This window comes from Microbispora rosea, from assembly GCF_900156315.1.
Lineage (GTDB): Bacteria > Actinomycetota > Actinomycetes > Streptosporangiales > Streptosporangiaceae > Microbispora > Microbispora rosea.
The window spans coordinates 1-110,220 of record NZ_FTNI01000019.1 but is presented as its reverse complement, the minus strand read 5'-3'; the positions used below and the strand labels follow the sequence as shown (position 1 = coordinate 110,220).

118 protein-coding genes, 2 tRNA genes and 1 pseudogene (1 of these 121 only partly in view) are annotated in these 110,220 nt (G+C 69.6%); 42 read left to right on the top strand and 79 right to left on the bottom strand.

Going from position 1 to position 110,220, the window contains the following annotated elements; all coding sequences use genetic code 11:
- Window positions 1-542 carry the 3' portion of a DUF1707 SHOCT-like domain-containing protein gene (locus tag BXA11_RS25185; protein ID WP_076438544.1) on the top strand. Its footprint begins 91 nt before the window's first position, so the window shows 542 of its 633 coding nt (coding positions 92-633); its start codon lies off the left edge, out of view; its stop codon occupies window positions 540-542.
- Window positions 543-603: 61 nt separating this feature from the next.
- Here BXA11_RS25185 and BXA11_RS25180 read toward each other — a convergent pair whose 3' ends face one another.
- The 3 genes from BXA11_RS25180 to BXA11_RS25165 form a co-directional block, all read right to left on the bottom strand.
- On the bottom strand, window positions 604-1,140 hold the full coding sequence (locus tag BXA11_RS25180) for a GNAT family N-acetyltransferase (protein ID WP_076438433.1): 537 nt from the start codon (window positions 1,138-1,140) through the stop codon (window positions 604-606).
- Window positions 1,141-1,155: 15 nt separating this feature from the next.
- Window positions 1,156-2,403 (bottom strand): arsenite methyltransferase, encoded by a 1,248-nt coding sequence (arsM, locus tag BXA11_RS41535; protein ID WP_083744566.1) that lies wholly within the window; start codon window positions 2,401-2,403, stop codon window positions 1,156-1,158.
- Between the two features lie 107 nt (window positions 2,404-2,510).
- Entirely contained in the window at window positions 2,511-2,900 is a 390-nt protein-coding gene (locus BXA11_RS25165; RefSeq protein ID WP_076438431.1) for an ArsR/SmtB family transcription factor, read from the bottom strand.
- A gap of 119 nt (window positions 2,901-3,019) precedes the next feature.
- Between BXA11_RS25165 and BXA11_RS25160 the strand changes: the two genes are divergently transcribed.
- On the top strand, window positions 3,020-3,475 hold the full coding sequence (locus BXA11_RS25160) for an ArsI/CadI family heavy metal resistance metalloenzyme (protein ID WP_076438428.1): 456 nt from the start codon (window positions 3,020-3,022) through the stop codon (window positions 3,473-3,475).
- 126 nt (window positions 3,476-3,601) lie between these two features.
- Here BXA11_RS25160 and BXA11_RS25155 read toward each other — a convergent pair whose 3' ends face one another.
- Both BXA11_RS25155 and BXA11_RS25150 read right to left on the bottom strand, forming a co-directional pair.
- A complete protein-coding gene (locus tag BXA11_RS25155; RefSeq protein ID WP_159454839.1) occupies window positions 3,602-4,267 on the bottom strand; it encodes a DsbA family protein in 666 nt (221 codons plus the stop codon).
- Between the two features lie 156 nt (window positions 4,268-4,423).
- Entirely contained in the window at window positions 4,424-4,963 is a 540-nt protein-coding gene (locus tag BXA11_RS25150; RefSeq protein ID WP_076438422.1) for a GNAT family N-acetyltransferase, read from the bottom strand.
- Between the two features lie 280 nt (window positions 4,964-5,243).
- On the opposite strand from BXA11_RS25150, the gene BXA11_RS25145 reads away from it, so the two are divergent.
- Window positions 5,244-5,426, top strand: coding sequence for a hypothetical protein (locus tag BXA11_RS25145; protein WP_239105160.1), 183 nt, complete (start codon window positions 5,244-5,246; stop codon window positions 5,424-5,426).
- Window positions 5,427-5,712: 286 nt separating this feature from the next.
- On the opposite strand, the gene BXA11_RS25140 is transcribed toward BXA11_RS25145, so the two are convergent.
- The 3 genes from BXA11_RS25140 to cysS form a co-directional block, all read right to left on the bottom strand.
- Window positions 5,713-5,788 (bottom strand) — tRNA-Thr (locus tag BXA11_RS25140).
- Window positions 5,789-5,838: 50 nt separating this feature from the next.
- Complete coding sequence (rlmB, locus tag BXA11_RS25135) at window positions 5,839-6,798, bottom strand: 23S rRNA (guanosine(2251)-2'-O)-methyltransferase RlmB (RefSeq protein WP_030510360.1); 960 nt, start codon at window positions 6,796-6,798, stop codon at window positions 5,839-5,841.
- Window positions 6,799-6,820: 22 nt separating this feature from the next.
- A complete protein-coding gene (gene cysS, locus BXA11_RS25130) occupies window positions 6,821-8,215 on the bottom strand; it encodes a cysteine--tRNA ligase (RefSeq protein ID WP_076438420.1) in 1,395 nt (464 codons plus the stop codon).
- Window positions 8,216-8,690: 475 nt separating this feature from the next.
- On the opposite strand from cysS, the gene BXA11_RS25125 reads away from it, so the two are divergent.
- On the top strand, window positions 8,691-10,205 hold the full coding sequence (locus BXA11_RS25125; RefSeq protein ID WP_083744564.1) for a DUF2637 domain-containing protein: 1,515 nt from the start codon (window positions 8,691-8,693) through the stop codon (window positions 10,203-10,205).
- Between the two features lie 295 nt (window positions 10,206-10,500).
- Here BXA11_RS25125 and BXA11_RS25115 read toward each other — a convergent pair whose 3' ends face one another.
- The 3 genes from BXA11_RS25115 to BXA11_RS25105 all read right to left on the bottom strand — a co-directional run bounded on the left by BXA11_RS25115 (window position 10,501) and on the right by BXA11_RS25105 (window position 11,919).
- Window positions 10,501-10,770 (bottom strand): GlsB/YeaQ/YmgE family stress response membrane protein, encoded by a 270-nt coding sequence (locus tag BXA11_RS25115; RefSeq protein ID WP_076438414.1) that lies wholly within the window; start codon window positions 10,768-10,770, stop codon window positions 10,501-10,503.
- A 190-nt stretch (window positions 10,771-10,960) separates the two neighbouring features.
- Window positions 10,961-11,419, bottom strand: a complete 459-nt coding sequence (gene ispF, locus BXA11_RS25110) for a 2-C-methyl-D-erythritol 2,4-cyclodiphosphate synthase (protein WP_076438412.1) — start codon at window positions 11,417-11,419, stop codon at window positions 10,961-10,963.
- Between the two features lie 17 nt (window positions 11,420-11,436).
- Window positions 11,437-11,919, bottom strand: a complete 483-nt coding sequence (locus BXA11_RS25105; protein WP_030510364.1) for a CarD family transcriptional regulator — start codon at window positions 11,917-11,919, stop codon at window positions 11,437-11,439.
- 257 nt (window positions 11,920-12,176) lie between these two features.
- Between BXA11_RS25105 and BXA11_RS25100 the strand changes: the two genes are divergently transcribed.
- Window positions 12,177-12,845, top strand: coding sequence for a copper chaperone PCu(A)C domain-containing protein (locus BXA11_RS25100; RefSeq protein ID WP_076438409.1), 669 nt, complete (start codon window positions 12,177-12,179; stop codon window positions 12,843-12,845).
- 93 nt (window positions 12,846-12,938) lie between these two features.
- On the opposite strand, the gene BXA11_RS25095 is transcribed toward BXA11_RS25100, so the two are convergent.
- Window positions 12,939-13,628, bottom strand: coding sequence for a response regulator transcription factor (locus BXA11_RS25095; RefSeq protein ID WP_030510366.1), 690 nt, complete (start codon window positions 13,626-13,628; stop codon window positions 12,939-12,941).
- The gene (locus tag BXA11_RS25090) at window positions 13,625-14,815 is read right to left on the bottom strand and encodes a sensor histidine kinase (RefSeq protein WP_083744563.1); all 1,191 of its coding nucleotides are present in this window, start codon (window positions 14,813-14,815) and stop codon (window positions 13,625-13,627) included. The genes BXA11_RS25095 and BXA11_RS25090 overlap by 4 nt, the downstream gene beginning before the upstream one ends.
- A 104-nt stretch (window positions 14,816-14,919) precedes the next feature.
- Here BXA11_RS25090 and phoU point away from each other — a divergent pair, with 104 nt between their 5' ends.
- Both phoU and BXA11_RS25080 read left to right on the top strand, forming a co-directional pair.
- Window positions 14,920-15,579 (top strand): phosphate signaling complex protein PhoU, encoded by a 660-nt coding sequence (gene phoU / locus BXA11_RS25085; RefSeq protein WP_030510368.1) that lies wholly within the window; start codon window positions 14,920-14,922, stop codon window positions 15,577-15,579.
- Window positions 15,580-15,696: 117 nt separating this feature from the next.
- Window positions 15,697-17,142, top strand: coding sequence for a hypothetical protein (locus tag BXA11_RS25080; protein ID WP_143734505.1), 1,446 nt, complete (start codon window positions 15,697-15,699; stop codon window positions 17,140-17,142).
- A gap of 53 nt (window positions 17,143-17,195) precedes the next feature.
- On the opposite strand, the gene BXA11_RS25075 is transcribed toward BXA11_RS25080, so the two are convergent.
- From BXA11_RS25075 to mshA, 3 genes are read right to left on the bottom strand one after another with little or no spacing between them, the layout of a single operon-like run.
- Window positions 17,196-17,939, bottom strand: a complete 744-nt coding sequence (locus BXA11_RS25075; RefSeq protein ID WP_076438405.1) for a phosphoglyceromutase — start codon at window positions 17,937-17,939, stop codon at window positions 17,196-17,198.
- A 39-nt stretch (window positions 17,940-17,978) separates the two neighbouring features.
- A complete protein-coding gene (locus BXA11_RS25070; protein WP_030510371.1) occupies window positions 17,979-18,464 on the bottom strand; it encodes a type III secretion system chaperone family protein in 486 nt (161 codons plus the stop codon).
- Between the two features lie 10 nt (window positions 18,465-18,474).
- Window positions 18,475-19,758 carry a D-inositol-3-phosphate glycosyltransferase gene (gene mshA / locus BXA11_RS25065; RefSeq protein WP_030510372.1) on the bottom strand — a complete coding sequence of 428 codons (1,284 nt, stop codon included), beginning with the start codon at window positions 19,756-19,758 and terminating at the stop codon, window positions 18,475-18,477.
- 181 nt (window positions 19,759-19,939) lie between these two features.
- Between mshA and BXA11_RS25060 the strand changes: the two genes are divergently transcribed.
- The 3 genes from BXA11_RS25060 to BXA11_RS25050 are packed head-to-tail and all read left to right on the top strand — an operon-like array spanning window position 19,940 to window position 22,052.
- On the top strand, window positions 19,940-20,689 hold the full coding sequence (locus tag BXA11_RS25060; protein WP_204053893.1) for an SDR family NAD(P)-dependent oxidoreductase: 750 nt from the start codon (window positions 19,940-19,942) through the stop codon (window positions 20,687-20,689).
- Entirely contained in the window at window positions 20,686-21,495 is an 810-nt protein-coding gene (locus BXA11_RS25055) for a class I SAM-dependent methyltransferase (RefSeq protein ID WP_076438402.1), read from the top strand. Before BXA11_RS25060 ends, BXA11_RS25055 begins: the two co-directional genes overlap by 4 nt.
- Before the next feature lie 29 nt (window positions 21,496-21,524).
- The gene (locus tag BXA11_RS25050) at window positions 21,525-22,052 is read left to right on the top strand and encodes a GNAT family N-acetyltransferase (RefSeq protein WP_030510375.1); all 528 of its coding nucleotides are present in this window, start codon (window positions 21,525-21,527) and stop codon (window positions 22,050-22,052) included.
- A 17-nt stretch (window positions 22,053-22,069) separates the two neighbouring features.
- Here the strand turns inward: BXA11_RS25050 and BXA11_RS25045 are convergent, their stop codons facing one another.
- Complete coding sequence (locus BXA11_RS25045) at window positions 22,070-22,588, bottom strand: O-acetyl-ADP-ribose deacetylase (protein ID WP_030510376.1); 519 nt, start codon at window positions 22,586-22,588, stop codon at window positions 22,070-22,072.
- 51 nt (window positions 22,589-22,639) lie between these two features.
- Between BXA11_RS25045 and BXA11_RS44830 the strand changes: the two genes are divergently transcribed.
- From BXA11_RS44830 to BXA11_RS25020, 5 genes are all read left to right on the top strand, one after another.
- Complete coding sequence (locus tag BXA11_RS44830) at window positions 22,640-22,996, top strand: BlaI/MecI/CopY family transcriptional regulator (RefSeq protein WP_076438399.1); 357 nt, start codon at window positions 22,640-22,642, stop codon at window positions 22,994-22,996.
- Window positions 22,993-23,907: a M56 family metallopeptidase gene (locus tag BXA11_RS25035; protein WP_030510378.1), complete on the top strand. Its 915-nt coding sequence runs from the start codon at window positions 22,993-22,995 to the stop codon at window positions 23,905-23,907. The genes BXA11_RS44830 and BXA11_RS25035 overlap by 4 nt, the downstream gene beginning before the upstream one ends.
- A 68-nt stretch (window positions 23,908-23,975) precedes the next feature.
- Window positions 23,976-24,410, top strand: coding sequence for a helix-turn-helix domain-containing protein (locus tag BXA11_RS25030; RefSeq protein ID WP_076438396.1), 435 nt, complete (start codon window positions 23,976-23,978; stop codon window positions 24,408-24,410).
- Window positions 24,411-24,413: 3 nt separating this feature from the next.
- Window positions 24,414-24,773 carry a hypothetical protein gene (locus BXA11_RS25025; RefSeq protein ID WP_076438393.1) on the top strand — a complete coding sequence of 120 codons (360 nt, stop codon included), beginning with the start codon at window positions 24,414-24,416 and terminating at the stop codon, window positions 24,771-24,773.
- 163 nt (window positions 24,774-24,936) lie between these two features.
- Window positions 24,937-25,275, top strand: coding sequence for a DUF2516 family protein (locus BXA11_RS25020; RefSeq protein WP_030510381.1), 339 nt, complete (start codon window positions 24,937-24,939; stop codon window positions 25,273-25,275).
- Window positions 25,276-25,297: 22 nt separating this feature from the next.
- Here the strand turns inward: BXA11_RS25020 and BXA11_RS25015 are convergent, their stop codons facing one another.
- Together BXA11_RS25015 and BXA11_RS25010 are read right to left on the bottom strand one after the other, a co-directional pair.
- On the bottom strand, window positions 25,298-26,269 hold the full coding sequence (locus BXA11_RS25015; RefSeq protein ID WP_143734504.1) for a magnesium transporter CorA family protein: 972 nt from the start codon (window positions 26,267-26,269) through the stop codon (window positions 25,298-25,300).
- 67 nt (window positions 26,270-26,336) lie between these two features.
- Complete coding sequence (locus BXA11_RS25010) at window positions 26,337-26,753, bottom strand: VOC family protein (protein WP_076438391.1); 417 nt, start codon at window positions 26,751-26,753, stop codon at window positions 26,337-26,339.
- A 112-nt stretch (window positions 26,754-26,865) separates the two neighbouring features.
- On the opposite strand from BXA11_RS25010, the gene BXA11_RS25005 reads away from it, so the two are divergent.
- Window positions 26,866-28,470, top strand: coding sequence for a DUF2207 domain-containing protein (locus tag BXA11_RS25005; RefSeq protein WP_030510384.1), 1,605 nt, complete (start codon window positions 26,866-26,868; stop codon window positions 28,468-28,470).
- A gap of 20 nt (window positions 28,471-28,490) precedes the next feature.
- Here the strand turns inward: BXA11_RS25005 and BXA11_RS25000 are convergent, their stop codons facing one another.
- Window positions 28,491-29,093, bottom strand: coding sequence for a CGNR zinc finger domain-containing protein (locus BXA11_RS25000; RefSeq protein ID WP_076438388.1), 603 nt, complete (start codon window positions 29,091-29,093; stop codon window positions 28,491-28,493).
- A gap of 127 nt (window positions 29,094-29,220) precedes the next feature.
- On the opposite strand from BXA11_RS25000, the gene BXA11_RS24995 reads away from it, so the two are divergent.
- A complete protein-coding gene (locus tag BXA11_RS24995) occupies window positions 29,221-30,060 on the top strand; it encodes an alpha/beta fold hydrolase (RefSeq protein WP_239105161.1) in 840 nt (279 codons plus the stop codon).
- An 11-nt stretch (window positions 30,061-30,071) separates the two neighbouring features.
- Here BXA11_RS24995 and BXA11_RS24990 read toward each other — a convergent pair whose 3' ends face one another.
- On the bottom strand, window positions 30,072-31,013 hold the full coding sequence (locus BXA11_RS24990) for an asparaginase (protein WP_076438386.1): 942 nt from the start codon (window positions 31,011-31,013) through the stop codon (window positions 30,072-30,074).
- A 45-nt stretch (window positions 31,014-31,058) separates the two neighbouring features.
- Between BXA11_RS24990 and dtd the strand changes: the two genes are divergently transcribed.
- Window positions 31,059-31,484: a D-aminoacyl-tRNA deacylase gene (gene dtd / locus BXA11_RS24985; protein WP_076438384.1), complete on the top strand. Its 426-nt coding sequence runs from the start codon at window positions 31,059-31,061 to the stop codon at window positions 31,482-31,484.
- A 28-nt stretch (window positions 31,485-31,512) separates the two neighbouring features.
- Window positions 31,513-32,031, top strand: coding sequence for a VanZ family protein (locus BXA11_RS24980; RefSeq protein WP_076438382.1), 519 nt, complete (start codon window positions 31,513-31,515; stop codon window positions 32,029-32,031).
- Window positions 32,032-32,035: 4 nt separating this feature from the next.
- Here the strand turns inward: BXA11_RS24980 and ygfZ are convergent, their stop codons facing one another.
- The 9 genes from ygfZ to BXA11_RS24935 all read right to left on the bottom strand — a co-directional run bounded on the left by ygfZ (window position 32,036) and on the right by BXA11_RS24935 (window position 40,422).
- Entirely contained in the window at window positions 32,036-33,103 is a 1,068-nt protein-coding gene (ygfZ, locus tag BXA11_RS24975) for a CAF17-like 4Fe-4S cluster assembly/insertion protein YgfZ (RefSeq protein ID WP_076438380.1), read from the bottom strand.
- Window positions 33,104-33,168: 65 nt separating this feature from the next.
- A complete protein-coding gene (locus tag BXA11_RS24970; protein ID WP_204053888.1) occupies window positions 33,169-34,752 on the bottom strand; it encodes a fused response regulator/phosphatase in 1,584 nt (527 codons plus the stop codon).
- Window positions 34,736-36,442 (bottom strand): ATP-binding response regulator, encoded by a 1,707-nt coding sequence (locus BXA11_RS24965; protein ID WP_076438375.1) that lies wholly within the window; start codon window positions 36,440-36,442, stop codon window positions 34,736-34,738. The genes BXA11_RS24970 and BXA11_RS24965 overlap by 17 nt, the downstream gene beginning before the upstream one ends.
- Complete coding sequence (locus tag BXA11_RS24960) at window positions 36,439-37,434, bottom strand: ATP-binding protein (RefSeq protein ID WP_076438372.1); 996 nt, start codon at window positions 37,432-37,434, stop codon at window positions 36,439-36,441. Before BXA11_RS24960 ends, BXA11_RS24965 begins: the two co-directional genes overlap by 4 nt.
- Window positions 37,435-37,441: 7 nt before the next feature.
- The gene (locus BXA11_RS24955; protein WP_030510394.1) at window positions 37,442-37,843 is read right to left on the bottom strand and encodes an anti-sigma regulatory factor; all 402 of its coding nucleotides are present in this window, start codon (window positions 37,841-37,843) and stop codon (window positions 37,442-37,444) included.
- Window positions 37,840-38,205, bottom strand: a complete 366-nt coding sequence (locus tag BXA11_RS24950) for an STAS domain-containing protein (protein WP_030510395.1) — start codon at window positions 38,203-38,205, stop codon at window positions 37,840-37,842. Before BXA11_RS24950 ends, BXA11_RS24955 begins: the two co-directional genes overlap by 4 nt.
- Window positions 38,205-39,041, bottom strand: a complete 837-nt coding sequence (locus BXA11_RS24945; protein ID WP_051762194.1) for an STAS domain-containing protein — start codon at window positions 39,039-39,041, stop codon at window positions 38,205-38,207. Before BXA11_RS24945 ends, BXA11_RS24950 begins: the two co-directional genes overlap by 1 nt.
- A gap of 84 nt (window positions 39,042-39,125) precedes the next feature.
- On the bottom strand, window positions 39,126-39,539 hold the full coding sequence (locus BXA11_RS24940; protein WP_076438370.1) for a Fur family transcriptional regulator: 414 nt from the start codon (window positions 39,537-39,539) through the stop codon (window positions 39,126-39,128).
- Between the two features lie 385 nt (window positions 39,540-39,924).
- Complete coding sequence (locus tag BXA11_RS24935; protein WP_030510398.1) at window positions 39,925-40,422, bottom strand: heme-binding beta-barrel domain-containing protein; 498 nt, start codon at window positions 40,420-40,422, stop codon at window positions 39,925-39,927.
- A gap of 118 nt (window positions 40,423-40,540) precedes the next feature.
- On the opposite strand from BXA11_RS24935, the gene BXA11_RS24930 reads away from it, so the two are divergent.
- Window positions 40,541-40,903 (top strand): DsrE family protein, encoded by a 363-nt coding sequence (locus tag BXA11_RS24930; RefSeq protein ID WP_076438367.1) that lies wholly within the window; start codon window positions 40,541-40,543, stop codon window positions 40,901-40,903.
- Window positions 40,904-40,924: 21 nt separating this feature from the next.
- Here BXA11_RS24930 and BXA11_RS24925 read toward each other — a convergent pair whose 3' ends face one another.
- From BXA11_RS24925 to BXA11_RS24905, 5 genes are all read right to left on the bottom strand, one after another.
- Window positions 40,925-41,632, bottom strand: coding sequence for a type 1 glutamine amidotransferase (locus tag BXA11_RS24925; protein WP_030510400.1), 708 nt, complete (start codon window positions 41,630-41,632; stop codon window positions 40,925-40,927).
- Window positions 41,622-42,896, bottom strand: coding sequence for a MurT ligase domain-containing protein (locus BXA11_RS24920; RefSeq protein WP_030510401.1), 1,275 nt, complete (start codon window positions 42,894-42,896; stop codon window positions 41,622-41,624). The genes BXA11_RS24925 and BXA11_RS24920 overlap by 11 nt, the downstream gene beginning before the upstream one ends.
- Window positions 42,897-42,989: 93 nt before the next feature.
- Entirely contained in the window at window positions 42,990-43,544 is a 555-nt protein-coding gene (locus tag BXA11_RS24915; protein WP_076438364.1) for a DinB family protein, read from the bottom strand.
- A gap of 33 nt (window positions 43,545-43,577) precedes the next feature.
- Window positions 43,578-46,667, bottom strand: coding sequence for an ATP-binding protein (locus BXA11_RS24910; RefSeq protein ID WP_076438362.1), 3,090 nt, complete (start codon window positions 46,665-46,667; stop codon window positions 43,578-43,580).
- Window positions 46,668-46,793: 126 nt separating this feature from the next.
- On the bottom strand, window positions 46,794-48,728 hold the full coding sequence (locus BXA11_RS24905; protein ID WP_076438359.1) for a hypothetical protein: 1,935 nt from the start codon (window positions 48,726-48,728) through the stop codon (window positions 46,794-46,796).
- 145 nt (window positions 48,729-48,873) lie between these two features.
- On the opposite strand from BXA11_RS24905, the gene BXA11_RS24900 reads away from it, so the two are divergent.
- From BXA11_RS24900 to BXA11_RS24890, 3 genes are read left to right on the top strand one after another with little or no spacing between them, the layout of a single operon-like run.
- Entirely contained in the window at window positions 48,874-49,530 is a 657-nt protein-coding gene (locus tag BXA11_RS24900) for a hypothetical protein (RefSeq protein ID WP_076438357.1), read from the top strand.
- Window positions 49,530-50,207, top strand: a complete 678-nt coding sequence (locus tag BXA11_RS24895) for a DUF4352 domain-containing protein (protein ID WP_076438355.1) — start codon at window positions 49,530-49,532, stop codon at window positions 50,205-50,207. Before BXA11_RS24900 ends, BXA11_RS24895 begins: the two co-directional genes overlap by 1 nt.
- The gene (locus BXA11_RS24890; protein WP_076438352.1) at window positions 50,204-51,118 is read left to right on the top strand and encodes a hypothetical protein; all 915 of its coding nucleotides are present in this window, start codon (window positions 50,204-50,206) and stop codon (window positions 51,116-51,118) included. The genes BXA11_RS24895 and BXA11_RS24890 overlap by 4 nt, the downstream gene beginning before the upstream one ends.
- On the opposite strand, the gene BXA11_RS24885 is transcribed toward BXA11_RS24890, so the two are convergent.
- The 11 genes from BXA11_RS24885 to BXA11_RS24835 form a co-directional block, all read right to left on the bottom strand.
- Window positions 51,072-52,373 (bottom strand): hypothetical protein, encoded by a 1,302-nt coding sequence (locus BXA11_RS24885; protein ID WP_143734503.1) that lies wholly within the window; start codon window positions 52,371-52,373, stop codon window positions 51,072-51,074. The two genes, BXA11_RS24890 and BXA11_RS24885, sit on opposite strands and share 47 nt — an antisense overlap.
- 30 nt (window positions 52,374-52,403) lie before the next feature.
- Window positions 52,404-52,838, bottom strand: coding sequence for a type II toxin-antitoxin system VapC family toxin (locus BXA11_RS24880; protein WP_076438347.1), 435 nt, complete (start codon window positions 52,836-52,838; stop codon window positions 52,404-52,406).
- The gene (locus tag BXA11_RS24875; protein WP_030510410.1) at window positions 52,828-53,055 is read right to left on the bottom strand and encodes an AbrB/MazE/SpoVT family DNA-binding domain-containing protein; all 228 of its coding nucleotides are present in this window, start codon (window positions 53,053-53,055) and stop codon (window positions 52,828-52,830) included. Before BXA11_RS24875 ends, BXA11_RS24880 begins: the two co-directional genes overlap by 11 nt.
- A 113-nt stretch (window positions 53,056-53,168) precedes the next feature.
- Window positions 53,169-53,468: a DUF1416 domain-containing protein gene (locus BXA11_RS24870; RefSeq protein ID WP_030510411.1), complete on the bottom strand. Its 300-nt coding sequence runs from the start codon at window positions 53,466-53,468 to the stop codon at window positions 53,169-53,171.
- The gene (locus tag BXA11_RS24865) at window positions 53,468-54,307 is read right to left on the bottom strand and encodes a sulfurtransferase (protein WP_076438343.1); all 840 of its coding nucleotides are present in this window, start codon (window positions 54,305-54,307) and stop codon (window positions 53,468-53,470) included. The genes BXA11_RS24870 and BXA11_RS24865 overlap by 1 nt, the downstream gene beginning before the upstream one ends.
- Window positions 54,304-54,714, bottom strand: a complete 411-nt coding sequence (locus BXA11_RS24860; RefSeq protein WP_076438341.1) for a DUF4395 domain-containing protein — start codon at window positions 54,712-54,714, stop codon at window positions 54,304-54,306. Before BXA11_RS24860 ends, BXA11_RS24865 begins: the two co-directional genes overlap by 4 nt.
- A 173-nt stretch (window positions 54,715-54,887) precedes the next feature.
- Complete coding sequence (locus BXA11_RS24855; RefSeq protein WP_231514065.1) at window positions 54,888-55,253, bottom strand: TlpA family protein disulfide reductase; 366 nt, start codon at window positions 55,251-55,253, stop codon at window positions 54,888-54,890.
- 138 nt (window positions 55,254-55,391) lie between these two features.
- The gene (locus BXA11_RS24850) at window positions 55,392-56,339 is read right to left on the bottom strand and encodes an anti-sigma factor family protein (RefSeq protein WP_076438339.1); all 948 of its coding nucleotides are present in this window, start codon (window positions 56,337-56,339) and stop codon (window positions 55,392-55,394) included.
- Window positions 56,336-56,848 (bottom strand): sigma-70 family RNA polymerase sigma factor, encoded by a 513-nt coding sequence (locus tag BXA11_RS24845; RefSeq protein WP_030510416.1) that lies wholly within the window; start codon window positions 56,846-56,848, stop codon window positions 56,336-56,338. Before BXA11_RS24845 ends, BXA11_RS24850 begins: the two co-directional genes overlap by 4 nt.
- A gap of 61 nt (window positions 56,849-56,909) precedes the next feature.
- Window positions 56,910-57,590: an LmeA family phospholipid-binding protein gene (locus BXA11_RS24840; RefSeq protein WP_030510417.1), complete on the bottom strand. Its 681-nt coding sequence runs from the start codon at window positions 57,588-57,590 to the stop codon at window positions 56,910-56,912.
- 40 nt (window positions 57,591-57,630) lie between these two features.
- Window positions 57,631-57,879, bottom strand: a complete 249-nt coding sequence (locus BXA11_RS24835) for a MoaD/ThiS family protein (RefSeq protein ID WP_030510418.1) — start codon at window positions 57,877-57,879, stop codon at window positions 57,631-57,633.
- A gap of 247 nt (window positions 57,880-58,126) precedes the next feature.
- On the opposite strand from BXA11_RS24835, the gene BXA11_RS24830 reads away from it, so the two are divergent.
- Window positions 58,127-58,834, top strand: coding sequence for a winged helix-turn-helix transcriptional regulator (locus BXA11_RS24830; protein WP_030510419.1), 708 nt, complete (start codon window positions 58,127-58,129; stop codon window positions 58,832-58,834).
- A gap of 54 nt (window positions 58,835-58,888) precedes the next feature.
- On the opposite strand, the gene BXA11_RS24825 is transcribed toward BXA11_RS24830, so the two are convergent.
- Entirely contained in the window at window positions 58,889-60,682 is a 1,794-nt protein-coding gene (locus BXA11_RS24825) for a bifunctional metallophosphatase/5'-nucleotidase (RefSeq protein WP_076438336.1), read from the bottom strand.
- Between the two features lie 130 nt (window positions 60,683-60,812).
- Between BXA11_RS24825 and mshD the strand changes: the two genes are divergently transcribed.
- Window positions 60,813-61,703: a mycothiol synthase gene (mshD, locus tag BXA11_RS24820; protein WP_076438333.1), complete on the top strand. Its 891-nt coding sequence runs from the start codon at window positions 60,813-60,815 to the stop codon at window positions 61,701-61,703.
- Window positions 61,704-61,758: 55 nt separating this feature from the next.
- Here the strand turns inward: mshD and BXA11_RS24815 are convergent, their stop codons facing one another.
- The 3 genes from BXA11_RS24815 to dcd all read right to left on the bottom strand — a co-directional run bounded on the left by BXA11_RS24815 (window position 61,759) and on the right by dcd (window position 64,107).
- Entirely contained in the window at window positions 61,759-62,757 is a 999-nt protein-coding gene (locus BXA11_RS24815) for an inorganic phosphate transporter (protein ID WP_030510422.1), read from the bottom strand.
- Window positions 62,758-63,375, bottom strand: coding sequence for a DUF47 domain-containing protein (locus BXA11_RS24810; RefSeq protein WP_030510423.1), 618 nt, complete (start codon window positions 63,373-63,375; stop codon window positions 62,758-62,760).
- A gap of 156 nt (window positions 63,376-63,531) precedes the next feature.
- Window positions 63,532-64,107: a dCTP deaminase gene (dcd, locus tag BXA11_RS24805; protein WP_030510424.1), complete on the bottom strand. Its 576-nt coding sequence runs from the start codon at window positions 64,105-64,107 to the stop codon at window positions 63,532-63,534.
- Between the two features lie 118 nt (window positions 64,108-64,225).
- On the opposite strand from dcd, the gene BXA11_RS24800 reads away from it, so the two are divergent.
- Window positions 64,226-64,299, top strand: a tRNA-Gly gene (locus BXA11_RS24800).
- Window positions 64,300-64,378: 79 nt separating this feature from the next.
- Here the strand turns inward: BXA11_RS24800 and BXA11_RS44825 are convergent.
- From BXA11_RS44825 to BXA11_RS42385, 3 genes are all read right to left on the bottom strand, one after another.
- Window positions 64,379-64,585: a transposase gene (locus tag BXA11_RS44825; RefSeq protein WP_076438331.1), complete on the bottom strand. Its 207-nt coding sequence runs from the start codon at window positions 64,583-64,585 to the stop codon at window positions 64,379-64,381.
- The gene (locus BXA11_RS24790; RefSeq protein WP_204053889.1) at window positions 64,586-65,206 is read right to left on the bottom strand and encodes a shikimate kinase; all 621 of its coding nucleotides are present in this window, start codon (window positions 65,204-65,206) and stop codon (window positions 64,586-64,588) included.
- Window positions 65,207-65,469: 263 nt separating this feature from the next.
- Entirely contained in the window at window positions 65,470-65,865 is a 396-nt protein-coding gene (locus BXA11_RS42385; protein WP_143734502.1) for a hypothetical protein, read from the bottom strand.
- Window positions 65,866-66,186: 321 nt separating this feature from the next.
- Between BXA11_RS42385 and BXA11_RS24785 the strand changes: the two genes are divergently transcribed.
- Complete coding sequence (locus tag BXA11_RS24785; RefSeq protein ID WP_143734501.1) at window positions 66,187-66,435, top strand: hypothetical protein; 249 nt, start codon at window positions 66,187-66,189, stop codon at window positions 66,433-66,435.
- A 47-nt stretch (window positions 66,436-66,482) separates the two neighbouring features.
- On the opposite strand, the gene BXA11_RS24780 is transcribed toward BXA11_RS24785, so the two are convergent.
- The 5 genes from BXA11_RS24780 to BXA11_RS24770 all read right to left on the bottom strand — a co-directional run bounded on the left by BXA11_RS24780 (window position 66,483) and on the right by BXA11_RS24770 (window position 68,509).
- Window positions 66,483-66,764 (bottom strand): hypothetical protein, encoded by a 282-nt coding sequence (locus tag BXA11_RS24780; RefSeq protein ID WP_076438323.1) that lies wholly within the window; start codon window positions 66,762-66,764, stop codon window positions 66,483-66,485.
- An 87-nt stretch (window positions 66,765-66,851) separates the two neighbouring features.
- Window positions 66,852-67,007 carry a hypothetical protein gene (locus tag BXA11_RS43295; protein WP_159454838.1) on the bottom strand — a complete coding sequence of 52 codons (156 nt, stop codon included), beginning with the start codon at window positions 67,005-67,007 and terminating at the stop codon, window positions 66,852-66,854.
- 109 nt (window positions 67,008-67,116) lie between these two features.
- Window positions 67,117-67,542 carry a type II toxin-antitoxin system VapC family toxin gene (locus BXA11_RS24775; RefSeq protein WP_076438320.1) on the bottom strand — a complete coding sequence of 142 codons (426 nt, stop codon included), beginning with the start codon at window positions 67,540-67,542 and terminating at the stop codon, window positions 67,117-67,119.
- Window positions 67,539-67,784: a hypothetical protein gene (locus tag BXA11_RS42380; RefSeq protein WP_143734500.1), complete on the bottom strand. Its 246-nt coding sequence runs from the start codon at window positions 67,782-67,784 to the stop codon at window positions 67,539-67,541. Before BXA11_RS42380 ends, BXA11_RS24775 begins: the two co-directional genes overlap by 4 nt.
- 314 nt (window positions 67,785-68,098) lie before the next feature.
- On the bottom strand, window positions 68,099-68,509 hold the full coding sequence (locus BXA11_RS24770; RefSeq protein ID WP_076438317.1) for a tyrosine-type recombinase/integrase: 411 nt from the start codon (window positions 68,507-68,509) through the stop codon (window positions 68,099-68,101).
- Between the two features lie 680 nt (window positions 68,510-69,189).
- Between BXA11_RS24770 and BXA11_RS24765 the strand changes: the two genes are divergently transcribed.
- The 4 genes from BXA11_RS24765 (at window position 69,190) to BXA11_RS24750 (ending at window position 72,501) form a co-directional block, all read left to right on the top strand.
- Window positions 69,190-69,792 carry a Rossmann-fold NAD(P)-binding domain-containing protein gene (locus tag BXA11_RS24765; protein WP_076438315.1) on the top strand — a complete coding sequence of 201 codons (603 nt, stop codon included), beginning with the start codon at window positions 69,190-69,192 and terminating at the stop codon, window positions 69,790-69,792.
- Window positions 69,750-71,348, top strand: coding sequence for a carboxylesterase/lipase family protein (locus BXA11_RS24760; RefSeq protein WP_143734498.1), 1,599 nt, complete (start codon window positions 69,750-69,752; stop codon window positions 71,346-71,348). Before BXA11_RS24765 ends, BXA11_RS24760 begins: the two co-directional genes overlap by 43 nt.
- A gap of 21 nt (window positions 71,349-71,369) precedes the next feature.
- A complete protein-coding gene (locus BXA11_RS24755) occupies window positions 71,370-71,948 on the top strand; it encodes a hypothetical protein (protein ID WP_239105162.1) in 579 nt (192 codons plus the stop codon).
- Between the two features lie 136 nt (window positions 71,949-72,084).
- A complete protein-coding gene (locus BXA11_RS24750; protein ID WP_083744558.1) occupies window positions 72,085-72,501 on the top strand; it encodes a S66 peptidase family protein in 417 nt (138 codons plus the stop codon).
- 498 nt (window positions 72,502-72,999) lie between these two features.
- Here the strand turns inward: BXA11_RS24750 and BXA11_RS24745 are convergent, their stop codons facing one another.
- Complete coding sequence (locus tag BXA11_RS24745; RefSeq protein ID WP_076438310.1) at window positions 73,000-73,710, bottom strand: SDR family oxidoreductase; 711 nt, start codon at window positions 73,708-73,710, stop codon at window positions 73,000-73,002.
- Window positions 73,711-73,768: 58 nt separating this feature from the next.
- Here BXA11_RS24745 and BXA11_RS24740 point away from each other — a divergent pair, with 58 nt between their 5' ends.
- Window positions 73,769-74,131 carry a MerR family transcriptional regulator gene (locus BXA11_RS24740; protein WP_030510430.1) on the top strand — a complete coding sequence of 121 codons (363 nt, stop codon included), beginning with the start codon at window positions 73,769-73,771 and terminating at the stop codon, window positions 74,129-74,131.
- Window positions 74,132-75,020: 889 nt separating this feature from the next.
- On the opposite strand, the gene BXA11_RS24735 is transcribed toward BXA11_RS24740, so the two are convergent.
- From BXA11_RS24735 to BXA11_RS24725, 3 genes are all read right to left on the bottom strand, one after another.
- Window positions 75,021-75,611 (bottom strand): DUF6461 domain-containing protein, encoded by a 591-nt coding sequence (locus BXA11_RS24735; protein ID WP_076438307.1) that lies wholly within the window; start codon window positions 75,609-75,611, stop codon window positions 75,021-75,023.
- Between the two features lie 306 nt (window positions 75,612-75,917).
- Window positions 75,918-76,409: a hypothetical protein gene (locus BXA11_RS24730; RefSeq protein ID WP_076438533.1), complete on the bottom strand. Its 492-nt coding sequence runs from the start codon at window positions 76,407-76,409 to the stop codon at window positions 75,918-75,920.
- 191 nt (window positions 76,410-76,600) lie between these two features.
- Window positions 76,601-77,059, bottom strand: a complete 459-nt coding sequence (locus tag BXA11_RS24725) for a MarR family winged helix-turn-helix transcriptional regulator (protein ID WP_076438304.1) — start codon at window positions 77,057-77,059, stop codon at window positions 76,601-76,603.
- A gap of 63 nt (window positions 77,060-77,122) precedes the next feature.
- Between BXA11_RS24725 and BXA11_RS24720 the strand changes: the two genes are divergently transcribed.
- Window positions 77,123-77,491, top strand: coding sequence for a VOC family protein (locus BXA11_RS24720; protein ID WP_030510433.1), 369 nt, complete (start codon window positions 77,123-77,125; stop codon window positions 77,489-77,491).
- A 104-nt stretch (window positions 77,492-77,595) separates the two neighbouring features.
- Window positions 77,596-77,844, top strand: a pseudogene (locus BXA11_RS24715) (ISL3 family transposase); the annotation flags it as partial.
- Window positions 77,845-77,908: 64 nt separating this feature from the next.
- Here the strand turns inward: BXA11_RS24715 and BXA11_RS24710 are convergent.
- On the bottom strand, window positions 77,909-78,697 hold the full coding sequence (locus BXA11_RS24710) for a hypothetical protein (RefSeq protein ID WP_143734497.1): 789 nt from the start codon (window positions 78,695-78,697) through the stop codon (window positions 77,909-77,911).
- 329 nt (window positions 78,698-79,026) lie between these two features.
- On the opposite strand from BXA11_RS24710, the gene BXA11_RS24700 reads away from it, so the two are divergent.
- Window positions 79,027-79,677 (top strand): HAD family hydrolase, encoded by a 651-nt coding sequence (locus BXA11_RS24700; protein WP_076438297.1) that lies wholly within the window; start codon window positions 79,027-79,029, stop codon window positions 79,675-79,677.
- Between the two features lie 217 nt (window positions 79,678-79,894).
- Here the strand turns inward: BXA11_RS24700 and BXA11_RS24695 are convergent, their stop codons facing one another.
- Both BXA11_RS24695 and BXA11_RS24690 read right to left on the bottom strand, forming a co-directional pair.
- On the bottom strand, window positions 79,895-80,515 hold the full coding sequence (locus BXA11_RS24695; RefSeq protein ID WP_143734496.1) for an SMI1/KNR4 family protein: 621 nt from the start codon (window positions 80,513-80,515) through the stop codon (window positions 79,895-79,897).
- Window positions 80,516-80,860: 345 nt separating this feature from the next.
- Window positions 80,861-81,484 carry a DinB family protein gene (locus BXA11_RS24690; RefSeq protein ID WP_239105163.1) on the bottom strand — a complete coding sequence of 208 codons (624 nt, stop codon included), beginning with the start codon at window positions 81,482-81,484 and terminating at the stop codon, window positions 80,861-80,863.
- 256 nt (window positions 81,485-81,740) lie between these two features.
- Here BXA11_RS24690 and BXA11_RS24685 point away from each other — a divergent pair, with 256 nt between their 5' ends.
- Window positions 81,741-82,493 (top strand): MBL fold metallo-hydrolase, encoded by a 753-nt coding sequence (locus tag BXA11_RS24685; RefSeq protein WP_076438290.1) that lies wholly within the window; start codon window positions 81,741-81,743, stop codon window positions 82,491-82,493.
- Between the two features lie 99 nt (window positions 82,494-82,592).
- On the opposite strand, the gene BXA11_RS24680 is transcribed toward BXA11_RS24685, so the two are convergent.
- A complete protein-coding gene (locus BXA11_RS24680; RefSeq protein ID WP_030510445.1) occupies window positions 82,593-82,973 on the bottom strand; it encodes a YccF domain-containing protein in 381 nt (126 codons plus the stop codon).
- 125 nt (window positions 82,974-83,098) lie between these two features.
- Between BXA11_RS24680 and BXA11_RS24675 the strand changes: the two genes are divergently transcribed.
- The gene (locus BXA11_RS24675; protein ID WP_076438287.1) at window positions 83,099-83,926 is read left to right on the top strand and encodes a class I SAM-dependent methyltransferase; all 828 of its coding nucleotides are present in this window, start codon (window positions 83,099-83,101) and stop codon (window positions 83,924-83,926) included.
- Between the two features lie 4 nt (window positions 83,927-83,930).
- Here the strand turns inward: BXA11_RS24675 and BXA11_RS24670 are convergent, their stop codons facing one another.
- The 7 genes from BXA11_RS24670 to BXA11_RS24640 all read right to left on the bottom strand — a co-directional run bounded on the left by BXA11_RS24670 (window position 83,931) and on the right by BXA11_RS24640 (window position 95,186).
- Window positions 83,931-85,658 carry an IlvD/Edd family dehydratase gene (locus BXA11_RS24670; protein WP_076438531.1) on the bottom strand — a complete coding sequence of 576 codons (1,728 nt, stop codon included), beginning with the start codon at window positions 85,656-85,658 and terminating at the stop codon, window positions 83,931-83,933.
- A gap of 50 nt (window positions 85,659-85,708) precedes the next feature.
- Entirely contained in the window at window positions 85,709-86,584 is an 876-nt protein-coding gene (locus BXA11_RS24665; RefSeq protein WP_030510448.1) for a carbohydrate ABC transporter permease, read from the bottom strand.
- Window positions 86,584-87,525: a carbohydrate ABC transporter permease gene (locus BXA11_RS24660; RefSeq protein WP_036408069.1), complete on the bottom strand. Its 942-nt coding sequence runs from the start codon at window positions 87,523-87,525 to the stop codon at window positions 86,584-86,586. The genes BXA11_RS24665 and BXA11_RS24660 overlap by 1 nt, the downstream gene beginning before the upstream one ends.
- Window positions 87,526-87,604: 79 nt before the next feature.
- Window positions 87,605-89,005, bottom strand: a complete 1,401-nt coding sequence (locus BXA11_RS24655; protein ID WP_030510450.1) for an extracellular solute-binding protein — start codon at window positions 89,003-89,005, stop codon at window positions 87,605-87,607.
- Window positions 89,006-89,201: 196 nt separating this feature from the next.
- On the bottom strand, window positions 89,202-91,409 hold the full coding sequence (locus BXA11_RS24650; protein WP_076438285.1) for an alpha/beta hydrolase: 2,208 nt from the start codon (window positions 91,407-91,409) through the stop codon (window positions 89,202-89,204).
- A gap of 201 nt (window positions 91,410-91,610) precedes the next feature.
- Window positions 91,611-92,606, bottom strand: a complete 996-nt coding sequence (locus tag BXA11_RS24645; RefSeq protein ID WP_269321812.1) for a LacI family DNA-binding transcriptional regulator — start codon at window positions 92,604-92,606, stop codon at window positions 91,611-91,613.
- A gap of 216 nt (window positions 92,607-92,822) precedes the next feature.
- A complete protein-coding gene (locus BXA11_RS24640; RefSeq protein ID WP_076438529.1) occupies window positions 92,823-95,186 on the bottom strand; it encodes a glycoside hydrolase family 3 N-terminal domain-containing protein in 2,364 nt (787 codons plus the stop codon).
- A gap of 231 nt (window positions 95,187-95,417) precedes the next feature.
- On the opposite strand from BXA11_RS24640, the gene BXA11_RS24635 reads away from it, so the two are divergent.
- The gene (locus tag BXA11_RS24635; protein WP_083744573.1) at window positions 95,418-96,206 is read left to right on the top strand and encodes a fumarylacetoacetate hydrolase family protein; all 789 of its coding nucleotides are present in this window, start codon (window positions 95,418-95,420) and stop codon (window positions 96,204-96,206) included.
- Window positions 96,207-96,215: 9 nt separating this feature from the next.
- On the top strand, window positions 96,216-99,326 hold the full coding sequence (locus BXA11_RS24630; RefSeq protein WP_076438280.1) for an ATP-binding protein: 3,111 nt from the start codon (window positions 96,216-96,218) through the stop codon (window positions 99,324-99,326).
- A gap of 19 nt (window positions 99,327-99,345) precedes the next feature.
- On the opposite strand, the gene BXA11_RS24625 is transcribed toward BXA11_RS24630, so the two are convergent.
- Both BXA11_RS24625 and BXA11_RS24620 read right to left on the bottom strand, forming a co-directional pair.
- On the bottom strand, window positions 99,346-100,206 hold the full coding sequence (locus tag BXA11_RS24625) for an ABC transporter permease (protein ID WP_076438278.1): 861 nt from the start codon (window positions 100,204-100,206) through the stop codon (window positions 99,346-99,348).
- Window positions 100,203-101,174, bottom strand: a complete 972-nt coding sequence (locus BXA11_RS24620; RefSeq protein WP_076438276.1) for an ATP-binding cassette domain-containing protein — start codon at window positions 101,172-101,174, stop codon at window positions 100,203-100,205. Before BXA11_RS24620 ends, BXA11_RS24625 begins: the two co-directional genes overlap by 4 nt.
- A gap of 225 nt (window positions 101,175-101,399) precedes the next feature.
- On the opposite strand from BXA11_RS24620, the gene rph reads away from it, so the two are divergent.
- A complete protein-coding gene (gene rph / locus BXA11_RS24615) occupies window positions 101,400-103,949 on the top strand; it encodes a rifamycin-inactivating phosphotransferase (protein WP_244303592.1) in 2,550 nt (849 codons plus the stop codon).
- 20 nt (window positions 103,950-103,969) lie between these two features.
- Here rph and BXA11_RS24610 read toward each other — a convergent pair whose 3' ends face one another.
- The 3 genes from BXA11_RS24610 to BXA11_RS24600 all read right to left on the bottom strand — a co-directional run bounded on the left by BXA11_RS24610 (window position 103,970) and on the right by BXA11_RS24600 (window position 106,524).
- Window positions 103,970-104,788, bottom strand: a complete 819-nt coding sequence (locus tag BXA11_RS24610; protein WP_076438272.1) for an SDR family oxidoreductase — start codon at window positions 104,786-104,788, stop codon at window positions 103,970-103,972.
- An 11-nt stretch (window positions 104,789-104,799) separates the two neighbouring features.
- Window positions 104,800-106,053 (bottom strand): MFS transporter, encoded by a 1,254-nt coding sequence (locus BXA11_RS24605; RefSeq protein WP_083744557.1) that lies wholly within the window; start codon window positions 106,051-106,053, stop codon window positions 104,800-104,802.
- A 66-nt stretch (window positions 106,054-106,119) separates the two neighbouring features.
- A complete protein-coding gene (locus BXA11_RS24600) occupies window positions 106,120-106,524 on the bottom strand; it encodes an SRPBCC family protein (protein WP_076438527.1) in 405 nt (134 codons plus the stop codon).
- A 65-nt stretch (window positions 106,525-106,589) separates the two neighbouring features.
- On the opposite strand from BXA11_RS24600, the gene BXA11_RS24595 reads away from it, so the two are divergent.
- Together BXA11_RS24595 and BXA11_RS24590 are read left to right on the top strand one after the other, a co-directional pair.
- Entirely contained in the window at window positions 106,590-107,441 is an 852-nt protein-coding gene (locus BXA11_RS24595) for a helix-turn-helix transcriptional regulator (RefSeq protein WP_076438267.1), read from the top strand.
- A 120-nt stretch (window positions 107,442-107,561) separates the two neighbouring features.
- Window positions 107,562-108,596, top strand: a complete 1,035-nt coding sequence (locus tag BXA11_RS24590; protein ID WP_030510465.1) for a LacI family DNA-binding transcriptional regulator — start codon at window positions 107,562-107,564, stop codon at window positions 108,594-108,596.
- Window positions 108,597-108,609: 13 nt separating this feature from the next.
- Here BXA11_RS24590 and BXA11_RS24585 read toward each other — a convergent pair whose 3' ends face one another.
- Window positions 108,610-110,049: a glycoside hydrolase family 10 protein gene (locus BXA11_RS24585; protein ID WP_083744556.1), complete on the bottom strand. Its 1,440-nt coding sequence runs from the start codon at window positions 110,047-110,049 to the stop codon at window positions 108,610-108,612.
- Between the last annotated feature and the right edge of the window lie 171 nt (window positions 110,050-110,220).

Genomic DNA, 110,220 nt, shown 5'->3' with positions numbered 1-110,220 from the left:
AGGCCCTGAGCACGGGTCAGCTGAGCCACGAGGAGTACTCCGAGCGGCTGGACAGCCTCTACCAGGCCAAGACCGTGGGAGAGCTCGAGGTCCTCACCCACGACCTCCAGGTCGAGCAGCACCGTCCGGCCGTGAGCCCGGCGTCCCATGCGGCGGGCGCGAGCGCAATTTCGTACGCGCCGAGCGAGAGCACCGAGCCCGACAACGTCGTCGCCATCTTCGGCGGCGCCGAGCGCAAGGGCCGCTGGCGGGTACGGCGGCAGACGAAGGCGCTGGCCGTCTTCGGCGGCATAAAGTTCGACCTGAGCGAAGCCGTCTTCGAGGCGAAAGAGGTCGAGATCACCGTCAACGCCATCTTCGGCGGGGCCGAGATCATCCTGCCGGAGGGGGTCGAGGTGCGCTGCCAGGGCGTCGGCGTCTTCGGCGGCTACGACGTGCACAACAGCCCGGACACCGATCCGTCGGCGCCGGTGATCGTGATCAAGGGAATGGCCCTGTTCGGCGGAGTGAGCGGCAGGTTCCGTCACCGCCGCGACCGCTGACCCCGGAGGCCGGTCGCTCTCCTGCGGCCCGGCCCGCGCGGCGACGCCGGTCTGGTCGCCGTCATCTGCGTGGCCCGGTCCTCCACTCGGTGGCGAGGATGCCGTACACGTCGGAGTCCCGCCAGCCGTCGCGCAGCTTCATCGTGTGGCGGAGGCGGCCCTCATGCGTCATCCCGAGTTTGCTCAGGACAGCCGCGGAGGCGGTGTTCCGGGGGTCGCAGGTGGCGTAGACGCGGTGTATCCCGTGTTGCCGGAAGCCGATGTGCAGCAGTTGCCGGCCGATGGCGGTGCCCAGGCCGTGACCCCAGAGACGGGGATGGGTGACGTACCGGATCTCGCCCTGAGCGTGGGTGCGGCTGCGGATGTGGAACTCGCCCATTCCCACGACCTCGTCGTTCAGAAGAGCCGCATAGGCGAAGCGTGTTTGCGGGTCCTCATGCCATGCGGCCGCGGCTTCTTCCACGAAGGCGCGGGTCTGCGCGAGAGAGTTGGGTCCCCACGCCTGATACCGGCACACCTCGGGGAGACCGGCCCAGGAATGGACGGCCGCGACGTCGGTCGGCGCGAGCTGCCGGAGCCGGGGTTCGAAACGAGTCATGAGCGCGATCGGCGGTCACAGGCCTGCGACGGCGCTGCGGCGTTCGATGAAGACGACGTCGCGCCAGCGGCCGTGGTGGCGGCCGATGCGGTGGCGGGTGCCGACGACGCGGAAGCCGGCCTTCTCGTGCAGGCGCAGGCTGGCGGTGTTCTCGGGGAAGATGCCCGACTGGATCGTCCAGATGCCCTCGGTCTCGGTGGACTGGATGAGCGCGTTCAGAAGCGCCAGCCCGATCCCGCGGCCGGCGTGGCCGTGATGGACATACACGGAGTGCTCGACCACTCCGGCGTAGACGCAGCGGGAGGAGACGGCGCTGACCGCGATCCAGCCGACGACCTGCCCGGCGGCGGTGTCGACGGCGACGTGCCGGTGGAGCGGCAGCTTCGCGGCGTCGAACGCCTGCCAGTCCGGCGCCGTGGTCTCGAAGCTGGCGTTCCCACCATCGAGACCGGCCTGGTAGATCGCGAGGACCTGCGCCGCGTCGCTCTCCCGCATGGGACGGATGGTGACGCCTGACGGCGCTGCGGCCGTGGACGCCCGGACGATCGCCGAGTGGAGCCCTCCGGTCGCGGAATGGGTGCGCGTGATCGTGTACGCGGTGAATCCGGCCTCCGCGAGCAGGGCGCGGTATTCGGCTTCGGTGAGGGTGCCGGCGGTGCAGCCGACGAGGCGTTCGGCCTCGGCGCGCTCGGTGGACTGGAGCCCGTCGTCGGCGATCACGTCGGAGACGCCGAGCCTGCCGCCGGGCTTGAGGACGCGGAAGGCTTCGGCGAGCACACGAGGCTTGTCGGCGGACAGGTTGATGACGCAGTTGGAGATGACGACGTCCACGCCGGCATCGGGGAGCGGGATGTCTTCGATGTGGCCGTGCAGGAACTCGACGTTGGTCGCTCCGGCCTCGACGGCATTGGCCCTGGCCAGTTCGATCATCTCGGGGGTGGCGTCCAGGCCGTACACCTTGCCGGTCGGGCCGACCCTGCGTGCCGAGAGCAGGACGTCGATGCCGCCGCCCGATCCCAGGTCGAGAACGGTTTCGCCGGGCTGGAGGTCGGCGACGGCGACCGGGTTGCCGCAGCCGAGGCTGGCGCGGAGAGCTCCGTCGGGCAGGCCGGTGGTGTCGTCGTAGCCGGCCGCGCCGAAGCATCCGCCGGTGAGCTCCTGCGACCCGCAGTCGATCACCTGCTTGCCTGCCTGCGCGGCTCTGGCCAGTTCGCCGTAGCGGGTGACGACACCCGCTCTGACTGCTTCCACGTTCTCGGACATGAGCTACTCCACTCAGCAGGGCGGCGAGTCGGGAACGAGCGGCATGTGACGACGTCGGCGCGGCAGGGAAGAACTCGACGCGAAAACCCGCCGTCCGACGCCCGTGGTCAGGCCGTACCGGCGAGGGCGGGCGATGCCGGGCCGATCAGGGCCGACATGCGCGCCAGGACGGCGGGCTCTATCCAGTAGTACACCCAGGTGCCCCGGCGCTCGGAGTCGATCAGCCCGGCCTGCTTGAGCACCTTGAGGTGGTGGCTGATCGTGGGCGGGGTCAGGTCGAAGGCCGCCGTCAGGTCGCACACGCAGGTCTCGCCGTCCTCATGGCAGGCGATCAGCGACAGCAGGCGCAGCCGTACGGGGTCGGCGATCGCCTTGAACAGCGGGGCCAGCTCGACGGCCTCGCTCTCCGACAACGGCTCGCACGCCAGCGGCGCGCAGCAGGCCGCCCCAGGTGTGTCCATGCGCGCGTCGATGATCGGCAGCTCTTGCTTCGACATTCCTCTAATTTGACACAGATCTAGGCGAGGGCACAAACTCCGGGTATCCGTTGATTAGAAGCTCATCGAAGCAGGCAGGCGGCTTCGGCCCGCCGCTTCGCGGTTAAGGGAGGACAGCCATGTCCCGCGTCCAACTCGCTCTGCGCGTCGCCGACCTCGAAGGCTCGATCGCGTTCTACTCCACGCTGTTCGGTGTCGAGCCCGCCAAGCGGCGCCCCGGCTACGCCAACTTCGCCATCGCCGAGCCCCCGCTCAAGCTCGTCCTGCTGGAGGGCGAGGCGGGTGAGCCGACGCGGATGGACCACCTCGGCGTCGAGGTCGAGGACAGCGCCCAGGTCACGGCCGCGACCGAACGCCTGAAGGAGGCCGGCCTCGCGACCTTCGAGGAGAACGACACCACCTGCTGCTACGCGCTGCAGGACAAGGTGTGGGTCCACGGTCCCGGCAACGAGCCCTGGGAGGTGTACGTGGTCAAGGCCGACGCCGACACCCTCACCAAGCAGGCCGACCCCGTCTGCTGCACCACGGACGACGCCGAAAAGGAGACGGCGAACGCGGACAAGTCCTGCTGCTAGCCACTACGGACGACGCCCGGCAGCCACCGGCAGGGTGATCGCCGGGCGTCGCCGCAGGACCACGGCCCCCCGCCACCTGCTTCTCGGCCTCGCCGAGTGAGGCCGGCGCCGCGGCTCGGCCCCGCGTCATCCCTGTCCCGTATCACGCCAGCTTGTCGTCCAATCGAGGTCCTGGCCCTGATATCGGATCGTGGGGGTGCCTTCCACTCCTCGGCTGAGGGCCAAGTCGGTGACGGCGTCGGCCCGCTCCGCGGTTTCTGGAGATTCGAGACACGCGGTGAACTCCCCGGCCGGAATGCCCACCTTCCCTGCGAGCTGTACGAGCTGCTCGTTGGGGAACCCGCCCTTCTGGAACTCGTCCGGCTGATGGGCGTACAGCTCGTCGTGATATCTCAGCCACGTGCTCGGATCCCGAACGCAAAGCGAGGCGATAAGAGCCCGTCGCGAGTTCTCCCGAGTGATCGGCTTGTCGTCCTGGAAGATGGTCATCGGGTGGATCATGATGGCTATCGCCCCTTTGACGACCATTTCTCGCACGAGCGCGTTGTTGTCGCCCTGCTCGAACTCCAGGCACACCGGACACTGGTAGTCCTCGTAGATCTCCAGCGTGGGACCTGCCACGTCGACCTGAGCTATGCGGACGGTGCCATCCTGCTCCAGCGTGACCAAGTCGCCGAGGACGACCGCAGGCACGCCGGCAGGTGGAGCCGCAGCGGGTTTTTCAGGCGTGCCGCACCCCGCCACTATCACCACACACGTAAACGCGACCGATAACCTCAGAAGCCGCTTCAAGCGCGGAGCCATATATACCTTCAAGATCTCTACGAGTGCCGAAGCGGCAACTTTAGTGATCTATGTGCATATGTCTCTACCGGTTTGCGAGAGGCCACCGCGACGACCTCAACCGCACGTCTCGCCAGGAGTGGATCGCGGCCCGCGCTCACGCTTCTACCTCGGTTCGAGTGCGCGCGTCATCCAGATCGTGTTGCCGCGTTCCGCGTCCTCGGTGATGCGGTCGCTCCGGTGGAAACCGAGTTTTTCGAGGACGCGGAATGAGGGGGCGTTCCACTCCCGCACGGTCGCCCAGAGCCGTCGCCGTCCCGTTCGCGCCGCGGCTTCGACGACCGCACGGGCGGCTTCTGTCGCGTAGCCACGGCCGTGAGCCCGCCGTGCCAGCTCGTACGCGATCTCAGGTTCGTCGAAAGATCCCCGGCCGACGGTCAATCCGCAGTACCCGATGAACTCACCGGTGTCTCGCAGCTCGATCGGCAGCAACCCGAGCCCTCGGTCCGCCATCAGCGGATTGTCGCGGAGCCAGCCGCGCATCTCCTCGACCGTCGGGCGCCCCTCGGCGTCGATCCGCCGTACCGCTCGTGGATCCCGTTCGAGCCACAACCCGCGGTACTCCTCGGCATCCGACGGCAGCCACCGTCGCAACCGCAGCCGCTCGGTCACCAGCTCCGCCGGCAGAGCCTCATAGGTCCCCATCCGACCAACCTAACCCGGCGCATCCAGCCATCTCATGTCCTCCCGTTTCATCGGCCGGCCGCCCTCCGGGGTGAATGACGCCGTTACGGAGATCCCCCAGGGAAACTTTCAGCCCTTGTCTGCTATAGCCGCAGGTCACTTCGCGAGAGAACGGCGACGGGCAACGCGACCTGTACCGATATCGCGCGCACTGCGATGATCCGCAGTGGGAAGTTCGGCACGACATCCACTACGAGGAGAGTAAGTGCGGAAAATCAGAGCTTTAGCCGTCGTCGGCGCCTTGCTCAGTGGGCTGGCGGTCACGGCGACCGCCGTCCCCGCGCACGCCGATACGCTTCGTAACGTCTACTACTCCTCGTCGGACTGCTATCGGTACGGGGACTACGGCGTCCAGAACCACATGTGGACCTGGTATCACTGTGATTACCAATACAACTTCTGGTTCCTGTACAGCGTGCCGTAAATACCCCACGGCCGCGACCGGATCCAACCGGCGCGGGTCCACTGGTCGCCGGGCGGAAAGGATTCCATCCGGCGACCAGTTCGTTTACGTGATGCTCGTCAAACGGTGACCCGGTCGCCGCTGGTGCACCGACTGGCGCACCGAAGCTGACAGCGTGCTCTTCGCCGGCCTTCTGCCACCCACCGAGTTCGAAGGAGCGCCGGTAGCGACGGAGGACGGCGCCGTACGGCACTGCTGTACGGACGCCGAGAGGCCCCTTCCCGATCATGGGAAGGGGCCTCTGCGCTGGAGCCGCCTTGGGGAATCGAACCCCAGACCTTCTGTTTACAAGACAGATGCTCTGCCGATTGAGCTAAGGCGGCCTGCTACCAGACGAGTTTAGTGGGCCCGAGGCCGTACCGTCACGGTGAAATCACCGGCGACGGTGTTGGGCGACCGCGTAGAGGGCGATCCCGGCGGCCACACCGGCGTTCAGCGACTCGGCGGCGGCGTTCATGGGGATACGGGCGATCTGGTCGCACGCCTCCCTGACCAAGCGGGACAGGCCCTTGCCCTCAGAACCGACGACCACGACAAGCGGTTCGCTCGCGAGCTCGACGTCGGCGATGTCCACCGTGGCGGTGCCGTCGAGACCGACCACGAACAGGCCCTCCTCCCGGTACGCCTGGAGCGTCTGCGTGAGGTTCGACGCGCGGGCGACGGGGAGGGTCGCGAGGGTTCCGGCCGAGGTCTTCCAGGCGCCGGCGGTGACGCCCGCCGAACGGCGGGACGGGATGAGCAGCCCGTGCGCGCCGAAGGCGGTCGCCGAACGCGCGATGGCGCCGAGGTTGCGCGGGTCGGTCACGCCGTCCAGGGCGACGATCAACGGCACCTCGGCGGCGTCCCTGGCCCGCTCCACGAGCTGCTCGGGATGCGCGTAGTCGTACGGCGGGACCTGCAGGCCGATGCCCTGGTGGACGGTGCTCTCGGTCAGCCGGTCGAGCTTGTCCCTGCTGACCTCCAGCAGCGCGATGCCACGGTCGGCCGCGAGCTTGATGGCCTCCCGGACGCGGTCGTCGTTGTCGATCCGCTGTGCCACGTACAGCGCGTTGGCGGGCACGTGGGCACGCAGCGCCTCGACCACGGGGTTGCGGCCGCCGATGACCTCGGGGGCGTCCTCCCGGCGCGTACGGCTCGGCGCACGCGACGACGAGCCCCCGCCGCCCCGGCCCTCGCGCTCGATCCGCTCGGCGCGGGCCTTGTCCTTGTACCAGTGCCGCATGTGCGCGGGCGGCGTCGCCCCCTTGCCCTCAAGGGAGCGCCTCACCTTGCCGCCCGTGCCCTTGGTCGGCCCCTGCTTCTTCGACGGCTTCCCTGAAGCCCTTCCCGCCATGGTGTCTAGCGTAGGGCCACGCCTACTGTGCCAGCTCCCATCGCGGGCCCTGCGGGGTGTCCTCCACCACGATCCCGGCCGCCGCGAGCTGGTCGCGGATCGCGTCGGCCGCCGCGTAGTCCTTGCGGGCTCGTGCGGCCTGCCGCTGCTCCAGCGCCACGGCCACCAGCGCGTCGACGACATCCCGGAGTCCCGAGTCGCCGGTCGTACGCCACTGCTCCGACCTGGGGTCGAGGCCGAGCACGTCGAGCATGTTCTGCGTCTCGGCGAGCAGCCGGGCGACCTGCTCCTTGTTGCCCTGGGCCAGCGCGACGTTGCCCTCGCGGACGACCTCGTGGACCACGGCGAGCGCCTGTGAGACGTTCAGGTCGTCGTCCATGGCGTCCACGAAGGCCTGGGGCAGCGGCGCGGCGGCGTCCACGTCGTGGATCACCTCGGCCGCCCGCGTGACGAACCCCTCGATACGGCGGTAGCCGGCCGCCGCCTCCTGGAGCGCCTCGTCGGAGTAGTCGATCGCCGAGCGGTAGTGCGCCGCGACCAGGTAGTAGCGGAGCTCGACCGCGCGCACCTTGCGGAGCATGTCGGGGATCAGCAGCGAGTTGCCGAGCGACTTGCTCATCTTCTCGCCGCCGAGCTTGAGCATGCCGTTGTGCAGCCAGTAGCGCGCGAAACCGTCGCCCGCCGCCTGCGACTGGGCGATCTCGTTCTCGTGGTGCGGGAAGATCAGGTCGACGCCGCCGCCGTGGATGTCGAAGGTGCCGCCGAGATACTTGGTCGCCATGGCCGAGCACTCCAGGTGCCAGCCGGGACGGCCCTTGCCCCACGGCGTCGGCCACGTGGGCTCACCGGGCTTGGCGCCCTTCCACAGCGCGAAGTCGCGCGGGTCGCGCTTCAGCGAGTCGGTGTCGGTGTCGTCGGCCGCCCGAAGGTTCTCCAGCTTCTGGTTGGAGAGCTTGCCGTATCGGTCGGCGTAGGACACCACGTCGAAGTAGACGTCGCCGCCCGACGCGTACGCGTGCCCCTTGTCGATCAGCCGCCGCATCAGCTCGATCATCTCGGGCACATGGCCCATGGCCCGGGGCTCGACGGTGGGCGGCAGGCAGCCGAGGTGGTCGTACGCCCAGGTGAAGGCGCGCTGGTTGCGCTCGGAGACGACGAACCAGGGCACGCCTTCCCCGGCGGACACCCTGATGATCTTGTCGTCGAGATCCGTGACGTTGCGGCAGAAGGTCACGTCATAGCCCTGCCGCAGGAGCCACCGGCGGAGAACGTCGAAGTTCACTCCGGACCTGATGTGCCCGATGTGCGGCGGAGCCTGAACGGTCGCACCACACAGATACATCGAGACCCGGCCGGGCTCGACCGGTACGAATTCACGGACCGTACGCGTGCTGGTGTCGTAGAGGTGCAGGCTCACGAAGGCAAGGCTAACGCCTGACAGCGCAGCACAGGGCTAGTTGGGCGTCCGTGAACGGCTTAGTGTGGCCGATCATGGAAACTTCCGACACATAAGTCCCGATATAACCCGAGATAAAACCCGTAACGATCCGTACGGCAGTCCGCATCACGCATGCCCGCCTCTCCGAGGGCCCGGCCGGACACGCAGCGTCGCCGGACCGCCTCCGACGATCGAAGGAACACGCCGCGACCGCCGGCGGAGTCCCCGCCTTGAGCGCCGCATCGCTCTCGCAGCCCACGCCCGCATGCTCGCCCGCTCCAGCCACGCGGCCGGACGCCCGACCGGAACCCATCCGACCGGAACACACCCGACCGGAACACACCGGGCCGGGATCGCGCCGGAGGTTCCCGGCGCAGTCGCCGGTTCCGACACGAAACAGGTGATCACGCGAGTGCGATCGATCGTCACTCCGATTCTGTAGGCTCGAAACGCCATGGACGTGACTCCCCCCGGCGCGGCAGGCACGGCCTCCCGCCCGTCCCAAAACACCCCCTCCGGAATCCCGTTGGTGCTGCGCCGCCTGGCCATCGGCCTCGCGGGCGCCGCCCTCGCGGTGCTCGCGGGGATCGCCTGCGCGCTGTCCTTCGACGACCTGCGGGCTCTGGCCGTCTCCGGGCGCGCCGAGCCGCGGCTCGCCTACCTGTATCCCGCCGCGTTCGACGTTCTGCTGGTCGTCGCCCTGGTCAGCGTGCCGTTGCTGCGGAAGGCGCGCTTCCTGGTCCGCCTGCAGGCGGGCTTCGTCCTGCTCGTGCTCCTGGCGTCGGCCGCCGCCGCGAACGCCGCGACCGCCGTCGGCGTCTCCTTCGACCCCGACGCCTCCGCTCTCGTCGTCGCCCTGTCGCCCTGGGTGCTGCTCGCCGTCGGGCTGTGGCTGCTGCTGCTCCTGCTGAAGCATGTGCGCACCAATCGGGCCGACCTGGACGACGACCCCGACGACGACTCCGATGTCGACCTGGTGCCCTTCGACAGCGCGCGCGAGCCCCGGGCCGCCGTCCCCGCCCCCTATCCGGTGGCCGCGCAGGAGCGTCCCGCGCCCGCGCACACCGTCACCGAGGAGCACGGCGCGCCACCCCTGCAGCCGGTTCCCGAGGCCGTGGCGCCCCCCGGCTACGTCCCTCCGCTCCCGGTCAGCCCGGTCTCCGAGACCGTCGCGCCGCCCGAGTACGCCCCGCCGCTGCCCGTCACCCCTCCGCAGGCCGAGAACGAGGCCGGGCCACGCGTCGTCACCCCCGACACCGACGAGGACGGCGTACGACTGCCGTCCGAGGCGATCGCGGAGGCCGTCCCCGAACCCACGCCGGAAACCGAAGCCGTATCCGAGACGGGTCCGGACCAGGCGCAGGATGAGCCCGAGGTCCTGCCGGTCGCGCCTCCGACCGCGGCGCCCCGCACCCCGCCCGTCACGGAACGGGCCGAGCCGGCCGCCGCCGAGCCGGTCGTCGCAGAACCGGTCGCAGAACCGGTGGTGACGGAGCCTGTCGCCGAGACGGCCGCCGAGTCCGCTCCGGAGACACCCGCAGCTCCCGCCGAAACGGGCGGACGCCCGGCGCAGCCCCGCCGCAACCGTCCCGTGCGCTGGGGCGACCTCGTACGGCCGCACACCGGTGACGTCCTCGTGCACCCCCGCCCCAAACAGGACGAGCCCGCCGACGCCGAGCCGGAGCGGCCCGAAGACGAGGCGGGAATCGACACCCAGCCGCTCCGCCAGATCAGGGACGTGCCGGATCCCGCCCACGCATCGGACTGCGCCGACCCCGGCGAGCAGGACGGCGTGCGGGGGCCGTACGCCGCGGAAGGCGGCCGTCAGGGCGCGCCGGAGCCCGGGGGCGCCGAGCAGGACACCACGCAGGACGCTGAAGTGGACGCCGAGGAGGCAACCGGGCAGGGAACTGTCCCGATGGCGCCTCCATCCGGCCGGATGCGCAGCACGCCCCGCCCGCCCGCCTGACAGTGCCCGGACTGACAGTGCCCGGCCTGACAGTGCCCGGCCTGACAGTGCCCGGCCTGACAGTGCCCGGCCTGACAATGGCCCGCTTGACGCCTGCCCGCTTCACAGCGCCTGCCTCACGCTGTCCACACGCACCCCGCGGCCGTTGCGCGACTTGTACACATCGTTCGCCGACCATGAGCGGCCGGCGACTCGACGCACTCGGCAGTAGAACGCGCAGGCCCGCCCGGCTGGGGAGCCGGACGGGCCTGCGCGCTATGGGGTGAGGGCGGGGGCCGCCCCACCGAACGAGGGCTTACACCCGCGACCCTCGCTTGAGGCCGGCGACGATGCCCACACCGACGACGGCCAGTACGACCTGCATGACCAGTTCGATCCAGTCGATGCCATCCGTCGTGGCCACGCCCATGACCTGGGCGATCGCGGTCCCGATGAGCGCCGCCACGATGCCGACGACGATCGTCAGGATCCAGCCGATCGGCTGGCGGCCCGGCAGGAACAGCCGGCCCAGAGCGCCGATGACCGCACCGATGACGATGGCGCCGAGAATGGACTCGATTGTCATATCGACCTCCCGATGAGGGTGACCCTTTCATCCTCGGACTGTGGAGTACCCCATGAGACGGGAATATGCGCGCCATGAAAGAAAAAAGGGGCGGCGACTCGATTCCGCGCCTGGTTCGAGCCGCCGCCCACGCGTTAGTGAGACGCTCCGGGTCTCGTTGAGGTTGGCATGGCCGTTTGGAACGGACCATTCATGCCGGGAGGATCAACGCGGTCGCAATGGCCGCCACGCCCTCGCCGCGGCCGGTGAGCCCGAGGCCGTCGGTCGTGGTCGCGCTGACGCTCACCGGCGCCCCTGCGGCGGCCCCGAGGGCCTTCTCCGCCTCCGCGCGTCGAGGTGCGACCTTCGGGCGGTTTCCAATGACCTGAACGGCCAGGTTGCCGATCTCGAATCCTGCCGCCCGCACCTGGCGGGCCGCCTCCTCCAGGAGGATCACGCCCGCGGCACCCGCCCAGCGGGGATCGGATGTGCCGAACAGCGCGCCCACGTCTCCGAGCCCGGCCGCCGACAGCAGCGCGTCACAGCAGGCGTGCGCGGCGGCGTCTCCGTCGGAGTGACCGGCCAGCCCGGTCTCCCCCGGCCAGAACAGACCGGCGAGGTGAAGCTCCCTACCAGATGCGAAAGGGTGGACGTCGACTCCGACGCCCACCCTTGGCGATGTGATGTTCAGGAGTTCAGCACCTCGTCGAGCAGGGCCTCCGCCTTGTCCTCGTTGGTCTTCTCGGCCAGCGCGAGCTCGCTGACGAGGATCTGGCGCGCCTTGGCGAGCATGCGCTTCTCACCGGCGGACAGGCCGCGCTCCTTGTCGCGCCGCCACAGGTCGCGCACCACCTCGGCCACCTTGTTGACGTCCCCCGACGCCAGCTTCTCAAGGTTGGCCTTGTAGCGGCGGGACCAGTTGGTGGGCTCCTCCGTGTGCGGCATGCGCAGCACGTCGAACACCCGCTCGAGTCCCTCTTGGCCGACGACGTCGCGCACACCGACGAGCTCGGCATTTTCCGCTGGTACCTGTACGGTCAGGTCGCCCTTGTCGACCTTCAGCACCAGGTAGGTCTTTTCCTCACCCTTGATGGTTCGGGTCGTGATGGCCTCGATCCGAGCAGCCCCATGGTGGGGGTAGACGACAGTGTCGCCGACCTGGAAAGTCATGTGACGAGTACCCCTTCCGCTGTACTCCAGGGTACCACGCGGTTACCGCCTCCCGGAACAGTGAAAGGAACATAACTGCAGGTCAAAGCCTCGTTTTGGGGCTTGACAAGCCATCCACTCTGTGAATCGGCATACAGGACATACCGGATGACCTGCAGTGCTGCGGCCCGTGGACCGGGAGCCGACGCCGGACCGGTGACCGGCGCGGATAAGGTGATTGCTGCCCATACACGTGCGTACCAAGGAGACCTCGAACCGTGACCAGCAGCAGCCGTCGCAGGGCGATCGCCATTGCCGCGCTCCTCGCCGCCGCCATCCCTGCACTGGCCGCGTGTGGCGCCGGTTTCGACGCCAACACCAACGCGCCGTACGCGCCGAACGAGGCGGGTGTCCTCACCAACGGCGACGGCGCCGGCAAGGCATACGGCAAGAACGGCGTCATGATCCCGCAGGCGTTCATCCTCGGGCCGGACTCCGGCCAGCAGCTCGCCGCCGGCGGGTCGGCGTCGCTCTACCTGACTCTCCTGAACAGCACGGGGACCGCCGACCAGCTCACCAGCATCGTCCCCGAGGAGCAGAAGGCCACCTCGGTCAGCGTGCAGAGCCCCATCGACCTCCAGCCGGGCACCCTCGCCAAGACCCCCGGGGTCACGGTCGAGGGCCTGAAGACGCCGCTGCGCGGCGGCGAGAGCATCAAGCTCACGCTCCAGTTCAAGAACGCCGGCGACGTCGCGCTCACCGTGCCGGTCATCGCGCGCAGCCGCGAGTTCGCGACGCTGCCGCCCGCGCCGACCGCCACGCCGACGGCCTCGTCGCTCCCCACCGGGAGCCCGGCGCCGACCGACACCGCCGCCTCGGACACCGCCGCCACCTCGGAGACCACGGGGGCCGCTCCCTCCGAGACGCCCGCCGCGAACGCCGGCTGACGGCCGCGTAGACGCGCAGGAGCCCCTGTCCGGCCGGACAGGGGCTCCTTTCACGTCAGGGGGGCCGCGCGAGCCGCACGAGCCCGTACGGACTCACTCGTCGGCGGGGTCGAACTTGTAGCCGAGGCCGCGCACGGTGAGGATGCAGCGGGGGTTGGACGGATCGGCCTCGACCTTGGCCCGCAGCCGCTTCACGTGCACGTCGAGGGTCTTGGTGTCGCCCACGTAGTCGGCGCCCCAGACCCGGTCGATGAGCTGGCCGCGGGTGAGCACCCGCCCGGCGTTGCGCAGCAGCACCTCCAGCAGTTCGAACTCCTTCAGCGGGAGCTGCACCTGCTGGCCGCGCACGGCCACGATGTGCCGGTCGACGTCCATGCGGACCGGTCCCCCGGCCAGGACGGCCGACTCCACCTCCTCGACGTCGCCCTGCCTGCGCAGCACCGCGCGGATGCGCGCCACCAGCTCACGGGACGAGAACGGCTTGGTCACGTAGTCGTCGGCGCCCAGTTCGAGGCCGACGACCTTGTCGATCTCGCTGTCCTTGGCGGTCAGCATGATCACCGGCACCTTCGACCGCTGCCTGAGCGAGCGGCACACCTCGGTTCCGGGCAGGCCCGGGAGCATGAGGTCGAGCAGGACGAGGTCGGCGCCGTTGCGGTCGAACGCGTCCAGCGCGTCGGGGCCGGTGGCCGCCACCGCGACCTCGTACCCCTCTTTCCTCAGCATGTACGACAAGGCGTCCGAGAACGACTCCTCGTCCTCGACGACGAGTACCCGAGTCACTGAGCGGCCTCCTGGGGAATGGTCATGCTTGGTACGGGGACCGCCTGACCGCCGAACGCGGGAAGGCGAAGAGTGAAGGTCGAACCGGAGCCCTCTTTGCTCCACACCGCGACCTCGCCGCCGTGGGCGACGGCCACGTGTTTGACGATCGCGAGACCGAGCCCGGTGCCGCCGGTGGCCCGGGACCTGGCCGCGTCGACGCGGAAGAACCGCTCGAAGATGCGCTCCTGCGCGTTCTCCGGGATGCCGATGCCCTGGTCGCTCACGCTCAGCTCGACGGCGTTTCCCGCCGGCCTGGCGCTGATCACGACGCGGGTGTGCTCGGGGCTGTAGGCGACGGCGTTGTCGATGAGGTTGCGCAGCGCGGTGACGAGAAGCTCCTCGTCGCCCCAGACCTTCAGGCCCTCGGTGCCGCCCGCGACGAGCGCGATGTCCTTGGCCGAGGCCTTCGTGTTGCACCTGTCGATGGCCTCGTGCACGGTCTCGTCCACGGGCACCTGGTCGGGCGCCGGGATGGGCTCGCCGCCCTGGATCCGCGACAGCGTGATCAGGTCCTGCACCAGGTAGGTCAGGCGGGCGGCCTCGTGCTGCATCCGGCCGGCGAACCGCCTCACGGCCTCGGGATCGTCGGCCGCGTCCTCGACGGTCTCGGCGAGCAGGCTCAGCGCGCCGACCGGCGTCTTGAGCTCGTGGCTGACGTTCGCGACGAAGTCCCTGCGCACCGCCTCGACCCGCTGCCGCTCGGTCTGGTCCTCGGCGAGCACCAGCACCTGCCCGTGGGAGCCGAGGGGAGCGACCCGCACCGCGAACGACGTGGACTCCTGCCCGAACTTGCGGCCTGCCGTCTCTATCTCGCTCTCGCGGATCTCGCCGTCCCTGCGGACCTTCCTGGCCAGCACCAGCAGCTCGGCGGCCATGAGCGACTCCCCGCGTACGAGGCCGAAGGCGCGGGCGGCCGAACTGGCGCGCAGCACCCGGTCCTCGCGATCGAGGACGACCGCCGAGGAGGGCAGCACGGCGAGCACCGACGCCACCCCTGGAGGCAGTCCGTCGTCTTCTGGTTCCGGCGTGCGGGGCTTGTCCGTCTGCCGTCGGATCGCGAGCATGACGAAGGAGCCGAGGACGAATCCGCCCAACGCCGCCATGCTCGCCAGCAACTCGTTCACATTCAGCAGCCTAGGCGGCATTTCCGGTTCTTCCACCTACCTCACCTGGGACGACGGCCCTGTTTCCGGAAAAGTTCATCCGGCGGTCGAAATTCGTTCATCGACGCGCGCGTAGCGTGGCGGCCATGCGCGACGCCTATCACGAAGAGCTTGCGGCCCTGACCGACCGCCTGGTGGAGATGACCCGCCTGGTGCGGTCGGCCATGTCGAGGGGTACGACCGCCCTGCTCGACGCCGACCTGCAGCTGGCGGAGAGCGTCATCTCCCAGGACAACGAGGTCGACCGGCTGCATCAGGAGCTCGAAGCCTCGATCTTCGAGCTGATGGCCACGCAGCAGCCGGTGGCGGTCGACCTGCGTACCGTCATCACCGCCCTGCGGATGGCGGCCGACCTCGAACGCATGGGCGACCTGGCCGAGCACATCGCCAAGCTCGCCCGGATGCGTCACCCCGAGTCCGCCATCCCGGCCGAGCTGCGTGACACGTTCGTCGAGATGGGCGCCATCGCCGAGAACCTGATCACCAAGGCGGGCAGCTGCATCGCCTCCCGCGACATCGAGCTCGCCAAGGAGCTGGAGGAGGACGACGACGCGATGGACCGCCGTCACCGCCGCCTGTTCCGCGTCCTGCTCTCCAAGGACTGGGAGCACGGCATCGAGGCCGCCATCGACATCACGCTGGCCGGCCGCTACTACGAGCGGTACGCCGACCACGCCGTACGCGTCGCCCGCGACGTCGTGTACCTCGTCACGGGTACGCGCGACGCGGACGCCCTCGCCGGCTGACGCGGCGGCGTACGGGGGCGCGAAAGCCCCGGTCCTCGGGGGGCCGGGGCTTTCGCGTGCCCTCGAATCGCCGGACTGTGGGTCGTTTGTCGCACGTGCCGAATAGCCTTCGCTCTCGTGCCGAGACGATCATGGGTGCACGGCGCCTCCAAAATCTGGGCGGCGGCGACGCTGACCGCGGTCGCTCCTTCCCTCTTCTTCTGGGTCATATGGACCCTGACCGGCGACTACGGCAGCCGGAGCTACCTGTCGATGTCCTCGGGCTCCTGCCTCGGGTGGGACATCTACGATCAGGTCTCCCCCTGGGCCTATCCCGTCAAGGCCTTTCCCCTCTTCTCGTACGACGGTGCACCGCTGGTCGTCCTGGGCTTCGCGGGCTGGTGTCTGAGCGTGCGGAGCGGGCGGACCGGACTGGGCCGGAGCATCGGCCGTTGCGTGGCCGTCGTCCTGCTCGTCCTCGACCTCCCCGACTTCCTGCTCCCCACGCTGGACGCGGCGCTCGGCCCCGCGTGCACGCAGATCTGGGGGCCGCCCGAGCTGTTGTCCCAGCAGTTCGCGTGGAGGCTCTACGACTGCGTTCCGCCGATCCTCGTCCTGTTCGCCGTACGCGCTCCCCGGCGCGCGTACACACGGCGCGGCCCGGTCGTCCGCACGGCGGCGGGCGTCCTGGCGGTGACCGCGGTCGTCCTCCTCCCCGCGGCGTCGGCCCCGCCCGGCAAAGTGAGCACCGAACGGGAACTCGACTGTGCCGGATTCGGCGACGGCACGGTCAAGGGGCTGAGCGAGACGGATAAGCGCTTCCTATGCGCGGTCCGCGGCTACGACCGCCCGTACGACTCCGGCGTGGAGGGGTGGGACGAGGTCTCCGACCAGGACGTCGTGGCCCAGGGGCACCAGCTGTGCGCGCTGGCGACGCGACACGGAGGCGACACCGGCGCGCGGGCCGTTCAAGAGGCGCCGCAGGCGTCCCTGGCGGGTGCGCTCGCGGACCTGTGCCCGGCCGTGGCCCGCGCGCGGCAGTCGGAGGAGGATCGGTGGCAGGCGGAGTCGGACGCGTACGTCGCACGGGAGGAGCGGGCCTGCGCGGCGCATCCCCGGCACCGGCCGAAGATCAGGCCCGTACGGCAGCGCCGGGCCACCTTGTGGACCGAGTTCTGGACCATCGAAGGGTGGGAGGACGGCTACGAGGGCAATCCCCCTGACTTGGTGAAGGACCTGGTGGGAAGCGGCCGGGGCGCGCTGGCGATCTGGGCCGCCGACGAGGCCGGTTCCGCCTGCGTGACCGTCGAGTCCTACACCCGGCGTCCGCCGCTGGAGGTCAGAGGCTGGGACGAGGTGGTCGAGGTCGGCTACGAGAGCCCGACCGGGTCCCTGCAACTGGGCGGCGGCGAAGGGCCGACGCTGAAAGGGCTCACCGTACGCGGCCCGGGCTCGTACCGCGTGCGAGTGCACCTGCGTGGCCGCAAGCTCGTCTACCAGGTGGCCTATCCCCCGGACGGCGCCGTCGAACTCCTGGTCCAGGTGTTCCCCGGCACGGCGAGGAGGCCGGTCGCCTACAAGTGACCGAAGGCCGCGCCCCCACAGCGGGACGCGGCCTTCGTGACAGACGTGAGAGGTTACTTCTTGCCCTGGTTGGCGACGGCCTCGATGGCGGCCTTGGCGGCCTCAGGGTCGAGGTACTCGCCCTTGCCGACCGGACGGAAGTCGGCGTCCAGCTCGTAGCGCAGCGGGATGCCGGTGGGGATGTTCAGGCCCGCGATGTCGGCGTCGCTGATGCCCTCCAGGTGCTTGACCAGCGCGCGCAGGGAGTTGCCGTGCGCCACCACCAGCACGTCGCGACCGGCCGCGAGGTCCGGCACGATGTCGTCGTACCAGTACGGCAGCATGCGCCCCACGACGTCCTTGAGGCACTCGGTGCGCGGCACCAGCTCCGAGGGCAGCAGGGAGTAGCGGCCGTCGCCGAGCTGGGAGTGCTCGTCGTCGTCGGCGATCGGCGGCGGCGGCACGTCATAGGACCGGCGCCACAGCATGAACTGCTCGTCGCCGAACTCCGCGCGGGTCTGGGCCTTGTCCTTGCCCTGGAGCGCGCCGTAGTGGCGCTCGTTCAGCCGCCAGGAGCGCTTGACCGGGAGCCACAGCAGGTCGGCCGCCTCAAGCGCGATGTTGGCGGTCCTGATGGCCCGGGTGAGCACCGAGGTGTGCACCACGTCGGGCCGGATGCCGGCCTCCAGGAGCAGCTGACCGCCGCGCCGCGCCTCCTCCTCGCCGGTCGGCGAGAGTGTGACGTCCACCCAGCCGGTGAACAGGCCTTTGACATTCCATTCGCTCTCGCCGTGCCGCAGCAGCACCAAAGTCGCCATGCGGCCAATCCTATCGGCGTGCGGCAGACGTCCCGTTGGTCAGGACTCGACCACCCGCGCGAAGGCCCGGAGGTTGGCCAGCGACTCGCCGCGCTTGACCCGCCACTCCCACTCGCGCCTGATGGACGTCGCGAAGCCCAGCTCGAGCGCGCGGTCGAACGACTCGTCCGAGTAGGTGAGGACGCAGCCGAGCACCCGGTCGATCTCCTCCTCGGTCACCGCGTCCAGCGGCAGCCGGCCGACCAGGTGCACGTCGCCGGTGTCGTCGACGGCGAAGTGGACGCCGTACATCGAGCCGTTCTTGTGGAGCAGCCAGCGGTAGAACTCGGCGTGGTTCTCGTCGGGCTGCCGGCAGAAGAACGCCTCGATGTTGAGCGCCTGGTCGCCGACGACGAGCCAGGTCAACGTGGCGAGCTTGTGCTGGCCGGGCAGTTTGACCAGGAACGCGCCCGGCTTCGGCCGCTCGTAGGACAGCTCGGCGGACTCCAGCGCCGACGCGATGACGGCTTCCAGATCCGGTCTCATACGCCCCAGCCTACGAGTTGACCGCGACGGGGGTCCGGTGGAGTTGGGCCATGGCGCCGGCGTAGACGTCGGCCAGCCGGGCGGCCGTCGCCGACCAGCCGAAGCCCGTGGCGTGCTGCACGGCGTTGGCGGCCAGCTCGGCGAGCCGGTCCGGACGCCGGGCCAGCGCGGCGAGCTCGCGCGCCCAGTCGTGCGGGTCGTGTCCCGTCACCAGCACGCCGGACACGCCGTCCTTGACGGCCGTGCGCAGGCCGCCGACCGCCGCCGCGACGACCGGCGTGCCGCACGCCTGCGACTCCAGTGCGACCAGGCCGAACGACTCGTTGTACGAGGGCACCACGGTCACGTCGGCGGCCCGATACCAGTCCGCCAGCTCCGGCTGCGGGGCGGGCGGTGCGAGCCGTACGACGTCGGTGATGCCCAGCTCGGCCGCGAGGTCGCTGAGCAGGGAGGGGTGGGCGAGACCGTTGCCGCTGGGCCCGCCCACGCACGCCACCACGAGCCGCGACCGCAGCGAGGGGTCCTCCACGAGCATCCGGGCGGCGGCCCTGAGCAGCACGTCGGGAGCCTTGAGCGGCTGGATGCGGCCCACGAACAGCAGCACGTGGGCGTCCTGCGGCAGGCCGAGGCGGCGGCGCGCCGCGCCCTTGGACGCGGGCTGGAAGACGGCGAGGTTCACACCCGGGTTGACGACCGCCACCCGTTCGCGCGGCGCACCGTACAGGCTGATCAGCTCCTCGGCCTCCGCGGCGGTGTTGGCGATCAGGCGGTCGGCGACCTCCACGACCTGCTCCTCGCCGAGCACGCGCATCGCCGGCTCGGGCTTGTCGCCCTCGGCGAGCAGGAGGTTCTTCACCTTGGCCATCGTGTGCATGGTGTGCACGAGCGGCACGCCCCAGCGCTCCTTGGCCAGCCAGCCCACCTGGCCCGACAGCCAGTAGTGCGAGTGGATCACGTCGTAGCGGCCGGGGTCGTACATCGCCTCGGTGCGCAGCACGCCGGACAGGAAGCCGCACAGCTGCCCGGGCAGATCGGCGCGGTCGAGCTCCTCGTACGGCCCCGCGGTGACGTGGCGCACGAGCACGCCCGGGGTCAGCTCGGCGACCGGCGGCAGATCACGGGCCGTGCGGCGAGTGAAGATCTCCACCTCGATGCCCAGGGCCGCGAGCCGCTTGGCGACCTCGAGGATGTAGACGTTCATGCCGCCCGCGTCCCCCGTGCCCGGCTGGTCCAGCGGGGACGTGTGCACGCTGATGGTCGCGACGCGGTTGACCCGACGCCGTAACACCGACACCCGAACCACCTCCGAGAGCGTTATAACCACCAAAATCATCACCGGATTCCCCGACAACGGTGAGCATCGGGTGTCCTGAGAGGATGTCGCCTGCCGAACGAGGCGATGGGGAAGGACGATGGCGGTGACGATGACCAATCCCGCGACCAATCCCGCGGCGAGCGATCCTGCGACCGAGACCGTGATGAAGACCGCGGTGGTGACCGGCGCGAGCAGCGGCATCGGCGAGGCGACGGCCCGCCGGCTCGCCGCGGAGGGATACCGGGTCGTGGCGGCGGCGCGGCGGCGGGACCGGCTCGACAAGCTGGCGGCCGACGTGCCCGGCGTGCGCCCGGTGACGCTGGACGTGACCGACCAGGCGTCGGTGGACGCGCTGGCCGCCTCACTGGACCGCTGCGACGTCCTCGTGAACAACGCGGGCGGCGCGTTCGGGCTCGAAGCGGTGGCCGGGGGCCGGGTGGACGACTGGCAGCGGATGTACGACGTCAACGTCCTCGGGTCCCTGCGCATGACCAGGGCCCTGCTGCCGAAGCTCATCGCGTCGGGGGACGGCGTGCTGGTGATGCTCACCTCGACGGCCGGGCTGGTGTCGTACGAGGGGGGCGGCGGCTACTGCGCCGCCAAGCACGCGCAGACCTCGATGACCGAGACCCTCCGCCTGGAGTTGTGCGGCGACCCGGTGCGGGTCGTCGAGATCGCGCCGGGCATGGTGATGACCGAGGAGTTCGCGCTGACCCGCTTCCGCGGCGACGCCGAGCGGGCCGCCAAGGTCTACGAGGGCGTCCCCGACCCGCTGAGCGCGGACGACGTCGCCGACGTGATCGCCTTCGCCGTGACCCGCCCGTCGCACGTGAACATCGACAGGCTGGTCGTCCGGCCCCGCGCGCAGGCCGCCCAGCACAAGGTGCACCGGGTCACAGCGGGGACATGAGACCGGTCCGGCCCGTCGGGACGGTCACGCGGGGCACCACCGGGCACAACCGCCTGCGCCGCTGCGACCGCTGGATCGCCGCCGTGTACGGCCCGCTGCTGCGCTCGGCCCGGGCGGGGGCGGCGCCGCTGGTCGTGGACCTCGGCTACGGCGCGTCCCACACCACGACGACGGAGCTGTTCACCCGGCTGCGCCGGGTCTGCCCCACGGTCGAGGTGGTGGGAGTGGAGATCTCCCCCGAGCGGGTCGCGGCGGCCAAGCCGTACGAGCGGGAGGGGCTGACGTTCGTCAGGGGCGGCTTCGAGCTGCCGGTCCCCCGCCCGCCGATGATCGTGCGCGCCTTCAACGTGCTGCGGCAGTACGGCGAGGCCGAGGCGTGGGAGCACTGGCACCGGCTGCGGGCCGGCCTGCACCCCTCGGGCGTGCTCGTGGAGGGCACCTGCTCGGAGATCGGCCATCGGGCGACCTGGGTGGCGCTCGGCGCGGACGGGCCGCGCACGCTCACCCTCGCCGCCCGGTTCACCGGCTTCGAGCGCCCCTCCGACCTGGCAGAACGGCTGCCCAAGACGCTGATCCACCGCAATGTGCCCGGCGAACGGATCCACGCGTTCCTGGCGGACTGGGACCGCGCCTGGGCGGCCTGCGCCTCCTTCGGCGCGTACGGCACGCGGCAGCGCTGGATCAAGGCGGCCGAGCTGCTGTCGCGGGACTGGCCGGTGGAGGCGACCCCGCCGACGGGCGGTCCGGGCCGCTGGCGGCTCGGCGAACTGACCCTGCCCTGGAGCAGCGTCTCCCCCCGCGGTTGACGGACGGGGCGGTTGATAACGTCCGGCCCATGCGTTTCGTCCTCGACCCGGAGATGACCCCCGAGCTCTTCGAGGAGCTCCTGAGCTGCTGGGCGGAGGTCACCAACGCGGGCGGCGCGGTGGGCTTCGTGCCTCCCGTGACGCCGGACGACGTCAGGCCGACGGCGGACAAGGCGTTCGCCCGCACGCGCGCCGCCGCCGGGCCGGGGGCCCCGGACAGCCTCCTCGTCGGGTACGGCGACGACGGCGCCCCGGGCGCGTGGCTCATCCTGGGCGACAACGGCTCGGGCCTGCGGGCGCACTGGCGGTGGCTGCTGCGCGTCATGGTCCACCCCAAGCACCAGGGCAAGGGCTATGGCAGGGCGCTGCTGCTCGCCGCCGACGACGCCGCCAGGTCGCTCGGCCTGGAGGCGCTGCAGCTGACCTGCCGCGGCGGCACCGGGGTGGACCGCTTCTACGCGAGCGTGGGCTACCGGGAGGTCGGCCGGGTGCCTCGCTCGATCCGGGTGGCCCCCGGCGACGACCGCGACGAAATCTACATGCTCAAGTGGCTCTGAAAATTTTGGCCCAATGCTTATCCGATGTCCCGTAGGGCCGAATCGAACACCGCATAGGCTGCGGTGTTGAACAGCACGAAGCGCACCTCTTCCACCACGGCCGGGGCGGCCCGCCGTACCGCGGTGATCGCGATGCGGGCGGCGTCTTCGACCGGCCACCGGTAGATCCCCGTGGAGATCGCGGGGAACGCCACCGTGCCGACGCCCAGCGCGTCGGCGACGACGAGCGACTCCCGATAGCAGGAGGCGAGCAGATGGGATCGGTCCTCGCTCCGCGAGTACACGGGGCCGACCGTGTGGATCACCCATCGCGCGGGCAGGCGCCCGGCGGTGGTCGCGACCGCCTGCCCGGTCGGCAGCCCCCTTCCGTACCGGGAGGCGCGCAGCGCCCGGCACTCCTCGAGGATCTCGGGGCCACCGCGCCGATGGATGGCTCCGTCCACCCCTCCGCCGCCCATGAGCGACGAGTTGGCCGCGTTGACGATCGCGTCCACTCGCTGCTCGGTGATGTCGCCTTCGACCAGAACGATTTTCATGCCACCCACCTCTCTACAGGACGTAGTACTACCCCAGGTAGGCTGAAAGACGTGAAGGGACTGGGAGAGCTCGAACGCAGCATCATGGACATCCTCTGGGCGGAGAACACTCCGCTCACCGCCCGCGAGGTGGGACGCCTCATCGAGGATCGCGACCTCGCGCCGACGACCGTGATGACCGTGCTCGACCGGCTGGCCCGCAAGGGCTTCCTCACCCGGACCCGCGACGGCCGCGCCTGGCGCTACCAGCCCGCCGCGAGCCGTGACGCGTACGTCGCCGAGCTGATGCTCGAGGCCCTGGACATGACCGGCGACCGCGACGCGGCGCTGACCCGCTTCGCCCGCGCCGTCTCCGGCTCGGAGGCCGAGATCCTGCTGAAAGCCCTCACGGAGCTGGAGGAAGAGTGATCGCGGCGGCGGTCTTAGCGGCGCTCGCGATGATCTGCGCCGTGGCCGCGTGGCGGCTGACGTTCGCGCGCTGGACCTGGCGTGCCCCGCGCACGGCGATCCTGCTGTGGCAGTCGCTCGGGCTGACCTGGGGGCTCGCCTCAATCGGCGCCCTGCTCGCCTTCGCGCTCGACCCCTACCGCAAGGGCGTCGTGCACGGGCTCGCGGAGTTCCTGCTGAGCGTGGAGTTCGGTGCGCGCCAGCCGTACGACTACCTGCGGCTGGCCGCGCTGATCGCCGGTCTGTCGCTGCTCGCGGTGCTGGTGGCGCTGCCCCTCGCGGCCGGAGCGCAGACGCTGCGTGCCCGCCGCCGGCACCGGCTCCTGCTCGCGCTGGTCGCCAGGGACGAGCCGGCCGTGCCCGGCGTGCGAGTGGTCGACTTCCCGGGGGCGGCCGCCTACTGCCTGCCGGGGCTCAAGTCGCAGGTCGTCATCAGCGACGGAACGCTGCACCTGCTGTCGTCCGCGGAACTGGAGGCCGTGCTCGCGCACGAGGCCGCCCATGTGCGCGAGCGCCACGACCTGGTGCTGCTGCCGTTCGCCGCGCTGCGCCGCGCGCTGCCGTGGTCGAAGCTGGTCCGCGACGCGCAGGCGTCGGTGGAGCTGCTGGTCGAGATGGCCGCCGACGACCGCGCCCGGCAGCGGTGCTGCCCGCGCAGGCTGGCCACCGCCCTGCTGCGCTTCGGCACCTCGGCGGCGCTGCCCACGCCGCAGGGCGCGCTCGGCGTGTCCGCGCCGTCCAGCGTGATGGCCCGGGTCGACCGGCTCGTACGGCCCGAGGTCACGCTTCCGGCCGCCCACCGTTTCCTGATCCTGGCCGGATCGGTGGTGCTCGCCATCAGCGCCCCGCTGCTTTGGCTGCTTCCTGGTTGAGCCTTGGGTGCTAGCTGGAATTACTCACCGCGTTTGCAATTGCAAGCAGCGCGAGGCAGACTGGGGGCATGGAACTGCCCAAGGTCGCCTCGCTCGGTGAGTACATCCGCCAGCAGCGGCAGCAGGCGAAGATCTCGCTTCGTCAGCTCGCCGCGCAGGCCGGGGTGTCCAACCCTTACCTGAGCCAGGTTGAACGGGGCCTGCGCAAGCCGAGCGCGGAGATCCTGAACCAGATCGCGAAGGGTCTGCACATCTCCGCCCAGGCGCTCTACGTCCAGGCCGGTCTCATCGAGGACCGCGAGCCGCACAGCGACGTGCTGGCCGCGATCCGGGCCGACGTCACACTCAGCGGGCGGCAACGCCAGGTGCTGATCGACATCTACGAGTCGTTCCGTAAGGAGAACCGGGCCGACACCGCCCAGCCGCCGCAATCGGCTGAGCATCTCGGGGACGACCCGGTTCTCCCACGCAACGGCGTTACACCGGATTCGAGGGAAGGATAACCGATGACCATCACGACCCAGGCCAAGAAGATCACGGAGTCCAAGCCGTTCTACGCGCTCACCGGCGCCGGCGACATCGCCGTGGAGAAGGCCCGCGCCTACGCCTCCACCATGCAGGGCAAGGCGGAGACCGTCGCGCGCGAGCTGCCGGAGAAGGCGAAGGGCTACGCCGACGCCGCCGCCTCCCGGTTCAACCGGCTCTACGACGACCTGGCCAGCCGTGGCCGCAAGGTCGTCAGCCGGGTGAGCGGCGAGGCCGCGCTGGAGCTGACCGAGGTCTCGGAGACCGCCGAGCCGGCGATCGCCGCCGAGACCACCTCCAAGCGGACCGGTCGCGCCCGCTCCACCGCGGCCCGCGGCTGATCCGCGGCACACGCGAACGACAGGCGGCGGCCCGCCTTCCCTCCGGGGGAGGCGGGCCGCCGCCGTCTCGCTCCCCTGGGAACCGGCCCTTCGCGCCCGCGCCACCTGTCGGCGCCGCCCACTAGTCTGGGGGCGTCAGTGACTGTGACCGTGTGGGAGAGCCATGTTCGGGCTGTACGGCATCCTCGACATCATCTTCTGGCTGCTTTCCGTCGCGGCCTTCGTGTTGTCCGGCTGGGCGCTGGTGCACGCCCTGCGGATCCCCGCAAGCGCCTTCCCCGCGGCCGGCAAGCAGACCAAGCCGCTCTGGCTGATCATCCTCGGCCTCGCGACGCTGTTCACCTTCGCCGCCGCGATCAACTACCTGGGCATGGGCATGGGGCTGCCCAACATCTTCACGATCGCCGCCGTCATCGCGGCGGGCATCTACCTCGCCGACGTGAAGCCCGCGGTCAACGGCTACCGGGGCGGCGGCAACCAGGGGCCGTACGGGCCGTGGTGACAGGCCGGCCCGGGCGCCCGGGTCAGAGCCAGTCGCGGGCCCGGAACACCCGGTAGAGCGCCGCCGAGGCGACGACGATCAGCACGGTGGACGCCCAGAAGCCCAGCGCGTGCCCGAAGCCGGGAAACGGGATGTTCTGGCCGTAGAAGCCGGTGATCAGCGTGGGCACCGCGATGATCGCGGCCCAGCTCGTCACCCGCTTCATGATGAGGTTCATCCGGTTGCTCTGCATGGTCAGGTGCGTCTCACGGATGTTGCTGACCAGGTCGCGCAGCGACTCCGTCCACTCCGTGGCCCGCAGCACCTGGTCGTACACGTCCTGGAAGTACGGCGTCATCTCGCCGTCGCCATTCAGGCCGTTGCGGCGCAGGAGCGTGTTCACGGCCTCCCGCATGGGCATCACGATCCGGCGCAGCGTGACCAGGCCCTTGCGCAACTCGAACGTGCGCCGCTGGTCCTCGGGGCCGACCGGCCGGTCGCCGAACACCGTCCCCTCCAGGTCCTCGACCTGCTCGTCCATCGCCTCGACGGTCTCGAAGTGGCTGTCCACCACGTAGTCGAGCAGGCCGTGCAGCAGGAACGCGACGCCGTGCCGGGCCAGGGACGCCCCCTCGTCCCAGCGCCGGACCACCTCTTCGATGGAGAAGTCGTCCGACTGGCGCACGGTGACCAGCGCGTTCTTCGTGATGAAGGCGGTGGCTGGGGCGATGCGCACCTGGCCGGACTCGCCGTCGAAGGCCGCCGCGTAGACGCTCAGGAACATGTGGCTGTCGTAGACGTCGAGCTTGGGCCGCTGCCGGTGCTGCAGCGCGTCCTCCACCGCCAGGGCGTGCAGCCCCAGCTCCTCGCTGATGGCGTGGAGGTCCTCCTCGGTGGGGGCGCACATGTCGAACCACACCACGGCCGACGGGTCCTTGACCTTCTCGGAGACGTCGGCGACCGGAAAGCCCTCGGCCTCCAGGGTCCCGTTCCGATACAGCCGGGTGTGTCCCATGGACGGTTACCCTACCGATCCGGCGCCCCCGGGAAGAGGGGCGCCGGATCCCGGCGGCGCAGCCGCGTCAGCCCTTGCCGAGCTGCTGGAAGCGGACCATGTTGCCGGCCGGGTCGCGGAAGGCGCAGTCGCGGACGCCGTACGGCTGGTCGATCGGCTCCTGCAGGACGTCGGCGCCGGACTCGCGGATCTTCTCGAAGGTCGCGTCGCAGTCGGGGGTGGCGAAGACGACGGCGCGCAGCCTGCCCTTCGCGAGCAGGTCGCTCAGCGCCGCCTGGTCCTCCGGGGAGGCGGTCGGGTCGGCGTTGACCGTCTCGAGGACGATGTTGACGTCCGGCTGGGACGGCGGGCCCATGGTCAGCCAGCGGGCGCCCGCGTATCCGACGTCGTTGCGGAGCTCGAGGCCGAGCACGTCCCGGTAGAAGGCGAGCGCGGCGTCGCCGTCGTCGATCGTGATGTAGCAGTAGTGAAGGGTGAGTTCCATGCCTATGACGCTACGGCCGGGGGTGGTCCCCGGGCTTCTCGATTCCTGACCGGTCCGGCCGGCTCGCATTCGATCCTCAGTTGGAGCACCGGGACCGGTAGGGTTGCGGCTCATGGTGGATCTCGCGCGCCGGCTCGGACTGGCGGCACTGCTCGCCGTCCTCGCCGCCTCCCCCGCGCACGCCGTCACCGCGGCTTCGGCGCCTCCGGCGAAGGACGAGGTGACGATGGAGCTCCGCGAGAACGGCGTGCTCCATGTGAAGGAGACGGTCACCCCCGCCGGCGGGACGGTGCGGCGCACGCCGCTCACCCGGACCCGCTTCGACGACGGCCACGACCGCGTCTACCGCATCTCCAACGTCAAGGGCGGCTCGTACGACGGGCAGACCCTGACGTTCAAGGGCACGGTGGAGTATGACGTGACCGGCGCCGTGACGCCCACGGCCTCGGGCGAGGAGCTGCGATGGTTCGCGGTGTCCGGTCCCGTGCAGGACGCGGTCGTCACCGTGACCGGCCCGGGCCGGGTGCAGAACCTGTCCTGCTTCGCCGGCGAGCTGAGCGCGGCCATCGCCTGCACCAGCGCCTCGGTCGAGGAGACCGGCACCACCTCCACCTTCGAGCAGCAGGGTCTCGGAGAAGGGCAGACGCTCACGGTCGTCGTCGGCTACCCGAAGGGCGCCACGGGGGCCCGGCCGATCCTGGAGCGCAGGTTCGAGCTGTCCACCGCGTTCACGCTGAACGCGGTGACCGGCGGCTCGCTGGCCGCGCTGCTGGTGCTGCTGCTGGGCGGCGTGGGGCTGCTGTACTGGACGCGGGGCCGCGACGCCCGCGTGGTCGGCAGCGAGTCCGGCCCGGTCAGCGGCCACCGCGACGGGCGCTTCAGCCCGCCCGACGACGTGCGCCCCGGGCAGATCGGCACGCTGTTCGACGAACAGGCCGACGTGGTCGACGTGACCGCGACCATCGTGGACCTCGCCGTGCGCAACTTCCTGCGCATCGACGAGCAGACACGCCAGACCTACGACACCCCCGACTGGTGCCTGGTCAAGCTGCCCGGCGCCCCGCTCGGCCAGCTGCTGCCGTACGAGCGGGCCCTCTACGACGCGATCTTCGACGGCCGTGACAGGGTGCTGCTGTCGGAGCTGCACGGGTCGTTCGCCGCCCGCCTTACCACGGTGCGCGACGCGCTGTATCAGGACGTCGTGGCGCAGGGCTGGTTCGCCCGGCGGCCCGACTCCACCCGGTCGCGCTGGACGACCCTCGGCCTGGCCGTGGTCGCGCTCGGGGTGATCGCCACCGTCGTGCTCGCCTGGCTCACGACGTACGGCCTGCTGGGACTCGCCCTGATCATCGCCGGAGCCGCTCTGGCCTTCGGCGCCCAGTACATGCCGGCCAAGACGGCCAGGGGCGCCGCGGCCCTGGCGCACACGCTCGGGTTCCGGGAGTACCTGACCGGGGCGAGCATCGACGACGTCCCCGCCGGCCAGCGCGTGGAGCTCTTCTCCCGCTACCTGCCCTATGCGGTGATCTTCGACAGCGTGGACCGGTGGGCGCGGGTGGTCAGCGCGTTCAACGGCAACGGGCGGCAGACCGACCACCTGTACTGGTATCAGGGCCCGGCCGAGTGGGACCTGTCCAGGTTCGCCGACTCGATGCGGACGTTCGTCATGACCACCTCCGGGGCGATCTCGACCTCGCGCCAGTTCCGCTCGCTGTAACCCTCTCTCAGCCGGAGCCGTCAGCCGGAGCCGGCGGCGCGGTGACGCCGGTAGTGCCGGGCGACCCGGGCCCGGTTGCCGCACCGCGCCGCCGAACACCAGCGCCGGCGCGGATGGGCGGGCAGGAACAGCATCGCGCAGTCGTCGGCCGCGCACTTCCGCACGGTCGTGACGGCCGGGTCGGTCAGCAACTCGGCGACCGCCTCGGCGAGCACGGCCGCCAGCCGGGCGCCCGGCGAGCCCTCCCTGCGCGGCGCGGCCGTCACGGCCACGCCGTCCCAGACCAGCTCGCGGACGGCGGGCGCCGCACGCTGCGCCCTGTTGAGGCCGCGCAGCGCGTCCTCCGGCGGCCGCAGGCCCCGTCTCGCCTGGTCGATCGCGGCCGCCGCGTGCGCACGCACCTCGTGCACCGCGCTCACCGCCGCGGCGAGGTCGTCGCCGGGCAACCGCGCCTGCCCGCCCTCCGGCAGCACGCCGCCGAGCCGGTCGGCCTGCAGGCCCAGCCAGGCGCGCAGCCCGTCGACGGTGGCGATCAGGTCGACCGGGCCGTCCGGCGTGCGCGGCCGGGTGTTGACCAGGTCGAGGGCGAGCGGCTCCCCGGTGAGGGGGACCAGATCACTCATGCGGCTAATGCTAACCCAGGCGATTGACACATTAGATGGGCGATGGCTAGAACTAATGCATCATTGTCGCGAGGAGGCATTAGCATGACGCTGCTCACGGTTCCGCGCACGCTCCACCGGCACGTCGATGTCGGGGATCGTGCGGGTCTTCTACCGCGAGTCGGTGCCGGACGAGGGCGGCGACGACGCCCCCGTGATGCTGCTGCTGCACGGATTCCCGTCCGCGTCACACCAGTTCCGCCGGCTCATCGACGTGCTCGGGTCCCGCTATCGGCTGATCGCGCCCGACTACCCCGGTTTCGGGCACACTGAGGCGCCCGCGGGCTTCACCTACAGCTTCGACGCCCTCGCCGGCGTGATGGAGGGCTTCGCCGAACGGCTCGGGCTGACCCGGTTCGTCATGTACGTCTTCGACTTCGGCGCTCCGGTGGGATTCCGGCTGGCGACCCGGCACCCCGAGTGGATCGCCGGTCTCGTCGTGCAGAACGGCAACGCGTACGAGGAGGGCCTGTCGGACGGCGCCCGGGCCTTCATCGCGCTGCGCCCCGACGTCGAGGGCGACGAGGACAGGGTGCGGGCGCTGCTGACGCTGGAGATGACCCGCGGCCAGTACGAGGGCGGCACGACCGACCCACGGCTGGTGGCCCCGGACGGCTGGACCCTCGACCAGCACTTCCTCGACCTGCCGGGGCGCAAGGAGGCCCAGGTGGCACTGGCCTTCGACTACCACACCAACGTGGCGCGCTACCCGCTGTGGCAGGCCTGGCTCCGCGAGCACCGGCCGCCGGCGCTGATCACGTGGGGTCGCGACGACATGTTCTTCCCCGAGCCCGGAGCCCGCGCCTACCTGCGCGACCTGCCCGACGCCGAGCTGCACGTCATCGACACCGGTCACTTCGCGCTGGAGGACCGGCTCCCCGAGATCGCCCCCCTGGTCGCGGCGTTCCTCGACCGCGTGTGGAGGTGACCCGCGACCGATCAGGCGGGACGGACGCGGACCTCGCCGACCGGAACCCCGCCGCCGAACAGCGGGGCGGTGGCCAGCCCGGCCAGCTCGGGAGCGTCGATCCCGGCGGCGCGCAGCGCGGCGACGGTGACCGGCACGCGGGCCCGGCCGCCGCCGTCCACGATCTTCACGGCCCCGGCCCGGCCTTCGGCGTCCGCGAAGGCGTCGAACGCCTCCGCGCCCGACTTCACCAGCAGCCCGGGAACGGCCCTCATCAGCAGGTTCTCGGCCCGGGTCGTGCCGCTCGTCCACTCGGGGTGCGTGCGCATGGCGTCGGCGACGCGCCGCTCCGGCGTGCCGGCCGGGGCGAGCGTGAGGGTGCGGAAGGCGCGCGCCACCCCCGCCATCGAGACGAAGAACAGCGGCGCGCCGCAGCCGTCCACACCGGTCGCCGCGACCCGCTCGCCGGTGAGCTCCTCCACCGTGGCGCGGATGGCCCGCTGCAGCGGGTGGCCGGGATGGCGGTAGTCGTCGACCGGCCAGCCGTTGACCACGCAGGTGGTGAGCATCGCCGCGTGCTTGCCCGAGCAGTTCATCAGGATCCGGCGGGCGTCGCCGTGCTCCCGCAGGACCTGGCGGCGCGCCTCCTCGTCGAGGGGCAGGTCCTCCGGGCACCGCAGGAAGGTCTCGTCCAGCCCCGCGCCCGCGAGGATCTTCCGTACGCCGTCGATGTGGAAGGGCTCGCCGCTGTGGCTCGCGGCGGCGAGCGCGAGCAGTTCGTCCTCCAGCGGCAGGCCCGCCCGCACCATCGCGAGCGCCTGCAGGGGCTTCACGGCCGAACGCGGCGACGCCAGGCTGGAGGTGTCCCCGCACACCAGGACCGGTGCGCCGTCCGCCCCGATCACGTGCACGCGTGCGCGATGCACCGACTCGACGAACCCCGACCGGACGACCTCGACGACCATTTCCGACATAGCGGGCAGTCTATGGAGCCCCCGGACGTGGCAGAATTCGGGGCCATGCGTGCGGTCGTACAGCGGGTCAGCTCCGCGTCCGTTGTGGTGGATGGTCAGATCGTCGGCGCCGTCGACGAGCCCGGTCTGCTCGTGCTCGTGGGCGTCACCCACACCGACGGGCGCGCCGAGGCGGCCAGGCTCGCCGCCAAGCTGTGGGGACTGCGCATCCTGCAGGGCGAGAAGTCGTGCTCCGACATCGGCGCGCCGCTGCTGGTGATCAGCCAGTTCACGCTGTACGGCGACGCGCGCAGGGGCCGCAGGCCCACCTGGCAGGCCGCCGCGCCCGGCCCGGTGGCCGAGCCCCTCGTGGACGCCGTGGTGGCCGAGCTCCGGACGCTCGGCGCACGGGTCGAGACGGGCGTCTTCGGCGCCGACATGAAGGTCACCCTCACCAACGACGGCCCGATCACCCTCGTCCTGGACGTCTGACCGCACGTACGCCTGGCATCATGATCGGATGCGGGAGGCGTGGGACACGTGGGGACACGTCGTCGTCGCGACCGTCTGCGCCGTTCCGGTGGCCGCCCTCGCCATCCTGCTCCTCTCCCGCCGCCGCGCCCGCCGAGGGCGTCCCGCTCCCCTCCGCGCGTCCGTCGCGGACGTCGTCATGGTGGCCGGGACCGCGCCCTGGATCTGGATGATCCTCACCCCGGGCACGGAGGAGGGCGTGCACGTCGTCCCCCTGGTGGACCTGGCCGGGCAGATCGCGCGCTTGTCACCGGGGGCGGCGGTCGTGCAGATCGGCGGCAACCTCCTGGTCTTCGCCGCGCTCGGCGCGATGCTCCCGGTCCGCTCCGCGCGCTTCGCCTCGCTCGCTGCGGTGGCCGCCGTCGCGGCCACCGCGTCGCTCGGCGTCGAAGTCCTCCAATACGGCCTGCGGCTCGGGCGGGTGAGCTCCGTGGACGACGTGATCCTCAACGCGGCGGGCGCCGTGCTCGCCGCGCTCTGCACCCGGCGGTGGTGGGCCCGCCGTTAGGGAGCTATCGGATGCGCCGGCGGAGGGCGGGGTCGATCTTCACATTCCGCCCGGCGTCCGGCGGCACCACGACCTCCTGGCTCGCGGCGACGCCGCCGGCCAGCAGGTCGATGTCCACCGGCACCGTGCGCTTCACGACCGCGAGGGCGATCGGGCCCAGCTCGTAGTGGCGAGCCGACGACCCCACGAAGCCGATCTGGCCCGGCTCGGCGGAGCCCTCGACGGCGGCCTCCGGCTCGGCCTCCACCGGCGTGCCGACGCCGAGGGTCACCGGGGCGCCGTGCGGAGGCAGCTCGTCCACGCTGCCGTCCAGATGCAGGAAGACCAGGCGGCGGGGCGGGTGGCCGAGGTTGTGGACCCGGGCGACCGTCTCCTGTCCCCGATAGCAGCCCTTGCTCAGATGGACGGCCGCCTCGATCCACCCGACCTCGTGGGGGATCGTCTTGTGGTCGGTCTCGAACCCGAGCCGGGGCACGTACGCGGCGATGCGCAGCGCCTCGTAGGCCCACAGACCGGCGGGCCGCAGGTCCAGCTCGTCCGGGAGGCCGCCCAGCCGCTCGCGCGGCACGAGCACGTCGCCGCCCATCGCGACGGCGCCCTCCACCGTCACGCCGGTCGCAGCGGGGCTCCCGTCCGGCGCGGGCGGGGCGAGCGAGACCACCGCGTAGCCCGACGTGACGTCGGCGACCTCGACCCGCAGCATGAACCGCATCTTCTCCAGGAAGGCGACCAGCTCGGCCGAGGTGCCGGGTTCCACGTGGGCCCACACGGCCTCGCCGTCGTCCACGAGCGTGAGGTGGTGCTCCACGCGGCCCTGCGGGTCGAGCAGCAGCGTCTGGGTGGGCGTTCCCGGCTGGAGCGTGTCGAGCTTCTGGGAGCTGAGGTCGTTGAGCCAGCTCAGCCGGTCGGGCCCGGTGATCCGCACGACCTCGCGGTTGCTCCGGTCGACCAGCGCACGCCCGCCGGCCAGCGCGCGCTGCTCGGCGTAGGGGTCGCCGTAGTGGGCCGCGACCGTCTCGTCCGGCGCCTGCGCGGCCACCGCACCGGTTGTGTCAAGCAAAGGGCTCCGCATGCGTCCAAGGCTATTCGGTCCCCGGCCGCCGTCGTGGCGGCGGCCGGCTCGCCTGTGGACGACCGTCAGAACGGCACCCGCCGGACGGCGACCAGCGCCACGTCGTCCTCACGGGCGCCGAAGGTGGCGATCAGCCGGTCGCAGAAGTCCTCCAGGTCGTCGCCCACGTCCTCGGCCTGCTGGCGGGCGATCTCCAGACTCTCGTCGAGCAGTTTGTCGCGGTCCTCGATCAACCCGTCGGTGAACAGCAGAATGGTGGCGTCCTCGGGCAGCCGCACCCGGTCCACCCGATAGCGCTCGTGGGCCACGCCGAGCAGCAGGTTGCCGAACCGGTGATAGGCAGCCCCCTTGCCGGCCAGCAGCGGCGGGATGTGCCCGGCGTTGACGATCTCGCTCTCCCCCGTCGCGGGATCGATCAGCATCAGGCAGACGGTCGCCGTCATGCCGGGGTGGTAGCGCCGCAGGACGGCGTTGAGCAGGCTCATCGACCCGGCGGGATCGACGTCGTCGATCACCGACGCCCGCAGCGCGTTGCGCAGCTCCGCCATCACGGTGGCGGCGTGCAGCGAGTGGCCCTGCACGTCGCCGAGCGCGACCAGGACCCGATCGCCGAGAGGCAGGACCTCGTAGAAGTCGCCGCCCACCTCCACGTTGTCCACCGCCGGCTGGTAGCGCACGCTGATCCGCAGGCCGGGGATCCGGGGGATCTCGGCGGGCAGCAGGCTGCGCTGCAACGTGAGCGAGATCATGTGCTCCTCCGCGTAGGCGCGGGCCGCGTCGACCGCCAGCGCCAGCGCCTGGCCGAGCTGCCGCAGCAGGCTCAGCTCCTCGCCGTCGAGCGGCGAGCCCGTCTCCACCCCGAGGAACACCGGCGACCGGCCCGTCTTCGTACGGCACAGCACGCCCGCCACGCGCGCGACGATGTCGCTGTCGGGGACGACGCGGGCCCAGGTCGCGCTGTCGATCTCGAACGTCTGCACGCCGGGGGACTCCCCGATGGAGATCGCGCTCAGCCGCTCCAAAGTGTCGGGATGGACCAGCCGCGCCGCGGCGCGCTCCCCCTGCCGGGCGGAGAACCTGCGCACTCGTCCGTCCGCGGGGATCGCCAGAACCCGCGAGTAGCGCTCCAGCAAACGGGAGCAGCCCTCGGCCGCCACCGACAGGAGCCGTTCGAAGTCCTCCGCCTGGTTCATCTCCAGCGTGATCTCGGCCAGCTCGCTCAGCCTGGCCGCCATCCGCTCGGCACGCTGCCGCGCCCGGTAGTAGCGCAGGGTCGCCCGCACGGTCGCGGCGAACTCGTCGGGCTGGATCGGCTCCGAGAGGTACGCGTCGGCTCCGCGTTCCAGCCCCTCGGCGCGGTCGGCCGGGGTGATGGCGTTTCCGGACACCTGGATCACCGGGATCGAGGCGGTCTCCGGATCCGCCTTGATCTTCTCGCACACCTCGATGCCGTCCACGTCGGGCATCCGTACGTCGAGGATGACGAGGTCGGGCTTGAGCGTGCGGACGACGGCCAGCGCCTCCTCGCCGCCGCCGGCCTCGACGACCCGGTGCCCGCCGCGGCGCAGCCAGCTCGCCAGGATGTAGCGCTTGGTGGGGATGTCGTCGACGACCAGCACCGTCGCCGGGGTGTCAGTCATGGGTCCCATGCCCGTCCCCCTCCGCGTTCCCGGCCTTGTCGCGTACGGCCTCCCGGATCGCCTCCAGCAGCTGGTCCCTGCGCAGCCCGTGCTTCGACAGCACCGGGTGCGACGGTCCCGGCTGCTCGGACACCACCGATACGACGACCGCGGGGATGCCGCACAGCGCGTCGTCCTCGGCCATCCTGTGCAGCAGCGCCGTGCCGTCGAGGCGCGGCATGAGCAGGTCGATCAGGACCACCTCCGGGGGCCGTTCACGCATCAGGTCAAGGGCCTCGACGCCGTCGGCCGCCTCGTCCACCCCGGCGGCGAACCCGAAGAGCATCCGCCGGGCCACCGCGCGGAAGCCCGCGTCGTCGTCGGCCACGAGCACCCGGCCCACCTCCGGGCCGGCCATCCGGTGCGGCACCCGCAGCGTGGCCGTGGTGCCCTCGCCCGGCCTGCTCGCCAGTTCCAGCGTGCCGCCGAGCGCCTCCGCCAGCCTCCGCGCGTACGGCAGGCCGAGGCCGGTGCCCTTGGCCTTGAGCTGCAGCGCCCCGGGCACCTGGAAGAACTCCTCGAAGACGCGCTCCAGGTGTTCGGGGGGAATGCCGACCCCGGTGTCGGTGACGGTGAAGACGACCTCCGCCATCGCGGAGTCCACGACGGCCGCCAGCCGCACCTCCCCGGACTCGGTGAACTTCAGCGCGTTCGACAGCAGGTTGCGCAGGATGGTGGTCAGCATCGCCTCGTCGACGAGCATCTCGCCGATCTCGTCCGACACGTCGACCGACAGCGTGACCCCGTCGGCCCGCCCGGTGGGCTGAAGGGTCATGTGCAACTCCTCGGCCAGGGCGACCACGTCCACCATCGACGGATGGGGGTCCAGCCGCCCGGACTCGGCCTTGGCCAGGTCGAGCAGCTCGCCCACCAGCGTCAGCAGGGTCTCGGCGGAGGCGCCGATGAGCGTGATCTGGTGCTCCTGCTCCTCGCTGAGCGGCTCCGCGCCCGCGCCGAGCAGCAGCCGGACCAGCCCGATGATCGAGGTCAGCGGCAGCCGCAGCTCGTGGCTCACGCTGGCCCAGAACCGCTGCCTGGCCTCGGCCGCCTGCCGGAGCTGGGACGACTTCTCGTCCAGCTCGGCGTAGAGCGCCACGACGCCGCGGTTGGTCTCCTCAAGCTCGGTCGACAGCTGGTTGTAGAGCGCCAGGACGCCCTGGTTGGTCTCGGCCAGCTCCGCGTTGAGCCGGAGCACCTCCTCCAGGGTGCCGGCCAGCTCCCTGTTCTGCTCACGCAGCACGTCCAGGGCCACCGTGGGAGGCGCGCGACGGGCCAGCTCCTCGCGGATGCCGTCGAGCGACCCGTGGCTGCGGTGCTCGGGCACCCGCTTCACCAGCGTGACGCGTCCGTCCTCGGCCGACAGCGCGATCTCGTCGACCATGCGCCCGGCCAGCTTCACGCCCTCACTCTGCCGCACGTCGGCGCCGCCGGGATAGTCCACGGTGATGACCAGCCGGTCCTCACGCAGGTCGAAGACGACGACGCTCCCGGCGCCCAGCGCGAGCGCCTCACGGCCGATCTCGCTGAGCGCCGTCGCCACCCGGATCTGATCCTGGGATTCCAGCCCGACGAGTTCGGCGATCCGGCGGCCCAGTTGCCGTACGGCGAAGACGTCCTGATCCCTGTGGATCTCCGCGCGGGTGAGCACCTCGCCCGTCACCGCCCCTGTTTGACGGTGACGACGCAGGCGTCGTCCCTGCGGCTGCCCGCGTCGCGCAGCAGGGTCGCGCCCACCACGGCCGGGGAATGGGCGAACAGCCCGGGGAAAGAGGCGGGGTCCCAGCGGTCGGTGAGACCGTCGGAGTGGAGCACCACCGTGGCGTGCGGCGGCAGCGCGTATTCGTACTGCCGGGGACGCCTGCCCTTGTGCCCGGCGATGCCGGGCAGCGAGATCATCCCCTGACGGCCCTCGGCGTGGGCGATCCAGCCCGAGATGTTGCCCAGTCCGGCGAACATGACGCTCTCACGACCGACCCGCACCACCGCGACCGCCCCGCCCCGGGTGTGGCCCAGCCCCCGGTGCAGGCGTTCGAGGGCGGCGACCGGAAGGGCGTGCGGGTCCTCCATGAAGATCCGTACGGCCTCGCGGGAGGCGTGCGCGGCGAGGCCGCCGTGGCCGAGCCCGTCGCAGACCAGCACGCTGATCGCGTCGCCATCGTCGGCGAAGGCGAAGGCGTCGCCGCACACGCTCTCCTCGCCGATGGGGCGGCGCAGCCCGCTCACCCGCAGCGGCGGGTCGGGCAGCCCGTCCGGGGTGAAGTGCAGGACCAGCACCGTGCCCCTGCCGGGCACCGAGTAGACGTCCCAGCCGGTGGCCATGCGGGCGATCGCGCCGAGGCCGATGCCGAGAGTGCCCGAGGTGGAGTAGCCGTCCCGCAGGGCGCGGCCGAGGTCGGCGATTCCGGGGCCCTTGTCGACGGCCACGAGTTCGACCGCGCCCGGCCGCTCCAGGTGGGGGCGTACGAGCACGACCCCGTCCACCGCGTGCTTGACCAGGTTCGAGACCGCCTCGGTCACCGCCACCGCGACCTGACCGGTGTGGTTCTGGTCGAACCCGGAGGCCGTGGCCAGCGCGACCGCCGTCCTGCGCACCCCGCCGATCACACTCGGGTCGGCGGTGGACACCCAGACGTCCTCGTACCGGTGGGTCATCGCCGTGTCACCGGGCCCACTTGGTCACCGTCACGCGGGTGCCCTCGCCGGGAGCGGAGACGAGGTCGAACTCGTCCACGAGCCGCCGCGAGCCGCTCAGCCCGAGTCCCAGCCCCCCGGCGGTGCTCCAGCCCTCGGTCAGCGCCTGCTCGATGTCCGGGATGCCCGGCCCCTCGTCGGTGAAGACGAGCCGCAGGCCCGGCCGCCGCCCGCCCTCCAGCACCTCGATCAGCACCCGGCCTCCGCCTGCGTGCACGAGGGCGTTCCTGGCCAGTTCACTGGCTGCGGTCACGATCTTCGTCTGGTCGACCAGGGAGAGCCCTATCTCCGCCGCGAGGCTTCTGGTCTGCTGGCGCACGACGACGACGTCACCGTTGGTGGCGATGGGCAGCTCCCGGGGCGCGCTCACCCCGCGGCGCCCCTGACGTGCTCCAGCATCGCGACGCCCTTCTCCAGGTTGAGAGCCGTGCGAACGCCCCCGAGCGACAGGCCCAGCTCGACCAGGGTGATCGCCACCGCGGGACGCATGCCGACCACGACGGTCTCCGCGTCGAGCATGCGGGTGATCGCGGCGATCGTGGAGAACATGCGGCCGATGAACGAGTCGACGATCTCGACGGCCGTGATGTCGATGATGACGCCGCGCGCGCCCGAGGAGACCACCATGTCTGCCAGGTCCTCCTGCAGGGCCAGCACGCTCTGGTCGTCCAGGTCGATCTGGATCGAGACGATCAGGATGTCGCCGAGCTTGAGAATCGGCACACGTTCCATCAGGCGCGCTCCGCCCTGACCGCGATCCGCGTCTTCGCCGCGCCCGCGATCTCCACGCCGCTCCGCCTCAGCGCGTACGACAGCGCGTCGGCCAGCGAGGCCTTGGTGACGATGTCGCCGAATTCGATGCCCAGCGTGACGATCGTGTGCGCGATCTGCGGGCGAATGCCGGAGATCACGCATTCCGCGCCCATCAGACGGGCGGCGACGACGGTCTTGAGCAGGTGCTGGGCGACCTGCGTGTCGACGGCCGGCACGCCGGTGATGTCGATGACGGCGTGCTCCGAGCCCGTGTCGACCAGGGTCTGGAGCAGCTTCTCCATGACGACCTGGGTGCGGGCCGAGTCGAGCGTGCCGACGAGCGGCACGGCGACGATGCCCTCCCACAGCTTGACCACGGGGGTCGACAGCTCCAGCAGCTGCTCCGTCTGGTCGAGAATGATCTTCTCTCGGGCGGCGCTGTAGGTCTCGAAGGTGAACAGGCCCAGGTCGTCGACGAGCCGGGAGAACCACACGAACCCGCGTAGCGCCTCCGGGCCGCCGTCCGCCTCGGCCACCTCGTACAACGCCTCTTTGAGCGAGAAGACGAGCCGCGCGGTGTCGGAGGGCGTGTGCCCCTGCCGGGCCCGGGCGCGGGAGAGCTCGGCGAGTAGCCCTCGTACGTCGGCGAAGTCTCCGTCCTCGCTGCCGAGAGCGGTACGCAACGCCTGATAAAGGTCCCGTAGTTCGTCGGGAGACGCTCCGGACACCTGAGTCCACCGCTGGAGCAACCGCTCCTCGCTGGACAGAAAGAGATCAACTATGCGCCGCCTGGCGGCCTCCGCGGGAACGGTCACCTTCATCTCCTGACGGTCGGCGTAATGCGCCACTCGTCACGCTACCGGCACCCGGGCATAGCCCCCAAAACGGACCACAATAAGTCAAAGGCGGCATTTACGGCAAGCCCCGAAAACTGTGAGATGGCGGACGTCGGTCGCGAAGCCCAGTTCGTCGTCGAGGGCCGAGACGAGGCCGTCCACCATCGCGGGGGCCACCTCGGTGACCTCGCCGCAACCCCGGCAGACGAGGTGGACGTGGTCGGCCTCCGAGGCGAGGTGATAGGTGGGAGCACCGTGGCCGAGATGGGTGTGGGTGACCAGCCCGAGCTCCTCCAGGAGCTCCAGGGTCCGGTAGACGGTCGAGATGTTGACGCCCCTGGCCGTCTGCTGCACCCGGCAGCAGATGTCCTCGGGGGTGGCGTGTCCCAGCTCGGTGACCGCCTCCAGCACGAGCTGCCGCTGGGGGGTGATCCGGTAGCCGCGGGCCCGCAGCTCCTCGTGCCAAGTCTCGGCCATGCCCAGAGTGTAAGTCGTGCCCCGCCCGGGGGGAGTCCTCCCGGCTGCCGCGGGAAGGGCGCGGACTTCATCGCATTAATCGTTTGCCCCCGCGCGGGGCCCTCGCATAGCGTGAAGGCACGCAGAAGGGAGGTGGTCCAGACAATGGTTGATCATTCTTGGGCTAGCGAGGTGGCTGTCCGCTAGGACTCGTCCATCTGGACCTTCCGTCTGGATGTCGGACGACATCCTGGCGAATCCTCGACAGACACCGGAACCCCGGGCAGCCGGCGGCCGCGGACGACTTCCGTCCCGGCCATGGTCCAGCCGGCCCGCCTCGTTATGAGGCGGAGCGCGCCCGGGGTTCTTTCTTTCTCCGCTCGGATATTCGCCGGCGTTTTGTTCGTCAGTTCTGTTCGCCGGAGTCGCCGACCCGCTTGAGCTCCGCCGAGGCGTGCGACTGCAGCGGGTGCCCCATCGCCGCCATGTCGTAGGCGTACATGAGGTTGCCGTTGACCAGGCCGTAGAGCCGGTGGCCCGCGTTGTACTCCTTGGCCGTCGTGGTCCGCGCGACCACGTCCGTGTGCAGCTCGATCTTGTGGAAGACGACCTCCCCCACGTAGATCTCCACAATGCCGGTCGGATGCGCGAGGCACACCTCGATCTGGCGCTCGGGCTGCATCCGCCAGAACCCCGTCTCGGTGGACAGAGGCCGGACCTTGCTGCCCTCGGCGTCGAGCAGCCACGTGCGGCTCTCGTAGGTCAGGAACGGTTTCCCGTTGTGCCCGAAGACGATCTCCTGGCCGAAGTTGGCGCTCTCCATGGTGGGATAGCCGATCACCCCGGCCCCCTCCCAGCGGCCCAGGAGGAAGGCGATCGGCTCGAGGTCGGGATGTACGTCCATGGAGACGAGCTTAGAGGCGCGCGAGTGGGCCCTCGCACCATGCGCGGCATGCCCCGATTGCCCAACTTGTACGGTATGCGGCGGCACGGCGGCGACCCCGGCGGACTAGGCTCGCAGCATGGCACGATCACTGGTGATCAAGGTGACGGCGGGGGCGGACGCCCCGGAGCGCTGCAACCAGGCGTTCACGGTCGCGGCGGCCGCGCTGGCGAGCGGCGTCCCGGTCTCGCTGTGGCTGACCGGCGAGTCCTCGTGGTTCGCGCTGCCGGGCCGGGCCAAGGAGTTCACCCTGGCCGAGGCCGCCCCGCTGGAAGACCTGCTCGACGCCGTGCTCGCCGCGGGCCGGGTCACGCTGTGCACCCAGTGCGCCGCCCGCAGGGGCATCACCGTGGACGACGTGATCGACGGTGTGCGCATCGCCGGGGCCTCCACGTTCGTCGAGGAGGCCCTGGGCGAGGGCGTGCAGGCGCTGATCTACTGACCGGCCCGGATGCGCCGGGGGTCAGCTCGGCAGCACCGCGCGCAGGCGTTCGTCGCGCAGCGCCTGATACCAGCTGTCCTCGATCGGCGGCAGCGGTCCGGTCACCCAGCTCAGCAGCAGGTCGGCCAGCGCGGGGTTGCGGGCGAGCGCCGGCCCGTGCAGGTAGGTGCCGATGACACGGCCCGCGTAGCAGCCCTCCGTGCCGTCGCCGTTGCCGATGCCGGTGAGGGTCCGCGACAGCGGGCGCACGCCGGGGCCGAGCCTGGTCACGCCCATGTGGTTCTCGAAGCCCGTCAGCGTGGGCAGGCCCAGCGCGGGGTCCACCTCGGCGGCCAGCTCGCCGACGGCGCGCCGCTCGCCCCGTCCCGAGCTGATGTCCAGCAGGCCGATGCCGGGCACCGGCTGCCCTTCCTCGCCGCCGAACACCGTGCCCATGATCTGATAGCCGGCGCAGACCGCCAGGAGGGCGGCGCCGCGCTGGATCGCGGCGTGCAGGCCGCCGTCCCGGCGCAGCCGCTCGGCCCCGAGGATCTGCGGCCGGTCCTCGCCGCCGCCGATCAGGTAGATGTCGCCCTGCTGCGGCACGGGGTCGGACGACCGTACGTGGACGGTCCTGGTCTGGATGCCCCGGGCCCTGGCCCGCTGCTCCAGCACCAGGACGTTGCCCTGGTCCCCGTACGTGCTGAGAAGGTCGGGATAGATCCAGACGATGGACAATTCAGACTGCACGGCCGAACTCCGCTCGGATCTGCTGGAACGCGGTGTAGTTGGCGATCACGTCGATCTTGCCGGGCGCGAGAAGGCCCACCGCCTGCTCGAACGAGTCGCAGAGCTGGAAGGGGACCCCGGCCACGGCCAGCCGCAGCGCGAGGTCGAGGCGGCGCTCGCCGGTGACGAGGACGGGCCTGCCGCGCAGGATGCGGTAGTCGACGTCCCACAGCCAGGAGGTGTCGCGGCCGTCGGGCCCCTGCGCGTTGACCGACAGGATGATCGGCAGCGCCGGGTCGGCGACGTCGAACGCCTCCAGCCAGCCGGCCGGGTTCTTCGCCAGCAGCAGCCGCAGCGACCGGCCGTCCCGCTCCACGGTCGTGTAGCGCCCGGCGACGGAGGTGACCATCCGCAGCCTGGGCAGCGCCCTGGCCGGATCGAGGCCGAGGGTCTCGGCGACCGCCAGCGCCACGGCGGCGTTGGCCCGGTTGGCCTGGCCGGGAAGCTGGATGTCCAGGCGCCAGTGCTGCCCCCGGGGATCGGTCACGTACTCCCCGTCGAGCACCCAGCTCGGCTCGGGCCGGCGGAAGGTGCACTCACGGCACGCCCAGTTGGTGTCGGCCATCTGTGCCGCGGTGAGGCCCTGACCGCCGTTGCCGAAGCCGGAGCGGTCGAGCGGGCCGCCGCACTCGGGGCAGCACCAGGAGTCCTCGCGCCAGCGCTGCCCGGCCGCCACCCACGTGACCCGGGCGGCGGTGGACGCGCCCCAGGTGACCAGCGGGTCGTCGCAGTTGGCGATCACGTGCACGGGTCTGCCGGCCAGGGCGCGGCGCCACTTCTGGGCGAGCAGCCAGATCTCGGCCGCCCGGTCCATCTGGTCGCGGCTCAGGTTCATGAGGCAGACGAGGCCGGCGTTGGTGGTGTCGAGGACCTCGGGGAGATACTTCTCGTCGACCTCCAGCACGCCGTACGGCGCGTCCTTGTTGGAGGCGAGCGCCGACACGTGCCCGGCGGGCATGTTGGCGCCGAAGGCGTTCGTCGCCACGTCGCCGAGTTCCTGCAGCGCAGAGGTGATCAGACGTGTCGTCGTGGTTTTGCCGTTCGTGGCGCTGACCAGGACGAGCTTGCGGTCGGCCGCGAGCTTGCGCAGCAGGTCGGGCTCCAGCATGAGGCCGACCCTGCCGCCGATCACCGAGCCGTCGCCACGCCCGGTGGCCCTGGACAGCGTCGCGGCCGTGCGGCCCAGGGCGCTGGCGAGCTGCGCCCGCAACGGAAGCTGACTCATGCCGAGATCCTAACCGCGCCCGGAGCCTGCGCCGACGTAGCGGTGCCCGCCGTGCCCCCGCGCCGGTCGTCTCTCCGCCGGCCTCCGCCCGCCCTACGCCGTTCCGGGAGAACCGGGCCGCCGGGCTCGGTAGAGGTCGCGGAGCAGCGCGACCTCGGCCCCGTGGTGGATGACTTCCCGGTTCACATGCAAGATCACGTCGGCGAAGGGGAAGCGGCCGTCGAGCGTCCCCGGCGGACCGTCGCTGCGCCGCGTGAGCATGCCGTCGTCCGCCGCGGCGAGGCCGGCGGTCCAGCCGGCGTACGCGCCGTCCAGCCAGGCCAGCCCCTCGGTCGCGGTCGGCCCCGGCCACCGGATCCGATCCATCGTCAGCGTGCCGTCGCCGAAGTGGAAGTCGGCCCGCTGCGCGAGCGTCTGGCCGATGTGCGCCAGCCGCCAGGCGATGGTGGTCAGCGGCGCCGGGTCGGGCGCCGGGAACGCCCAGTCCAGCGCGAAGGCGCCGTCCGGCCGCGCCCGGATCGACCAGCATCCCTCCACCGGCTCCCACAGGTATTCGGCGTCGGTGAGGCCGGACAGGCGTGGCCGCAGCTGGTGCTCCCAGTGCCAGGTGAGTTGGGACGCGAGTCGCCGCAGACGAGGGGCGGGCATGGGCTCTCGGGACTCCTTACGAAGTTGGGGGGATCACGCTCCGAAGGACAGCTCCGCGGGGGTGTCGCCGTCGAACGGCAGGACGAACCGGCGCGGCCAGGACAGCACGGTCTCCACCCAGCCCGCACTCATCGTCTGGGCCACGTATTTGACCCGTTCGCGCGGCTCCACCCCGATGGCGACCGTCGTCACGTCGCGCTGGATGCCCTCGTGCTCGTCGTCGCCCAGGATGACCCGCCAGGCCAGGGCCCGGTTGCGGTCCACCTCCATCGACAGCGGGTGGTGGCGCAGCGCCTTGGCGCGGTGGCCGAGCAGTTCGGTCCGCACGCCGACGGCGACCCCGCCCTCGGCCGGCTCGGCGCCGTTGACCCCCTGGTGCGGGTACGGGCGACCGGCGGGGTCGGTGCCGAACAGTGGATACTCCATCGCCGGGGCCGGGCTGCGCAGGTTGGGCGCCGGATGCCCGAACGGGAACAGCCGGTCCACCTCGTGCAGCCAGCGGACCTGCGGGATCACCCAGGCCGCGCCCGGCCGCTCACCCGCCCGCATCGGCGGCTCGCTCTCCCCGCCGTCCGCCTGGCCCGCCGCGAGCAGCCCGGCGGCGACCTCGGCGGCCTTCTCGGTGAGCAGCGCGGGATCGAACCACGTCCGCAGCGACCAGGCGCGGCGCGCGACCGACCGCTCGACCAGCGTGGCCAGCAGGCACTCGCGCCGCTTGGCCGGCAGCTCCGCCCAGATGTCGGCGAGCACGCGCGGCACGCCCGGCAGCGACCGGTTCGTCACGAACGCCAGGACGACCGTGTCGGTCCAGATCCGCAGCCACGCCCACTCGGGGGCGACCGCGAGCAGGTCGGCCTCGCGCAGCTCGACCAGCGTGCACGCCTTCCCCGTACGGCACTCGCGCCCGCAGGCGGCCGAACGCCGCCCGCAGATCGGCGGCACCGGGCCGAGCGTCTCGCGCTCGCGGTCCTCGCCCAGCGGCACCTGGACGCGCAGCGGGCGGTCCATGCCGTCGGCGAACACCGCGGCGAAGCCCGGCTGGAGGGACACCACCTGGCGCGACTGGTCCTCGCTCAGGTTCATCGCCGCGCCGACGAGCGCCCGGTCGTCCTCGGCCGGAAGCCGGTGCACGACCTTGAGCGCCGTGTTCTTCACCACGTCGGAGACGAGCTTGGTGGGGATCTGCTCGGCCACGATGATGCCCTCGCCGTATGCCCTGATCTCGGCGAGCATCCCGGCCAGCAGCTCGACGGCGTGGGTGGAGGCCCGCTGGGAGCCCCGGTCGCGCAGCAGCCGGTGGGCCTCCTCGATGACGATGACGTGCCGCAGGCCGCCCGCGCCGTCCTCGCCCCGCGGTTCGGAGCGGGCGCGCATCCGCAGGTGCTCCACGATGCGGATGATCAGCGTGCCCATGAGGAACGCCTTGTCCTCGTCGTTGGCCACGTCCTCGATCGCGAGCACGACGTTGCGCTGGAGCAGGCCGCCGATGTCGGCCGGGTGGCCGCCCTCGAAGAACCGGCCCGCGCTGCCGACGCGCAGGCTGCGCAGGCGCAGGCTGATGAAACCCTCGACGTCGGCCTGGACCTCGTTGCCGTACCCGATCTCCTGGATGACCTCCAGCGCGTGCTGCTGGAGCTGCTCCAGGGTGGGCACGGCCGGCTGCACGGCGGCCCCCGGGATGCCGCCTCCGGTGACCACGTCCCAGCCGTTGGCCTCGTAGACGCGCTGCAGCGCCAGCGACATGATCTGCGGGAACGGCTCCTCGGCGTCGAACGCCGCCATGAACAGCGCCCTCACCATGTCGATGTGGGCCTGCACGGGATAGCCGGGCTCGGGCGCGAGCGGGTTGACGCTGATCGGCACGTTGTCGGGCGCCGAGGGGTTGATGACGGTCAGCGGCGCGAGGTGCTCCACCCGGCCGGCCATCGCGGCGTACTCCGACTTGGCCGGCTCGATCGCCAGCCACGGGATGCCCGCCTTGGTGAGCTGCTCGAGCAGGTGACGCACGGTCTGCGACTTGCCAGAGCCGGTGGCGCCGGTGACGAAGGCGTGGCGGTTCAGCGTGGCCAGCGGCACCCGGAAGGTTCCGACGGCGCGGTCCTGCCCGTCGACGATCGCGCCGAGGTCGACGGTCTCCGCCGACCCATCGACCTCGGCCTCGCTCGTCACGTCGAAGAAGCCCGCGTCGAGCACCCGGACCCCCGGCACCTCGCGGCGCGGCAGCCCGGCGAGCGCGGCGAGCGCCCCGGCCGTCGCCGCGAACGGCGCCGCCGCGCCGTCGGCCGAGTCCTGCAGGTTGACGGCCAGCGCCTCGCCGAAGCCGTACACGGACTCGCAGGTGCCGTCGCCGGTCAGGGCGGGCAGCGACATCGCGCTGCGCAGCCGGTAGGGGTGGTGGCTCATCTCCACCGAGCCGACCAGCACCGGCGCGATCTGGCGCAGCTCGTCGGGGCCGGCCGCCCCGGCCAGCACCCGGACGTTCCACAGGCCCGCCTCGCGGAAGGCGTCCAGCTCCTGCATCCTGCGCTCGGCCCGCTCGGCGTCGAACCGCGACCGCTCCGAGGCGTCGCCATACTGGCGCAGCACGTTGAGCTGGGTGCGCAGGTGGGCCACCTCGGCGTCGAGCAGGTCGGTCGGCTCGGCGACCACCACCCACGCGAACGGCCGGGACATGAGCGTGACCAGCGTCGACTCGAACAGCGTGGGCCGCTTGGTCTCGTCGGGCTCCGGCTCGCGCCTGCCGTAGAGCGGCGGGGCCTGACGGCCGGGGCACGGCGTCCACACCAGGTCGGCGAGGTCGGCCAGCCACTCGTCGCCGATCTCCACGCCGCGTGCGCCGCCGGGGAACAGCAGCGGCTGCGGGCCGGTGACCGGCGGCTCCGGCGTGGTCGCCGCCCGCTTTGGCGGCTTGGGCGGTGTGAGCGGTCCCGCGTTGGTGATGAGCTCCAGCGGCGCACCCGAACCCCGCGACAGCCAGCCGATGACGAACGGCCGGTTGCGCTGCGCGGCGGACAGGACCGCGGGGAGCACCGTGACGAAGTCCCACTCCGCGGACGAACTACGCGATGGGGCGGTGATCGCCTGAATCCGGTACCACGGCCCGCTCAGGGGAAACGGCTGCATCAGACCCCTCAGGTGACGACGAACAGGGGAGAGACTCCTCGAACGATCACGCCCGCACACCCCGGTTGACGATGCCCTTACCGACAGCGGACGGTGTCATGGGCGCGTACGACGTTTCGGAGGCGGTCATGACCGCTTGCGCCAGTCGAGGCGGGGCGGCGGCGGGCCGAGGTTGGGCGGCACATCGGGCAGCACGGGCTCCTCCGGCTCCGGTTCGGGCTCCGGCTCGGACTCCGGGGGCGTGAGAGCGGCCCGCCGGATCTCCTCGAACTCCCCCAGCGTCGTCTTGGGGAAGGTGAGTATCGCCGGGTTCGCGTCCGCCAGGCGCACCTGGCGTCCCTCCGCCGTCGAATAGGTGACGATCACGGAGGTCGTCGGAAGCTGCTGGAGCTGGTGCGGCTCGACCAGGAACTCGCGTGACCGCTGCAGGACCCCGTCGACCACGGTGGGCGCGCGCCGCCCCCACTCGGTCGACTCGGTGATGTCCTCGCGCAGGTCGCCCTCGCTCTTGTCCTCCCCCTCCGTACGGCTCTCGCCGACGGTGGAGGTGTAGTAGCCGCTCGGGCCGTTGACCGCCGTGCTGAACGTCTCGGTGAGCTGGGCGAGCTCCAGGCGGTGCTCGGTGCCGACGTGCTCGCTGGCCACCCGGGCGTCCTCGGCGTTGCCCAGGCGCATGAACGCGACCGCCGCGTGTCCCCGGCCGAGCCGCTCCCGCACGGTCGGGGTGAGGCTGCGGTAGGTCAGCACGAGCCCGGTGCGCGAGGTCTCGCAGGCGTCCATGAGCCGGTCGAGCACGTCGCCGCGCAGCTTGTCCGCGCCCGCCACGATGATCGTGTGATACCAGGGCCGCTCGCTGGCCGGCGACTGGCGCAGGATGTGCGTGAGCGCGGTCGCGACGTACGTCCCGAGCACCCGGTTGCCGAAGACCCCCGCCTGCCGGTCCATGCTGACCACCCGCAGCCGCGCGGGCGGCAGCCGTACGGCCTGGGAGCCCAGCGTCTCCAGCTTGCGCAGCTGCGACTCCAGCGCCCAGGCCCGCTCGATGACCACCCGGTCGGCCACGCCCCGGCCGAACAGCGTGCCGATGCGTTCGAGCTGCGACGCCGTGAGCAGGCCGCCCTTCATGTCGTCGCGCGGGTCGCCCACCTGGGCCAGCGCCCGCAGGGCGGCGGTGACCTGGCTGATCGTCGCGTTCTCGCCCAGGACCTCCAGCACGCGCTCCAGGATCGCGTTGTCGAAGCCGATGTCCCTGCTGGTCTCCTCGCTGACGCTCACCACGTGGGCGAGCACGTCGGCGAACGCCTCGGGCTTGAGCGTCGCACCCAGGTCGAGCCGGGGCAGGTCCACCGGGAGCACCCAGACGAGCGGGTCGTCCCCGCCCCTGCGCGCCAGCTCGATCAGGTCCTTGGCGATCGCGCCCTCCGACAGGTCGAGCACGGTCAGGTGGCCGCCGCTGTAGAGCCGGGTCGCGCCGATCAGCGTGACCAGCGCCGACCAGCCGGTCAGCGTGCCCCCGGCCACGTCGACCCGGTCGATGTCGTCGGGCACCGCCACGGCATACCAGGTGATCTGCCGGTCGAAGCGGTTCTTCTTCTCGGCCCAGTCGCGGTATTTCGCGGCGTGCTCCTCCTGGGCCGTCACGATCTCCCGCTGGCGGCGCTCCTGCTCCCGCAGCGCCTTGCGGCGGCGCTCGTCGAGCCGCTCGTTGACCGCGCGGTCGCCCTGCCGGATGGCGTAGGTGCAGATGGCGGCCACACCGCCCGCGGCGACCAGGCCAAGCATCACGAACGACCAGGTGAGCAGGCCGGTCACGCCGAGGATCAGGATGCCCGCGGCCACGACGGCCATGAACGTACGGAAGATCTTGACCGGGCGGTTGAGCAGGTCCTTCTGCAGCCGCTCCCGGTGGACCCACTCGGTGTCCACGGGAGCCTCGGTGACGTCCTCCCTGGCCGGTCGCTTCGGCGGCGGCCCGGGATCGGGGTACAGCAGTGCGTACTGCCAGCCCAGGTAGATCCGATCCGCCTGCAACTGGGCATGCTCCGGGTGCGGGTCGCCCACGGGCCCTCCATGTCCGCCTCGGTCACAGCGTAGGAGCTGGAAGCCCTGTCAGGGCGCGCTTCTCGCCATTCGGACGTATTTCCGGCCGGGGGACCGAACCAATGCGACCAATGGGGCAACTGTGGTCGTACTACGATCGCTTGCCATGACGTCATCCCCCAATGGCGCCCGCCGACGACGCCCGGTCCTCGTCCCGGTCGCCTCCGCGCTGGCCGTGGTGGGCATCGGCGTCACCGCCGCGCTCGGCGGTTTCAAGGAGGCCCCGGAGAAGCCCCCGCCCACGGTCTCGCCCGGAGACGTGATCGACCAGGGGCGGTATCACACCCAGTTCATCAAGGCGATCGACACCACCGAGAAGGGCGACTTCGGCACCGACAAGCGCTACCTGGAGCTCGTCCTCAAGGTCACCAACATGGGCAAGGAGACCGCCTCGGTCGGCGTCATGCCGGACCCCGGGAAATACTCGCCGTTCGGCTCCTTCGCCGGCTCTCTCCTGCGGACCCGCCCCGAGATCAAGACCAAGTACGGCCCCGAGGTCTCCGTGCTCAGCCTCGGCGTCGAGAGCCACCAACTGCAGCCCGGGATCACCACCACGGTCGTGGTGAAGTACGAAATCGAGCCCACCGCGACCGCGCCCCCGGAGATCAGCCTCGACGTGGGCTCGTTCGTGTACGAGCAACTCGGGCTGATGAACCAGGGCTACGACTGGATGCTCGCGGGCGCGTACAAGGACGACAAAGGCCCCTTCGAGCCCGAGGTGGCCACGCGGATCACCCTTCCCGTACGGAAGGAGAGCAGCTGATGGCGGTCACCCAGGTGGAGAGCCGCACCGCGCGGCGCGCGGCGCGCAAGAAGCCGCCACGGCGCGGTGTGGGGCGGCGGATCGCCGCAGGAGCGGCCGGGATCGTGCTCGCGGCGGCGGCGGTCTACGCACAGCAGAACTTCTCGATGTCCTTCGAGCAGCGCACCTCCTATCTGACCTACAAAGGCCGGATCGGCGAGACGGTGGAGACCAAGCGCTTCACCGTCAAGGCCCTGTCGGTCACGGCCGCTCACGCCGTGGACACCACGGACTACTCCAACAAGGTGTCCAAGGTGGCCACGAGCAACCTGTTCCTCCTGATCGACGTCTCGGCGACGAGCGCGCGCGAGCCTTTCAAGCTGAGCAAGCTCAGTCCCCCCGTCCTCCTGACGGCGGACGGCCGGCGCTACCAGCCGACGGACAAGGTCAACGACGCACTGACGCTGTTCAACAAGTACATCCAGCCCGGGTTCTGGTCCAGCGGGCTGCTCGTCTTCGAAGTGCCAGAAGACGCGGTGCCGGGCGCCGACCTCGTCTTCATCCCTCCCGTAAGCCCGCTGGTGAGCGACAACTACGCGCCCGAGGCGCAGATCGACCTGGGGCTGTCCGGCGCCGCTGCCGGCCGGCTGATCTCACAGGCGGAGGACCACCACTCTCTCGTGAGCGAGAGCCGATGACCGAGACGCCCATGGACGGAACCCCGCCGAGGAACGGCCCGGACGCCCGCGACTGGTTCGCTCCTCCGGCCGAGCAGCCCTCCGACATCACCTACAGCGGCCCGCTTCCCGCGCCCATACCGACGGCTCCGCTCTCCGTGCCCATCCCCGGCACGCTGAAGCCACCGACGGACCTGCGTGTGTGGCCGCCTCTGGAGCCCGAAGGGGAGGACAGGTCCACGCAGCCCTTCCCCGCGCTGCGGACGAACCGGCAGCCGCCTCCCGCGGCGCTCGCGCCCGTTCCCCCATCCCCGGAGCCCCCCGCGGAGCCCCCCGCCGAAGTGCCCGCAGAGGAGCCCACAGCGCCCAAGCGGCGTACGGGCCTGCTCGTGGGGGGAACCGTGCTGTCCGTCGTGCTCGCCGCCGGCGCCCCGACGGTGTTCGGCTACCAGGCGTACAAGTACGGCCGCCCCGACGACACCGTCCAGGTCGTGCAGCCCGGCCAGGCGGCAGTCTGGCAGCACGTGTCGTGGCGGGCGACCGTGGAGAAGATCAAGGATCCCACCGGCAAGCCGGAGCGGTCCGACCGCCAGTGGCTGAAGGTCGTGGCGACCAGGACCGCGCTCGACGCCGAGGGCGCCATTCGTCACGGAGAGCCGGTAGAGGTCAGGTTCACCGACCGAGCCGGGCGCACGTGGCAGGTGGAGATGGTGAACAACGAGACGCCACCCGACGTCAAGGACAACAAGATCGGCACACCGTATCGGCTGGAGATGATGGGCGTGGTCCCGCCGTCCCTGACCGACGAAGTCGAGGTCGTCCTACGGCCGAGCACCTACCGGGACGTGCCCGATCAGTCCGCCGAAGACTTCGTGAAGGCCGCCTTCACCTCGCAGGAGAAGAACGATCATGTTCTTCGGTTCCGGCGGTGAGCCTGCGGCGGGTCGCGGCTAGGTCGAACGTGGCGGCGATCAGGCACATCGTCACCAGGGTCACGACCAGGTCCACGACGTAGACGACCGGCTCACCGGTCGCGAACCACAGGTACGGCTCCTCGCTCGCGGTGAGGTAGCGACCGGCCCTGAGGAGGTAGTCGCCGCCGACGTGCAGGCCGACGTAGCAGAGGGCGAACAGCCCGAACAGCGGGGCGCCCCCGCGCACCGTCAGGCGCAGGGAGTTGAGCAGCGGGATCCATCGAGCGGTCCAGCCGGCGCTCAGCTTCGCGAGGGCGAGACGCGTCCAGTTGTGGGTGCGCTCCAGGTGGACCGCCGCCTGCTCCAGGCGCGTCCCCCTGATCGTGGTCCGGGTGTCCTCCGCGTACGCGCCGTAGACCAGGATGCCGATCGTCAGCCACGTGAGCGGGATGGCGAGGGCGTCGATGACGTACGGCCAGACGCCGCCCAGCCACTCCGCGACCGGCTTCCACCCCGGGACGCTCTCCTCGGCGTTGGCCGCGAAGTCGTGCCAGGCGGCGATGGCGGACCGCTGACCGATCCAGTCGGAGCGCGCCCCCGCGGCGGCGGCGATCGCGTTGATCCCGAAGAACGCGAAAGCGAGTTCCCCGAACGTGGCGAGCACGCCGGAGAAGCGGCCTTCCCCCGCCTCGTGGCGGCGGCCGAAGTACCACTTGACCACGTAGGCGACGATCATCGTCGCCAGGGAGACCTTCGGATCGAGGTTGAGCAGCCCGGCCGCCACCCCGCTGTCGTCGCCGCTGCCGGCGTCGAGCACATACCGGTCCGGCTGCCGCATCATGTCGATGCCGGCGAACTCCCGGGCGTCGTCGGCGACGAAGCTCCATGTCGTGTAGATGCCGGCGAAGACGAGCGCGGTGCGGTTGAGCGCGTTGAACAGGCTCTCCTTGGCCTCGCCTCCCGCGCGCCGGGCCTGGGTCTCCTGCAGCGCCTCGCGGACGACGTACAGCATGCCGACGGTCGTGGCGAGGGACGTCATCACGACGAGCGTGAAGAGGAACATCGTCAGGACCAGCCTGGCCTGATACCACGAGCCGTGCGAGACGGTCGCGGCCAGCAGGAGCAGCGCCCACCGCACCAGCCGTCCGGCGGAGAACCAGAGGATCAACGGCAGGGCGCATTTGGCGAGGATCCGCAGGGCGTTCAGCGGCAACGCGTACGGTGACAGCGTCCAGGAGGGGCGAGGGGCGGCAAGTGCGGACGTTCCGGACACCTGCCGCATGCTATCGGCTCTCGCTCCTCCCTACGGAGCGATGAGCTCGACTGTGGGGAAGTAGGTCCGATATCGGGTGGTGTCGCGGGTGAGTAGCCGGTATTTCCGCACCGCCGCGTGCGCGCCGATCAAGAAGTCGGGCAGCGGTGACCTCTTCTCACCCCCGCGCTTGCGATAGGCGAGAAATGCCTTGCCCGCGAGGAAAGCCGCCTCGAAGGGCACGTCCTCACGCTCGTAGTCCTCGGGCGGCAACGCCTCGTCGAGGCTCTCGATGCTCGCGAAGCCGACCGACACCTCGGAGTACACGACCGGATTGAGGATCAGCCGTCCTTCGTCCAGCGTCCGAGCCAAGGCGTCGGCGGACCAGGCCCCCCATTTGGGGTCGTCGGTGGCGACGTCGAGCAGAACGCAGGAATCCACGAGGGTGGCCTGCTCGCGGACGACACGCAGAGTGCTACTCGTCACGCAGCAGTCCCATGATCTCGTCAGTGGTCATGGACGTCGTCGCACTGCCACGAAGTCGCTGCGCGGCCCGCCGGCCGCGCGTGCTGCTGCTCTCCCGGCGCACGATCCGCAGGGTGTTGCCCACTTCGATCACGTCGACCTCGTCGCCGGGGTGCAGGCCGTACTTCTCGCGGATCTCGGCGGGAATGGTCACCTGTCCCTTGCTGTTCAGTCGCATCGCGCTCGTCCCCATCACGTATTACAAGTAGCACGTAATACTAGCCGCCCACAGGAAAACGCAGAAGGCCGGTGCGTTCGCGGGAACGCACCGGCCTTCTGTGAAGCGGTGGATCAGACGGCGACCGAGAGCTGGGCGACCTCGCCGAGCTTGGCCTCGACGGGGACGTCCTTAGTGACGCCACCGCCGGCGATGATGCGGACGGTCCACTGGCCCGGCGCGGCGAAGAAGCGGAAGATGCCCTCGTCGGAGACGACGACCTCACCGGTGAACTCGCCGCTGTGGTCCAGCAGGCGGGCGTACGCCGTGCCGGCGCCGGAGACGACGCCCTGGATCACGGCCTGGTTGGACAGGTCGATGCCGGCCGGCAGCGCGACGGTCTGCTCAGGAGCAGCGCAACCCTGCGTGGTCATCAGCGGGCCTCCCCCAGCTCGATCGGCACGCCCACGAGCGAGCCGTACTCGGTCCACGAACCGTCGTAGTTCTTGACGTTGGGCTGGTCGAGCAGCTCGTGCAGCACGAACCAGGTGTGCGCGGAGCGCTCGCCGATGCGGCAGTAGGCGATGGTGTCCTTGGAGAGGTCCACGCCGGCGCCCGAGTAGAGCTCGCGGAGCTCGTCGTCGGAGCGGAAGGTGCCGTCGTCGTTGGCCGCCTTCGACCACGGGATGTTGCGGGCGGTGGGCACGTGGCCGCCGCGCTGCGCCTGCTCCTGCGGCAGGTGGGCCGGGGCGAGCAGCTTGCCGGTGAACTCGTCGGGCGAGCGGACGTCGACCAGGTTCTGCTTGCCGATCGCGGCGACGACGTCGTCGCGGAAGGCGCGGATGTCGTTGTCGGGCTCCTGGGCCGCGTACTGCGTGGCCGGGCGCTCGACGACGTCCGTGACCAGCTCGCGGGACTCCAGCTCCCACTTCTTGCGGCCACCGTCGAGCAGCTTGACGTTCGCGTGGCCGTAGACCTTGAAGTACCAGTAGGCGTAGGCGGCGAACCAGTTGTTGTTGCCGCCGTACAGGACGACGGTGTCGTCGTTGGCGATGCCGCGCGACGACAGCAGCGCCTCGAAGCCGGCCTTGTCGACGAAGTCGCGGCGGACCGGGTCCTGCAGGTCGGTCCTCCAGTCGATCTTCACGGCACCGCGGATGTGACCCTTGTCGTAGGCGCTGGTGTCCTCGTCGACCTCGACGAGCACGACACCCGGAGAGTCGAGGTTGGCCTCGACCCAGTCGGCGTCCACCAGAACGGCGGAGCGGCTCATTGGATTCTCCCAGGTTGTAGACGGCGAATAAGCAGGTACATTTCGCAGCCCAGGCAGAAGCCGAACGCTGCGTTGAGAAAGGCGGCCAGCAGTGCCGCTGCTGTCGCACCCAAGGCCAGTGCGGTGATCCCCGTCACGAATCCGATCAGTCCCACCACCGCGAACCCCAGCCCGACGGCCTGCGCGAACCGCGGCGGCGCCGCGTCCTCCGTCTCGGCCGGCGGGCCCAGCCTCGGCCGCACGAACCGGCGGAAGACCAGCCCGTACGGCGACGCGTCAGCGGCGCCGAGCGCGAAGACGACCGCCTGCGCGGCGAGCAACCAGGGATTCTGAGTGACCAGTACGACCGCGAGGACCACACTTGTCACCGCCGCGCCGAAACGCGGGCCACGAGGGTCGATCTGCATCGTGGGGATGCTCCTGAAGGATTCTTTGGACGCGGCACGAAGCCGCAGGAATCACCCTCAGGCCATGCGACAGAGCGATGTCGCGACGCGGCAGAAGTCCACCGCGCGCCGCTTCGTGAGCAGCTCTGTCGTGGGAGTCATGACCACGACAGTACCTTCCGTCTCGGCATCTGTCACACCTTGTCCGATGGTTGAGACGGACCGTGAGACGCGCCGTCCACGGCGGCGCCGAGCGCGGCGATGACATCGGCCTTGCGCGGCAGGCCGGACGCCCTCTTCACCACGTTGCCCGCCGCGTCGAGGACGAGCACGGTCGGGGTGCGCAACACGTCGAAACGCCTGACCAGATCGAGGCGCGACTCCGCGTCGATCTCCACGTGCCGGACGCCGGGGACCATGCCGGCCACCTCGTCCAGGACCCGCCTGGTCGCGCGGCAGGGCTGGCAGAACGCGGTCGAGAACTGCACCAGCGTGGCGCGCTCACCAAGGTCGGCGCCGAGATCACCACGCGTCACGAGGGCGTGTTCCACGACCCGCATCCTTCCGTCGCGCCGTCTCAGGAGCAGCCCGAAGACCACGCCCAGAACGAGCGTGGCCACGAGGGTCGCGATCCCTGCCATCACCGTCTGCAACCCTACGCCCGGTGCGGTCGATTCCCGCGCCGGATCACGGCCAGGTCACAGCCTGGCGGTCGCCAGGACGCGACCGGCGGAGTCGGCGAGCTCGATCCGGTCGATCTGGCCGGGGCGCAGCGCCGTCGAGCCTTCGAGGACCATCTTCTGACCGCGGAATTCGCCCCTGCCCACGGTCCAACTGCCGAGGGTCGAGACCGCGCCGTCCTTGGCGACCGCGCGCAACGTCAAGACCGTGCCCGCCGGGACGCCGGCGACCCTGGCGACGACCTGTGTCCCGCCGTCGTGAGGCACGAGCCGCACGACGATCCGTACGTCGCCGCTGCTTCCGCGCGCCTCGGACGGCACGGGCGACGCGGTGACGGGCGCTTCGGCGCGCGACGGCTCGACCTTCCTCGCCACGGCCCCGCCGGACGCCGTGGCCGAGGGCATGGACGAGGACATGGGCGCGGGCGACTCCTGGGCGGCGAAGGGCTCCACGAGCGCCTGCGCCGACTGATCCTGCGCCGGCTGATCCTGGGCAGCCTCGTCCGGGGCCGCGTGCCCTTTGGCCATCTCTCCCTGACTCGCCCGGCTCGCCTGGGCCGGGGCCGCCGCCGTGGACTCCGCCCCCCTCTGCGCCGCCGACACCCACGCCGTGCCTCCTACGGCCGCGACGACGACGGACGCGGCGAGCGCCAGCAGCACGCGGGACCGGCGTCCGCGCCGCGCGGGCGCCGCAACCACGGCCACGGTCTCGGGCACAGGCGCGGGCTCGCTCGCCGCCGCACCCGCGAAGACGCCGTCGAGCACGGCGCGCGGCGGCGCGGCGGCGCGCTCGATGTCCTCGGCCGACACGCGGGCCAGCAGCGGCGGCAGCCCGGACAGCTCGGACAGCTCCGCCCGGCAGGCGGCGCAGGTGTCCAGGTGGGCCTCGACCTCGGCGGTCTCCTCGGCGTCGAGCGCCCCCAGCACGTACGAGCCGAGCGAGATCCGCACCTCCTCGCAGGTCATGGTGCAAGCCCCCGTTCCTCCAGGGCGAGCTTCAGCGCCCGGAGGGCGTAGTAGGTCCGCGACTTCACCGTTCCCGGCGGGATGCCGAGGATCTCCGACGCCTCCTTCACCGATCTCCCCCGGTAGTACGTCTCAAGAAGCACCTCGCGGTGCTCCGCCCTGAGCGAGGCCAGCGCCTCCGCCACCCCCCACGACTCGACGGCGCGTTCCAGCTCGTCGTCGGCGGGCAGCACGGCGAGCGCCTCGTCTCCCGTCTCCGGCGGCCTGGACTTGCGGGCCCGGTGCTGATCGACGACGAGATTGCGGGCGACGGTGAACAGCCATGCGCGGACAGGGCGTCCCTGGAGCCCGGAGGGATGCCGCCAGGCCCGAAGCAGCGTCTCCTGCACCACGTCCTCCGCCCTGCCCGGATCACCGGTCAACCGCAGCACGTAGCCGTACAGCGGCCCTCCGTGATCCTCCCAAAGTGCGCGTATGAGCTCCTCGTCGGCGGTTCCGGCTGGACTCACACCCTCATCACGTACGCCGGGACGCGACGGTTCGGCGGTGTGACCATCGTCACGCGGGACCTCATCGGAGGGGGACATCGGACGCGGTGCCCTGGACCGCGAGCCCTTCGCTCGTCGACTTCACGCGGGTGATCCTGAGGTTGAGCGGCAGGTTCTTCACCGGCACGGTGAACGAGATGAGCCGCTCGGGGTTCGGCACGGGGATGCCGCCGGCGATCTTCACGTTCGTGGGCGTGAGCCGTATCGCGCCCTGGACCACCTGGATCTTCATGTCGGCGGTGATCGGCACCTGGTTTCCGAGCACGGGCACGTTGCCGGAGACGCGGAGCTCGTCGTCGCCCGTACCTTCGACCTTGATGCCGCGCGGCGCGCGGGCCGACAGTGTCTGCCTGGAGATGACCACGGTCCCGGTCACGCGGTCGGCCCTGATGTCGGTGGTCGCGGCGTTCTGGATCAGGTCGGAGAGCGGGGCGGTCACACCGTACAAGGTGGCGTCGATGCGCTCGAGCTGGACGCCCTCCCGCTCCACCTTCCCGATGCCGATGCTGATCTCCTCGTATCGGCCCGAGATGGCCTGGGTGAGGAACGGCACGCCCTTGACCTGCACCGAGGGGGCCTCCGCGAGGTCGTACTTGGCCTCGATCTGGCGGGCGATCTCACGCTGCACCCCGACCACGGCGACCCGGTCGAGCACGACGAGCACGATGGCCAGCAGGGCCACGGCCACGACCAACTTGCGCATCCGACCCCTCCGAAGGCGCCTTTGCGATCAGAGTAGTGCGTCATCCCCCGGCGAAGGGGGGTAAAACCTCGACCACGCCACCTTCCGGAAGGTCGATCGTCGCCGGATCGCGCGTGCCGACGGGCGCGCCGTCGACGAGGAAGGAGCACCGGCGCAGCACGCGCTCGACGGCCGGGTTCCGCGAGATCCCCGCGAGCAGGTCTCCCAGCGTCTCGGCGTCGAACGGCTCCTCCGGCACGCCGGCGGCCTCCTTGGCCGCCGCCCAGTAACGGATGGTTCCCCTGGCCATGACGTGCCGCTCCCCTCACTTTCGCATCACCCTGCGGAAGCTCTCCGTCACCGTCACGTTACGGCGGTAAACCACGTGACGTGTTGTTCACACGGGTGACGCACATTGGACGCAAACTTCGTGTGGGCTACCCTACGAATTAATGGACTCGGGCGATGTGGCCCCCGGGTCCTTACGTGTTTGTACGGCTGTCGCGGTTTCCAGTGCTGCAAACGGCGCCGAGCCGACATGGTGCGAGGAGGCTCATGTGAGCAATCTGCTCCTGCTGACCAACGCTCTGGAGCCGTCGGCGGAGGTGCTCCCGGCACTCGGACTGCTGCTGCACTCGGTGCGGGTCGCGCCCGCCGAGGCCTCCGCGCTGATCGACACGCCCCCGGCGGACGCCATCCTGGTGGACGCGCGCCGCGAGCTCGTGCAGGCCAAGAGCCTGTGCCGGCTGATGCGCACGACCGGCGTCACCTGTCCGCTGATGGTGATCGTGACCGAGGGCGGCCTCGCGGCGATGACGGCGGAGTGGGGTGCGGACGATGTGATCCTCGACACCGCGGGGCCGGCGGAGGTCGAGGCCCGGCTGCGGATGGCGGTAGGACGGCTGTCGCTGGCCGCCGCCGACGAGGTCCCCGACGAGATCCGCAGCGGCGACCTGTCGATCGACGAGGCGACGTACACGGCCCGGTTGCGCGGGCGCGCGCTTGACCTGACCTTCAAGGAGTTCGAGCTGCTGAAGTACCTCGCCCAGCACCCGGGCCGGGTCTTCACCCGCGCCCAGCTGCTGCAGGAGGTCTGGGGCTACGACTACTTCGGCGGCACCCGCACCGTGGACGTGCACGTACGGCGCCTGCGGGCCAAGCTCGGCGCCGAGTACGAGGCGCTCATCGGAACGGTCCGCAACGTCGGCTACCGCTTCGTCCCCGACCGCGGCGAGCAGAACGAGGCAGAACCCGCCAGACGCTGACGGCCCGCCCCTGAAGGGGGACGGGCCGCCGCTGTTTTTGCGATTACCGCGCGATCACCGGATGAGGTTGATCCGGCCGGTGGCCGGCGGGGCGATCGGCGAGTGCGCGCCCATGTAGGCCACGAACGCGTCGATGTCCAGCGGGCCGCTCCACAGGTCCGCGCCCTGGGTGAAGACGGTGAAGCCGTCGCCGCCGCCGACGAGGAAGTTGTTGGCGGCCACCCTGATCTGCTGGGTGTCGGTCACCGCGGTGCCGTTGATCTTGATGTCGGAGACCCGCGAGCCCACCGGCTTCGTCGTGTCGAAGGTGTAGGTCAGCGACGAGGACGGCTGCAGGATCCGCTGGGTGATGCCGCCCGTCGCCGGGTCGACCGTCCAGATCTGCTGCTCCAGCAGCGCCTTGAGCTGGGCCCCGGTGAGCGTGACGACCTGCATGAGGTTGTTGAACGGCTGCACCTGGAAGGCCTCGCCGTACGTCACGACGCCGTCGCCCTCGGAGCCGCTCTGCGCGTAGCTCAGGTCGGTGCGGACGCCGCCCGGGTTCATCAGCGCGATCTCCGCGTTGCCGCCGTCCTTGGTCGCCTCGAGCTGCGCGTCGGCGATGAGGTCGCCCAGCGGGGTCTCCCCCACGTTGCTGCCACGGCCGATGTTGGCCGTGATCGTGCCGATCTGCTTGTTGGCGACGGTCGAGACCCGCTCCTGCCAGGTCTTGATGTACGCCTCGGTGTCGGCGTCCGGGGTGACGGTGCGGGTCACCACGTTGTTCTTGGCGACGACGCTGGAGCGGATGACGTCCTTCGTCTTACGGTCGATCCGGAAGTCGATCTGGGTGATCGCACGGCCGAACGACGAGCCCTGGGTGTAGACGCGGTCCTGACCGGCCGGGTCCTTCACCTTGCAGACGTACGCCTGGTGGCTGTGGCCGCTGATGACCAGGTCGATCTGCGGGTCGAGGCCGGTGGCGATCCGCGAGCCGTTGCCGGGGACGACCGGGCACGAGCTGGGGTCCTGGTTCGGGGTGATGTTGTCGCCCTCGTGGACCAGCACGACCTGCGCCTTGACCCCGCGCTTGGCGAGGTTCTTCGACACCTTGTTGGCCGCCGCGACCTCCTCCGTGAACTTCAGGCCCTTGATGCCGGCGGCGGTGACGATGTTCGGGGTGGTCTGGGTCACCAGGCCGATGAAGCCGATGTCCACCCCGTGGATCTTCTTGACGAAGTAGGGCGGCAGGGCGTAGTCGCCGTTGCTCTCCTTGAGCACGTTCGCCCCGAGGTAGTCGAACTTCGTGCCCTTCCACTCGCCGGCCGGGGAACAGCCGTCGACCGGGTGGCAGCCGCCGTTCATGATGCGGTTGAGCTCGTCGATGCCCTCGTCGAACTCGTGGTTGCCGGCCGAGGAGGTCGTGAGGCCGAGCTTGTCGAGCAGGGCGACGGTCGGCTCGTCGTGGTAGGCGGCCGACAGCAGCGGCGACGCGCCGATGAGGTCGCCCGCGGCCACCAGGAGGGTGTTGGGGTCGCGCAGCTGCTTGAGGTGGGCGGCCAGGTAGGACGCGCCGCCCGCGATCGAGTACTTCGCGCCGGCGATGCCGGTGAGCGAGCCGTCGGTGTCGGTGTTCGCGCCGTTCGGGTCGAGGATCCGGGAGCTGGACCCGGTCGGGGGCTCCAGGTTGCCGTGGAGGTCGTTGATGGTCAGCAACCGGATGGGAACGGAGGGACCGGGCTTGTCAGGCTTGGGGGGGTTCGGAGGCTTGGGACCGGGAGATGCGGCTGCCGTGCCCATCGTGAGGGCCGCGGCGCCGACCATTGCGGCGCCGGCGATGGCCAGTCGCGTCAGGGATGCTCGGGTCATGACCTCCGACAGTAGAGCCGGGATCTAAGCGGGAAATGGCGCAAAGATAACGATTCAGGGGGTGAACCCATGGCGTCTATTGCCGAAGCCCGGTAGGGAGATCGCCGGGCCTTCACCTATCGTGCCAGACATGGACGTACGCGTGGAGATCACGGAACGGCTCGACGACGAGCAGGTGGCGGCGGTGCTCGCCCTGGTGGAGGCGGCCGCCGAGGCCGATGGTGTCGGTCCGGTCAACGAGCACGTGATGCTTCAGGTGCGCCACGGCGCCGAGCCGGGCGCGAGAGCCGTGCTGCTGTACGAGGACGGGAACGTCGCGGGCTTCGCCCACCTGGATCCTGCGGACCCGGTCGAGGGGCCGAGCGGCGAGCTCGTGGTGCATCCCGCCTTCCGCCGGCGCGGCCTGGGCCGGCGGCTGCTGGGCGAGGCGCTGGAGGCGAGCGGGGGCAGGCTGCGCCTGTGGGCGCACGGCGACCTGCCCGGCGCCGCCAGTCTCGCCGCGAGCGCGGGCCTGGCCCGGGTGCGTTCCCTGTGGCAGATGCGCCGCCCGCTGTCCGAGCCCCTGCCCGCCGCCGCCCTCCCCCAGGGCGTACGGCTGCGCACGTTCGAGCCCGGACGCGACGAGAAGGCGTGGCTGGCGCTCAACGCGCTGGCCTTCGCCACCCACCCCGAGCAGGGCTCCTGGACGCCTGCCGACCTCGAACTGCGGGAGCGGGAGCCGTGGTTCGACCCCGCCGGCTTCTTCCTCGCCGTACGGGGAGACACGCTGGCGGGCTTCCACTGGACCAAGGTGCACGGCGGCGACGAGCCGATCGGGGAGGTCTACGTGGTGGGAGTCGCGCCCGGCGAGCGCGGCACGGGCCTCGGCCGGGCGCTGACGCTCGCGGGGCTCGAACACCTGCGCGCGCTCGGCCTCGCCCAGGTCATGCTCTACGTGGACGAGGAGAACACCGCGGCTGTCCGGCTGTACGAGGCGCTCGGGTTCACCCGATGGAAGACCGACGTGATGTACCGGCGCTGAACGCCGACGGGCCGGTCCCCTTCGGGGGCCGGCCCGTTTCGGATGGAGAACGTCTCTATCCGAGGATGAGGTTGAGGAGGAAGTAGCCGAGCGCCGCGACGACGGCCGCGGCCGGGATCGTCAGGACCCACCCGGTCACGATGTTGCCGGCGATGCCCCACCGCACGGCCGACAGCCGCCGCGTGGCGCCCACACCCATGATCGCGGAGGTCATGGTGTGCGTGGTCGAGATCGGGGCGCCGAACCCGATGGCGGCGGTGTAGAGGACCGACGACGCGGCCGTCTCGGCCGCGAAACCGCTCGGCGGGTCCAGGTGGATGATCCGCCTGCCCATCGTCCGCATGATGCGCCAGCCGCCGGAGTAGGTGCCGAGCGAGATCGCCGTGGCCGAGGCCGTGATGACCCACTCGGGAATGCCGCCCTCCGGGGAGGCGTATCCGCCGACGACGAGCGCCAGGAAGATCACGCCCATCGTCTTCTGCGCGTCCTGCAGCCCGTGGCCGAGCGCGATGGCGGCCGCCGACACCGGCTGGATGTATCGGAACCCCCGGCTGGTGCGGTGCGGGTTGGACTTGCGGAAGAGCCACAGCAGGATGATCATGATGATGCCGCCCAGGATGAACCCGATGACAGGCGACAGGATCATGGGGATGACGACCTTCTCCACCACTCCCGACCAGTGCACGGTCGCGCTGGCGGCCAGGGCGGAGCCGACCAGCCCGCCGATCAGTGCGTGACTACTCGACGACGGCAGGCCGAAATACCAGGTGATGAGGTTCCAGACGATCGCTCCGATGAGTGCGCCACCCACGATGAGCAGTCCGCTGGTGCCGTTCGGAGCGTCGATGATCCCCTTGCCGACGGTCTGGGCCACCTCGGTGCCGAGATGGGCGCCGATGAAGTTCATCACCGCGGCGAGGAGGAGTGCGACCCGGGGTGTCAGCGCCCGGGTGGAGACGGAGGTGGCGATGGCGTTCGCCGCATCATGGAAACCGTTCGTGTAGTCGAACGCCAGCGCGATGACGATCACGCCGATGACAAGCGCGAGCTCCACTTAGCTTTCCTTGACCGCGATCGTCTCGATCGTGTTCGCCACGTGCTCGAAGGCGTCGGCGGCGAGCTCGAGCTGCTCGATGACCTCGCGCATCTTCATGACGGTGAGGGCGTCGTACTCGCCGCTGAACAGCTTCGCCAGCAGCCTGCGGTAGACCTGGTCGGCCTGGTTCTCGAGCCGGTTGATCTCGATCCAGTATTCGTTGAGGTGCTGCATCGAGCGCAGGCGCGGCATCGCGTCCGCCGTCAGCTCGGCGGCCCGTTCGAGGACCTCCACCTGGCGTACGACCTCCTTGGGCAGGTGGTCGATCTGGTAGAGGACGATCAGGTCGGCGGCGGCCTCCATGTAATCCATCACGTCGTCGAGATTCGACGCGAGGCGGTAGATGTCCTCGCGGTCGAAGGGCGTGATGAAGCTCTCGTTGAGCCGGTTCATGATCGCGTGAGTGCGCTCGTCGCCCGCGTGTTCGCAGGCGCGCATCTTCTCGGCCAGACCCTCCCGGTCCGAACCGTCGCTGATGATCTCGACCAGCAGACGCGATGCGGTGACGAGGTTGTTCGCCGAGTCGGCGAACAAGTCGTAGTAGCTGTCCTCACGGGGCGTGAGACGCAGGCGCACGTCGTTTCTCCAGATGTGCGGGGACGGTCCGCAGAGAAGGGTACGGCTTACCAGTGGAAATGCGAAGTTCAGGCCACACAAGCCCGCTTGTAACCTACTCTTCCCCTTCCCGCTGCCCAGAACGTCTCCCGTAACACACTTGTTGCCTGAGCCGCTTCAGATCTTGGTGCGGTGGAAGTTCAGGAACGACCTGCTCGGGGTCGGGCCCCGCTGCCCCTGATAGCGCGAGCCGTACCGGTCCGAGCCGTACGGGAACTCCGCGGGCGAGCTGAGCCGGAACATGCAGAGCTGACCGATCTTCATGCCCGGCCACAGTTTGATCGGCAGCGTGGCGACGTTGGACAGTTCGAGCGTGACGTGCCCCTCGAAGCCGGGGTCGATGAACCCGGCCGTCGAGTGCGTCAGCAGGCCCAGCCGGCCCAGGCTCGACTTGCCCTCCAGCCGTGAGGCGATGTCGTCGGGCAGGCTGATCACCTCGTACGTGCTGGCGAGCACGAACTCCCCCGGGTGCAGGATGAACGGCTCGTCGCCGTCCGGCTCCACCTGCCGGGTGAGATCGGGCTGCTCGATCGAGGGGTCGATGTGCGGGTAGCGATGGTTCTCGAACACTCGGAAGTAGCGGTCCAGCCGCACGTCGACGCTGGACGGCTGGATCATCGCCGGGTCGTACGGGTCGAGCTTCACCCTGCCCGACTCGATCTCGGCACGAAGGTCACGATCGGAAAGCAGCACGGGTGCAAGGCTAGTAGGCCATTTCAGCGCCGGGTGTCCGGGATCTTCGCGTCGGGACTGCAGGAGCACGCCCCGAATCCGCTACAGTAGGGGCAGCGACAGGCTCCAAGCCGGTCACGCGGGTGTAGTTCAATGGCAGAACATCAGCTTCCCAAGCTGACAGCGCGGGTTCGATTCCCGTCACCCGCTCCACCCACGAAGGCCCAGGTCAGGGACAGATTCCCGACCGGGGCCTTGATTGTTTTCGGGGCGCTTTGATCTTCGCGGGCCATCAGCGGGCCATTCCGTGCCAGGGCATCAGACAGCCGATGGTGACGCCAGCGAGGTGGCGGCTGGCGAGCTTGTCGAAGCGGGTGGCGATGGCCCGCCACTGCTTGAGCTTGCCGAAGCGGCGCTCGACCAGGTTGCGCTGCTTGTAGGCCTCGGCATCGACTGGAAATGCCGATGTGCTTCGGCCGCTGAACCTCGCGTCGACCACCTACGCCTCAAGACCGAACACCGCGGCCACTCGCCGTGCGAGATCTTCCTCGGTGTCCCCGGAAGCCACCCTGAGCCCGTAGAGGCCTAGATTCCGGGTCTGCTTGCTGAGCCGGTCGGTGAACAGTGCGTCGCGTTGGAGCAGGTTCTGCAGCGCCCGCTGCGGGTCACCAGTGTTGGCGAGGAATCCCCATGTCGGTCCGCCGCGGCTGTCGAACACCGCCTGGCGAAACTGGGGAGTCGGCAGCAGCCACACGGCATGGCGCCATTCGGCGAGCAGGGGTTGGACAAGGTTCGGCAGCAGCCGGAATCCCTCGGCGACCACCGGCAGGTCGGCGGGGAGGGCTAGAAGGTCTTGAACGATCAGCTTGAATCCTTCGCCGTGAAACCAGTGGAAGGTATCGAGCATCTCGCGCGGACTTCTGGCCACCCAGCGTTCGTCCATGTCCATGGCAGCGAACTTGCCCAGGTAAGGAGCTTGTTCCACGGGCATGCGGCGGGCGTGGTCGGGCATGACCGCGTCGGTATCGTACAGACGCATCCCGTACCGATCGGCGATGCGTCGCGCGATGGTGGATTTTCCGGCTCCACTCCCGCCGCCGATCCAGTAGACGTGGCGCAAGCGTTCTCTCCAAACCCTGGGAGAAGCACCTTCGTGCGGTTCGGAGTGCATTCGTTAGCTCCTGTCGACTGAGGCCCGGTGGGCGTTGAGGACGAACGCCTGGTGCACAACCGGCCGGCCGTAGCTGGCTGCGGCAGGGGCCTGATCACCCCGCCCGCCATCGACCCAGGACAAGCCGAGCAGACCAGGGCCCGCTTCCCACTCGGGCGGGTCGACGGGATGCGGGGTGATCAGACAGGCCGAGGCGTGCGCAACCACGCAAGCTATGGCTCCTCGTCCTCATCGGTGAGGACTCCAGCACCACGATGAGTTGCCAAAAAGGCGGCAACCTCTGCGAGATCAGCTTGCTGAGTCCCCGGGCCGTCATCATCTCGCCCTTGGTACGCAGCCACAATCTCACCGATCAGTTCATCATCGAGCCGGGGGACGACGTATCGCGGCGTGGTACCTCGCAGGAAGAGCAGGGAGAAGACACGGCGAGCCGGGCCGGGAACATCGCCGTACTTGTTCAAGACCGTCCCGAGGCGGAGTCGAGGAGCGGCCGCCACGAGGTCGTAAAGCAGCGGTGTCTCTTTGCAGTTCCACCACCTCCTTATCTCGTCGTCCGGAACCTCACGATCGATGACCACCAACGAGACGTCACAGGGCAAATCAGTCACAAGGTCATCTTGACCGCTCTTCACACCCTCGGCACGCAGCTTCGACGGGTGGGCCATCAACGGGCCATTAAGCAGGGTGACGAGGGGTCAACCACGGTCACTCATGACCGGTCTCACACGCAGGTCAGCGACTCTACGGGCCCTAATCCATGCAATTCCATAGCGTGGGTGATTCCCGTCACCCGCTCCACGAGCGAAAGCCCAGGTGAGGGAGCACATTTCAACCCGCCCTTGATTGTCTTCAGGGCTCTTTGATCTTCGCGTGCCATCAGCCCTTGGTCAGCTCACTGGAGCAGCAGCTCCGCACGTACCATGAGCCCCGTGCCCAAGCTTGTCTGCCTCTGCGGCTACATTCACGACCTCTCGCCCATCCCTGATAAGGGCTATGTGATCTTCCCGGACGCCGCGCCGGAGATAATCCTCTGGCCGACCAAAAAGCAGGTCGACACCGACGAGCGAACGAAGGCGATCGTAACGAAAACCGGCCTCCTCTACGAATGTCCGGACTGCGGGCGGCTCATGTGGCAAAAGCAGGGCGAGACCGAGTTCCGGATCTACCGGCCCGAGTAAGGCTTTCGCCGCCGTTGTGATGAGGTGACAGATGGACCGGTCATACCTCACCCGTTGATCGTCGCGCCAGATGCGTGCCAGAAGGGACGGTGATCAGCGGACCCGACGATGTCGTGGCCAAGGTGCGCCGCCAGTTTGGACGTGCGTAGGCGCCGGGGGAAGCGAACGGGCGACAGTGCCAGCGCCTCGCGCACCGAATCCAGCGTGGGCCTGTCGGTGAAGCGCGCGGCTTCTTGAGGCTGGAGATCTCGGTGAGCAGTGCCTCCAGCGGGCAGGACCTTGGCGCCGAAGGTCTCGATGAACGGCAGCAGGTCGACCTTGCGCCCCATCGTCTTGGTGAGGATCTCCGCGTGCCCTGAGCTCTCCCGCGGCGCCGGCCCGCCTTTCCCACGGCGCTCACGACGCCCCGCCAGCCGCTACGCGAGCGCGACGATGGTGTCGATCTCCGCGGCCCACTGGCGGTAGCACGCGTTGCCGCTCCAGCGCCTCCTGGAACACCGGCAGTAGAGCACCGGCTGGCTGTACTCGACCCGTTCGGCCAGCCGCCCTGATTCGCGGGGCCTCACGGTCACTCGACCGGCCTTGACCTGCACCCCTGTTTTCCCAGCTCAGCATGGCAAGATCAGTAGCCTATTCCCAAGCTGACAGCGCGGGTCCGATTCCCGTCACCCGCTTCAAGAGTTATGCGAGCACCTCCGGCAGCAGCCTGAACGCCGCCACATGCCGGGGCCGGATCAGGCCGAAATCGCGCCGGTCGATCGTCGCGATTTGTGTGATTCCCAGACGCTCAGCGATTGCGACCACAGACACATCGGCAGGGTCGAGTCGAGCATCTTTGTATAGCCGGACGAGTTCGGCCATACGTCGTACGTCAGCGGCAAGCAGATCGACTAGCTCGAACTCCCCCGTGACGAGATCAAGGAACTGCGCATGTACGGCCGGTCCCATATGCCTGTTGATCGTCCAACCAGCCTCGATCAGGATGGTCGAAGGAAGGAGCAACGGCCCTGCCAACTGCTCGAGGAGACGCACACACGAGGCATGGTGCTTGTCATCGCGATCGACAACGGCGATCAGCGGCCCCGTGTCCAGGAGCGTAGCGGTCACACCGACCGATTGAATCGCTCCGCCAGCAGATCTTCGACCCGTTCCGACAGATCGCCCTCTCCGGATGCGCCAATCCCCGCGATCGACAGCCGACGACGCCGTACCGGTTCCGATAGATCTTTGTTTGCGGCCTCAGCAAGTTCCGGGTCTGTCTTGACCAACCGCAGCAGCCGACCTGCCTGGTCCGGCGACAGCCGGTCAACCAGGTGATGAAGCTCCTCATGCGCATGCCCGGCGCTCATGCCCCGAGTCTACGCTCGCGATATCGCTAGCGGCAGGGACGCGGCGCGCGGTGCCCGTTGCGTGCCCGTTCGGTCGGCGATCAGCGGGAACTATCGGGGACTCACGGTGACTCGACCGCCATACGTCCAGGTCAGAGTTTCCCAGCTCAGGCCGTGTGATCTTGAAAGACTTCCCAAGCTGACAGCGCGGGTTCGATTCCCGTCACCCGCTCCACCCACGAAGGCCCAGGTCAGGGAGTAGATCCCCACCCGGGCCTTGATTGTTTCCGAGGCTCTTTGATCTTCGCGTGCCATTAGCGTGCCATTAGCCACGGTCAGCTCACCGGAGCCAGCAGCTCGGCCGGGCCGTCGCCCTCGTCGTCACCGCGTCCGACAATCTGCCGGTCGATGGCATCCGTGATCGTCTTGTCGGCACCCCGTACGGCGTGCTGGTAGATCATCGCGGCTCGGACGTTGTCGTGACCCATCCGGGCCATCAGGTCCTTGAGCCCCGCGCCGGACTCTGCCGCGAGCATGTTTCCGGTGTGACGGAGATCATGGAAGTGAAGACCGGGGAGACCCATCTCCTTGACCACGTCCACCCAGCGCGTACGGGTGTTGAAGCCGCTGCGGCGTAGAGGGCCGCCTTTGGCACCAGGAAAGAGCAGCGCGCCCGGCTCGTCCTGGACGTAGGTCGCCAGGTGCTCGCGCAGGGCCGGAACGATGCCCTGAGGGATGCCGACCACCCGTCGCCCGGCCTTGGACTTGGGCGGCCCGATGACCAGTTCACCCGTGGAACTTTCTCTCCAGGTTCGATCTCCACGCTACGGGGGGCTCAGACCCCTCTCGGGCGAAGAGCGAGCCGGAGTTCAACGCCTCCAGGTGCATCAACGCGAGGCCGCAGACGTCGCCGAGGGCCGTGACCCCGGAGATGATGTGGACCACTTCGATGATCCGGCGCACCGCGTGGTAGGCAGCATTCGGCCATCGTTTCCACAGCCCTGGGCGCGCACATCGTCCCATGGGCGGCGGCCCGTCTACGCCCGGTGCGGTACCGGCGCGATTGGGAGCCCATTTCAGCGGGATGCGGGATCGCCCGCCGGGCGTCCCCGTTCCGCTACAACGAAGCGCGCTCACCTCTCCCCATCGCAAACTCGCGAAGGCGGTGAAACCGGTACGGCTCAGAGCGAAGGAGGTGCTCGGTGCATGAGTGTGGCGGGAGGCTGGCCGTATGAAGATTCTCGTACTGGGCGGTTCGTCGTTCCCCGGGCATGCCTACGTCTCCGAAGCGCTGCGGCCATGAGATGACGACCTTCAACCGGGGGCTCAGCGGGCCCGACCAGCCAGGTGCAGAAGCGCCGTACGGGGCGACCGCACCTCCCCTGCCGACCTGGAACGGCTGGCCGGGGGCCGGAGCTGAGATGCGGTGGTGGACACCTCCGGGGAGCAGCCGAGCGACGTACTGCTCTCCGCCGGGCTCCCACGCGAGCGCGCCGGCCACGACACGTTCGTCTCCTCCATCCACGCGTTCTCGGACTGGGGTGAGCGCCCCGTGAACGAGGACTCCCTCACGTGCCCCTGTCCTGCCGACACCCCGCCCGGCCAGCCCGCAGGCAACCACTTGAAGGCCGGGTGCGAACGCGCGGTGCTGGAGCGTTTCGGCGCGGACCGCTCGCTGATCCTCAACTGCGGCCTGCTCGTCGGCCCGTACGAGAACGTGGGCCGCCTGCTGTGGTGGCTGGACCGGATGGCGCGGGGCGGCAAGGTGCTGGCCCCCGGCGACCCGGACCGCGCCTTCCAGATGGTCGACGCGCGCGACTTCGCCGCCGGCCGCACCCCCCGCGCGCATGCAGGTGATCAGGAAGGCCGTGCGGAAGATCGTGCGCGCTCTCGGAGCCGTCCCTGTTTCGCATACGACAGGAGACGTAGTCGCGGGACCGCCGACGAGACGACGCGGAACAACCCGGAAGCCGAAAGTCTGGCCGCATGCGTAGAAAGCCGCTGTTGCTTGTCCTCGCCGCCGTCCTGATGGTTCCGCTGGGCGGAGGCGTGGCCCACGCACGGGTGGCAGGCGATCAGGATCCGGCCCTCGTGCGAACCGCCCAGGGCGCCGTGCACGGTCTCCGCGGCTCCGACCACCGGACGTTCTCTGGGATCCCGTACGCGGCGCCGCCGACCGGCGATCGGCGGTGGCGGGCGCCGGGCCCCGCGCCGACGTGGGCAGGCGTGCGTGACGCCACCAAACCTGGCAGTCCCTGCCCCCAGCTTGACGGAGGCGGCCCCGATCGGCCACCGCAGCCGCTCGGCGATGAGGACTGTCTGTTCCTCAACGTCACCACGCCTGCCTCCCGGCCGGACGAGCGGCTTCCCGTCATGGTCTGGATCCACGGCGGCGGGTTCGTGGCGGGCGCGGGCAGCGAGTACGACCTGAGCCGGATGGCCACCCAGGGGAAGGTCGTCACGGTGACGCTCAACTACCGGCTGGGAGCCCTGGGCTACCTGGACCATCCGGCCATGAGCGACCCGTACGAGGGCAACTACGCGCTCGCCGACCAGCAGGCGGCACTGCGCTGGGTGCGGCGCAACATCGCGGCCTTCGGCGGCGATCCCGCCAACGTGACGATCTTCGGCCAATCGGCGGGCGGTTTCAGCGTGTGCGCCCATCTGGCAGCGCCTGGATCGCGCGGCCTGTTCCAGAAGGCGATCGTGGAGAGCGGCCCCTGCGGCAACGCCTTCGTCACCCGGGCGGCGGCGCGGGCTCGGGCCACGAAGATCGCCGCCGACCTCGGGTGCGCCACCCGGACTGCGACGTGCCTGCGGGCCAAGCCCGTGGCCGAACTGCTCCCCATCGGCTCCGATCAGGTCTTCACCGCGACCGCCCGCATCGGTGACATGCCCTGGATCTTCACGGCGGGCACGCCTGCGCTGCCGACGCAGCCGCTGGAGGCGTTGCGCCGCGGCCTGGCCGCGCCGGTCCCCCTCCTCCAGGGGGCTACCCATGACGAGATGCGGCCTTTCGTGGCGGTGCAGTTCGACGCGCAGGGCCGACCCGTGACGGCACAGCAGTATCCGGAGATTCTCGCCGACCTATTCGGGGACGACGCCGACGCCGTGCTCGGTCGTTATCCGGTCGCCGGCTTCCCCACACCGAGCCTCGCACTGGCCACCGTGCTGACCGACTGGGGCGCGAAACTGGGCGCCTGCTCGCAGCTTCCGGCGGACGACGCGGCGGCCTGGCGTGCCCCCGTCTATGCCTTCGAGTTCGCCGAGAACTCGGGGCAGGAGATCGTCGGCCTCCCGCTCGGAGCCGGGCATGCGGCCGAGCTGCCGTACCTCATGGAGGGCCCTAACCCGCCTCTGGCGCTCTCTCCCGCACAGGAGAGGCTGTCACGCGACATGATCGCTTACTGGACGCGTTTCGCCGCGACTGGCGATCCCAACCTGCCGGGGCTACCCCACTGGGCGGCCTACCACTCCGGCGGTACGGTCCTCTCGCTCGCGTCCGGTCCGCAAGGTGTGCATCCGGTGAACTTCATGAGCAGTCACCAGTGCGCCTTCTGGCGCCACCCGCAGCACGCGTCGTGACCGACCAGGAAGGGACCTCCAGTGAACAGCACCGCCGACCCCCGGTTCCCAGAGCAGGCGGGAGAACGGCCGGCAGGCAGGCGTGAGCCCCACGGCCGGCCCAGGATGCGGTTGTCACCGCCTTGGCGCAAGGCCCTGCGGATCGTGCATGTGGTCGCCTCGCTGGGACTGCTGGGTGCCGACGCCGCCGTACTCGCTCTGGCCGTCGCGGGGTGGCAGGGGTCGAACCCGCTGACCGTCTATCCGGCCGGATACATGCTCGGCGAGTTCCTCGTCCTGCCCCTGGCGCTGCTCGCCCTCTCCACCGGCGTCGCCTTGGGGTTGCTCACCCCGTGGGGGCTGCTGCGCTACTGGTGGGTGCTCATCTCGCTGGTCTTCACCGCGGGCGGCACGCTGCTGGCCGTGTTCGTTCTCGTGCCCACGCTCTCCGCGGCCGCCGGTGTGGCACTGGCCGGAGGAGTTCCCTCAGACACGTACGGGCTGGTCGAGGACTCCGGGGGAGCTTCCGGGGTGCTGCTCGTGACCATCCTGCTCAGCTACTACAAGCCCCTCGGCCGGACGATGCCATCGTCCTGGCGCCGCGGCGGGCCGGAGCGGTGAGAACCTACCGTGGTTGCTTGTTCACAAGTCGACCGACAGACCTCAGGCACAGGGACCGCTGACGAGGGGTCGGCCCCGATTACTCACAACCGGCCCCACCCAGGTCATCGGCCCTATATGGCCGGATCCGCGCCAGATGAGTGCCAGAACGGGCGGGGAACCAGGGTGCATCGGGACCTTGTGCAAACTCACCGGTACGCCGTACGGCGACATCGCGTCCTTCGCAACGACCACGGCCCCCGAAGGGCTGCTCGTCTACATCGAGGCGTCCGCCGATGACGCGGCGACCATCTGCAGGAACCTGCACGGGATGCGGATGGCCGGATTCTTCACCAACGCGAACGCCGTGCTCGTCGGCCGCACCCGGGCCCCGGGCATCGACTCGCTCACCCAGCACGAGGCGGTGCTCGACGCACTCGGCGGCCTCGCCGTACCGATCATCGCTGATGTCGAGTGTGGCCATGTCCCGCCGTACGCGCCTCTGGTAAACGGGGCCCGCGGCCACGTGCTGTACACCGAACACCGTAATGAACTCACGCAGACACTCACGTAGATCCTGCGCGCGGCCCCCGCGTCTCCAAGATGGCCAGGATCGGGGGCGCTGACGGTCAACAGTTCAGTCTCTGTTCCGGCGGTGAATCGCGGGGACCCACGGTCGCTCGGTGGTGACGCGCTCGCCGCCCTTGGACGACGAACGCTGCCGATCTACGTCATCCACATGCCGCTGCTCGCCCTGCTGCACGGGTTCCTCGTTGGTCCGATGGCCGGGCTGGGTGGCGACGGACAGGCGCTTACGGTGGCGGAGTATCCGATTCTGCTGACCGCCGTGGTGATCGGCCTGAGCCTGGCGATCCACCGTGGGCTGCTCGCAGTGCGCGCGCACTCGCCGCACACAACGCCGCACCGCCACCTACGCCGGTGCGCGCCGCGCGGAAAAGAGCCAGGTCACGGGCGACGAACGAAGCTCACTGCCAAGCTGCACGATGACCCTGCCCTGGCTGGGAAATCAGCATCCTCCCCGGAGATTGCCGCAGTTCAGAGGGAAAGGGTGTCAGCCGAAGAGGGATGTGGCGATGTCAGCATAGAAGAGGGCGGGGTCGCGCGAGAGGGAGGCCTTGACGTTGGCGGTGGGACCGTCGGCGATCACTTCGAGTTTGCCCGCTTCCAGACCGTCCAGGGCCATGGTGACCACCTCGTGGGGTGGGAGTTTGGGTATGTCGTAGGCGGCCATCATGTCGGTGTCGGCTATGGCCAGGGCCAAGGCGGTGACCTGGGTTTTCTGGTCGGCCAGTTCAAGTCTGACGCCGTTGGTGAGAGACCATTCCGCCGCTTTTGATGCGGCGTAGCCGTTGCTGGCGGGGGCGAAGGTGTACCAGCTCAGCGCCGAGATGACGTTGAGGATCGCGCCGCCAGCAAGTCTGGGGGCGAAGGCCCGGGTGACGTTGAGGGTGCCCCAGAAGTTGGTCTCGAACTCGCGGCGGACGTTTTCCGTGGAGGGGCCGAGCAAGGGAGCGTCTGTGGAGATGCCGGCGTTGTTGATGAGGATGTCGAGCTCGCCTACCTCGGTGGCCGCGGCTTCGATGGACGTCGGATCGGTGATGTCCAGCTGGAGGGGCACGACGCCGGGGATGTTGATGTGGTCGGGGCGGCGGGCGGTGGCGTAGACAGTGGTGGCGCCGCGGGCGAGGAGAGCCTCGGCGAACGCCTTGCCGAGTCCGCGATTGGCGCCGGTCACGAGGGCTTTTGTGCCGTTGATCTGCATGTCACTACGCTAAAACCTAACGTTGACGTCAGAGGCAAGTATTGTGAGGGAAATCACTGTGCGGATCGGGGACCTGGCGAGCATGACGCGCGTGAGTGTGCGGGCGCTCCGGTACTACGAGGAGCAGGGGTTGCTGGCCTCGACGCGTAGTGAAAGCGGGCAGCGGCTCTATGAAAACGCGGCGGTCAACCGCGTGCGGCTGATTCAGCAGTTGTACGGCGCGGGACTGTCCAGCAAGACGATCGCGGAGCTCTTGCCGTGCGTCGACGCCAAGGTGAGCACGCCGGAATCTCGGGAACGGCTGGCGGCGGAGCGGGACCGGATCAACACGCAGATCGCCGAGCTGATTATCGCCCGGGACAGGCTCGACGACATCATCGACGCGACGTCGAGGCCGAATCCGGAGTGCGACTACGTATGAGCCTGGGCCCGCGATCCAGCCCGATGCCCAGACAGTGGATCACCAGCCCCCAGGATGTTGCGGTTCGCATGGTGCAACGTCCGCCCCGCCTTATCAGGCAAATCGACGGGTCATCCGGGGTCTGCGTCGTCAGCAGCCGCCTGCTCTGTGCTCAGCCGTCAGTGGTTGTCAGAGCCATGACGGCTCCTGCGGTCCCGCAGTGTGAGTTCCGCACACCGACCCATGTGCACGAACCCGAGAGGGGCGCCTATGAGGCATAGGTGGGGGTGCTTCCAGCCCGAACCGGATTTCGAAGCGTACACAGATCAGGACGGACATCGAGTCGAAATCATCCCCGCAATCATGCAGCGGGTAGAGCAAGCAGCCGACACCATGCGCATCAGGGCTAGTCCGAGATCTGCTCCGCAGCCTCGACCGAGGTTGGATCGTCGAGGAGTAGCAGACGGCCGGCAGTTCACCGCAGCCCAGCCCACAGGCAGTTCACCGGGCCATTAGCGGGCCATCAAGGAGAGTAACGAGGGGGCAACCACGGTCACTCGTGACCGACCCCAAGCCCAGGTGGTGCCCCTAACGGCCACGATCCATGCAATTCCCAAGCTGACAGCGCGGGTTCGATTCCCGTCACCCGCTCCACTCACGAAGGCCCAGGCCAGGGACACATTCCCACCCGGGCCTTGATTGTTTTCGGGACCATCTCGATCTTCCGTGCCCGTTACGTGCCTGATCTATCTGACTCTTGCTTGTTCGCGACATGCGACGCGTCTCGTACCCTGGCGTATCGCTGCACCAAGTGATCACACCACTACCGCCGACCGCATCCCGCGAGCGGCATCCGGACGAGCCATGGACGGCAAAAGCACAGAAGACCGTACCGTCCTTATAGGAACGCTCATGCGGTGGTCGGCGGCTTGGAGATGACTCCGGATAGGTACGCGGACTGCTCCAGGATCTGGGGGGTGAGCTTGATCCCAGTGAGACGCTCGATCAGGACGAGTCCTGGCCCCCGGTAGAGATCCCACTTGTGCTCCGCGCATTCGCGATCGAGCTGCTCTATGGTCTCCACGAGTTCGTCGGGAATCTCGGAGAAGCCGTCCTGGGCCCAGAAAGCGCACCGGATCTCCCTATCTTCTACCCAGCGGAACTCCTCCAGGCCCTTAATGTCAAGGTGGTAGAGGGAGACGAGGCGGGTGCCCGCCGACAGCGGCACGATGAATTCGTCGTCGGCGGCGAGCCAGCTGTTGTACTGCGCGACGAACGCCCAGTCACCGACGGCTGTCACCGCGACGAGCTCAGTCTTGTAGTCGTAGCGAGCGCCGGCGTCGATCGACTCATAGAGCGTCATCCAGGAGAAGTCTTCTGCTCGGCCCCCCATCCGGGCTACGAGTTGCTCGGGTGTGAGCCCTCGGACGAAGATGAAGCTGTAAGCCTCCGCGAGGCCGGAGTCGGCGAACCAGGCGTAGTCGCCGGAGTGCGTGATCATGCAGCGATCATGGCAGAGCCCACCGACGCAACCTGCCGAGGAATTGGTCCCTCCTGACCAATCGTCGATCGGGGGCAGGGGCATATAAGGAGAAGGTCATGTCCGTGATCGCGTGCCAGATTCGTGCCAGAACAGGTGGGGAACCGCGGTCACTCATGGGAACCCACGGCCACTCGACCAGCACTGACCTGCATCCTCGTTTTCCAGCTCAAGAGAGCAAGATCAGTAGCCTATTTCCAAGCTGACAGCGCGGGTTCGATTCCCGTCACCCGCTCCATCTCCCTAAGCCTTCGCTCGGAACCGGTGTCAGTCGCCCCAAGGCTGAGCCAACAGCACCACGTGATCAGCCTCGACATCGAACCCCAATACCGGATTACCCAGATCCCAGTCCCCTTCCGGCGACATCATCACCGGCTTGCCTAGTCTTCGCCCAATCACCGTGATGAACTCACAGAAGATGTCCAGCCGTCCCTGTCCTTGCAGCTCTCGCAGATCGACGTCAAAGTCGATCACGTCATCTGACAGGAACCGGAAGATCGCAAGTACATCTGGGGCGGGCCAAACACGAAGACTTGGGCACTCGGCATCCACAGGCCGAGATAGCACCTGCGTAGCGCGAGGGAGCGGCTTGACGACGTCGCCCTCGAGATACTCGCGCGACCAGCCACGAGCTTCGATCAGATCGAGGACCGCCTGCCAGTCCTCAACCGAGGCATTCGCAACCCACACATCCGGCAGCGTTCCCATCAAGTCAAGATCGAAGAAACTCCTCACCTCATCCCACACCAAGTCCGACACACTGCCATGGTGCCCGCCGATGTGAGCCAAGCCTGGGGGCCGGTCCCGGCCGTCGGCAGCTCGGGCCCTCCGACTGGAACCCCCTACCAATGTGGCTCATCGCAGAAGACGGTTTTCGAGGTCGCCTGCAGGGATTTCATGCTCGGCTGCACTCCTATCCGGGCGCGACGAGACGTGCGCCGGGGAACGAGCTATGCACCGTCGTTGCCATCGCGCAGGGAACGGATCATGCTCTGCAGGATCCGGAACGCGTCTGACTGCTCGGTCTCGGTCATGCCGGCCAGCATTCTGACCTCGACGGACCGGACCGCTATGGTCGCCTTCTCGAGGCTCCGTCGGCCGCGAGGCGTGAGCCGCGTGGGAAGAACCTTCCCGACGGGTGCCTCCGCAGGCCTGGTCACGTAGCCGTCTCGTTCCAGGGCCTGGAGCAGCACGTTCATCGTCTGCCGTGTCACGAACGCGCCCCGTGCGAGCTCGGAGTTCGACAAGCCCGGTCGTTGAGCCAGCAGCTCGAGGCAGGAGTAGTGCGTCACGCTCATCCCGAGCGGCCGCAGCACCTCCTCCATGGCTGCGCGGAGCGCGCTCGAAGCCTCTTTCAGCAAGTAGCCCAGTGATTTGTCCAGGTCGATGCCGCCACCGTTTTGACTCATGTCAGTATCCTGACATAGATTAGGCCGTGTCAGGAAACTGACACGAAGAGAAGGAGCATCATCATGCCCGCCACCGGCCCCGACTTCATCTCGCTCCAAGCGCGCGACCTCGACGCTTCGCAGGCGTTCTACGAGCAGTACCTCGGCCTCGTCCGCTCGCAGGCCGGACCTCCGCACGCCGTCGTCTTCGAGACGAAGCCGATCGCGTTCGCACTCCGCGACATCGTTCCCGGCACCGATCTCGCATCCGCTGCTCAGCCCGGCATCGGTGCCGCGATCTGGCTCCACGCCACAGACGTCCAGGCCATTCACGATGCTCTCGTCGCCGACGGTCACACCATCGTCTCCGCACCGATCGACGGCCCCTTCGGTCGGACATTCACCTTCGCCGACCCCGACGGCTACCAGATCACTCTCCACGACCGCGCCTGACAGGCCAAACGCCACCGGACGATCATCAGCCCCAAAGTACCGCGGTTGCGCCCGAGGCTCGATAATCCGGGCGACGTTTGTTTACCCGGGGTGATCACCTGCCCGGCTCTTCACGATCGCCGCGGGACACCGTGACCAGGCGCCTTGCTCGCGAGCCGTTCGGGTGGCGTCCCACGATGCTGCTGGTCACGATCCGCCGTTACCGATGCGGCGGCTGCGGGCACGTGTGGCGCCAGGACACCACCCGTGCCGCCGAGCCACGAGCGAAGCTCTCGCGCCGCGGGCTGCGGTGGGCACTGGAAGCGATCGTGGTCCAGCACCTGACCATGGCCCGGATCGCCGAAGGCCGCGGTCGTCTGGAGGTTTCGCTTCGGCCGAAGCCGTCGCCCGGCCTTCGAAGCCGTCGCCGGCCCTTTCCTACGGCGACCTCAGACGACGGATGCCGGGCAGAGGGCGTACGGCGAGGGCCAGGGCGGCGCAGTAGACCGGGGGCAACACCTCCCAGATGTCACCGGCCGCTGCGGGCAGCACGGGGTGCAACAGCGCGTACACGATGCCGAAGAGCAGCGCGGCGAGAGGATAGAGCAGGGGCCGCCGTACGGCCGCCTCGCCCGCTTTCCATCGGATGACCAGGGAGGCGAGCACATAGGCGGCGGCCACCAGGACGATGACCAGGGTGATTACGATCGACGGGTATGGAGGGAGCCGCAAGAACATGAACACCGGGTTGTAGCCGGCGCCTCCATCGCTACGCGGCCAGTTGTAGGTCGCGACCGTGAACGAGGTCATCACGATGGCGAGAATCGAGAACGTCACGGCGATCGGCAGCGCCGGACGCCCATCAGGGAAGAACGCGGTCGCGAGCAGCAGCGGCGCCATGACCTGCGGCACCCAGATCCAGTAGTGCAGCCACTCCTCCCAGCTCGCGGCTGTTCCGTCAGACACGATGACAATGCCCGGAAGCTCGCATATCAGCTGGACGACGCCCAGAACCCCGCCGAGCAGGAGGATCCGCCCGATGCCGCGGCTTTGGGCCCGGCCGCCTGCCCACGCCCCCGCCAGCAGCATCACGCCCGCCCGGAGGACCTCCCAGACGGGTACGCGTGCGGGAGTGAGATCATCGGTAGCCTGCGTGACGATGACGATGGCGGGGAGGGCAGCCAGTCCCAGCAGCGCAGTCCCCCAGTAGCGGAGTGAAGCCCACATGGCGGACATGATTCGTTCGTGACGGTTCGGCCGCCACTCGTTTCGCCTTCGTCGAAACTTCGCCCGGCGTGAGCTGTGGAGCCGCAGAACCAGGGCGCCGACGGCATGAAGGAGCTTGATCGTCACACCACCAAGCGCATCTTCGACCGGCTGCTGGGCGAGCACCAGGCGGCCCAGGTGTCGTATCAGATGGTGCCTACGTCGCACAGCTACAGCCGGAGATCTGGCGCCCGGCGCCGCGCAGCAGGTCGCGGGCTGCGCGCCGCTATCGTGACCACTCGGAGGTTGGCTTCTTTCAGGAGTCACTGAGCAACTGCGATGATCAGCAGGTGTCCGCTGCCTCTCCGCCTCAGCGACCCACGAGATGCGTCTTCTTCGACGTCGATGGCACGTTGATCGATGCTTTGGACAACCAGCGTCGCGTCTGGAAAATGTGGGCGGTGCAACATGCTCTGGACCCCGAGGAGGTCTACCATGTGGCGCTTCGGACCCGGCCGGTGGAGACCTTCGCCGCTGTCGCACCAGACCTGGATCCTCACAGCTGCCTGATGGCACTGCACGCGTTGGAGGACGAGGACGTGCGTACCGGCGCCTACACGGCCTTCGACGGGGCATCCAGGCTTCTGCACGGACTACCGACTGGATCATGGGCACTGGTGACCTCGAACTACGCCCATAGGGTCCGCGGGCGGTTCCTCCGTACCCGGCTACCGATACCGGAGGTGATCGTGGACGCGGCCGCGGTCGAGCAGGGCAAACCATCACCCGACCCCTACCTGCTGGCCGCCGGGCTATTCGGTGTCGCACCGGAGCACTGCCTTGTCATCGAGGACGCTCCTTCCGGCGTGCGGGCCGGGTTGAGGGCCGGAATGACCGTGTGGAACGTCAACACGCCTGTTGCCGTGGACGGAGCGCACCGTCACTTCGGCAGGCTGCGCGACGCGGTGGACGACATCCTGGCGTTCGCATCCGGAGGATGAACCCCGGTTAGCGAAGAGTGCGAAGGCGCCGCCCTCTGGCCATCGACCCAGGTCATGTGGCCACCCGCGCGGGTTCGATTCCCGTCACCCGCTCTTGGTGTGACAGTTCGATTCGGATGCGAAACCCGGGACCTGTGCTTTTTGATCGCCTCAGCCCAGATCGTGGTGGAAGCGCTCCTCCTGAACTGGGCCCCGTGCTCCCTCACGAAGCAACTCGTCAGTCATCGGACATGTGACGGTGCTTCCAAGCGCCGACTTTCCTGCCCTTCACCCACACGAGCGGCGACCGCATGCATGGTCCCTCCTCTTCTCCGATGGTGCTCACCGCGACCTCTGTCTCATCTTGCAGGGAGACCTTGCAGTAACCGTCATAGAACGGTTCAGCGAAATCGCGGCCAATCGACTCCGCGAGCCACGACGCAAAGGTGATGTCCTGAGGGAAGAGCGCATGATCCAAGCAGCACAGATTGGGGTCCCACCCCCACATCACACCCTCGGGATCGCGACAATCCAGCAGGGACGCGATTGCACACCCCCAGTCCAGCAACTGGATCATCCCCGTGAATCGTCCGCCGGGCTCGGCCCGAAACGCCAGAGCAGATTCAGTGATGTCCTCGAAGATGTCGCTCTTCCAGAAGTCGTAGCCCCGTACACCGATGATGCCACCGTGTGGACCGAAACCTCCGTTTCCCACCTCCAGATACAACCGCCGCAGCAGCGATGGAAGCGGGTAACCGATGGCCTCTTCAGCCTCAGCGACCGCCTCGGACGAGGCCACCCGTCGCACATCAGGCCCAGGGTCTGACCGTATCGCTTCGAAGACCTCGTCCTCTGTCATGATCGGCACTCCGCGTGCGGGGACCGCTGGAGGAAGAGCCAGAAGTTGTCCACGTCCATAAGGCCGCATACTGCCAGCGTCGACCGACAATGCCACAGCACAGAAGCATCGTTCCCGTGCCGGATCCGTGCCAGAACGAGTGGCGATCAGCGGGAACTATCGGGGACTCACGGTGACTCGGCCAACTCTGACCTGCACGTTCCCAGCTCGGACAGCAAGATAGGTAGCCGCACTGAACGAAGGCCGCGGTCAGAAAGCCAGCCCCTACCTGGGCCTCGACCGTTTCCGCGGTCCTTCGCTCGTCATGGGCAACTAGCCTTCGGCCATGGTTCTGTCCGGCGGCGCTTACTGGCCGACACGGCCGTCGATGCGCTCGCGAAGGAGGTCGGCGTGGCCGCAGTGCCGCGCGTACTCCGCGATCTGCGCGACCAGGATGTCGCGAAGCTGCAGGTTAGCCCCGTCGGGGCCGAGGTCGGAGACGCCTGCGTTCCAGGTGCCGAGGTCGGCGACTCCGGCCACGAACTGGTCGGTGAGCTCTACCTCGGCCCGCCACCGCCGCCAGGCGTCCTCCACGACTGCGGGGTCGGCGATCGCGCCGTTCCAGTCGCCGTCACGGTCATCGTCGGTGCAGTACAGCTTCGGCGCGTCTTCGCCGGCCATGACCCGGCGAAGGTGTCTTTCCCCCTCGGTCAGGTGCCGCACCAACCCCAGCAGAGACATCGTGGACGGTGGTACGGATCGTCGGGCAAGCTGCTCGGCATCCAGGCCCGCGCATTTCATTTCCAGGGTCAGACGGTAGTGGCGCAGATAGTCGAGAAGTACGCCGCGTTCGTCGATCGCCCCGACATCGGTCTCGCGGGGGTCGTCGTCCGGGTCGACCCACATGTCGAGGTACACCGTCGACTTCGTCCACCGCGCGGGAGCGGATTCATTCGCATCCGAGGTAGTCATTACCGGATCGTCTAGCACTCGGCCTCCGGATGCCACCGAATTATGATGCTGGACCACGTGCCGGATACGTGCCAGAACGAACGGTGATCAGCGGTGTTTCACAGGAACTCACGGTCACACGGTCACCGCTGAGCTACGTCCTCGTGCCTGATCACAAGGGGAAGTTCCCTAACCGATTCCCAAGCTGACAGCGCGGGACCGATTCCCGTCACCCGCTCCACGTATGCAAGCTCAGGCCAGGGAGACGGCTGGCACGGTCTGACATTCTTTGCAGATGCGACAAGTCAGCGTGCTCGGCAGTTGTGGCGCCTTCCCCGAACCGGGTCGTGCCTGTAGCGGTTTCGCGGTGGACTGGGACGGTTACCGCTTGGTGCTCGACCTCGGTTACGCCACGCTGCCTCGGCTACTCGCACACTGGCCAGACGGTGCAATAGACGCCGTCGTCATCACCCACGAGCACCCTGACCACTGCATCGACCTGCATGGGCTGTTTCGGATGCGGTTCTACGGTGACACCGGTGCACCGAAGTTGCCGTTGTACTGCCCGCCCGGCGTGCTCGACCGTATCGGCGGCCTGGAACCCGACGTCGACCTGCACGCGGTCTTCGACGTGTATCCGCTGCCCGGAAGCTACCGGTCGGGTCCCTTCGACCTGACAGGACTGTCGCTCCCGCACTACGTACTCAATGCAGGAATCCGCTTAGAGGCGGGCGGAATTGCCCTGGCCTACTCCGGGGACACCGGCCCCACTCCCCTGTTGGCCGAACTCGGCCGCGGCGCCGATCTGTTCATCGTCGAGGCCACCGACCGGGACGGCGAGACCAGCCGCCCCGCACGCAATCTGCTGACTTCCGCCGAGGCAGGTCATTGGGCCAGCCGGGCGGGCGCCCGCCGACTGATGCTCACCCACTTTTGGCCTGGCAACGACCGGGGCGCTTCCGTGGCCGCAGCTCAACTCGCGTTCGGCGGTGTCGTGCTCGCCGCGGAAGAGGACCTCAAGGTCCCTATCGGGACATCGGACCGCTGAAGATTACCCGTCATGACGTGCCTGTTGCCGAGCGCCTTGGCCCAACACCTTCGGCAGGTCGGTCGTTCCCGGGCACGGCGCGCGGTTGATCCCCGACACCTATGTGCGGCTTACGGGAACGATGTCCTTGCCCAGCGGCATCAGCGAGATCGGGATCATTTTGAGGTTCGCGATCCCCAGCGGGATGCCGATGATCGAGATGAACAGCGGGATCGCGGTGACGATGTGCCCGATCGCCAACCAGATCCCGGCGACGAGCAGCCAGATGACGTTGCCGACGACCGACCATGCGCCGGCGGACGGCTTGTCGGCGACGGTACGGCCGAACGGCCACAGGGCGTAGCCCGCGATCCGGAACGACGCGATGCCGAACGGGATGGTGACGATGAGGACGCAGCAGACGATCCCCGCCACGGCGTAACCTATTGCGAGCCACAGGCCGGCGAAGATCAGCCAGATGACATTCAGGACGGTGTTCATAGTGCTCACTGTCCCACCCGACCGGCTCAGCAGGTAATCGGCGGGAAAGGCGTATATTTCCGGCGACCGGTTGCGGATTCCGGGTATGGCCGACGTGCCGATGTCGGCCGGAAGGGCGCGGCTCCATGACCTCCGCCGACATCGCCGCGGCAAGCGCGTACTGGACGGCCGCGGTACGCGCCCGCGAGACGGCTCGCCCCGACCGCCTGTTCCAGGATCCGTGGGCGAGCGCCCTCGCGGGCAACCGCGGCCGGGAGTTGTTGCGGCGTAAGGAGGCACGTGACCAGCGCGAAGACGTGCTGCTTCCGCTGCGCACCCGGTGGTTCGACGACGCCGTCGCCGCCGAGCTGACGGAGCGGACCGGACAACTGGTCGAGCTCGGCGCCGGCCTCGACACACGTCCCTACCGGCTGCAGCTGCCCGCCGGTACGCGTGCGTTCGAACTCGATCAATCGTCGGTGCAGCAACACAAGGAAGCGGTGCTGGCAACGATGCCGACACCGCTTCGAAGCGTCACCGACGTCACCACCGACCTGGGCGGCGACTGGTCACGGGATCTGGTCCACGCCGGGTTCGAGCCGTCTCGCCGCTCGGTGTGGGTAGCCGAAGGGCTGCTGATGTACCTCGACCATGGCGCGGCGACTCGCCTCTTGCGCACTGCCGCAAGTCTGTCCGCACCAGGAAGCGTGCTGATCCTGGACACCCTCGCGCGCTCGGCGCGGAGCGCCGCTCGGGTGGCCGGCACGGGCGCGAAGTTCCTGCCGGACGATCTGCCGTCTCTGCTCGCCACATGTCACTGGACCCAGCGCGAGCACACGACGATCGCCGGACCCGCCCGCGCCTACGGCCGGATACCCGATCACCCGCGATCCGGCGAGAAGCCGGCCGACGTCACCTATCTCCTCGTCATCGCCGACCTCGCTCTCGCCGAGGACCACGATCACCGGCGGTGACCGGTCAGTGTGAGTGACGGGGCGGGGCGCTGCCGCTGCCGCCGACGAGGAAGTCCAGGTCCGCACCCTTGTCGGCCTGCAGCACGTGCTCGCTGTACAGCCGCGCCCATCCCCGGGTGGCGGCCGGTTGCGGAGGCTGCCAGGCGGCGCGGCGGCGCTCGAGTTCCGCCTCATCGACCAGCAGGTCCAGACTCCGCGCCGGAACGTCGACCCGAACCAGGTCGCCGGTACGCACGAGTGCGAGAGGACCGCCCACGGACGCCTCGGGGGCCACGTGCAGGACGCAGGTGCCGTACCCCGTGCCGCTCATGCGGGCGTCGGAGATCCTGACCATGTCGGTGACCCCCTCCTTGAGCAGCCGTCGCGGCATGGGCATGTTGCCCACCTCGGGGAAGCCGGGGTAGCCGCGTGGTCCGGCGTTCTGGACCACGATGACCGTGTCGGCGGTGACGTCCATGTCCGGGTCGTCGGCCGCGGCGACGTAGTCCTCGATCCGGTCGAACACGAGCGCCGGTCCGGTGTGCTGGAGCAGATGGGCCGAGGCGGCGGAGACCTTCAGGACGGCCCCGGACGGCGCGAGCGACCCGCGCAGCACGACGGTTCCCGAGCCGGCGGCCTGGAACGGCTTCTCCATGGTGCCGATGACCTCACGGTTCCAGCACTGGGCGCCGCTGATGTTGTCGGCCACGCTCTTTCCGCTGACGGTGACATGGTCCAGGTGCAGCAGGGAGGCGATCTCCTGCATCACCGCCGGCAGTCCGCCCGCGTACGCGAAGTCCTCCATGAGGTAGGCGCCGGAGGGCATGAGGTTGACCAGCATGGGCACCTCGGCGGTGAGCGTGTCGAAGTCCTCCAGCGACAGGGGGACGCCGAGGCGCCCGGCGATCGCGAGCAGGTGCACCACGGCGTTGGTGGAGCCGCCGATCGCGGCGTTGACCCGGATGGCGTTCTCGAAGGCGTCGCGGGTGAGCACGGTGGACAGCCGCTGGTCCTCCTCCACCATGGCCACGATCCGGCGCCCGGCGGCCTGCGCGAGCGCGTACCGCCGGGAATCGACGGCCGGTACGGCCGCGGCCCCCGGCAACTGGACGCCCAGCGCCTCGGTCACGCAGGCCATCGTGGAGGCGGTCCCCATGGTCATGCAGTGCCCCCGGCTGCGGGACATGCAGACCTCCGCCTCGGCGCAGTCGGCCGCCGTCATCCGGCCGGCCCGCATCTCCTCGGTGAAACGCCAGACGTCGGTGCCCGACCCGATGTCCCGGCCGCGGAACTTGCCGTTGAGCATCGGGCCACCGGTGATCATCAGAGTCGGCAGATCGACGCTGGCCGCGCCCATGAGCAGCCCGGGTGTGGTCTTGTCACAGCCGGACAGCAGCACCACCCCGTCGAGCGGGTTGGCCCGGATGAGCTCCTCCGCCTCCATGGCCAGCAGGTTGCGGTAGAGCATGGTCGTCGGCCGCATCAGCGGCTCCCCCAGGCTCATCGCCGGGAACTCAAGCGGCAGGCCGCCGCTCTCCCACACCCCGCGCTTCACCGACTCGGCAAGGTCGCGCAAATGGGCGTTGCACGGCGTCAACTCCGACCATGTGGTGGCGATGCCGATCACGGGGCGGCCGTCGAAGACGTCGTCCGCGAACCCCTGGTTGCGCATCCACGATCGATGGATGAACCCGTTGCGTCCTTCCGCGCCGAACCACTCCTGGCTGCGCAGCGGGCGATTGCTCATCGACATCGGCACACCTCTCTGTCATTTCTGATCAACTGCTGGACGACCGGCCGCGGCTATCTCAGGCCTCCGACGGACAGTCCGCCGCGCCAGTGCCGCTGGAGGGTGAAGAAGGCGATGACAAGCGGGATCACCGACACGAGCGCGCCCAGGATGATGAGGCTCCAGAGGGAGGTACTGCCCGAATTGTTCGCCGAGGCGATCCCCTGCCAGAGGCCGAGCCCGACGGTGACGGGGAAAAGGCGGTTGTCGGAGAGCATGGCGAGCGGCAGGAAGTAGTTGTTCCAGGACGCCACTGCGGACAGGAGCAGCACCGTGACCACCGCCGGCCGCATCAGCGGGAAGGCCACCTGAAGAAACGTCCGCAGCTCACCCGCGCCGTCGACCTTCGCCGCGTCGAGGATCTCGTCGGGAACCGCATCGCGCGCGTACACGTGCATCAGATAGACGCCGAACGGGTTGAGCAGCGACGGGAGGATCACCGCCCAGATCGTGTTCGTCAGGCCGAGCCCGGAAAACATCATGAACGTGGGGATCACCAGGGCGGTCGCGGGCACCATCAACGCGCCGAGCAGGACCGAGAAGCTGAAGCGCCTGCCGGCGAACCGGTATTTGGCGAATCCGTAGCCGGCCATGACGGCCAGGATCGTGGCGCCGATCCCGCCCGCGAACGCGTACAGCGTGGAGTTGAGGATCCACCTGCCGTAGATGCCGCCGTCGTAGGTGAACAGCCGCTGGAGGTTGCCGAAGTAGTCGACCTGGTCGGCGAACCACAGCGTGTTGCTCCCGCCGAACAGGCCGGGGGCGTCCTTGGAACTGTTGACGATGACCCACCAGAACGGCACCAGGAAGTACACGACCAGGAAGCCGAGGAAGATCTGCAGGGGAAGGTGGCGCTGGGGACGGCGGCGTGCGCCGGCGCTGCCGGTCATCAGAAGAAGCTCCTACGCTTGCGGGTGAAGAACAGGAACGCGTAGACGCAGACGAACACGACCCCGCCGAGCGCGAAGGAGATCGCCGATCCGTAGTTGAAGTTCGCGAGCCCGAACGCCTGCTGGTACGCGTACATGTTGGGAGTGAATCCCGGTGCGATCGTGCCGGCCGCCAGATATCGCAGGATCTGTGGTTCGTTGAAGAACTGCAGGGTGCCGATGAGCGAGAAGACCAGGATCAGCAGCAGCGCGGGGGCGATCAGCGGGATTTTGATCCGGAGCGCGATCTGCCATTTCCCGGCGCCGTCCATCCGGGCGGCCTCGTAGAGCGACGGGTCGATGCCCTGGAGCGCCGCGTACAAGATGATCATGTAGTAACCGGCCCACTGCCAGGTGACGACGTTGATCAGGCCGTAGAAGATCAGGTTCTTGCTGAAGAAGTCGGGCGCGGGGGCGCCGAACAGTCCGAAGAAGTCGGTGAGCGGCCCGAAGCTCTTGCTGTACAGGAATCCCCACATGACCGCCCCGATGACCGTGGGAATGGCATAGGGGAGGAAGATCATGAGGCGGGAGAACCGGGTGAACAGCGAGGTCACGGCGTCCACGATGAGGGCCATCGCGAGCGCGATGAGGATCTGCAGCGGGATGGCGACCAGGGAGAAGCGGACGACGAACCACACCCCGGAGAGGAAGGTCGGGTCGGTGAACGCCTTCACGTAGTTGCCGAGGAAGACGAAACTGGTGCCGCCGATCAGCTTCTTCTGCCAGAGGCTGAGATACAGGGCGTACCCGAGCGGCGCGATGAGCAACGCCAGGAAGACGATCCCGAATGGCCCGACGAAGAGCCACCCCATGAGGTGCTCACGGAGGCGCACCTTTCCGCGGACCTTGTGCGCTTTTTCTTGAGTGCTCGATGCACTCTCCTCGATCAGGAGGGTCATCTTGGGCTCCGAGGGGGTCGATGCTGGGGAGTGACGGGTGGGCCGGCCGGTCGAGGACGGCGTGGCCCACCCGGGTTGTCTACTTGACGGTGAAACCTTGCTCCTTGGCGTAGTTCACCACGTCTTCCTGGATTTTGTCGGCCGCCTGCGCACCGGTGACGGAGCCGTCGATGACCGCGCTGATCTGCTTCGTCATGGAGTCGAAGTAGTACTGGCCGAACGGGCTGTAGGTCATGCCCGTGTAGGCGTTCGCCGCGGGGACGTAGACCTCCTTGTTCGCCTGCTGACCGTCGAAGAAGTTCACCTTCAGGTCCACGAACTCGGGACTGTTGAGCGCCTTGAGATTCAGCGGGAAGATGATCTGGTTGGTCCAGCCGTCCTTGAGCGACTCGTCGTCGGCGTAGAGGCCGTACGCCGCCTTCGCCGCGAGCTCGGGGTTCTTCGCCTGGCTCGTCACCGAGAAGGCCGACCCGCCCCAGTTCACCTGCACCGGACTGGCGGAGTCCCACTGCGGGAGCGGCGCCACCGCCCACTTGCCGGTGTCCTTGCCCTTGCCGACGCCCGCGCCGGTGAGGTATCCGGGCGCCCACGCCGCCGAGATGTACGTCGCGTACTTACCGTTGACCACACCGGAGATGTACTCCGGCGTGAACTGGTCCTGCGTCCCGACCAGGCCCTTCTTGGCGAGGCTTCCCCAGTAGTCCAGCACGTCCTTGGAGGCCTGGTCGTTCAGCGCGATGCCGATCGACTCGGGCTGCGCCGGGTCGTAGGTGTACGGAGAGGCGCCCTTCTGGATCTGCAGCGCCATCATGACGGCCGGCACGTTCGCGCCCAGGTCGCCGAACAGCGGGCCCCCGGCGTCCTTGACCTTCTGCGCCGCCTGCTCGTACTCGGCCCACGTCTTCGGCGGCGTGATCTTGTACTTGTCGAAGATGTCCTTGCGGTAGATCATCGCCATCGGGCCGCCGTCGACCGGCACGCCGTAGACCGCGCCGCCGATCGAGACGTCCTTCCACGCGCCGTCGCTGTAGTTCGCCTTCACCGCGTCGAAGCCGTAGTTCTTGATGTCGACGAGCGCCTTCTGGATCTGGAAGGTCGGGATCCGGTCGGCCTCGATCATGATGACGTCGGGCGCGCCGGTGCCCGCCGAGATCGCCGTCTGGAACTTGTCGTACTCGTCACCGCCCTGGCCGACATTGGTCCAGCAGACCTGCACCTCGTTGTTCTGCTTGTTGAAGTTGTCGACGACGAGCTGCATGTTGGGGTACCAGCCCCAGAAGGTCACGACCGGCAGATCCTTCTTGGTGATCGTGTTCGTGCAGTTGCTCGCCTTGTTTCCGGTCGTGTCGTTTCCGGCCGCGTCGTTTCCGGCGTTGGTCGCGCTCGCGCTGCTTTGGCTCCCCGCGTCGGGCGAGCAGGCGGCAAGCACGCACGCGGCGGCGAGCGTGGCTGCGGTGGCAAAGAGTCTTTTCGTCTTCATTGACATAATTTCCCCTCCGGGATCACTGCGCACAAGGGTCATGCGCCGCCGCTGCGGCCGGGTGATCGGCCGGGACGAGGCGCGGATGGCACAATCCGCGCCCCGTCCTTCGGGCCGATCCTCATGTGAGCGCTAACACGCTCACGTGCGCGACGAGCGTCACCGGTGACCCGGTGCTTTCGCCGCTATGGGCTGATCAGCGCTTGAACAAGCGCGGTGCCAGGTCGATGAGGTTCTTCTGCCATACGTCCCAGCCATGGGGTCCGGGGGTGATTCCGTCGAACTCGTAGTGGACACCGAGGTCGTTCATCGTCGTGAGTCCCGCCATGAACGACGGGTACACGAAGTCGGTCACGTCGCCGACGTACACGCGGAACAGCTTGGTCCCGTTGTTGATCGCCGCCACGTCGACGCCGGTGCCGCCGCCGAACCCGGCCGAGAACGCCGCGACATAGGCGAACCGGCCCGGGTACGCCTTGAGCACCCCCAGCGTCTGTCCACCGCCCATCGAGAGGCCGGCGAGGGCCTGCTGCGACGGATCGCTGGAGACGTTGTAGTGGGAGCGAGCCGCGGGAACGATGTTCTCCAGCAACTCCTTGTTGAAGTTGGACGTGTTGCCGTTGCCCATCACGACCACCATCGGCACCAGGTCGCCGTCCAGGAACTGGTGGTCGAGGATCTGCTTGGCGCGGCCCATCTCCACCCAGTCGGTGTAGCTCTGACCGCTGCCGTGCTGGAGGTAGAAGACGGGGTACGGCTCCGCGCGTTTGGGGTCGTAACCGGGTGGGGTCCACACCAGCGCGGTCCTGTCCTGGTTCGCCACGTTGCTGCGGTAGGTCAGGCTCTCGACCTTTCCGCCCTGACCGGCGGGAACATCCGAGAGCAGACGCGACCTCTCACCCGGGATGAAGAACCAGCTCCAGTTCGGCTCGGAGGTCACCTTCGTCGGGTTCGACGCGTCCTTGACGGCGACTCGATCGACGATCAGTTGGTAGTAGTAGAACCATGGGTCCAGCGGGCCCACGGTCGTCCGCCACCGGTCGCCCTCACGGGACATCGGAAGGCGCAGCCAGCTTCCGCCCGGCGCGTCATTCGCCCACAGCGTCACATGCTTGGCGTCCTTGAAGTCGGTCGTGGTCTCGAAGGTGACGAAGCCGTCCTCGGTCAGGAACGGCGTCGGGGTCGTGCCGGCCGCCGGCGGGTGGAACTCGCCCTTCAACGGCCCGTGACCGGCGCTCGGACCGTGATCCGGCACGGTGCGGAACAGCCTGGGCAGGAAATCGATCAGATTCTCCTGCCAGGCGTTCCAGTTCGCCCCGCCGTCAGGGTTGACGCCGTCGAACTCATACCTGACGCCGGCGCGGTCCAGCGCCTTGGTCAGGCGGTTGGTCGCGTTGTAGGCCGGGTCGGTCACGTTCCCGGTGTACAGACGCGCCAGCTTCACCTCACGGTTGATCGCCTTGGCGTCCACCCGGCCGACGCCGTCCTCCAGAAGACCGGAGAACGAGCCGGCGTAGGCGAACTGCCCCGGGCTGGTCAGCGCGGCACGCAGCGCCTGCGTCCCGCCCTCGCCCACCCCCGCGATCGCCTGATGCGCCGGGTCCCGCAGGACGTCGTACCTGTCCCCGACCGCCCTGCGCAGGTCCTTCAGATCCTTGTCGCCGCCCGGCCCGTCACCATCGCTGATCACGACCGCCATCGGCTCCACCGAGCCCTGGATCGACAGATTGTCGAGGATCTGCTTGGCCCGGCCGAGGTCGAGCCAGTCGCCGGCGCTCCTGTCCGCGCCGGACTGCAAGTACAGCACCGGGTAACCCTTGGGCCCCGCGGGACCGGGGGCCTTTCCGGGATCCTTGGCCTGGTAGCCCGGCGGCGTCCAGACCAGCGCCGACCGCTCCTTCTTCTTCACCTCATAGGTCAGGGTCTCGACCTTGCCGCCCCGTCCCTGAGGCGCGTCCGCCAGCAGGCGCGCCGAATCGCCCGCGACGAGGAAGGTGCTCCTCAGGGGCGCGGACGCCACGCCGCTGGCGTTCGTCGGATCCTTGAGACCCTTGGTGTCGTCACCGGTGACCTGGTAGGAGTACAGCCCCGGCTTGAGCGGGCCGAGGACTCCGGACCAGACGTCGCCCCGGCGGGTCAGCCCGAACTCCGCCCAGGTGGAGGAGGGACCGAAGTTGCCCTCGATGACCACCTGTGACACCTGGCCCGCGTTGGCCTGGACGTAGGCCGCCGGGACGCTGAACGACGCGTAGCCGTCCTCGGACACGTCCAGCCAGGGGGTGTCCGCCGCCGCCGGACGCGGTACGAGCGACACCGCCGCCATCGCCATGACTCCGGCGGTGATCGCCGCCGAAAGCCGGCGTACGCCCGTGGGGTGCACGCTGCCGTGATACGATAAATTCATACTGAGCACTCCTAGGATGGCTGGCTGCGGATGGGGTCCGATGAGCCAGCCGTAATCGTCTGCGGATGTGCGGTGTTGTGTTTATATACCTCCGTTCGTAGGGGGATGCCTTTCATCTGCGACGTCAGCTGCAACTGACGTTGCAGATGAGGGTCTGTGTCAGGGCCTCATCTGCAGGGCCTCATCTGCATTGCCTCGTCGTCATGGTCTCGTCGCGACCCTCACCGGCGCCGTGGAGCCGCGGACCAGCAGGCGAGTCGGAAGCAGGATCTGACGGGGGCCCTCCCACTCGCCGGTCACCAGCGATTTGAGCATGTGCGCGGCCTCGTGTCCGAGCCGGTACATCGACTGGTCCACGGTGGTCAGCCTCGGCTCCGCCAACGCCGACTCCGGGATGTTGTCGAATCCGACCACCGACAGGTCGCCGGGAACGTCGATTCCCATCTCCTTCGCGACCTCCAGAACCTTCAGCGCCATTCCGTCGCTGGCCGCGAAGATCGCCGTCGGCCGGTCCGGCCTCTCCAGCAGGGCGCGAGCCAGCGGGGCCGCGGACTCGGGATTGAAGTCCCCTCGTCCGATCAACGCGGGATCGACCGGAACGCCGGCCTCGGCCAGCGCTTTGCGGTAACCCTCCTCACGCGACCACGCCGCCGCCAGGCTGGAACGGCCCGCGATGAATCCGATGCGCCGATGGCCCAGGCCGAGCAGGTGCTCGACCGCCGTGGTGGCGCCCGTGAGGTTGTCCGCCGTCACCGACGGCACCGTCGAGTCCCTGACCGGATCGATGACGACGACCGGGGTGCTGGTCCGCACCTCGCCCCAGGGCGTGACCACGATGCACCCGTCCGTGAGGGTGCCCGACAGACGGGTCAGATGCCGCTGCTCCCAGCCCTCGGAGTAGGTTCCGTAGACATCGCTGTTGGCGTAGATGATCAGGTCGAAGCCCGACTGGGTCAACGCGTCCATCACGCCCTTGAGCACCTCAGCCGTGTAGGACTGGAAGCTGTGGGTCACCAGACCCAGGACGTTGGTGCGGGTGCGCCGCAGGCTCGCCGCCACGAGGCTCGACTCATAGCCCAGCCGCTCGATGGCCGAGCGCACCTGAGCGATGGTGCTGGCGCTGACGCCGTAACGTCCGTTGACCACTCGCGACACGGTCGCAGTGGAGACGCCTGCCAGTCGCGCGACATCACTCATCGTCACCGGCGCACCGCCCTCGGCCATGCCGCCCTCTCTGCATTGCAATCGTTATCGGTTACGTTTTCCGGCCTTTAACGTAAGCGACACGTCTAGCAAACACAAGGCCTGTCGGCTTCTTGTTACAACGACCGTACGCCCTTTAGGGCGCGCCCCAAATAGACAGGACAGTCGGGGCGGCCGCGGAGCCGCGGCCGCCCGTCTCGTCTCACCCCGTCACCTCGTGTGCACCGCGCCCGTGTAGGCCTTGCGGACCTCCGGCCGGTCCACGTCGCCCGTGATGGTGAACGTGCCCGCATGGGTGTGACCGTCGGAGGAGAAGCCGACATACACCTCGATATGTCCGGTTTCTACCGTGTAGTTCATATTCCGGTCGTAGAAGCCGAGCTGGCCCGTGGGCAGGTCGAAGCGGATGGTCGTTCGCTCCCCGGCGCCGGCGGACACGCGGGCGAAGCCCTTCAGTTCCAGCACCGGCCGGGTGACCGACGCCTGCGGGTCTCGGATGTAGAGCTGCACGACCTCCTCGCCGGATCGGTCGCCGATGTTGGCCACGGTGACCTCCACCTCGACGCTGTCCCCCGCGATCACCTCGGTGCGGTCCAGCGCGGCCCGTTCGACGACGAACGGCGCGTACCCGAGCCCGTGACCGAAGCGGTATCGCGGGCCGACGGGCGAGTCGACGTAGTCACCGTGCCAGTGCGACCGCCCCCCGGACACCTTGTGCCCGTAGAAGACGGGGATCTGGCCGACGGTGCGCGGATAGGAGATGGGCAGTTTCCCGCTCGGGTTCACCTCGCCGAGCAGAACCTCGGCGATCGCTCTCGCCCCGGTCTGCCCGGGCAGCCAGGCCAGCAGCACCGCGGCACAGTTCTCGTGCAGGAAGTCGCCGCCGACGGGCCGGCCTGCGACGAGCACCGCCACCACCGGGGTGCCGGTGGCGACGACGGCACGGACCAGGTCCTCCTGGACACCGGGCAGGTCCAAACTGGACCGATCACGCGACTCCCCCGTCGTGGCCTCCATCGTCAGCCCCGAGCGGTCTCCCAGGACGAGCACCGCGACGTCGGCCGCCGCGGCGGCCGCGACCGCCTCGTCGAAACCGTCCCTCGATGTGTCGATCACGTCGCACCCGCGCGCGTACCGCAGCCGGTCGCCCAGGCGGGCCGCGAGCTCGTCGCGCACCGTGGGCACCCCGTCCGTGCTCTCCTCGATCTCCAGGTCGTCCGGGATCGTCATGGTCTGGCCGAGCAGGCCCTTCCGCTCGCGCGCCTGCATCAGCGATTCGACATGCGCCGCGAAGGAGTAGTCGCCGAGCAGGTGCCGCGCGTCGTCCGCGTTCGGGCCGATGAGCGCGACCGTTCCCGCGCCCGGCCGCAGCGGCAGCAGGCCGTCGTTCTTGAGCAGGACGAGGCTGCGGCGGGCGATCTCCAGCGCCACCTCCCGGTGCGGCGCGGCGTCGACCGTCACCGCCACCGCGGCCTCGTCGACGTAGGGGTTCTCGAACAGGCCGAGCTCGAACTTGTGCCGCAGGACCCGTGAGACCGCCTGGTCCAGTTCCGCTTCACCGACCTCGCCCTCGTCCAGGGCCTGTGCCAGCGCGCCCGCGTACGCGTCCGTCGCCGGAAGCTCGACGTCGGTGCCCGCGGTGAGCGCCAGGACCGCCGCCTGCCGCTTGTCCCCGGCGAAGTGGTGATACGAGTGGAGGTCGTCGACGGCGAAGTAGTCCGACACGACGGTTCCCTCGAAGCCCCACTCCCCGCGCAGGACGTCGCCGAGGAGCTCACGGTTGCCGTGGCAGGGAATGCCGTCCAGCTCGTGGTAACCGGCCATCACCGACTGGAGACCCGCCTCGCGGACGGCCGCCTCGAACGGGTACAGATACACCTCCCGCAGCAGACGGGGCGGCAGGTGCGCCGGCGCCCAGTTCAACCCGCCCTCGGACGCGCCGTACCCGACGAAGTGCTTGGCCGTCGCGATGACGCCCTCCGTCAGCGAGGCGCCCTGAAGGCCCCGGACGAACGCCACACCCATGCGGGCCACCAGGTACGGGTCCTCCCCGTAGGTCTCCTCGGTCCGGCCCCACCGCGGGTCCCGCACCACGTCCAGCACCGGTGAGAGCCCCTGATGGCTCCCCATCGCGCGCATCTGCGCACGGACGGCGTCCGCCAGCCGCCGGTTGAGCTCCGGTTCCCAGGTGCTCGCGACACCGATCGCCTGGGGGAAGATGGTCGCCTCCCGCGCCATCACCCCGGAGCACACCTCCTCGTGCACGATCGCCGGGATCCCCAGCCGGGTCTCCGTCACCAGGAACCGCTGGACCTCGTTGGCGACCCGCGCGACCTGCGCCGCCTTGAGGTTCGTGGCTCCCGCGACACGGGTCACGTGGCCCAGGCCGTGGCGGAGGACCGCGCGCGCCCGCTCCGCCGAGTATCGGCCCCCCTCGATCAGGGAGAACGCCCAGACGCTCCCCAACTGCGCGAGCTTCTCCTCCCGGGTCATCCGGCCCAACAGATCCGCCACGCGCTCGCCCACCGGCACGGCCGGATCGGTGTACGCCGCTTCGGATTCCCGCCTCACCATGGTCACCCGCTCACCTCAATCGCTTTCGCGGTCTCACTGTCTCGCAACGTATGTCTCGCAAACGTAATCGATAACGTTTACAATCACACGGTCACGGATCTTGTTCGCTTTGTCCAGATCTCGAAGGCGAGGACTCGAGTGCACATCGTTCGATACAGGAGTGACAGCGATCCCCGTCCCCGCGTCGCCGTGCTGAACGAGGGTGTCCTTTCCCCCCTCCCGGTCGCCGGCATGTTCGAGCTCCTGAGCCACCGGGTCGAGGAAATCGAGCGGATGTGTGCCGACGCCGTCCCCGATCCCTCGCTCGGTGACGTGCGCCTGCTCGCCCCGACGGACGGCGCCATGGAGGTGTGGGCCGCGGGCGTGACCTATCTGCGCTCCCGGGACGCGCGCGTGGAGGAAAGCAGCCTCAAATCGGTCTACGAGCTGGTCTACGACGCCGAGCGGCCCGAGCTGTTCTTCAAGTCGCCCGCCTGGCGGGTCGTCGTGGACGGCGAACCCGTGGGCATCCGCTCCGACTCGGAGCTCAACGTGCCCGAGCCTGAGCTGGCTCTCGTGGTGAATCGCTTCGAGGAGATCGTCGGCTACGTCGTCTGCAATGACATGAGCTCCCGATCGGTGGAGGGTGAGAACCCGCTCTACCTGCCGCAGGCCAAGGTGTACGCCGGAGCATGCGCCCTCTCCTCCGGCATCAGGCCCGCATGGGAGGTCGACCCCTCCGACCTCGCCATCCGGCTGACGGTCACCCGCGAGGGCGCGGTCATCTGGGACGGCACGACCTCCACGAAGCAGATCCGGCGCCCGTTCACCCAACTGACCGCCTACCTCTTCCACTCCGAGGACTATCCCCACGGGGCCGTTCTCGCCACGGGGACCGGCGTCGTGCCCGATCTCGACTTCCTGTTGCACGCGGGCGACCTGATCACCGTGACGATCGACGAGATCGGCGAACTCCGTAATCCGGTCGTCGCGGGCAAGGACCACTTCGCGTTTCTGATGGCTCGGCTCGGCGGAGCCTAGACTTGCGGCATGCCGATCGACCTGTGCCTGCTCCACGGTGTGCGGTGGCGGGGGCAGCCGGTGGTCGGCGAGAGGGCTCAGACGCTGCTCGCGGCCCTCGCACTCGCCTGCCGGACCGTGAACGCGGAGCAACTCGTCGCGGACGTGTGGGGAGACAGCGAACCGGCCAATCCGGCGAAGGCGCTGCAGGTCCTGGTGTCTCGGACCAGGTCGGTCGTCGGACCAGAGGCGCTGGTCACGGAGGGAAGCGGCTACCGGCTCGATGTCCCGGCCGACCGGATAGACGCCGGTCTGCTGCACGGTGTGACCGACCGGGCGCTGGCGCTGCTGGAGGAGAACCCGGCCGCGGCGGGTGCGGCGGCGGAGGAGGCCCTCGCACTGGGCATCGGGGCGTCGCCTCCGGAGGGCGACGGCCCGCTGGCCGAGGTGCGCCGGCGCGCGGAACGCGACCTGGCGTCCGCACGGGTCGTGTCCGCCCGGGCCCGGAGCCGGAGCGGCGACCACGCCCTCGCCCTCCCCGAGCTCGAAGAGGCCGCGCGGATCCGCCCCGAAGACGAGGGGCTGCTCGCCGACCTCCTGCACAGCGAGGCGGCGGTGCGCGGAACGGGCGCCGCGCTGGACCGCTTCGAGCGCTACCGGTCGGACCTGCGCGACCGGATCGGCGCCGACGTCGGCCCGGAGCTGCGGCGGGTCCACCGTGAGCTGCTGGCGCTCGACAGCCCCGTACGCGTCGGCGTGCGGTTCGACACGACCCCGCTGCTCGGCCGCGACGACGACCTGCGGCGGGTGCGGGCCATGCTCGCCACCTCCCGCGTGGTCTCGATCCTCGGTCCGGGCGGGCTCGGCAAGACCCGGCTCGCCCATGCCGTCGCCCGTGAGGCTCCGCAGCCGGTGGTGCACTTCGTCGAGCTGGTCGGCGTGACCGCGCCCGAAGACCTGGTCGGCGAGGTCGGGTCGGAGCTCGGGGTCCGCGACTCGGTCACCGGCCGCCGTACGCTCACCCCGCGGCAGCGCGCCGACATCCGCGCCCGGATCGCCCAGCAGCTCGATCTGGCCCCGGCACTGCTGGTGCTCGACAACTGCGAGCATCTGGTGGAGGCGGTGGCCGACCTGGTCGCCTATCTGACCGCGACCACACGGGAGCTGCGGGTCCTCACCACGACCCGCTCGCCGCTGGCGATCGCCGCCGAACGCGTCTATCCGCTGCCCCAGCTGGGCACCGGTGACGCCGTCGAGCTGTTCCGCGACCGGGCGACCGCGGCGCGGCCCGGTGTGCACCTCGACGAGGACGACGTACGGGCCGTCGTGGCCCGCCTGGACGGGCTGCCGCTCGCGATCGAGCTGGCCGCCGCGAAGGTGCGGGTGATGTCACCGGCCGAGATCGCCCGGCGGCTGGAGGACAGGTTCTCGCTGCTGCGCGGCGGCGACCGGAGCGCACCTTCCCGGCATCAGACGCTGCTGGCGGTGATCGACTGGTCCTGGAACCTCCTCGGCGAGCGGGAGCGCCTGGCTCTGCGCCGCCTCTCGGCCTTCCCGGACGGTTTCGCCCTCGACGCGGCCGAGGAGGTGCTCGGCGACGGCGCTCTCGGCGACGTCGAGGAGCTCGTGGAGCAGTCCCTGCTCACCGTCGTGGAGACGGCCGACAGCGTCCGTTACCGCATGCTCGAGACGGTGCGCGAGTTCGGCCGGGTGCGGCTGGAGTCGGCCGGCGAGACCGGCGAGGCGCGGGCCGCCGTACGCGCCTGGGCCGTCGGTTACGCCGACCGGGCCAGTGCCCGGCTGTACTCGCCGGAGCAGATCGCCGCGATGGACCGGCTGCGTGCCGAGGAGACCAACCTCGCCGACATCCTGCGCGAGGCCCTCGCCGATCCCGCTCCGGAGACGGTCGTGGTGCTGTTCTCCGCACTGGGCGCCTACTGGACGATCTGCGGCGACCATCCGCGCAGCATCGTCCTCGCCCCCGCCGTCACCGCGGCCCTGAGCGGCTGGACGCCCCCGCCCCCGCTCCTCGACCGGGCCCGGCTGGCCGTGAGCATCGCGCTGTTCAACAGCGTCATGGTCTCCAACGAGGAGCCGGAGCCCCTGACGCGGCTGCTGTCCGGTCTGGGCGCCGACTCGGCGAACCCCGCCGTCCGTGCGCTGGTGACCGCCCTTCTCGTCATGGTGTCGGATTTCGAGGACGGCCTGGACAAGCTGTCCGCCGATCCCGACCCGCTGATCCGTCGGATCGCGCTCCACTGGCTGAGCCACGGCCGGGAGAACATCGGTGACCCGGTCGGTGCGATCGACATGGCCCTGGCCGCCCTCGAACTCGTCGGCGACGACGGCGGTCCCTGGCATCGGGCGCTGCTGCACACCCAGCTGGCCGGCCTGTACGCGCACCTCGGTGACTCCGCGGCGGCCTTCCACCATGCCACCGAGGCGCTCCCGGTGCTCGAACGCCTCGGGGCGATGGACGACGTCATCCAGCTCCGCGCATCCCTCGCCATGACGGCGCTCGCCGAGGGCCGCCGCGACGAGGCCGCGCGGATGCTCGACGAGATGGAATCGATCGCCACCCAGGGCACGTTCGGCGAGGCCCTGGTGGTCGCCGCTGGAAGGGCAGAGCTGGCCCTCGCCGACGGCGACATCGCCGAGGGGCTGCGACGGCACCGCGAGACCACCGAGGTGCTCCGCCAGCGGCGCGTCCCGGGAGCGCTGGACGACTTCGCCCCGTGGGCCGCCCTGGGCGAGGTCGTCGCGCTCTGTGCGTTCGCGCAGTACGGCGAGGGCGACGACGGCGCGGACCTCTTCGCGTCGCTGCGTGACAAGGTCATGGCCGTGTTCGGCCCGGTCACCGCCAACAAGGACTACCCGGTGATGGGGATGGTGCTCGCCGCGCTGGGCACCTGGGGCCTGCTGAAGGGGGCGCTGCCGGCCGAGGACGCGGTGCAGCTGCTCGTGCTCGCCAACCGGTTCGCCTACCACCGGTTCGTCCCAACGATGCAGTGGTCGACGCTGTCCGCGCACGCCGATCGGGTCGCCCCCGGCGTCATGGCCAGGATCGAGGCCGGATACGGCGAACGGCGCGGCCCCGACCTGCTGGCCGAGGCTCGCGCCGTCCTGGAGCGGATCGTCTGACACCGGCTTTGAGCACCGCCTACATCTTGCGGGAGTACGAGCGGACCGCCAGCGGAGCGAAGACCGCGACGACGGCCGCGCAGCCGATGACCGCCCAGCCGACCTCGGCCGTCACGGCACCGTCGTTGCACAGGTCGCGCACCGCGGAGACGACGTGCGACACCGGGTTGACCTTCACGAACGCCTCCAGCCATCCGGGCAGCGTCTCGGCGGGGACGAAGGCGTTGGACAGGAAGGTCAGCGGAAACATGATCATCATGGAGATGCCCTGGACGCTCTGCGCCGAACGCGCCATCGTGCCCAGCCAGGTGAAGATCCACGCCAGCGACCAGCCCGCGATCACGGTGAGCGCGACGCCGCCGGCGCAGCCGAGCACGCCGCCGCCGGGGCGGTAACCGATGAGCAGGCCGGTGACGACCGTCAGCACCGACGCGACGCCATAACGGATCAGGTCGGCGATCATGGGGCCGGCGAGAGGGGCGATCCGCGCGATCGGCAGGGACTTGAAACGGTCGAAGACCCCCTTGTCCATGTCCTCGCGCAGCTGCACGCCCGTCGCCATGCAGACGGTCAGGGCCGTCTGGGCGAGGATGCCGGGGATCAGCACCGGGAGGTAGTCAGACACGCTGCCGGAGATCGCGCCGCCGAAGATGAACGCGAACATCGCCGTGAACAGCAGAGGCTGGATGAGGACGTCGAAGAACTGCTCGGGCTTGCGGCGCATCTTCTTCAGGGCACGCCACGCCATGGACAGGGTCTGGACCCAGGTCTCCTGCAGGGAGCTGCGGGACGTGGTGCGGGCGACCGCGGCGGACGGGTCGACGCGCCGGGCGCCGAGCGGGGCCGGGGTCGCGGTGGTCGTGGTGGTCGTGGTGGTCATCGGGCCGCCTCCATCTGGGATTCGTCGTCGGCGCCGTGGCCGGTCAGCGCCAGGAAGACCTCGTCCAGCGTCGGCTTGGCGACGCTCACCGAGGAGATGCCGAGGCCTGCCTGCCTCAGGGCGATCAGGACGTCCGCGGCCCGGTCGGGGTCGGGAAGGGGGATGTTCATGCGTCCTGATTCCGGGCTGAGGACCGGCTCCTCGCCCAGCAACCTGCGGACGACGTCCGCGCCCAGCGTGGTGTCGGAGCCCTCCGCCAGGCGGAGCTGCAGGGTCGATTCGCCGACCTGGGTCTTCAGCGCGTCGGGGGTGTCCTCGGCGACCTTCCGGCCCCGGTCGATCACGGCGATGCGATCGGCCAGCTGGTCGGCCTCGTCCAGGTATTGGGTGGTCAGGAGGATCGTGGAGCCGTCGGTGACCAGCTCGCGGATCGTGTCCCACATCTGGCCCCGGGTCCTCGGATCGAGGCCGGTCGTGGGCTCGTCCAGGAAGATCAGGGGTGGGCGGGTGATCAGGCTCGACGCCAGGTCCAGGCGACGGCGCATGCCGCCGCTGAACTGGGACAGGGGACGGTCGGCCGCCTCCTGGAGGTCGAAGCGTTCGAGCAGGTCACCAGCGATGCTCTTGGCCCGGGTGCTGGTCAGGCCCTGCAGACGGGCGAACAGCCAGAGGTTCTCCCGGGCGGTCAGATCCTCGTCCACCGAGGCGTACTGGCCGGTGACGCCCACCAGTTGCCGGATGCGGTGCGGTTCCCGCCGGACGTCGACACCGAAGATCTCCGCGCGGCCGCCGTCGATCGGGAGCAGGGTGGCGAGCATCCGGAGCGTCGTGGTCTTGCCTGCTCCGTTGGGGCCCAGGACCCCGAAGATCTCGCCCTGCCGTACGTGAAGGTCGATGCCGTCCACGGCACGGAAGTCCCCGAAGGTTTTGACCAGGCTGTCGGCCCGGACGGCGCTGAGGTCCGCCATGACGCGTCTCCTCTCTCCGCCGGGTACCTCCCGGCGTTCGAGAAGAGCTTCCGCGCTTCCGGCTTCACCGCGGCTTCAGCCCGGTTTCAGCCCCGAGCCGGCGGTTTCACCCCTCCACTTTCACTGTATAGCGGATGTGCGCGCCTCATGAGGCGCAGAAAAGTGCTCCATACTTGCCCGTTGCGAACCGGCCCGACGAACGATGGAGCAACGGAATTGCACTATGTGATGGGTTTCGAGCAGATCGGCTCGACGAATCTCGCAGACGTCGGCGGCAAGGGGATGCACCTGGGCGAGCTCTCGCGAATGGACGGCATCCGGGTGCCGGACGGCTTCTGCGTCACGACGGACGCCTTCCAGCGGGTCATGGCGGAGGTGCCGTCGATCGACGCTCAGCTCGACCTGCTGTCGCGGGTCGAGCCGGACGACCGCGCGGCGATCCGCACCCTGAGCGCGGACATCCGCCGCGCCGTCGAAGGCGTCGCGATGCCCGACGACATCGTGGCGGCCATCCGCGAGTCGCTCGCCCGGCTCGGGGAGCAGGCCTCCTACGCGGTGCGTTCCAGTGCGACGGCCGAGGACCTGCCGACCGCGTCCTTCGCCGGCCAGCAGGACTCGTACCTGAACATCGTGGGCCTGGCGGCGATCCTCCGGCACGTGCGGCGGTGCTGGGCCTCGCTGTTCACCGAGCGGGCGGTGATCTACCGATGCCGCAACGGCTTCGACCACCGGAAGGTGCGGATGGCCGTGGTCGTGCAGCGGATGGTGTTCCCGGACGCGGCCGGGATCCTGTTCACCGCGGACCCCGTGACCTCGAACCGGAAGGTCGCCACCGTGGAGGCCGTTCGGGGGCTCGGCGAGGCGCTCGTCTCCGGTCTGGTCTCCGGGGACGCCTACACGGTGCGCGACGACCAGGTCGTCTCCAGGGCGGCCGCCGGCGAGCCGGTTCTGACGGACGCGCACGTCGTACGCCTGGTGCGGCTGGGCCGGCGAATCGAAGCGCACTTCGGCCGGCCCCAGGACATCGAATGGTGCCTGGCCGGCGACGACTTCCACATCGTCCAGAGCCGGGCGATCACCACCCTGTTCCCCGTTCCCGCGACCGATGACCAGGAGAACCACGTCTTCGTCTCGGTGGGTCACCAGCAGATGATGACCGACGCGATGAAGCCGCTGGGGCTCTCCCTGTGGCAGCTGACGACCCCGCGGCCGATGCACGAGGCGGGCGGACGGTTGTTCGTCGACGTCGCCCCCATCCTGGCGACACCCGCGGGTCGCGCGGGGCTCGTCGGGACCCTGGGGAGGTCCGACCCGCTGATCCGGGACGCGCTGCAGACCCTCCTCGACCGCGGTTTCGTCCGCTCGCTTCCCGACGGGGGCTCCGGCCCCGCACCCGCCGTCCCCGCACCAGCCGGTGGCGCGCCCGCCCCGATCGAGACCGATCCGGCCGTCGTCACACGGTTGATCCGGCAGAGTCAGGCGTCCGTCGCCGCCCTGCGGCGCGAGATCCAGGGCCTGTCCGGGCCGACGCTGCTCGACTTCATCCTGGCCGACATCGCAGAGCTGAAGCGCATCCTGTTCGATCCGGTGAGCACCCAGGTGATCATGGCCGGGATGGAGGCGACCTGGTGGCTCAACGACCACCTCGAGGAGTGGCTGGGCGAGAAGAACGCCGCCGACGTGCTCGCGCAGTCCGTCTCCCACAACGTCACGTCGGAGATGGGGCTGGCGCTCCTCGACGTCGCCGACGCGATCCGGCCGCACGCCGACGTCGTGGCGTTCCTGCACCGCGTCGCCCAACGTGTCGCGGACGAAGGCCGGGAGGGCGACGGCTTCCTCGACGAGCTGGCCGGGCTGCCCGGTGGACGGGACGCACGTGACGCCATCCGGAGCTACCTCGACGAGTACGGCATGCGCTGCACAGGCGAGATCGACATCACCAGGACGCGCTGGAGCGAGAACCCCGCCGCGCTCGTGCCTGCCATCCTCGGCAACATCAAGAACTTCGAGCCGGGCGCCGGCAAACGGCGCTTCGAACAAGGACGCCAGGAGTCACTGCGGAAAGAGCAGGAACTGCTGACGCGGCTGCGCTCCCTGCCCGACGGGGAGCAGAAGGCCGAGGAGACCAAGCGGATGATCGACCGCGTCCGCGCCTTCGCCGGATACCGGGAGTACCCCAAGTACGGCATGATCAGCCGCTACTTCGTCTACAAGCAGGCGTTGCTGCGGGAAGCCGAGCGCCTCGTGCGCTCCGGCGTCCTGCGGGAGAAGGACGACATCTTCTTCCTCCGGCTCGACGAGTTGCGGGAAGTCGTGCGCACCGACGACGTGGACGCCGAACTCATCATGGAAAGGCGTGCGGCGTTCCGGTCGTACGAGGCACTCACACCGCCCCGGGTTCTCACGTCGGAGGGCGAGGTCGTCAACGGCCGGTATCGGCGCGACGACGCCCCGCCCGGCGCATTGGTGGGCCTCCCGGTCTCGGCCGGGGTCGTCGAGGGCCGTGCCCGTGTCGTCGTGGACATGGCGCAGGCCGACCTCGACACGGGCGACATCCTCGTCACCGCCTACACCGACCCCAGCTGGACCCCCCTGTTCGTCGCCGCCGCCGGACTGGTGACGGAGGTCGGCGGCCTCATGACCCACGGGGCGGTGATCGCCCGGGAGTACGGCCTGCCGGCGGTCGTAGGCGTGGAGCAGGCCACCCGGCTGATCCGGGACGGGCAGCGGATCCGCGTTCACGGAACCGACGGGTACGTCGAGATCCTCGCCTGAAGCGGTCGCGTGGGCTGCGGCTAACTCAGGAACTCCCGCGCACCGCGCAACCTGGTCTTCAGGTGCCGCTGAGAGAGGCCGCAGTCCAGCCGCACATCGAGCGGCCCGGGCAGGCCGCTGCCGGCGCGCCGGCCGTACGGGAGCCGAGCCGGGTCGATGCCGTCGCGCCGCGCGACAAGACATCCAAGCTCATAGCGACTCACCGCGTCTGCCCCGGCCACATGATGGACCCCCGCGCGGTCGGAGCGCGCAAGCTCCAAGACGGCCGCGGCCAGGTCACGGACATGCACGGGGCAGCGCACATCATCGGTGAACAGCACCCCGCGGATGCCGCCGGAGGCAAGCGCGTGCACCATGCCTTCGTGCGGAGAACCGCCGTCCCCGATGATCAGGGAGGTCCGTGCGATCACGCCGGTGGGAGTGATCGCCTGCACAGCCGCCTCCGCGGCCGCCTTCGCCGCTCCGTACGGTGTGGCCGGATCGGGGACGCTGTCCTCGGCATAAGTGATCGCCTTACCCGAGAAGACGGCGTCGCTGGACACGTGCACCAGGCGTGCCCCGATCGCGGCGGTCGCGACGGCCACGTGAGCGGCGCCGACGGCCGTCGTCACCCAGTCCGATTGGCGGTAGGCCGCGTTGACGACCACGTCCGGCCCGAAGGCGCCCATCAGGTCGAGTGTGGCAGCACGATCACGGATATCGAGCGGCAGCCAGTCGGCTCCCGCCGCCGTTCCCGGCCGCGTCAGACAGGTCGCGGCCACGACATGGCCCTCCGCCGCGGACTGCCGTACGAGTTCGTCGCCGAGAAAGCCGCTGCCGCCCACGATGAGGATCCTCATGGGCCGTGACCCTAGTTCAGCGAGGTGGCCGTCTCGGGAGCGCTGTCGAAGCGCGTCATCCCGCGGAGCAGAAGAGTGGCCATCGGCACGGCGAATCCGGCCACCGCGCCGATCACCAGCAGCGCCGGGCGGCCGATTGCCGCGGCGGCCGGACCGGTGAGCGTCAGGCCGAGGGGCGTCATGACCGAGGCGGCCAGCCAGTCCACGGAGGTGACCCGGGCGAGCCGCTCCGGAGGGATCTCCCTCTGGAGGTTCACCACCCACTGGACGGCGAAGATCTCCAGCCCCAGGCCAACCGCGACGTAGCACGCGTACACGAATTCCCGCGACACCGGACAGGCGAGCGCGAGCGGCACGAGGCCGTAGAGGGCGAGCCCGGTGACGGCGGCCAGCCCCGGCCGGCCGGGCTTCCACCTCATGCTGACGAGCCCGCCCGCCAGGCCGCCGACCGACAGTAAAGCGAGGGCGGTTCCGTACGCGGCGTCGCCGCCGAAGGTCTCGCGGGAGACGAGGGGCAGCAGGACCTGCGCCGGTGCGATCGTGAACATCTGCTGAAGCGCGACGGCGACGATGATCCCCAGGACCCACCGCCGCCGGACGACCTCGGAGAGGCCGTCGGCGATCTCCCGTACGGCGGACGCCCGCCGCCCCGCCGTGACGACGGGTTCGCGTAACGGCAGGAGAAGGACAAGGCCGAGCAGATAGGCCGTCAGCACGGCGAGGAACCCGATCCGCGGGGACCACGCCGTCACCACGTACGCGCCGAGACCGGGCCCGATCACGGCGCCGAGCCGCCAGGAGACAGCCGTCAGCGCAGCGCCGGCCGGACGCTGGGCAGGGGTGAGAACCGATGACAGGCAGGCCTGGTACGCGGGCCGGTGGAACGCCTCCGCCCCTCCGACGAGGAAGACCAGCAGCGCGAGCAGCCATGAGGAGACACCGCCGGACAACCCCACGGCGGCCACGCAGCACTGAAAAGCCAGCGAGGCGACCATCACCGTACGGCGTGGCAACCGGTCCGCCCACAGCCCGCCGAGCAACGCGAACACGATCAACGCGATCCACCGGCAGGTGAAGATCGCGCCGACGGTCGAGGCGGTGCCGCCCGCGTTGAGTGCCGCGATGGTGACCGTGACGGGGAAGATCTGGTCGCCCGCCACCGACATAGTGAAGCTGAGCCACAGCAAACGGAATTCGCGGTTACGCGCCAGAGGCCCGCCCGCAGCGCCAGTCGGGCCTATGAGCTTCCTCAAGCGACTGCGCATGCACGCAATGAATCCCGATTGGGCGGAAGGCGCAAGGAAACGGCCTTCGTCACCTCGCCCGTTCCGTCACCCGGGCGGCTGTTCCAGGATGTGCTTCAACCGGGTGAGGTCGGCCTGGACGAGGCCCGCGTCGCGGGCGAAGTCCTCGTCGTCCACACCCGGAAGGCGGCGCAGAGTGAAGACCACCTCGCAGGCGTCGCCGCCGGGGATGACCCGCATCGGGTTGTGGACGACCTGCCCGGAGGGCAGCGTGACGTCGTGGTCGAGAACGCCGTACTCGTTGCGCTCCACGAAGGCCAGGCCGACCCGGCCCGAGGGGGTCTCCACGTACCACTTGCCGTCGACGTTCTCCACGGCGCTGCCGAGCCCCGGAGCCCACTCCGGGAGGTTGGCGGGGTTCGACGCGTATTCGTAGACGTCAGCCGCGTGCCGGTCGATCCACACGCTGACGTGCCTCGATTCGAAAGCCATGCACGCCATCATGCCGGAGCCGGTCATACCGCCCGTTGCTGTCGCTCGGGTGCAGACTGGTGTGCATGGCGACGGGGGGAACGACGAGAGCGTTCGGCGAGGCGCTGCGCCGCTGGCGCGACCGGGTGGCGCCCGAGACCGCGGGGCTGCCCGCGGGCGGACAGCGGCGCGCGGCCGGTCTCCGCCGTGAGGAGCTGGCCCTGCTGGCCGGGATCTCCGTCGACTACGTCACCCGGCTCGAACAGGGCCGGGCGTCCCATCCGTCGGCTCAGGTCGTCGAAGCGCTGGCCCGGGCCCTGCGGCTGTCGGGCACCGAACGCGCGCACCTGTTCCGGCTGGCGGGGCTGGCCCCGCCGGGCCCGGAGACGGTGCCGGCGCACATCACCCCGAGCATGCGGCGGCTGCTGGACCGGCTGGCCGGCACTCCCGTCGCGGTCTTCGACGCGTGCTGGACGCTGCTCCTGGCCAACCCGCCGTACGCCGCGCTGATGGGCGACCCGTCGGAATGGCCCGGCGACCAGCGCAACGCCGTGTGGCGGCACTTCCTCGGCCCCGCCGGCCGGGCCCGGCACACTCCGGAGTCCCTGCGGGCGTTCGAGGCGGCCCTGGTCGCCGACCTGCGCGCGACCGCCGACCGCTACCCGGCCGACCCGCGGTTGCGGCGGCTGGTCGCGGACCTGCGCGCGAACAGCGGCCGATTCGCCGAGCTGTGGGATTCCGGCGCCGTCGGCCGGCACGAGGCCGGGCGTAAGATCATCGACCATCCGGACGCCGGTCCCCTGACACTGGACTGCGACGTGCTCACCGTGACGGGCAGCGACCTGCGCGTCATGGTCTACACGGCCGAGCCTGGCACCGAGGACGCCGAGCGCCTCGCATCCCTCACCGATCTCGGTGCACCGTCACTCGCCAGGTAAACCGGTTTCCGAAAAGTTTCACACTTGGCAACAGGGCGAACGTGGAGGTCGGCTGAAATTATCGGCCGATCACCGAAACATTCAGGCTATTACGCCCGCGGCGACGTTAGACTGCGCCTTGTGACCGTTGTCGACGAGCCGTCCGCATCCGTCCCAGAGCCGCTGACCCTCGCGCAGCTTGCCGAACTCGCGGGAGTGTCCAAGGCGACGGTCTCCAAGGTGGTGAACGGCAGGTCCGCGGTGGCCCCGGAAACCCGCGCCCTCATCGAGGGCCTCATCCGCGAGCACGGCTTCCGCCGGCAGCGGCGGCGCTCCAGCCCGGCCGCCGTGCTGGAGCTGGTCTTCCACGAGCTGGCGGGCGACTACCCGACGGAGATCGCCCGAGGGGTGGGACAGGTCGCGCGCGAGCACCACATGGCCGTGGCGATCTCCGAGTTACAGGGCAACCACGTCCCCGGCGCCGACTGGCTCGAGGACGTGCTCGGCCGCCGCCCCGCCGGCGTCATCGCGGTCTTCTCCAGCATGACCGACGTCCAGCGTGAGCGGCTCGCCACGCACAGGATCCCCCTCGTCCTCCTCGACCCGACCGGTGACCCGGGCCATCGCGTCCCCTCGGTGGGCGCGGGCAACTGGAACGGCGGGCTCACCGCCACCCGCCACCTGCTGGAGCTGGGCCACCGGCGGATCGCCATCATCACCGGGCCGTCGCACGCGCTGTCCAGCCGGGCCCGGCTCGACGGCTACCGCGCCGCGCTCGACACGGCCGGGGTACCCGTCGACCCGGACCTGATCTGCCAGGGCGACTATCAGATCGAGGACGGTCTGACGCACACCCACCGGCTGCTGCGCCTGCCCGACCCGCCCACGGCCGTCTTCGCCTCCAACGACGGCCAGGCCATCGGGGTCTACCACGCGGCCCACCAACTGGGGCTGCGCATCCCCGAGGACCTGAGCGTCGTCGGCTTCGACGACATGCCCCCGGTGCGGTGGGCCATTCCGCCGCTGACCACGATCCACCAGCCGCTGACGGAGATGGCGGGGGCGGCGGCCGCCATGCTGGTGACGCTCGCCAGGGGCGAGCCCCTCCCCCATCACCGCAAGGAGTTCGCCACCACCCTCGTCGTACGCGAGAGCACCGCCCCGCCGAAGCCCTGAAGGCGATCTTCCGTCAGGGGCTGGTGCAGGTGACGGACGGCGTGGCCGCGCTGCCGTTGGCGGTGAAGCCGAAGGTGGTGGACGAGCCGGCCGCGATCGAACCGTTGTAGGGCGCGTTGCGGACCGTCACGGAGGAGCCGGACACGCTCTGCTCGCCGCTCCACAGGCTGCTGATGGTCTGCCCGCCCGGCCAGGTCCACTTCACCGTCCAGCCGTTGACCGCCGAGCTGCCCGCCCGTACGGTCACCGTCGACTGGAAGCCGCCCGGCCAGCTGTTGGTCGTCTCGATCGTCGCCGAGCACGCCCCCGTCACCGGAGACGGCGTCACGGACGGGCTGGTACGCGGGGACGGGCTCGTGTTCGGGGACGGGCTCGTGGTCGGGGACGGGCTCGTGTTGGGGGTCGCCGCGTTGAGGGCGTCGAGGACGGCGGTGTAGGCCTGCTTCTTGTTGAAGTTGCCGTCGAACAGCAGCGGGGTGTCGCCGCTGCGCCAGGACCACTTGTCGGTGATGCCCCACACCGTGATGCCGGTGCAGCGGGGCACCGCCGTGCAGGCCTGGGTGACGCGGCGGTAGGCGTCGGCCTGGGTGGACCCGGAGCCGCCGACGTCGAGCTCGGTGATCTGGACGTCGACGCCGAGGGCGGCGAACTGGGCGATGTTCTGCTGGTAGTTGGACGGCGGGTTGCCGAAGTGGGACTGCAGTCCGACGCAGTCGATGGGCACGCCGCGGGCCTTGAAGTCCTTGACCATGTTGTAGACGCCGCGGGTCTTGTTCGCGTTGGCGTCGTCGATGTTGTAGTCGTTGTAGCACAGCTTGACGTTGGGGTCGGCGGCGCGTGCGGCGCGGAACGCCTCCTCGATGAAGCCGTTGCCCAGTTTCTGCGTGAAGATCGAGCTCCGCAGGCTGCCGACGGAGCCGCCGTCGGCGAAGGCCTCGTTGACCACGTCCCAGGCGTAGACCTTGCCCTTGTAGTGGTTCATGACCTGGGTGATGTGGTTGGTCATCGCCGAGCGCAGGTCGCTGGCCGACATGTTGGTGTTGATCCAGCTGGGCAGCTGGGCGTGCCAGACCAGGGTGTGGCCGCGGACCTTCATGCCCTTGCTCACGGCGTGGTTGACGATCTGGTCGGCCGAACCCCAGTTGAAGGAGTTGCGAGAGGGCTCGATCGGGCCCCATTTCATCTCGTTCTCCGCGGTGACCGAGTTGAACTCCCGGTCCCAGGTGGCCACGTAGGTCGAGTCGTTCAGGTGCCCGGCCGCGATCGCGGTGCCGAAGTAGCGGCCGCTCTGGGCGGCGGCCGCGCCCAGGGTGCCGGCGGCCGCACCGGCCGGGAGGGATGTCGAAAGTGCGGTCACGGTGCCGAGTACGCCGAGGGCGCCGGCGATCAGCAGCCGGCGGGTGCCGGCGTGCCTTCGCCGTCCTCCGTCGGCAGGTGGGGAAATTTCGCCCATGCCTGAGCCTCCACTGCGGAATCGATGAGGGAACGCGGACAGACGCCGCGGGAACACCACGCGATCGGTCGTCGCGTCGGAACTGCGGCCCCTGCCGTGCACCACCGACCCCGGCAGGAGGAGCCGCCTCGGGGAGTCAGTCTGGAAATCATCCGGAAATGTGTCAAGGGC

Coding starts and splice junctions, on each gene's coding strand:
- BXA11_RS24855 (WP_231514065.1), bottom strand. CDS start 55,253: ATGCGGGTCGTGGAACACGCCCTCGTGACGCGTGGTGATCTCGGCGCC.
- BXA11_RS24950 (WP_030510395.1), bottom strand. CDS start 38,205: ATGGAACGTGTGCCGATTCTCAAGCTCGGCGACATCCTGATCGTCTCG.
- BXA11_RS24620 (WP_076438276.1), bottom strand. CDS start 101,174: ATGGCGGACCTCAGCGCCGTCCGGGCCGACAGCCTGGTCAAAACCTTC.
- BXA11_RS24760 (WP_143734498.1), top strand. CDS start 69,750: ATGCGTAGAAAGCCGCTGTTGCTTGTCCTCGCCGCCGTCCTGATGGTT.
- BXA11_RS24610 (WP_076438272.1), bottom strand. CDS start 104,788: ATGAGGATCCTCATCGTGGGCGGCAGCGGCTTTCTCGGCGACGAACTC.
- BXA11_RS24990 (WP_076438386.1), bottom strand. CDS start 31,013: ATGTCGGAAATGGTCGTCGAGGTCGTCCGGTCGGGGTTCGTCGAGTCG.
- BXA11_RS25160 (WP_076438428.1), top strand. CDS start 3,020: ATGTCCCGCGTCCAACTCGCTCTGCGCGTCGCCGACCTCGAAGGCTCG.
- BXA11_RS25070 (WP_030510371.1), bottom strand. CDS start 18,464: ATGAGACCGGATCTGGAAGCCGTCATCGCGTCGGCGCTGGAGTCCGCC.
- BXA11_RS24920 (WP_030510401.1), bottom strand. CDS start 42,896: ATGAGTCAGCTTCCGTTGCGGGCGCAGCTCGCCAGCGCCCTGGGCCGC.
- BXA11_RS24780 (WP_076438323.1), bottom strand. CDS start 66,764: ATGGGGCGCAAGGTCGACCTGCTGCCGTTCATCGAGACCTTCGGCGCC.
- ygfZ (WP_076438380.1), bottom strand. CDS start 33,103: ATGCGGAGCCCTTTGCTTGACACAACCGGTGCGGTGGCCGCGCAGGCG.
- BXA11_RS24695 (WP_143734496.1), bottom strand. CDS start 80,515: ATGACAGAGGACGAGGTCTTCGAAGCGATACGGTCAGACCCTGGGCCT.
- BXA11_RS24870 (WP_030510411.1), bottom strand. CDS start 53,468: ATGACCACGCAGGGTTGCGCTGCTCCTGAGCAGACCGTCGCGCTGCCG.
- BXA11_RS24685 (WP_076438290.1), top strand. CDS start 81,741: ATGCGACAAGTCAGCGTGCTCGGCAGTTGTGGCGCCTTCCCCGAACCG.
- BXA11_RS24840 (WP_030510417.1), bottom strand. CDS start 57,590: ATGCGCAAGTTGGTCGTGGCCGTGGCCCTGCTGGCCATCGTGCTCGTC.
- BXA11_RS24680 (WP_030510445.1), bottom strand. CDS start 82,973: ATGAACACCGTCCTGAATGTCATCTGGCTGATCTTCGCCGGCCTGTGG.
- rlmB (WP_030510360.1), bottom strand. CDS start 6,798: ATGGCGGGAAGGGCTTCAGGGAAGCCGTCGAAGAAGCAGGGGCCGACC.
- BXA11_RS24910 (WP_076438362.1), bottom strand. CDS start 46,667: ATGCAGCCGTTTCCCCTGAGCGGGCCGTGGTACCGGATTCAGGCGATC.
- BXA11_RS25050 (WP_030510375.1), top strand. CDS start 21,525: ATGCGTTTCGTCCTCGACCCGGAGATGACCCCCGAGCTCTTCGAGGAG.
- BXA11_RS25025 (WP_076438393.1), top strand. CDS start 24,414: ATGACCATCACGACCCAGGCCAAGAAGATCACGGAGTCCAAGCCGTTC.
- BXA11_RS25055 (WP_076438402.1), top strand. CDS start 20,686: ATGAGACCGGTCCGGCCCGTCGGGACGGTCACGCGGGGCACCACCGGG.
- BXA11_RS25010 (WP_076438391.1), bottom strand. CDS start 26,753: ATGGAACTCACCCTTCACTACTGCTACATCACGATCGACGACGGCGAC.
- BXA11_RS24895 (WP_076438355.1), top strand. CDS start 49,530: ATGGCGGTCACCCAGGTGGAGAGCCGCACCGCGCGGCGCGCGGCGCGC.
- BXA11_RS24605 (WP_083744557.1), bottom strand. CDS start 106,053: ATGCGCAGTCGCTTGAGGAAGCTCATAGGCCCGACTGGCGCTGCGGGC.
- BXA11_RS24750 (WP_083744558.1), top strand. CDS start 72,085: ATGAGTGCCAGAACGGGCGGGGAACCAGGGTGCATCGGGACCTTGTGC.
- BXA11_RS24675 (WP_076438287.1), top strand. CDS start 83,099: ATGACCTCCGCCGACATCGCCGCGGCAAGCGCGTACTGGACGGCCGCG.
- BXA11_RS24630 (WP_076438280.1), top strand. CDS start 96,216: ATGCCGATCGACCTGTGCCTGCTCCACGGTGTGCGGTGGCGGGGGCAG.
- BXA11_RS24835 (WP_030510418.1), bottom strand. CDS start 57,879: ATGGCCAGGGGAACCATCCGTTACTGGGCGGCGGCCAAGGAGGCCGCC.
- BXA11_RS24860 (WP_076438341.1), bottom strand. CDS start 54,714: ATGCAGATCGACCCTCGTGGCCCGCGTTTCGGCGCGGCGGTGACAAGT.
- BXA11_RS25030 (WP_076438396.1), top strand. CDS start 23,976: ATGGAACTGCCCAAGGTCGCCTCGCTCGGTGAGTACATCCGCCAGCAG.
- BXA11_RS24670 (WP_076438531.1), bottom strand. CDS start 85,658: ATGTCGATGAGCAATCGCCCGCTGCGCAGCCAGGAGTGGTTCGGCGCG.
- BXA11_RS24865 (WP_076438343.1), bottom strand. CDS start 54,307: ATGAGCCGCTCCGCCGTTCTGGTGGACGCCGACTGGGTCGAGGCCAAC.
- BXA11_RS24640 (WP_076438529.1), bottom strand. CDS start 95,186: ATGGTGAGGCGGGAATCCGAAGCGGCGTACACCGATCCGGCCGTGCCG.
- BXA11_RS25150 (WP_076438422.1), bottom strand. CDS start 4,963: ATGGGGACCTATGAGGCTCTGCCGGCGGAGCTGGTGACCGAGCGGCTG.
- BXA11_RS25090 (WP_083744563.1), bottom strand. CDS start 14,815: ATGCCGCCTAGGCTGCTGAATGTGAACGAGTTGCTGGCGAGCATGGCG.
- BXA11_RS24625 (WP_076438278.1), bottom strand. CDS start 100,206: ATGACCACCACGACCACCACGACCACCGCGACCCCGGCCCCGCTCGGC.
- BXA11_RS24655 (WP_030510450.1), bottom strand. CDS start 89,005: ATGAAGACGAAAAGACTCTTTGCCACCGCAGCCACGCTCGCCGCCGCG.
- BXA11_RS24825 (WP_076438336.1), bottom strand. CDS start 60,682: ATGACCCGAGCATCCCTGACGCGACTGGCCATCGCCGGCGCCGCAATG.
- BXA11_RS24725 (WP_076438304.1), bottom strand. CDS start 77,059: ATGAGTCAAAACGGTGGCGGCATCGACCTGGACAAATCACTGGGCTAC.
- BXA11_RS42380 (WP_143734500.1), bottom strand. CDS start 67,784: ATGAGCGCCGGGCATGCGCATGAGGAGCTTCATCACCTGGTTGACCGG.
- mshD (WP_076438333.1), top strand. CDS start 60,813: ATGGACGTACGCGTGGAGATCACGGAACGGCTCGACGACGAGCAGGTG.
- BXA11_RS24850 (WP_076438339.1), bottom strand. CDS start 56,339: ATGACCTGCGAGGAGGTGCGGATCTCGCTCGGCTCGTACGTGCTGGGG.
- BXA11_RS24875 (WP_030510410.1), bottom strand. CDS start 53,055: ATGCGACTGAACAGCAAGGGACAGGTGACCATTCCCGCCGAGATCCGC.
- BXA11_RS24735 (WP_076438307.1), bottom strand. CDS start 75,611: ATGATCACGCACTCCGGCGACTACGCCTGGTTCGCCGACTCCGGCCTC.
- BXA11_RS24935 (WP_030510398.1), bottom strand. CDS start 40,422: ATGGACGTACATCCCGACCTCGAGCCGATCGCCTTCCTCCTGGGCCGC.
- BXA11_RS24650 (WP_076438285.1), bottom strand. CDS start 91,409: ATGAATTTATCGTATCACGGCAGCGTGCACCCCACGGGCGTACGCCGG.
- BXA11_RS25180 (WP_076438433.1), bottom strand. CDS start 1,140: ATGACTCGTTTCGAACCCCGGCTCCGGCAGCTCGCGCCGACCGACGTC.
- BXA11_RS25000 (WP_076438388.1), bottom strand. CDS start 29,093: ATGAGTGATCTGGTCCCCCTCACCGGGGAGCCGCTCGCCCTCGACCTG.
- BXA11_RS24930 (WP_076438367.1), top strand. CDS start 40,541: ATGGCACGATCACTGGTGATCAAGGTGACGGCGGGGGCGGACGCCCCG.
- BXA11_RS24915 (WP_076438364.1), bottom strand. CDS start 43,544: ATGCCCGCCCCTCGTCTGCGGCGACTCGCGTCCCAACTCACCTGGCAC.
- BXA11_RS24940 (WP_076438370.1), bottom strand. CDS start 39,539: ATGGCCGAGACTTGGCACGAGGAGCTGCGGGCCCGCGGCTACCGGATC.
- BXA11_RS24645 (WP_269321812.1), bottom strand. CDS start 92,606: ATGAGTGATGTCGCGCGACTGGCAGGCGTCTCCACTGCGACCGTGTCG.
- BXA11_RS25015 (WP_143734504.1), bottom strand. CDS start 26,269: ATGGGACACACCCGGCTGTATCGGAACGGGACCCTGGAGGCCGAGGGC.
- BXA11_RS25105 (WP_030510364.1), bottom strand. CDS start 11,919: ATGACTTTCCAGGTCGGCGACACTGTCGTCTACCCCCACCATGGGGCT.
- BXA11_RS24635 (WP_083744573.1), top strand. CDS start 95,418: ATGTTCGAGCTCCTGAGCCACCGGGTCGAGGAAATCGAGCGGATGTGT.
- BXA11_RS24980 (WP_076438382.1), top strand. CDS start 31,513: ATGCGGGAGGCGTGGGACACGTGGGGACACGTCGTCGTCGCGACCGTC.
- BXA11_RS25165 (WP_076438431.1), bottom strand. CDS start 2,900: ATGTCGAAGCAAGAGCTGCCGATCATCGACGCGCGCATGGACACACCT.
- BXA11_RS25125 (WP_083744564.1), top strand. CDS start 8,691: ATGGACGTGACTCCCCCCGGCGCGGCAGGCACGGCCTCCCGCCCGTCC.
- BXA11_RS25005 (WP_030510384.1), top strand. CDS start 26,866: ATGGTGGATCTCGCGCGCCGGCTCGGACTGGCGGCACTGCTCGCCGTC.
- BXA11_RS25020 (WP_030510381.1), top strand. CDS start 24,937: ATGTTCGGGCTGTACGGCATCCTCGACATCATCTTCTGGCTGCTTTCC.
- BXA11_RS25115 (WP_076438414.1), bottom strand. CDS start 10,770: ATGACAATCGAGTCCATTCTCGGCGCCATCGTCATCGGTGCGGTCATC.
- BXA11_RS24660 (WP_036408069.1), bottom strand. CDS start 87,525: ATGACCCTCCTGATCGAGGAGAGTGCATCGAGCACTCAAGAAAAAGCG.
- BXA11_RS24595 (WP_076438267.1), top strand. CDS start 106,590: ATGGCGACGGGGGGAACGACGAGAGCGTTCGGCGAGGCGCTGCGCCGC.
- BXA11_RS24585 (WP_083744556.1), bottom strand. CDS start 110,049: ATGGGCGAAATTTCCCCACCTGCCGACGGAGGACGGCGAAGGCACGCC.
- BXA11_RS24600 (WP_076438527.1), bottom strand. CDS start 106,524: ATGGCTTTCGAATCGAGGCACGTCAGCGTGTGGATCGACCGGCACGCG.
- BXA11_RS24890 (WP_076438352.1), top strand. CDS start 50,204: ATGACCGAGACGCCCATGGACGGAACCCCGCCGAGGAACGGCCCGGAC.
- dtd (WP_076438384.1), top strand. CDS start 31,059: ATGCGTGCGGTCGTACAGCGGGTCAGCTCCGCGTCCGTTGTGGTGGAT.
- BXA11_RS24995 (WP_239105161.1), top strand. CDS start 29,221: ATGTCGGGGATCGTGCGGGTCTTCTACCGCGAGTCGGTGCCGGACGAG.
- BXA11_RS24970 (WP_204053888.1), bottom strand. CDS start 34,752: ATGGGACCCATGACTGACACCCCGGCGACGGTGCTGGTCGTCGACGAC.
- BXA11_RS24900 (WP_076438357.1), top strand. CDS start 48,874: ATGACGTCATCCCCCAATGGCGCCCGCCGACGACGCCCGGTCCTCGTC.
- BXA11_RS24710 (WP_143734497.1), bottom strand. CDS start 78,697: ATGTGGGCTTCACTCCGCTACTGGGGGACTGCGCTGCTGGGACTGGCT.
- BXA11_RS24720 (WP_030510433.1), top strand. CDS start 77,123: ATGCCCGCCACCGGCCCCGACTTCATCTCGCTCCAAGCGCGCGACCTC.
- BXA11_RS24960 (WP_076438372.1), bottom strand. CDS start 37,434: ATGACCCACCGGTACGAGGACGTCTGGGTGTCCACCGCCGACCCGAGT.
- BXA11_RS24745 (WP_076438310.1), bottom strand. CDS start 73,710: ATGCAGATCAACGGCACAAAAGCCCTCGTGACCGGCGCCAATCGCGGA.
- arsM (WP_083744566.1), bottom strand. CDS start 2,403: ATGTCCGAGAACGTGGAAGCAGTCAGAGCGGGTGTCGTCACCCGCTAC.
- BXA11_RS25075 (WP_076438405.1), bottom strand. CDS start 17,939: ATGGCGACTTTGGTGCTGCTGCGGCACGGCGAGAGCGAATGGAATGTC.
- phoU (WP_030510368.1), top strand. CDS start 14,920: ATGCGCGACGCCTATCACGAAGAGCTTGCGGCCCTGACCGACCGCCTG.
- BXA11_RS24665 (WP_030510448.1), bottom strand. CDS start 86,584: ATGACCGGCAGCGCCGGCGCACGCCGCCGTCCCCAGCGCCACCTTCCC.
- BXA11_RS25045 (WP_030510376.1), bottom strand. CDS start 22,588: ATGAAAATCGTTCTGGTCGAAGGCGACATCACCGAGCAGCGAGTGGAC.